Here is a 115,343-nt window from a genome sequence, read left to right as displayed (position 1 = left end):
AGCGTCGCTACCCCTTCAACGTGCGCCCTTGCGATGTCTTCTGCTTTTTGAGCCAACTGAAGTCTTTTCGCAATTTGTGTGCCCAAATTGGTTTTTTCTTTTAACATTTCAAACTTACTCTCGTCTTCGGCCATGTGATTACCGACCAAGCCTTCGACTTCCTTATACTTTAAATGAATTTTTGAGTAGGTTTTAATGTAATCAATTTGATCGTGACTCAGCCCAAAATAGCCGGCTAATTTTTCACTCATTTGATAAACCAAATCCACGTGTTGACGATCTAAGAAGTTTTTCTTTGATGAGAGAACCACACTAAATAAATCCGAAACAATGTTGGTAAAATCAGTTTGAACTTCACGTCGTTTAATCAATTCTTGTTTGCGTTGTTCTTGCATGTAAGAACCAATCGATACGATGGCGTAAACAACCACCATAAATATAATAAAGAGCGTGGTTCTTAAAAAGATGTCTACCGCCTCTTTGGTGGGAATAAACGCATTTAAAAACTCACCTAAACTCATGCCCTCATACGTACGATTAATTGAATAGGTCCAAACAAAATGAATTACGGTAATCGCCGCTAACATGCCTTGAAATACCCACATGATGAGGCGTCTGCTTTGATAAAGACTGACCACCACGATGGCGTAATAAAGTAAGATATAGGCCGCGGTTTCAAATGTTTGATTTTGATAAAGTCTTGCATAAATCAAGATGGACGATAAAAACATGTAAAGACTTAGGACGTACATAGCGACTTCCTGTTTGGTCTTATCGTGTCTATCACCAAAAATAAGTCGTTTAATGACGTTATTAATGAAAAAAGTCAGTGGAAAAGATAAAACTGAAAAAAGCCAATCGGATGGCTCTTTTGTTGTATATGCGATTAGAAAAAGTAAAATTGAATACACAATGTTACTTAAAAGGATGATGTTCTTGATGACTAGATTTCGTCTATGTAGGACAATGACATCATCCGTAATGTCAATATTTTCTTCAAACGCGAATAACCGACTGAAGAAACTTTTGGTCATCCCGGTTATCTTGTTTTTTTTACGCACGATAATTCCCCTTTGCTTGATTATTGATCAAATAAGCTTACTTTTTTGTGTGGTTCTTCTTGTGCGATGTCCTCATTAATGATTTGAGCAACGCGTGTTGATGCACTTGCCGCGATCGCACCGACGATGTCGTCTAAGAACGTATGCACGATACCTTCTTTTTTACCATCTTCGTTTAACTTTGATACAATGCCGTGTTTATTCACATCGATGTCACCAAAGTTAGTCATGCCAATCACGCCATAAAGACGCGCCACGTCTAATCCAAGGACTTCATCAACGCCAAACAAACCTAAGTCCGATTCAATGATGTCTTGAATTGGTCCTTCAAACAATTTTTTTTCTGCCATTTTGTCGAGTTCAACTGCCAATAAGACGTGGTGAAAAATATCTCTTAAAGATAACACTTTTAAGACCGATTCACGACACGTTTCAAACTTTATATTTTCGGTGTAGCGCGCTTGTTGTTTAAATGCAATTTCTGCGATGTCATCGACTGTTACACCTCTACTTCTTAACGCTTCGACGGATAATCTCGTCATTTCTTCTCTTGAAAATAAAACTTTCTTTTTCATTATTTAATGATATCTCCTTCACAAATGATTTTTTGACCGTTTAAAAAATCAGTATCATTCATTAACTTTTTGCCCTCAGGCTTAATTTTTTTAAGTCTAACCACACCGTCTTTTGTCTTGACAAGGAACTGTTTGGTGACTTTTACAACTTCGCCTGGGTTTCTACTTGATATTATATCACTTTTTTCGATTTCATAAACCTTAATTCGCGTATTGTTAACAAAAATACTGCCACCTGGTTCATCTAGAAGTGATCTTAAGTGGTTTATTACCTCTTTGGTTGTCTTTGTAAAATCCAAAAATTCTTCTTCTGGTTTAATGGTATAGGCAAACGTCACTTGTGTTTCGTCTTGTGGTACTCGGTTGTTTGTTTGATTGATGATTGACAAAATGGTTCTATCGAGTAAATCTCTTCCGACAATACTTAACCGTCTCATTAGTGAATCGGTCGTGTCTGTTTCTAAAATCTCAACTTCTTCACAGTCAATGATATCGCCACTATCCATTTTAGGGGCCATGTACATGATTGTTACACCGGTGGTTTTATCACCATTTTTGATGGCGTATTGTACCGGCGCTCCCCCTCGATATTTTGGCAGGATTGAGCCATGAACATTGATTGACGTGGCCAGATCCAAAACCGCTGTTGGGATCATTTGACCATAGGCTGCTGTCACGATTAAATCTGGTTTTAGTTTGATGATTCTTTCATAGTCTTTACTCAGTTTTAAAGGCTGAAATACGTCAATTCCATGTTTAATTGCGAATTCTTTTACTGGCGATTTTGTGATAATTTTTTTTCTTCCAACCACTTTATCTGGCTGTGTGACTACCAATGAAACACCAAAACGTTGGTGTAACATCTCTAGGGTTGGTAGGGCAAAACTAGGTGTTCCCATAAATACTATTTTCATAATTTCACATTCCTTTACTCAATCATGTCTGGGTAGAAATCAAATTCTAAGTAGAATGATTTATCTTTATAGTGATTTTCGATTCGATCTAAAATCGGTTTTAAGTCGTAGTTTGGTCTTGTTTTAATGGTTATTTGGTGTAAGAATCGTTTGTTTTGATAATGGATATATAACTGGGTCGGTCCTAATATTTCAAACTGCGAATGTCTTTTTAACAACTGCCTTTTAAGTTCAAGTAATGACTGGCTAGTCTTGTCATCCTCTTTGCCCTTTAAAATCACTTTAACCACTTGATAGATGGGTTGATAGCGACCTAACTGACGTTGCTTAATCTCCTGTTTATAATAAGACGTGTAATCGTTGTTTCGGACGGCTTGAATCACAAAATGATTAACTTCATAAGCTTGAATAATGACTTCAGACGATTGACCTTTTCTGCCTGGTCTACCTGCGGCTTGTGCAATCATATTATAAGTCTCTTCATTTGCTAGATAACTTGGCAGTTTTAACTGTAAATCCGCCAACATTACTGCCACTAATGTGACGTTTTTAAAATCATGACCTTTAGAAATCATGCTTGTGCCAATCAATATGTCATAAGTTTGATGATTAAACGCTGATAGTTTTTCGTCAATCGCGTGCTTGCCTTTGGTGGTGTCTTTATCCATCCTTAGTATCCGAGCGGTTGGAAATTCTTTGATTAACCGTTCTTCTACTTGTTCAATACCGATGCCAACTTCTCTAATTTTTGTTGATTGACAAACACCACATTTCGATGGCATTGGTCGTTCAAAACCACAATGATGACATTTCAACCGGTGTTCTTTTTTATGATAACTTAAAGAGATTTGACAATGTTCGCATTTAATCACGTGTGAACACGCTCGGCACATCACAAAACTTGCATACCCACGCTTATTGACAAGAATCATGGTTTGTTCTTTTTTCTTTAACCGTTTTTCAACTGCTTGTTTTAGTTTTTTTGAAAAGACGCTTAAATTACCTGAGATTAGTTCTTCTTTCATATCAATCACACGGATGCTTGGTTCAACACCAACGGGTCTTTTTGTTAAACATAATTTGGTGATTTTACCTAGACTGACGTCATAAGCAGTCTTGATTGAAGGCGTTGCAGATCCGTAAACGAGTGGTATTTTATGATGTTTTGCTCTAAACATACAAAGCTCATTTGCATCATAACTAGGCACATCCTTTTGAATGTAACTACGATCTTGTTCTTCATCGATCACAATCAAACCTAATCGATTGAAGGGCATGAAACAGGCGCTTCTTGTGCCGACAACAATGGAGGCTTTGTTTTGATCGATTAAACGCCATTGATCATAGCGCTCGTTAGAAGATAGTTTGGAATGTACAACGGCAATCTCCTCGTCAAATCGCGCTCTAATACGTTCAGCCATTTGAGGAATTAATGCGATTTCAGGCACTAAAATTAACACTTGTTTCTGAAGATCAAGCATGTCTTTAATGAGTGACAGATAAACTTCGGTTTTACCTGAACCTGTTATCCCTTGGATCAGAAAACGGCGGTAATTCCCGTAAGACGCTTTGATTTGATGATAAGCGTTTGCTTGTTCGTTTGTCAGCTCAACCAAGTTTGAATTCTCTGTAAATTGGTGTCTGACGCGTCTAAGTGTTTCTACCGTTCTTGCTTGAATTAAACCTTTTTTACTCATTCGGTTTAACACACCGAGAGAAATACCTTCTTCTTTTAACTCTTTCCTTGTTTTTGGGCTTGAAAGTAAATCGATCGCTTGTTGTTGCTTTATTGTTAGTTGATTACTTGTTTTAAGTATCGAGTAGACGATTTCGGTCTTTGCCTTATGTTTCTTAGAAAATTTATCTATTAAGCCAACAGAGCCCTCTAAAATACGTTTATTGAGCCACTCAATGTCTGATTGATCTTTGATGTCGTTTAGGTATCGATGCGCTTGAATTCGCTTAATTGAGATTTCATCGAGTATGTTTTCATTTTTGATGATTATTTTTCGTTTATGGTTGGTATGTAGTGCACTTGGTATCACCAAGTCAAAACATTGTTGATAAGTGGCAAATGATTGTTGTTTTATATAATCAACGAGGTTTAATAATTCGTTGGTTAAGATCGGTTTAATGTCAATAATCGCTTGTATTTCTTTTATTTTAACCGTTTTCGTGTCTTTATTTAATTGCTCGGTTTCATAAGAGGAATTAGCTGAAAGAAAAACCACCATCGCGGTCGTTAGTCTTGAATTAAAGTCGACAACGACACGAACCCCTGGCTTAACTGTTTTTTCTAATGATTTGGGCACTTCGTATTCAAAGAGTCTGCTGACTGCTTTGGCATTGACGTTAACAATTACACTTGCATACATATGATCACCTTATAAAATTATACCATATTATGGATTTTATACTAGAAACACGAAGAAAAAAAGTAGAATTTCTTCTACTTTTCTAAGTTGGTTTATTCTTTGTCTTTTTTAGTATCTGACCACATTTCTTTGGATGAAGAAACGATACTTGCAAGACCTTGTAGATCCGATGGGATAATTAGCTTGGTTGCTTGTCCTTTAGACACTTCAACTAACGCCTCATAACCTTTGATTGTTAAGACCGAGCGGTCAGCACCAGCGGCTTTGATTGCTTCAATCCCACGTGCTTTTGCTTCTTGAACTTTAAGGATGGCTTCTGCTTCCCCTTCAGCTCTTAAGATTTGTGATTGTTTTTGCGCTTCCGCTTCGAGAATTGCCGATTCCTTAACCCCTTGGGCTTTTAGAATGGCCGATTGTTTTTGACCTTCCGCATTTAAGATGTTTTCACGTTTTTCACGTTCTGCTCTCATTTGTTTTTCCATGGCTTCTCTGATGTCTTTTGGTGGAATAATGTTCTTTAATTCCACACGAATGACTTTAATCCCCCATGGGTCAGTCGCTTCATCTAAAATGATACGCATTTTTCCATTGATTAATTCACGGCTGGTTAATGCCCCATCAAGATCAATTTCCCCGATGATGTTACGTAGTGTCGTAGCGGTTAAGTTTTCTAACGCTCTATTTGGGTTATCAACACCATAAGTAAATGCTTTTGCATCGGTGATTTGATAATAAACCACGGTGTCAATTTGCATGGTGACGTTATCTCTTGTGATTACGGGTTGTGGTGGGTAGTCCATCACTTGTTCTTTTAATGAAACAACAAGTGAAACACGGTCCACAAAAGGCACTAAGAAGTGAATCCCTGTACTCCAAGTGGTGTAATAACCACCAAGTCTTTCAATAACCATCGTTTGTGATTGTCTTACAATGCGAATACTTGATAATGCAATTAATAAGGCAACGACGAGTAAAACCAATAAAACAACTAAAACAACGGTTCCTGCATTTGATAAAATTAAAGGTGTATACATTCTATTTCCTCCTATAATGTATTATTCTATTTCGCTAACGAGTAGCTTGTTACCAACAATGTCTTGAACAATGACTTTCTTACCAACGTCAATTTGTTTATTTGATGTGGTAAACGCAGTCCAAATGCGCTCTTCTAATTTGACTTCGCCTCTTCCATCGATTGGAATGACAGAAATAACGGTTGCTTGTTGACCAACCATCTTATCGGCATTCGTCTTAATGATGTCTTTTTGCATAAATCGTCTAGTTAGTGGTCTAGTGACTAAAATCAGTATCAACGAAACCGAAATAAATATCGCGATTTGCCAAACAATTGCGACTTCCATTGCTGCAGCGATTAAAGCCGCAACCGCACCAGCAGCAAACCAAATCGTTACTAAGTCTGTTGTTTCTAGTTCAATAAAAATTGCTCCAATCAAAACCACAGCCCAAATCACAATCATTAAAATCATATTAATCATTTCAGGCGTCATGCTCATACCTCCTCATTCAAATCGATTTCTAATATACGATCTGAACTCTTCCAAATGGCCTTAAATTTATAATTATTTGTATTCTTAAAATTAAAGTTAAAGCTGTCTGCAATTTCATTAACAACCTTCTTACTATTAATTCTACCATAACTTGCTTTAATCGAAATATCAAGTAAGTTTGACTTGATGATGTCACCTCTTAAAGCTTCTTCTTTATTGATGTGTTTAATCACCACGTGTTTATGCACTCGATCAATACCAACTAACACTTTGTAGGCATCATTGAAAAATTCAGATGCGGTTTTGTTTAGCGTAATGTTTGAATCATAAAACGTGACGGTGCCATGAATCTCTTTTGGGTTAATCCATTCAATGCTCATAGATATTACCTCCTACATAATCATTATATCACGTTTTGAATTTATTACAATATAATTTTGTATTTTTTTGAATTTTTATGAAATTCTATGTTTTTAATGCATTTTTGTCAATATATAAAAAATGACACCACATTGTGATGTCATTAATCTTATTTATCGTCTTTGATTGTTTTTAGTAGTTTATCAATATGATTCCCATAAGCTAGTGCCTCATCGTACTTAAAGAGCAGTTCAGGCATTTTGCGTAAGTTATTTACTTTAGATGCCAGTTCTTTTCTTACCGTCTTGTTGATCGTATCTAGCAAGGTACTTGCTTTTTTTAGATCCTCAGGTTTATCACTTAGTATGGTGTAGTAAATGGTCGCATAAGATAAATCCCTTGTGACACGAACTTCCGTAATGTTGATGTAACCGACGGCTTCGCTGCGATTGTCTTTATTGACGATAATTGCTAATTCTCGTTGAAATAAACTTGATAGTCTTTCAATTGAAATACTTGCCATAATTATCTCTCCACTTCTTTTTCAACCGAAGCTTCGATGATATCTCCTTCTTTAATATCATTAAAGTTTTCGACTGAGATACCACATTCAAAGCCTTGTCTGACTTCTTTTACGTCATCTTTAAAGCGTTTTAAGGACGCCATCTTACCTTCGTAAACAACCACGCCATCACGTAATACGCGAACAAGTGAGTTACGTTCGATGTTGCCATCGGTGACATAACACCCAGCAATGGTGCCTACTTTTGAAATCTTAAATACGTCTCTAACCACGGCTTGACCGGTAACAACTTCTTCAAATTCAGGTTCTAACATCCCATTGAGTGCCGCTTCAATTTCTTCAATGGCCTTATAGATGATGTTGTATAATCGGATTTCAACGCCTTGTTGTTTGGCATTTTCTCTTACCGCTGAGGTTGGACGGACGTTAAAACCGATGATAATTGCGTTTGATGCACTTGCTAGTGAAACATCACTTTCGGTGATTGCCCCAACCGATGAACGAATCACATTGACGTGTAACCCTTCAACGTTAATTTTTTCAAGTGAGCCTTTTAGGGCTTCGATTGAACCTTGTGTATCACCTTTAATGATTAAGATTAGTTCTTTTTGACCCGCTTCAGCTTCCGCAAACATGGTGTTTAGTGAGGCTTTCTTTTGTTTTTGAAGTTCACCTTCACGTTGTCTTGCTTGTCGTTCTTCAGCAATTTGTCTTGCTTGTCTTTCATCAACGATTGATACAAAGATATCGCCTGCCTCAGGCATATCGAACAACCCTGTGATTTCTACTGGCTGACTCGGAATGGCTTCGGTCAAACGTTTTTTTGTATCGTCATTCATTGTACGAATTTTACCATACGTGTTTCCACATACGATGTTGTCTCCAACTTTTAATGTACCGTTTGCGACAATCATTGTTGCAACGACACCACGGCCCTTGTCAAGACGAGCTTCGACAACGGTTCCGGTAGCTAATCGGTTTGGATTGGCTTTGTAATCTTCGATTTCAGATACAAGTTGAATCACATCCAGTAAGGTGTCAATGCCCTTGCCTTTTAACGCTGAGACTTCAACGTAAGGTGTCTTTCCACCCCATTGTTCTGGTAATAAATTATAATTGGATAGTTCAGTCATCACGTGGTCTGGATTTGCCGATGGCTTATCCATTTTGTTGACCGCAACGATGATTGGAACATTTGCTGCTTGCGCATGGTGAATGGCTTCGACTGTTTGAGGCATAACGCCATCGTCTGCGGCAACAACCAATACGGTTATATCGGTCACTTTTGCACCACGTGCGCGCATTTCAGTAAAAGCGGCATGCCCTGGTGTGTCAATGAATGTAATTTTTTCGCCATTACGTTCAACTTGATAAGCACCGATGTGCTGTGTAATCCCACCGGCTTCGCCTTGAACCACACGTGAATGTCTAATGGTATCTAATAGGGTTGTTTTCCCATGGTCAACGTGGCCCATTACCGTAACAATCGGCGCACGTTTAATTAAATCTTTTTCATCATCTTCAAATTTCATTTCATCAAAACGTGTAATATCAGTCACTACCTCGTCTTGTATTTCAAACCCCATATCAAGTGCAACCAGTTCAATGGTATCACGATCAATCGATTGATTGACTGAGGTCATCACACCAAGTTGCATGAGCTTTTTAATGATTTCAGCGTTTGAAATCCCTAAACTTTCAGCAACCTCGCTTACCTTCATATTTGGTTTATAAATTATTGTTTTACCTTTGGCGATATTCACGCCTTTTTTAGGCAGGTTAGACGTTCTAACTTCTTTGTTATTAGTACGTTGTTTAGCCATATTAATCACTTCCTTCTATTTTTTAAACATATTTGCAAACCCCTGATCTATAATAGCAATTGCTTTAATGTTTTTTTTACCGATTTCTTTTGACAGGCTATTCGTGTCAAAATCCTCTATGATTTCAACCCCATAAAATGAGGCTTTGTCTCTAACTTTTTTTTTGGTGTTGTCTGAGGCATCGTTTGCTAAAAAGACTAATTTTGCTTTATTAGAACGAATCGCATCAACAACAAAGTCAGTGCCTGAGACCAGTTTTCTCGCTGAGTTAGCGATGCCGAGTGGTTTAAGCATGAGAAACCAACTCAAGTAACTCGTTATAGATTTCCTCAGGTACACTCACTTCTAATTTCTTATCTAGTGCTTTTGACTTTCGTGCTTTTTCAATGACGACTTTACTTAAGATGAGATAAGCACCTCTACCTGGTGCTTTACCTTTAGTATCAATACTAACGACACCCTCTTTAGTGGCAACCACACGAATTAAATCCTTTTTAGGTCTAACTTCTTTTGTTACCACGCATGTACGCATTGGCACTTTCTTTTCTTTCATCATTTTTATTACTCCTTAGAATAAAATACCTTCAGCGTCCGCCATGGTTGCTGATTTGATATCAATCTTCCAGTTAATGGCTTGAACCGCTAACTTAACGTTTTGTCCACCCTTACCAATGGCAAGTGATAGTTTATCGTCATCAACAATGACAAGTGCTGTACGTTTCATTGGGTTAATTTGTGTGACCGCTAAAACGTCCGCTGGTTGTAATGAATTCGCAATTAAATCTCTTTCGTTCGTCGACCATTGGAATAAGTCAACTTTTTCACCACTAAGTGCACGAATGATTTCTTTAATACGTGAGCCGTTTTCTCCAACACACGCACCAATGGCATCGACGTTCTTATCATTAGACATCACACCAATTTTAGCGCGATCGCCTGGGTCTCTAGCGATACCCATGATTTCAACCGTACCATCTTTAACTTCTGGAATTAAGTCTTCGAATAAACGAGTCACTAAAGACTTATCTAAACGTGTGACCATGACTTTTGGTCCTTTGGTTTTCATTTCAACGCTTGCAACAAATACCTTGACGTTTTCACCAACAACAAAACGATCGGTTGGTAGTGCTTCACGCTTAGGTAGTAGCGTGGTTAGTCCATGTCCAAGCTCTAATCGATAATAATCATCGTCTTGGCCAATCACTTTGGCAACGACCATCTCTTTTTCTTTTTCTTTAAAGTAATTGAACATATTTTCTTTTTCAATGTTCTTTAAATTTTGATTTAAGACGTTTTTAAGGTTCGTTACTGCGATTTGACTAAACTCTTTTGGATTGACGCTTTCTTCAAGAATATCGCCTACTTTGATACGCGCTTTCTTTTCTTTAGCCTCTGATAAACTTATTTTTTCAATCACTAGTTCTGGATCAACTTCGTACTCACCCTCATCTGGCACAACCAAATGACGTTCGAATACTAAAATTTCATTCTTATCTGGATTGACTTCAATGCGGCATGAACTATGCCCTCTTGATTTCTTAAATGCAGAGACCATACCTTTTTTAAACGCATCAACGATGAGTTCAACTTTAATGTTACGTTCTTCTGCAATAATGTCTAACACTCTGAAAAATTCTTTACTTACCATGACAATACCTCCTAAAACTTAATCGCTAATCTAATTTCTAGTAGATCGCTATAAGCCATATTCAATTTTTTCAAACGTCCTTTTAAATTAATTTGGACAACTAACGTCGTTCCATCAAATGCCAACAAGTAGCCTTCTGCTTCTTCTTTGTTTGTTTTTGCAAACACGTACTTACCAACCGCGCCTAAAACCGCTTCTTTTGTCTTAAGTGGTCGTTCAGCACCCGGTGATGAAACTTCAATGTAGTAAGATGGATCCAAGAGATCATCCGTTAAGACTTCTGCAATTTTTGTATTCACATTGCCTAAGTGATCACTTGATAAGTCATCGCCATCAACGATAATCTCTAAGATAGACTCACCAAACTCAGTTTTTGTCTTTATACTCTCTAAGGACAATGCGTCGTCTTTTAGAATGTCTAAGACGATATTTTCGATTACTTTAAGATCCATAATTCCTCCTTAATAAAATGAGTGGAATCTAATCCACTCTACATTACGGCATATATTATACCATAATATGTTTATTTTTGACAATCATATCGAAAAATAATTATATCTGCGAATGCAAACCATTTGCAATTGAAAAACAAATGTGTATAATGAATAACGTACAGAGGAGAATTCACATGAAAAAATTAATCGCAATACCACTTATATTATTAAGTATCCTAACCCTAAGTGCTTGTAGCAGCAAAGAATACGACATCGTGACGTCATTATTTCCACAATACGACATCACAAGAACCATTGTCGGTGACAAAGATTTAACTTACACTTTATTATTAAACCCTGGGGTTGAAGCACACGACTTCGAACCAACCTCAAAACAAGTGGTGATGATTAATAACGCAAAACTATTCATCTACACATCAGACGAGATGGAGCCATGGGCTAAAAACCTTGAAAACAACAAAACGACGTTTTTAAACCTTCAATTGGCATCCAATGAAGACCACGATCATGCCCATGCAGAAAGCATCAGTTACAGTACGACTGATGAGCACGAGCACGATCATGATAATCTTCATTATTGGGTGCATTTGTATAACACCCTACACATGATTGAAGTTATCTTAGAAGAAATCATTCATTTAGATGAGAAAAACGTGGATTACTACACAAATAACGCAAATAATTTAAAAGAACGAGTTAGAGCAATCAGTGCTAAGTTTGATCAAATTAGTGCACTAGAGACGAAACAACTGCATTTTGTTGGTCATAACGTATTCTCACTACTTAATGAAGAAAAATCATTAAACATTCAAAGTTTAACCGATTCGTTTTCACCGGATGCTGATCCAACTTCCACTCAAATTCAAGCAATGTTAAATCAAATCATCGAAACCAACGCGAGTTATGTCTTTTATGACCCACTTGAAACGGTTATACTTGCAAATACCATCAAGAATGATTTAAAATCAAAAGGGTACGAAATCACATTACTTCCACTTTATTCAATGCATAACGTCAGTAAATCACAATTTGAATCAAACACAACGTTATTGGATTTATGGAATGAAAATGTTGAAAACATCGCGACTGCCTACGACTTGGAGTTGATTTAATGATTTTAGAAGCTAAAAACCTAACGGTTACCTACGGACAAACCACGGTTTTAAATAACGTTTCCTTTACCGTCAAACCTGGTGATTACTTAAACATCATTGGCCCAAATGGTTCAGGAAAAACAACTTTGGTCAAATTATTGATCAATTTAATCAAACCAACAAACGGCGAGCTTACCTTTGGTAGCTTCCGTTTTGGCTATTTACCACAACACTTAAAGAGTGCTGTGAATATGCCTGCAACCGTCTATGAAGTCTTAAAGTACTCAAATAAAACCACCTCAACAAACAAAAAGATTGATGAACTACTTCATCAAATGCACATTTTTGAGAAAAAATTCAAACGAATGAATCAACTCTCTGGTGGTGAACAACAACGCGTCCATATCATTCGAGCACTACTCTCAGAACCTTCTGTACTCGTTCTTGATGAACCTACCTCTGCCCTCGATCCCGAATTTAGAAAACTATTTTATCAACACATTGAAGATTTAAATAAAGCTGGGATGACCATCATCCACGTCACACACGATTTGAGTGACGGCCTAAGACATGGCAGTAAAATTTTAGAACTTGATCAATCGGTTCGCTTCTTTGGAACGTTTGAACAATACCAATTATTAAAACATAAGGGGGAACACAAACATGTTTGAGATTTTTACTTGGCCCTTTATGCTAAGAGCGATTTTAATCGGTTTATTGCTCGCCTCAACGACTGCACTACTATCGAACTTTTTAGTTGTTACTAACCAAGCGCTCATTGGCGATGGGTTAGCGCACATCTCGTTTACCGGGATCGCTATTGGCTTATTATTCTCTAACGAACCAACCATCGTTGCCATTCCTTTTGCCATCATTGCCGCTGTCATTATTAAACGCCTCATCAGGCACAATGACGTTGAAGGGGATACCGCGATTGGGCTTGTGGCCTCCGTATCGATGGCGATTGGGTTGATCGTTATATCAACCTCAAAAGGGTTTAACCGCTCCGTTGAATCGATGCTTGTGGGCTCAATCTTCTCAACGACCTATTCAGACGTCATTTTCGCACTTGTCATCTTTCTAGTTGCCTTTGTCTTTATCCTTTTAAGTTATCAAAAATTATTTTCTATTACTTATGACAGCACTTATGCTAAGTTTTCAAAAATAAACGTTGCCTTTTACGACTACGCAATCGCAATCATAACCGCGGTTGTCATCGTCTTAGGTGTGCAGACCATTGGGACACTATTAATCTCTGCATTCATCATATTTCCGGCAGTCTCTTCTTCTTTAGTGTCAAAAAGTTTTAAACAATTAATTATTTATAGTATAATCATCAATATAGCCGTCACACTCATTGGGATTATCTCTGCGCACTACCTTGAAATACCCGCAGGATCAACCATTATTATTGTCCACGGCATTCTATTTTCCATCTTGTTCTTCATCAAATCTATTAAAGGACGTGACTAATCATGGCTCTAAAAATGACCAAACAAAGACAATTACTTCTGTCTTTCTTACAAAAACAAAAAACACCTTTATCCGCAGAAATGATTTATGCAAAACTACCCACTGGTTCAATGAATTTATCAACCATTTATCGAACACTAGACACATTTGCAAACTATAAGATGGTCGATAAGACCTACCTTGATAATACGACCTATTTTAAAATCAACACGTTAGAACATAAACATTATTTGGTTTGCTTGTCCTGCCATAAAATGTATGAGATGGATTGCCACATTGATCACATCGCAAACGAAACAGCAGACAAATTTCATTTTCAAATCACACACCACGACCTAACCGTTTATGGGTATTGTCAAACGTGTCAAGAAGCCAATCTAAACCATTAACAAAAAAGGTAAAAGCGATTTTGAATGTTCGCTTCTACCCTTTTTTTATGCTTAATTTTAGTTTTTACTGATTAAATAGCCTGTATAAAATCCAAAAAGCGATGCAATACTCGTTATCGCTCCTGACAATATTCTAAAATACAACTGTCCGTTTTCAAAGCCCGAGGTCAACACCCCAAGGATGAGTGAAAAAGCAATCACGTATAAAACGTATTTTAAAATGGTCAATTCTTTATCCGTTACAATCACAATCGTCTCTTTCGATGTTTTTAAATACCAAATGACACCTGCTGCAATGACAAGCACAAAACCAACACCTTCAAAAATCGTGTAAATGGTTGATCTTCGTATCAACGCTCTTAAAACGTCATCTAGTCCAAAGAAAAAGAAAAACATGAATATTGCCATTTGTAAGACAATACTTCGTTTAAATGTCTGCATAAATCCTCCTTGCCAATCCATCCGTTCTGATTGGATTTCAATTATTCAGCTTTATTATACACCATTTTCCATTTTCTAGACTCAAAAAATCGAATTATGTTATACTTAAGGTGAGACCCATGATCAAACTAAAGAAAGGATTTGTATTTTTAAGATACAAACACACGCCTATGAAAACCGCAGTTTACGCCGGATCCTTCGATCCAATTACCCTAGGACACCTAGATATTATGCTAAGAGCCGCAAAACTCTTTGATACGCTTTATATACTAGTAACAAACAACATTGATAAGAAAACCACTTTTTCGGTTGATGAAAGAGTTCAAATGATTGAAAAAGTGACCGCACAAGTCCCAAACATCTACGTTAAATCAACCAACGATTTGGTTGTTCGATTTGCTGAACAGCACAAGGTCGATACACTCATTCGTGGCCTTCGAAATGTTAAAGACTTTGAGGCAGAAATCGCTTTATATCATTTTAACCGAAACATCAATCAAAACATTGAGACCATTATTTTATTCCCATCAACCATACATACCTACGTCTCATCTTCTGCCATCAAAGAGTTAGTTCACTTTGATTCAGATATCTCAAAATACGTTCCTGAGGTGTTAATCAAAGACATCGTTAAAGGCATAAAATCAAAACAATTAAAATAACTATAAAATAATACACTGTCCAATTTTTGGACAGTGTTATTTTTATTTAATTAGACCTAGCTCAACACACGCGTGATAAATGCCATCTTGATCAATGTCTTTTGCCACTAAAGTCGCTAGTTTCTTTAGTTCATCACTTCTAGAATTATTCATCACCACACCAATATCAGCGTTTTGAATCAGTTCAAAATCATTTAAGCCATCACCAAAACAAATCACCTGATCAACACCTAATAGTGGCCTTATAGCATTTAGGGCATTACCCTTATTTGATGTAATACTTAATACATCTGCGCCATGTTTATGCCACGGATAAATCGTTAAGTTACTAAAATCATTCATGGCATCTTCAATGATTGTTCTTCTACCATCAAAAATCCACATTTGATAAATATCCTTGTTTTGATAATAGAATTTATCCGCTTTAGGCACCATCATTTGATAATCATCTAGCGATTGTTGCACACTCTCGTTATACATACTAATCGAGTAACCTTCTAAGCCCACATAACCTGTGGCAACATTCTTTTTTTCTAAATAAGAGACAAACTCAGCAACCAAGCTAGGATCAATTTTGTTTTCATAAATGATTTCATCACCTTTAAACGCTAATGCGCCATTAATTAATATGCGATAATCAAACAGGTCTTTTACTTCATTAATCGCATCTAACTGTGTGTGACTTCTACCGGTTGCCAAACCAAGTACGATGGTTGGATCTTCTTTTAATTTTTTTAATACTTCAACTGTTTTTCTTGGAACGCATTGATTTTTATTGTCGAATAATGTCCCATCGACATCAAAGAATACTGCTCTTTTCATTTAATCACCGAAAGTATTTTAACACAATTTTTGCATAAGGCTATGTTTTTTAACCCAAATATAGTAAAATAGATTTAACCAAACTGCGATAAAACTCTTAAGGAGGTTTTTAATATGAGTAGAAACACACTACTGAATGCCGGTGAAATCGGTATTTTCGCCCTAGGTGGACTAGGTGAAGTCGGTAAAAACTGTTACATTTTTGAAATTGAAGATAATATATTTGTCGTCGATGCGGGGATTTTATTTCCTGATGATTCACTACTAGGGTTTGACTATGTTATTCCTGATTTTCAATATTTGGTCGATAATCAAGAACGCATTGCGGGCTTAATTATCACCCATGGTCATGAAGACCACATCGGAGGTATTCCATACCTTCTAAAGCAAGTGAATATTCCAAAGATTTATGCCTCAGGCATCGCAGTAGACTTGATCGAACATAAACTCTTAGAACACAAAGGTGTCAAAAAGCCACGTATTGTTGAATACAAAGCGCATCACACCTACACATTCGGTTCAACCGAATTATCATTTATTCGCTTAAATCACTCAATCCCTGATATGTTTGGGATTGTATTTAAGACCAAAGAAGGTATCATATTTCATACCGGTGACTTTAAAATTGACTACACACCCGTTGGCCCTGCCGCAGAGTACGATAAGTTAGCTAAAATTGGCGCTGAGGGTGTCTTATGCTTGCTATCAGATTCAACCAATGCTGAGCGTGAAGGTGACACACCATCTGAACGCACCGTTGGTAAAGCAATTAGCGAAATTTTCGGTAAATTAACCGGACGTATTATTATTGCGACCTTCGCATCAAACGTGTACCGTATGCAACAAATTGTTGAAGCGTCATATCAAAATGGCAGAAAACTTGCCGTGTTTGGACGTTCAATGGAACGCGCAATGGAAATTGGTCAACAAACAGGTTACATCAAAGCACCTAAAGGTGTCATTGTATCAGCCGAAGAAATCAATAAATACCCACCTGAAGAAATCACGATTTTATGTACTGGTTCTCAAGGTGAACCGATGGCTGCTCTTTCAAGAATCGCTAATGGGACACATCGCCAAATCAAAGCGATGCCAGGTGATACCGTCATCTTCTCATCTTCTCCAATCCCAGGAAACCAAGAAGGTGTCAACCGAACCATCGATCAACTTTATCGTAGAGACGTTACGGTCATTGTCAATGGCCCTGTTGCCGACACCCATACATCTGGGCATGGTGCAAGAAACGATCTACGTTTAATGTTAAGTTTAACGAGACCTAAATTCTTTATTCCAATCCACGGTGAACACCGTATGTTAAAGCATCATAGAGATCTTGCGATGCAAATTGGCATTGATAAAAATCACATTATGATTATGGACAATGGCGACGTTACTGCCTTAAATAAGAATTCGATTCGAAATGCCGGACGTGTTCAAGCAGGCGACATTTACATCGATGGTACTGGTATTGGTGATATCGGTTCTGCCATCATTAAAGAGCGTAAATTACTATCTGAGGATGGCCTACTATCGATTATCTTAACACTCGATCCAGTCAATAAACGACTATTGACTGAACCAACCGTCATCTCTAGGGGATTTATCTATATGAAGGGTAATGAAGTAATTACATCGAGTATTGCAGCAAAAGCAAAAGAAATTGTCAATCTTGAATTCCAAAGGAAACAATTCACAGAAACACAACTTAAACAAAGCATCATCGACAAGGTCAGCGACCACGTCAAAGAAATGACTCAAAGAAAACCAATGATCATTCCTGTTGTAATGAGTCTAACACAAAAAGATTCAAATCAATCATAAATAAACACAAAACTCTTATGAAACTTCAAGTTGATACTTGTAAATTCATAAGAGTTTTTTATATAAAAAAAGCACTTTAGAAATCTAAAGTGCTTTGTTCCTTGCGGAAAAATCCCTATTTATTAGCTGTAATTACATAACTAATGTCTGTGTTTATATGAAACAACGGTTTTGTAAACCCACCACGAGTCGTTACATTTTTGAAGCCTGCTTCTTTAATGTATTCGATCAGTTTTTCGTGTTTGATTGGTAAGAGTAGAGTTTCATCAACAAATACTTTTAACCCATCGCTTAATCTTGTTTTAAAATGTATTTTTTTGCCATCAAACTCATAGTTTCTGACAAATTCGTAACCATCATTTTGAATCGTCGATAACCCTTTGACGTTGTCTTTAATGATTAAATCATAGTTAATAATCTGAATAACTAGTGGTTTGTCATTTTTTAGTGCTTGATACATTTTTTTTAGTGCAAGTTTCACTTCGTCTTCATCGTTTAAATGAACAAGGGCATTACCAATGCACATAAGACCATCAAAACGGCAATCATCTTCTAACTCAAGCATGTTTAAGACCTTGAAGTCTATGGTTACCTTTTCTTCTTTTGCCTTAATCTTGGCGTAATCAATCATTTGTTGTTGAAGATCATAGCCAGATACTTGAAAGCCTTGGTGCGCTAATGCAATGCTATACTCACCGGTGCCACAGGCCAAATCTAGGATGTGACCTTCTTTAAAGCTATCGTTTAGAAATGAAACAATTCTCTCGTTTCTTGGAAATATTTTATCGTAATAGGCTGCAAAACTCTTATACATAATTGTTCCTCATTTCTTCTAGTAGTGCTTCATAGACTTTTTTAGTGACTAAAGCATCGTCATAGGCGTCGTGTAATTGGCCTTCAATTTTCCCATAGTATAGTTCATACGCTTTAAATAAGCCTAGATCATCGGATAAATTATAATAGTTTTTATGAATTTGAAGTAGATTAACAAACGAATGATCCGTTGTCAGTGGCTTAACCTGATTGATTTGATAAGATGCCTTTAACGCAATCATATCATTTTTTCCCCAAACAATGATTCTAGGGTCGTAGGTTTCGACCAAATAGGCAAGCTTATCATAAAATTCGGTGTAGTCTTTAGCCTCGACGTAATACCGTTCATCAAGCTGTAAGAACTTTTCTGTTCTTCTGCTGATTTTTTTATATTTGGTTGGGTAGATGTACATCGAATCCGAGACTAGAATATTGCCATCAATGTCACTAAGGACGTAGCCAGCTTGAATAATTTCAGCTTCAAACGGTCCTTTGTAATACGGTGGCATGGTCATTTCTAAATCCAGAAATAATCGATATTGAAAGCCTTCTAAGACTTCTTTCATCTGATTTCTAATATCGGCCAGATCAAATAGAACTGAGGTCTTTTGATGTCCGGGTTTTTCAATTTTATTAAAATATGCCACTTGCCAACACAAACGTCTGTTGATTTTCTTTTGATTATCGTAGATTTCAAAATCCACCACGTGTCCTTTATTAATGTAGGTCATGTACTTTCTTGCTTGTGCCTTTGTCAGGTAGAAGTACGTTAACTTCCCTTCGAACACACAAGAAAAATAATTACTGGTCTCATTAACACTATGTATGATTCTCTTCATTTAAACCCTTCTTTTCTATATCAAGTAAATGATTTATTATCGTTTCTCTTAGTTTTTCATTGATACCGATGGATTGATAATCTTCGATATCGCCAATTTTCATTTGATCGATGGTAACAAACTTTTCAAGTAATGCCTTTTTACGTGCTTCGCCAACCCCTTTGATGCCATCAAGGTGTGAGCGCATCAAAGTCCTAGCACGTGTGTTTTTGTGAAACGTGATTGCAAATCGGTGAACTTCTTCACTCATTTTAGCTAAATACGTATAAAGTGGTGTGGCTTTTTTAATCTCGTGGCTTTGTGTTTCATAATAGATTCGATCAAATGTATGCTTTTGGTTCTTTTGTAACCCGATCACTGGTATTTCTAACCCAAGCGAGTTGAGGACTTCTTTAGCTGCGTTTACTTGTATTTTACCACCATCGACGACAATTAAATCAGGCAATTCTTCTTTTTGCATTAATTGTTTTTGATAACGTCTATAGATGACTTCTTTCATTTGTCCATAGTCATCGCCTGGCGTCGCTGTTTTTATGTGGTATTTACGGTAACCTTTTTTAAATGGTTTCCCGTCTTTAAAAACAACCATCGCAGAAATTGGTGCACTTCCAAATAAATGGGCGTTATCAAACACTTCAATCAAACGAACGTCGGATAAGCCAAGTAGGCTTTTAAATGCTTCTGTGGCTTCTTTTGTTTTTTCTGATGAAATCTTGTAAAGCAGTCGATGATTTTCCAAGTCATATTTTGCGTTTTTAAATGCCATGTCGACAAGCTTTTTCTTATCCCCAATTTTAGGAATCATTGCTTTTTTACCAAACACTTCAACGAGAATGTTTTCATCAAAACTATCTTGAAATAGAAGTTCGTCTGGAATTAAAAGTTCGTTTTCATACGTTTGCATGACGTAGCTCATGACGGCGTCATTTAAACTACTTACGTAAGGAAAAATATCGGATTTGACGTCAATGATTTTACCTTGTCGCATTTTAAGAATTTGAATCGAACAATCTTCTTCATCGTAATGATACCCGATGAAGTCTCTATCTTTAAAATCATTCAAGCTGATTAATTGTTTTTCTGTGGTTGATGTGATGTGCAAAATCATCTCTTTAGCCTCTTGAGCACGTTCAAATTGTAACTGTTCTGAGGCTTGATACATTTCATTTTTTAACAAATCAAGGACTTTTTTGGTATCGCCTTTTAAAAAGGAGGTAATTTCTGCAATCATCTCTTTATAGTCAATTGGTTCTTTTTTTATGCATGGCGCAAGACATTGACCCAAATGGAAATACAAACATGCCTTCTTAGGCATTGTATCGCACTTTCTAAGCGGATAAATCTTATTAAGTAGTTTAGCTGTCTCTCTTGCAGCGTAAGCGTTTGGGTAAGGCCCAAATAGCTTGCCGTCTTTTTTATTTGATTCCCTAACAACAACCAATCTAGGATCCTTCTCGTTTGTGATCATGATAAACGGATAGGTTGAATCATCGGTAAGTTTGATGTTATATCTTGGGTTATGTTCTTTAATTAAATGAAGCTCTAGAATGAGTGATTCCCGCTCAGAATTTGTTTGAACATAAGAAAAATCCTGAATCTCTGAAACGAGTTTCGTGGTCTTTGCGTTATGCGATCCTGTGAAATAGCTTCTTACTCTATTTTTTAGGTTTTTCGCTTTACCCACGTAAATGATTTCGTGGGTATGATTATACATTAAGTAACAACCCGGTTTTTGTGGGAGGTTTTTCAATTTTTCTTTAATGATGTCCACACTAAACACCTCACTAGTTATTTTACCATAATCGAAAAAAAAAGTAGATGATTATTCATCTGCTTTCTCAAGAAACTCCACTTGAATTTTGTCTGATAGCACTTCTTCTAACGCTTTTCCTACCGGTTTTCTGCATTTTGCATTGGTTAGTGAGGTACCTTCTTCTTGTATGCTTTTCGCACGCTTTGCAGCGATATAAGCTAATTTATACTTTGAATCTACTTTATCTAATAATTTGTCAATCGATGGGTATCTCATACCGTCATTTTGTTGTCTCATTTTAAACCTCCTTTAATAACTTCATGTAAGTGTGAATCGTACGTTCTGTCTTCGCATGTTCTGCTCTAATAATCGCCATGATACGGTCAGCCGCATTGTTCACATCGTCATTGACGACAATGTAGTCGTATTTGTGTGCAAGCATGAACTCACGATCGGCTTTTTGCATACGACTTAAAATTACTTCATCACTCTCAGTACCACGCTTTTTAAGACGATCATATAACGCTTTTTTGCTTGGTGGTGCAATGAAAATAAACACAGCATCTTTGGCTTTTTCTCGGACTTGTAATGCCCCTTCTACTTCAATTTCTAGAACCACCTCATGCCCTTGATCTAATTGCTCTTCAACTTTATCAAGTGGGGTACCATAATAGTTTCCAACAAACTCTGCGTATTCTAAGAATTGTTTTCCTTCAATACGTTGTAAGAATTCTTCCTTTGAAACAAAGTAGTAATCCTTACCGTCTACTTCACCTTCTCTTGGTTTTCTTGTCGTCATAGAGACCGAATATACCAAGTCATGGTTATTCATTGAAAACAGCGCTTTACGCACGGTACCTTTACCGACGCCAGATGGGCCTGAAATTACAACTAATAAGCCGCGATCGTTTAATTTCATAATTAACTGCCTTCGCTTTCTAATATATTTTAACATATTATACCCCAAAAGCGAACAATAGTAAAGGAATCGCCATGTTTTTTTGAAGTAAATGCGTTTACATTTTTAATTGTATCAGTTTTTTTATGATATACTCTTAAGTGGTGATAATTATGAGTTTTGACGGCTATTTTATGAAGGCACTAATTCTAGAACTAACAACCGTTTTAAAACACGGACGAATCAAAAAAATTACTCAAACAGCAAAGGATGCGTTTGTTTTTTCGATCTACAATCAATCAAAAGAGCACAACTTATCTTTCGATTTAAACCCTTCTTCTGCTCATTTAGCGATTAACAATCAAGTCTTTATAAACGAACAAAAATCACAGTTTCTAATGACACTTAAAAAACACCTTGAAAGTGGCCTTATTAAAAACATTAGACAACACCAACTCGACCGCGTGTTATTGATCGACATTCAGTCGTTTGATCCCATCTTTGGACCGACGTTTAAAACCTTAGTGTTTGAGGTCATGGGTAGGTCAACGAACCTAATCTTACTTGATCAAGACGACTTCATCATCGATGCCTACTATAAACACATAGACCCTGAAAGACGTAGCGTTGTTAATCAAGCAAAATTTAGCTTTTTTCCTTCTTTTAAACTAATGCTAGACGAAAGCAATTACGATTTACTGCTAGCCATGGATTCACCAAAAGCAATCAGTAATCAGTTTATGGGTGTATCAAACGAATTGGCCTTATTCTTTTATGAGCATAAATACCAAATCAAACCATGGGCACTTCAGGTTTCTCCAATCCTTTACAAAGGAAAAAAAACCTATTATCATGCCTATGATCTATTAACCGATGAATTAAAACAACCTTACGATAGCTTGTCTGAATTATTAAATGACTATTATCAAAAAGACGATGCGGGTAAAAAAGATCAGCTCTCTCAAATCATGGACAATCAAATCAAAAAATACGAACAAAAGAAAATCAATCTAACCAAGGACTACGACCAAAATAAGGATTATGAGACCTATAAAAATCAAGCGGATTTCATTTATAGCTCTGGTATGGACTTAAAACAAAAACGAGGCACCTTAGAACACCTAACGCTTGATGAAACAAAAAGTCTTAATGAGAATGCCCAATTCCTATATCAACGATACCATAAATATAAAAAATCACTAGAACCAATTAAAAACCAATTGGCCATTACAGAAAACTATCTTGATTACTTTAAAGACATCAAGTCTAACCTAAGTTTCTTCAATCAAAGTGACTACAACGATCTAATTGAAGAATTTAAACAAATGGGGTTAATTAAAAAAGATACGAAACAACCCAAAAACAAGAAAAAAACAACGCATCTTCTTACCATTAAACAAGCGAATGCCACGATTTTTGTTGGAAAAAGCAGCTTGCAAAATGACTACCTAACGCATGAAGTTGCTCATTCAAACGACTTATGGTTTCACGTAACTCAAGGCCCTGGTGCACACGTCGTTTTAAGAGGCGAAAAAGACGAAGAAAACATTCGATTAGCTGCGATGCTTGCGGCGTATTATAGCCCATTTAGAGAATCTTCTTCCGTTGCAGTTGATTACACACAAATCAGAAACATTAAAAAAATAAAAGGTCGTCCGGGGTATTACGTCACGTATACCCATCAGAAGACCATTTATATTGACATCAACAAAGAATTAATTGAATCATTTTAAAGATTAACCGACCATCATGTCTATTTCTGCGTAAGTAACGACATTGGCGGTTTTTTTATTGTCTAGAACTTCTAGAAGCGTTAAAATACCAATACGTCCAACAAACATATTGATCATTAAGATTACTTTGGTAAAATTACTAATGGTAGAGGTAAAATTCAACGTCAAACCTACCGTACCAAACGCACTACTTACTTCAAAGGCGACATCCATGATCTTTTTACTCGGTTCTGCAATTGAAACTAAGAAGGTTGAGACAAAGACGAGTAAAATCCCCATAGAAAATACGATTAATGCCCGCTTAACTGCCGCTTCTTTGATCGCTTTTTTAAAGACTTTAACTTGTTTTTTGTGTCTACCGTAACTTAAGAGTGTACTAAACAACAAGATGATTGTGGTCATGCGCACACCACCACCTGAGGAGTTTGGTGCTGCACCGATAAACATTAAGACACTCATAAAGAGTTTTGTTGATTCACTCCACGCTAGGTTAGACGTATTTGTAAAGCCCGCACTTCTGACCGAAGTTGACATGAATAGCACATCTGTGATTGCTTCTGGCATGCTCATGAATCTGAGTGTATTATTAAATTCAAGTCCAGTGTAGATCATGATTGTAATCACCAAAATTAATAAGTGAAGAAACATCAATAGCTTGGATATGTAGGATATTTTATATCGTTTTTTCTTGAAAATAGATTTAAAATATAGCGTAATTTCAGCTAGTGGCCAAAACCCTACCCCACCAAAAAAGATGAGTACCATTGAAGCATATTGCGGAAAATACATGCCTTTTTCTTGGAAGACTACAAAACTACTTAAGGTAGGAAACATCTCAAAACCCGCATTGGCAAACGAACTTGCTGCCAAAAATGCCGCATGGAAAAATGCCCCACCAAAGGTCAAATCAAATGGTTGTTTTACATATAAATAAAAAGTCATGACGACTAAATAAATGATTTGTATCACGAGTATCGCAATTAACGCATTACTAATTAATCTAATAATGCCTTTGACGGTAAATTGATTTTGTTCAGCCGCAATGATACTACGCTCTCTTAAACCAATCTTTTTACCAGATATCACCCAGTAGCTCGCAACCAAAAGGACGATACCTAATCCGCCGATTTGAATGATCAGTAAGGTGACAATACCCCCAAAAAGATTAAACGTATCATAAAGCGGAATCGGTGATAACCCTGCTGATGCAAGCGCAGAAATTGAAATAAATAACGCATCAATATAAGAAATTGAAACCCCATCTTTTTGCGAGATCGGTAACCAAAGAATAAACCCTGCCACTAGTGCGAACATAAAATAAATAGTAAATATTGTCCGAGCAGGTGTTTTAAATAAGATTTTTTTTATTGATAAGTATAAATTCATACCATTACCTCTTTTTCTTGCCTATTATAGCATATAATAACTAAATTAGAAAGACAGCATTATAAATAAGAGTGCAAATAATTTGATTTAAACCCACTATTAAGGTAGAATGAAGGTAAACAAAGGAGGAATTATATTATGAAATATGAATTACCAAAATTAGGTTATGCTTATGACGCATTAGAACCAAACATCGACGCTAGAACAATGGAAATCCATTACACAAAACACCACAATGCTTACGTGACTAACTTAAACGCAGCATTAGAAAAACACCCAGAATTAACAACTTCACTAGAAGCAATGTTAGCTGATTATAACTTGATCCCTGAAGACATTAGAGGTGCCGTTAGAAACAATGGTGGCGGCCATTTTAATCACTCATTATTCTGGGAAATCTTAACCCCAGGTGGCGCAAAAGCACCTAAAGGCGCATTACTTGATCAAATCAATAAAGACTTTGGATCATTTGAGCAATTTAGAGCACAATTCGAAACGGCTGCAAAAACTCGTTTCGGTAGTGGTTGGGCATGGTTAGTAAAAACACCTAAAGGATTAGTTGTGACTTCAACACCAAACCAAGACGTTCCACTTGCTGAAGGAACTCCAATTTTAGGCTTAGACGTATGGGAACATGCTTACTACCTAAATTACCAAAACAGACGTCCTGACTACGTTAGTGCATTCTTCAATGTTATTAACTGGGACGTTGTTGAAGCTAAATTCCAAAAATAAGACAAACGCAAACAAGTGCATATAAGCACTTGTTTTTTTATTTAATTAACTGTATACTTTTAATTAAGAGGTGATTATATGCCAAGTGCATCCATTATTAGAGCAAGAGCAAGAGAAGCTCTAAAAGACAATTTTTTAAACGTTTTATTGATCATAATCTTAGTTAGTCTTGCCATCGGGGTATCAAGTTTTCTTTCACTGATTGTTGCAGGACCACTCATGGTTGGATTACAGTTTTATCTTTTAAACGTCGTTAGACGAAATGATCCACGATTTGAAGATCTTTTTCATGGATTTCAAAATGGGTTTGCGACATCCGTTATTGCCTATTTGTTAAAGATTTTATACGTCTTCTTATTTACTTTACTTCTTATTATTCCGGGAATCATCAAAGCTTATCAATACGCTCTTGTTGAGTTTGTGATTGCTGATGACCCATCACTTACTGCCTCAGAGGCACTAGAAAAGAGTAATGAAATGATGCGTGGTAATAAGTTGAGACTATTCTTCTTACAACTATCGTTTATTGGTTGGTACATCCTTTGTATTATTACCTTTGGTATCGCATTAATCTATGTCATCCCGTATTACTACACTGCGGTTGTTGCTTTTTACCAAGACTTAAAAAGTGAGTCCACACCGACCATCACAACAAACGATTACGAATAATGTGCGTTTGAATGGTGTTATTTAGAAATTAAATCGACAAAAAAAGCGAATCTTTTTCAAGATTCGCTTTACTTATTTATTAATGCGTTTCAATGACTGCGTAATCGCCGTCTTCTCTTAAATAGGCAACATTGACTTTCATTGTCTCTTCATTTAGGAATACATAGAAATCATGCCCTGATAATTCCATTTCAACTAATGCACTATCCACCGACATCGGCTTAAGTTCAATTTGTTTATTCTTAACTAATTGACTAGCTAAGACATCTTTTTCGATGGCTTCCGTATCAAAGTCATCCGAATAAACTTTTCCAATCCCTTGTTTATCAAGGTGTTTTTTGAGTTTATCCTTGTGTTTTCTAATTTGAGTCGTTAACTTATCGACTGATTTGTCAATTGCAGTATACATATCTGGATCGCTTACCTCTGATCTTAGTACCGTTCCTCTTGCTGGAATCGTTACCTCAACTTTGTGGTGATCCTTGTATACCTTACAAACGACTCGTACCTCTGTAATCAGCGATTCGTCAAAGAAGGAGACAACCTTTGCTAATCGTTTTGTTGCATAACTCTTAATGGCATCTGTAGGAACAAAGCCATTCTTACCAATGATATCATATCTCATATGCATATCCTCCTTACACTTCTATTATACCTCATATTTTTAAAACATAAAGACAATACACGTAAATATGTGAGAATTTAAGTAAGTCAAGCACTTGAAATAGTTCGTCACTAAGCGATTCTACGATGATTAACGTCCCGTTTTTTAAGATTTCCTCAAGCGTATTTTGTAAAAATAACAGATAATGATCATCAAAGGCATCAATTGTAAATTGAACCTCTTCTTCAAAGAAATAATAACGATGTAACAAAAATCGTTCAATTGGAATCGTCTCATATCGACAAACATTAAGATATTTCTTTTCACACGACTGACATCGAAATGATGGTTTGGTTCGAAATAACGTTCTTAAATCTCTTTTTTCATAATAGATCGAATTGCATATTAGACACCTCAATATAATCACCATTTAATGATTACATAAATCTTGGTCGATTACTTTAATATAAATACAACACTCGTAATAATCACAATATAGATGACACAGATGATGGTATACGTGATTAAATAACGTTTGAATTCGTTTGGATATTCGTTTATCACGAATTTGTAGGTAATCAATGAAGCAAGTGAACCGATGATTGTGCCCATCGCGCCAACATTAACCCCTTGAAGTAGATAAAGCGCTTGACTGGATTGTGCAAACGTCGATAACAATACCGCTGCAGGTACATTAGAAATGACTTGTGAGGTAAAAAAACCGGCGATAAACGTTGAGGTGTTACTGATAAGAAGTGCACCAACCACTTCTTTTACCACATTAATTTGAGATACGTTACCGGTAAAGATGAAAAACATTGTGAACGTAAGTAACAAATGATAGTCAACTTTCTTGAACAAGTGTTTAAAGAAGATCATGGTTAATAAAACGACTGCCAATAGTGTTACAATCACATCAACAACACCAACCACGCAAAGAATCGATAGCATTAAGATTGTAAAAGCCACCAAAATTTTATAATCTTTGATTTTTTCATTTGGTGTGTATAGATCAATTTTATGATTTGGTAATAAAATTAATGTGGTTGTCACAATTAAAACCAAACCCGTCAAGGTAATTGGTAACATTGTTTTAATAAAGACCATAAATGGAATATCAAATTTCGAATACAAATAGATGTTTTGAGGATCACCCATTGGGGTTAATGCACTTCCAAGGTTAGCCGCTAGTGTTTGAAGTATGACGATAATGATGGTATATTTTTCCTGTTTCGTGTGTTTTGTTACGTAGATGGTAAAGGGCACCAAGGTGAGTAACACGGCGTCGTTTGTCACTAGCATTCCTAAGAAAAACGTGGTTAGAATAATGATTAAAGAGACCAATTTCAAACTCTTAAATTGTCTAACCATATGAGTGGCAACGACTTTAAAAAAGTTTTGTTCACTCAGGGCGCTAACGGCAATCATTAAACCAAACATAACGACTAAAACCTCTAACTTGAAATACCCCAAATACGATTGATTTGGTAAAACAAAAAGCATCGAAATCAATGCCACAACAAATGAAATTAAAAAGACTTTATCCTTGGTAAAAAATGATTTAATTTTTGCTAACATAATATCCCCTATCAAGCTTTGCTACACGCTCAAATATTGATTATAACCAGTTTAAATAATATTGCAAGCTAAATCATAACAAAGACAAAAAAAAGAGGAAATTTGTATTTCCTCTTCTTGAAATCTCTTAGTTTTTATACTTTGTGATAATCGCATCAATTAAATGATGTGGTACTTCTTCGTATCTAGCAAATTCTCTTTGGAATGAACCACTACCTTGTGTCATCGCTTTTAGATCAATCGTGTATTTAAGCACTTCAGATTCTGGTGCTTCTGCCTCAATAATTTGACCTTCATCGCCTTGTGCCATACCAAGCACACGACCTCGTCGCTTATTCATGTCCCCCATAACGTCACCAACAAATTGGTCTTTTACGGTGATATAAAGCTTCAAGATTGGTTCTAAAATCGTTGGTTGTGCTTGTTTACATGCTTCTTTAAACGCAAGTGATGCCGCTAACTTAAACGATAATTCGTTTGAATCTACTGGGTGATAAGACCCGTCATATAACGTTGATTTTACAAAGATGACTGGAAAACCAGCCAACGGCCCATGTTCAAAGGTTTCTAATAAACCTTTTTCAACGGCAGGAAAATAGTTCTTAGGCACAGCGCCTCCAAACACTTCCTCATTAAATTCAAACGTTTCTGTACTTGGTTCAAAGCGAATCCAAACGTGACCAAACTGTCCAGCACCACCAGATTGTTTTTTATGTTTACCTTCGGCTTCAACTTTCTTTTTGATCGTTTCTCGATAAACAACTTTTGGTTCTTCTTGTTGAACATCCACTTTAAAGACGGTTTTAATTCGGTCTAAAACAAAGTTAATGTGCGTCATACCCAAACCACCAAGTAATTGTTGGTTTGTTTCTTTATTTCTTACAATTTCAAAGGTAGGATCTTCGATATTTAGTCGTTGAAGTGCGTTTGAAATTTTATCTTCATCGGCCTTGTTCTTAGGATTGATTGAGACATAAATGGTTGGTTTTAAGACTTCTACGACTGGGTAGACAATTGGTGCTTTTGGATCTGAAATGGTATAACCTGTGTGTATATTATCCAGTTTTGAGACACAAACGATGTCACCAGCGTGTGCGAGTTCAACGGCAATTTGTGTTTTACCCATTAAACTGAATAATGCCCCAATTTTCTCTTGTTTACCTGTGTCGTGCACAGCAATTTCGATGCCAGTCTTTAACGTCCCTGAGTTAATTTTAACGAAGTTGATTGCCCCAACAAATGGGTCAATGATGGTTTTAAAGACATAGCCTGAGAATGGTTCGTTATCAACCGTATGTCTAATTACTTTCTCTTCTGTTTTAGGATTGATACCTTCAAGTGGTTTTAAAGCGTCAGGTTGTGGTAAAAACTCACTTAACATATTAAGCATTGTTTCTATACCAATATTCTTAGTGGCAGACCCAACGATTAATGGTGTCAATTCACCATTGTAAATGCCCTCTTTTAGTCCACTAGATATTTCATCTTGTGTGATTTCTTCACCACCAAAGAATTTTTCAAGTAACTCTTCACTGGTTTCAGCTACTGATTCTAAAATCAATTCTCTAATTTGCTCGATTTTCGGACGTTTTTCTTCCCAAATTTCAGCATCATTGCATTTATTGCCATCATAAATACGTGCTTTCATCTCGATGACATTGACGAACCCTTCGAAATCCGCTTCGCATCCGATTGGCCAGCAGAAAGGCACTGCCTTCTTACCTAATTTGACACGAATATCTTCTAAAATGTCTTCAAATTTAACGTTTTCTTTATCCATTTTATTGACAAAAATAACGGCAGGAATGTGGTTTTTTCTTATTTCTTTCCATAGTCTTTCTGTCCCAACTTCAACCCCTTTAGAGGCATCAATCACTAGAACAGCGCCCTTAACTACAGATAATGTTTGCTTAATTTCTCCATCTAACTCTTCTGTCCCAGGAACGTCTAAGAAATTGAGTTTAATGCCTTTCCATTCAACTGGAATAAGTGAAGTTGATAAACTCCCAAGTTTTATCTTTTCTTCTTCCATATGATCTGATACCGTGTTTCTTGTTTCTATGCTACCTCGTTGACTAATTTGACCGCTTGCAAATAATAGCGACTCAACAATTGTTGTCTTTCCAGAGCCTAGATGTCCTAGGATGGCAATGTTTCTAATCTGGCTTGTTTCATAAACCTTCATAAATATTCCTCCTTGAAATCGTTTTCACTTCTAACTAAATTATAACATATTAATTAAGCAAACAACAAAACATTTTTACAGCTTTTATGTTATACTCATATTAAGGTGATTAAAATGGAAAAAAGATCAATTCGAATGATCAAATGGTATCAAAAAAATATATCCGCTAATACCCCGCCTAGGTGCCGACATACGCCGACCTGTTCAACGTATGCGATTGGCTGTTACGAGCGTTTTAACTTCGTAAAAGCGACCTATTTAACCTCAAAAAGAGTATTAACTTGCAACCCATTATTTAAACCCAAATACGATCCAGTTCCAGAGAAAAAAACAAAGGTTCCACGTGCTAAATAGCCGATGGAACCTTTTATTATTTTATTTCTTTGTTTTAAGATAAGTCACCAACTTCAATAATTCATTGATGAGCACGGGTATTAACGCTAATGTAAATACATAGATGAAATCCGCAAATTCAAGCATCGTAACCCCAAATGCGTTTTGTAAGAATGGTACGCCAATAACGATTAACTGTAGCAGTACACCTATGACGAGTGAACCAACGAGTTTGGTATTTGAAAATATACCCACCTGAAGAATCGACTTTTTCTCATTTCTCATCGTAAATGAATAGAATAACTGGCTAACGGCTAAGACAACAAAGGCCATAGTTGATGCGTAGATGAAGGCTTCATCACCATGTTTAACTGATGAAATATTTGCAAACGATACGCCTTGTTCTAAAAGACCAATAACAAACGCCACAAGCGTCGTTATACCGATCAATAGACCACCTGTGACTGCTCTAGAAGTTGCACCATGTGCAAAGAATGATTCTTTCTTTGAACGTGGTTTTTCAAGCATAACACCTTTATCACCTGGATCAATCCCTAGTGAAATCGCCGGTAATGTGTCTGTGATTAAGTTAATCCATAAAATTTGGGTTGCTAATAACGGCACTGGCCAGCCAAGAAGGACTGCAAGAAATATCGCAACAATTTCACCTAAATTACAGCTGAGCAAGAAAATAACGGCTTTTTTGATGTTATTGTAGATATTTCGGCCTTCTTCAATTGCCTCAACAATGGTTGAAAAATTATCATCCGTTAAAATCATATCAGAAGCACCTTTTGATACATCGGTTCCTGTGATTCCCATCGCAACCCCAATGTCTGCTGCTTTTAATGATGGTGCGTCATTCACGCCATCACCTGTCATTGACACAATGTTATCATTGGCTTTAAATGCTTTTACAATCTCTACTTTATTATTTGGTGACACCCTTGCAAACACCGACAATTGATTGACTTTTTGAACTCGTTCTTCTTCGGTCAATAAATCAAATTCTTGTCCTGTCATGCATTGTTCTAAACTTTCTGCGATACCAAGTTCTTTAGCAATTGCAAACGCCGTATTCTTATGGTCACCAGTAATCATGACAACTTTGATACCTGCTTGCTTCGCTAGTTTGATTGAATCTTTCACTTCTAGTCGTGGGGGATCAATCATCCCAACAAGCCCAATAAAGACTAAGTGTTGTTCCATTTCTTCGTTTGTTAATATCTCATTAGTCTCTTTATAGGCTACACCTAGTACTCTTAGTGCTTCGTTACTTAAGCTTAAGGTCATTTCAAGCACTTCGTCTTTAACTTCCTTTGTTAATTGAATTTTTTTCCCATCTAACAAGACATAATCACATATAGCCAAGAGTTGATCAACTGCCCCTTTGGTATACACGTGATATTGATTGTTCGTCTCTACGATGGTAGACATGCGTTTTCTAGTAGAGTCAAATGGGAACTCAGCCACACGTGGCATTTGTTGTTCTAGTGTCTCTTTTTCCATTTGATAGGCTTTACCTAGTTCAACTAAGGCAACCTCTGTTGGATCACCTATTGGTTGATTGTCCTTAATCGAGGCATCACTTGAAAGGATAAAAGCCTGTTGCATGAATTTCTCGTCTTCTGAGATTAGATCATCAGAAACACTTTGTCGCTTTTTCCCATACGTATAAAACGTTGTCACGGTCATTTTATTTTGTGTTAAAGTTCCTGTTTTATCAGAACAAATGACGTTAACTGAACCAAGTGTTTCTACCGCTGGTAATTTCTTAACGATCGCATTCTTTTTTGACATACGTGTGACACCAAGTGCAAGAACAATCGCGACGATTGCAGCTAAACCTTCAGGGATTGCCGCTACGGCCAAGCTAATGGCTGTAACAAACATTTCCATTGGGTCATTGCCTTGGAATAAACCTAAACCAAAAATAATCACACAGACCGTCAGTGCGATGATCCCTAGTACCTTACCAAGTTCCTCAAGTCTCTTTTGAAGTGGTGTCAGTTCGTTGGTTGTTTCTTGAAGTATTGAGGCAATCTTACCCATTTCAGTTTTCATACCAGTTGATATGACCACCCCAACGCCACGACCATAAGTGACCAGTGTCGATTGAAACGCCATGTTAATTTGATCACCAAGCGGTGTTTTCTCGTCTGTTGAAACCCAAAATGCGTCTTTCTCAGAGGCAACTGACTCACCGGTTAGCGCGCTTTCTTCAATTTGTAGATTAGAAGATTCAATTAACCTGATGTCTGCAGGCACAAAGCGACCGGCATCCAAAATGACAATATCACCCACACAAACCTCTTTTGAATCAATTTCAATAACAGCACCATCTCTTTTGACTAACGCTTTTGGCGTACTCATGTTTTTAAGTGCTTCAACCGCTTTTTCAGCTTTGTGTTCTTGAAACACACCAATGGCTGCGTTAATCAGAACCACTAAGACAATAATAATGGTATCGGCGTATTCGCTTGCGATTAATGTTAGTATTGCAGCACCGAGTAATACATAGATTAAGACATCGTTTAATTGTTCGAAAAATAAACAAATAATTGATTTGTTCTTAACCGACACCAGCTCATTTTTGCCGTCTCTTTCTAGACGATCACGTGCTTCATCGGTAGAAAGGCCTGTCTTCTCATTTGATTTTACTTCATTTAAAACGTGTTCTTTTGTTTGATTGTAATACATCATAACCACCTCTGTTGAATTTATTATAACAAAAAAGACCATATTTCGAACGAAATATGGTCTTGCATTTCCAAAAATGTAATTCATACCCGGGATTTCTCCGTCGTGACGAGTATGAAATAAAGCGTATGCTACTCCCCATAAATAATATGGATTAAATTGTACGATAATAAGTATAGCAAATTAGAAACCTTATTTCAAGTCGTTAAATTCTAATTGTATTTTCTTTTTATCTTGTTGCATCTTGATGACCTTTTGTCTTGTGAATGCTTCTCTTTCCTTTTCTTCGAGCGATTCAGTAATAAACTTAATGTTCGCTTCAAATCTTGGAATCACCACATTTTCAAGTGCGTTTGCTCTTTTTTGAGATTTTCTAATCGCATTAGCGAGCCGGTAGGTTGCGTTATCAATTTCAGCTAACTTCACCGTTAAGAGTCTTACCTTAATGAAACATTTATACGCATAGTCAAACTTCGTATTCGTATGTCCAATCCCGTAAGTGAGTCTAACGACTTCTTCATTGTAAGTAATTTTTGGAATTTCAACACCCATCACACTACGGTAACTGATTTCTAACCCGGTAGTAATCGGAATTGACTTTGCAATATCAGAAACAATACCAAGTGTAATGTTTGCTTCTTGAAGTGCTCGATACGCTTCTTTATACGTGTCAGACAACTCTTCACGAACCAAACGAACGTCTGAAATTAATGTCATCATTTCTCTAATTAAAATATTACGTTTGCGGTCCATCAACTCGTAGCCTTTTTTGGCAAGTTGATGTGATTTTTGTAATTGCATCAAGTTTCCTTTGGTTGGAAATACTTGTTGGTTACTCATATCTTGCGTCTCCAGCTAAGGTTTTAATGATTGGTTTGTTGTGTATATGGAAACGTTCGACCGCGCGTTCGTGATTGTAATAAGCACTGATTAACTTGTCATCAATTCGGTTTAACTCTTCTTTTGGAAGCACGGATAAGAGATCCCATCCTAAATCGAGTGTATCGATGATGGAACGGTTGGTTTCAAACCCTTGTCCGATGAAATACTTTTCAAATAGTTTACCAAAATCCATGTACATTTTATCAATAGAAGATAATTCATCCTCGCCAATAACCGATGCTAAGCTTCTTGCGTCTTGAACCATCGCATAAGAGGCAAACAATTGGTTTGCAACCGATTGATGATCTTCTCTGGTATAACCAGCACCAATCCCGTCTTTCATCAAACGTGATAAGGATGGTAGAATGCCCACTGGTGGGAAAATACCCACTTGATTTAAATCTCTTGATAAAACAATTTGTCCTTCCGTAATGTAACCTGTCAAGTCAGGCACTGGATGCGTAATGTCATCGTTTGGCATGGTTAAGATCGGTATTTGAGTCACCGAGCCCCCATCTTTTTTAACAATACCGGCACGTTCATATAAAGAGGCTAAGTCAGAGTATAAATACCCTGGGTAACCTTTTCTACCTGGAATCTCACCTTTACTACTTGAAAACTCACGAAGGGCTTCGCAGTAAGCCGTAATATCGGTTAAGATAACTAAAACGTGCATGTCGTGTTTGTAAGCCAAATATTCGGCTGCAGTTAATGCAAATCGTGGCGTTAAGATACGCTCAATGATTGGTTCGTTCGATAAGTTTAAGTACATAACTACCTTACTCATGACGCCTGCTTCTTCAAACGAACGTCTAAAGTAATCGGCAACGTCATTCTTGACACCCATTGCTGCAAATATCACGCAAAAGTCATCGCCTTTGGATTCGTGAATTTTCGCTTGTTTTACAATTTGAACCGCTAATTCGTTATGAGGCATCCCTGAGCCTGAAAATATTGGTAATTTTTGACCACGAATCAACGTGGTTAATGAGTCAATTGAGCTCACACCTGTTTGGATGTAATCTCTAGGGTAGATACGAGATACTGGGTTAAGTGGAATCCCATTGATGTCTCTTTTTTCGTCAACAAAGACATCCCCAAGTCCATCAATCGGATAACCTGAACCATTAAACGTGCGGCCTAAAATTTCTTTTGACAACATCGCTTCAACTGGGTGACCAGTAAATTTTGTTTTTGTATTGGTTAGTGATAAATCGTGTGTGCCTTCAAACACTTGAATCGCGACTTTTTCGCCTTCAATTTGAACGACTCTGCCATAACGCTTACCACCATTTTGTAAACGGATTTCAACCATTTCTTCAAAACCAACGCCTTTAACACCATCAAGGAATACTAAAGGACCGTTAATTTCATCTAAACCAATGTATTGTAGATTCATAAACACCTCTCCTTTTAATGTATTTGCTTGATTGTTTGATCGATCAAATCTTCGTAAGTATCAAGTTTACTTAAGTCGTTGTTTGCCACATCGTATTTCATTTTAATCACTTGTTCATATAAACCAGACTCAGTTAACATGTTTAACGATTTGCCGTCTTCGATGAATTTTTTAGACTGTTTATATAAATAGAGAATGACGTCCATCATTTTTAATTGTTTTTCAAGAGGGACATACGTATCTTCTTTATGAAATGCGTTTTGCTGTAAGAAACCTAAACGGATGACTTTTCCAATTTCGATAATCAATTTTTGATCATCCGGTAATACGTCACTACCGATTAATTTCACAATTTCTAATAATTTGTTTTCCTCAGAAAGCAAATGCATGATTTGTTGTCTGTTTTCTAAGAAACGTGGGCTGACGTTTTGGTCATACCACTTAGTCAAGTCACTGATGTAATCCGAATAACTTGTGTTCCAGTTGATGGCTGCGTAGTGTCTTTGATAAGCCAATTGTTTATCAAGTGCCCAAAAACTACGAACAAAGCGTTTCGTGTTTTGTGTCACCGGTTCAGAAAAATCCGCACCTTGTGGTGATACCGCGCCAATAATCGAAACAGAGCCTTTTAAATTTGATAAGGTTTCAACGTAGCCTGCGCGTTCATAGAATTGTGAGATACGGCTAGGTAAGTACGCCGGAAACCCTTCTTCTGCTGGCATTTCTTCTAAACGACCTGAGATTTCTCTTAATGCCTCAGCCCATCTTGAGGTTGAATCGGCCATGACAGCGACGTTGTAGCCCATATCACGATAATATTCTGCAATTACCACACCCGTATAAATGCTGGCCTCACGAGCAGCCACAGGCATGTTTGATGTATTCGCAATCAACACGGTACGTTCTAATAATGGTTTGTTGGTTCTTGGGTCAATCAGTTCTGAGAATTCTTCTAATACTTGAGTCATCTCATTACCGCGTTCCCCACAACCAACGTAGACAATTAAATCCGCATCACACCATTTTGCAAATTGGTGTTGCATCATTGTTTTTCCTGTTCCAAACCCACCTGGTACAGCGGCAGCTCCACCTTTTGCAATCGGAAACAGCGTGTCAATCACGCGTTGCCCACTGATGAGCGGTTCTGAAATTGGTAGACGTTTCGAGACAGGTCTTGGTGTTTTAATTGGCCATTTTTGGACCAACGTTAACTCTTTGATTTCATCTTTATTGGTCTTAACTTTAACAACCACGTCATGGATTTTGTATAAACCGTCTTGTTTAACTTCGATGACCGTACCTGAACAATCTTTTGGCACCATCAAGCGGTGCTCGATTGATAAAGTTTCATTAACAAGTCCGTAGATTTGGCCAAATGATACCTCATCGCCAACTTTAACAGTCAACTTAACTTCCCACTCAATGTTTCTGTCTAAGGCTTCGACATCACTGCCCGTAGGTATGTAAATACCTGAGGTTGCTGCGATTGTTTTTAATGGTCTTTCGATACCATCAAAAATATTTTTAATCAACCCTGGTCCTAAAAGTGCGGAAATAGGTTCGCCTGTTTGATACACAGGTTCTCCCACACACAACCCGGTGGTTGATTCGTAAACTTGAATTGTCGTCGTTGTTTTACTAATGGAAATAACCTCACCTAAAAGTTTGCTTTTTCCCACATAAACCATTTCAAGCATTTGAAAACTAACGGCGTTTTTAACGGTAACCACAGGCCCGTTAATTGAATAAATGACATTAGCCATTTGGGTCACCTACTTTCTAATGTATAAGTTTGAATTCTCAAAGAACCAAGTCATACGATCATTTAATTTTTGATCAATGGTTTCGTCAAATTCAAGCTTCTTATCTGCAATTGTTAAGATGTATCCACCAATTTTGATTTCATTTGAGTAAACGATTTTCCCATTGGTTTTGTAACGTCTTGTGATAAGTTCTTCTAATATTTTGTCTGAAGATTTAATATGAAAAATCAATGCTAGTTCTTCATATGAAGCAGTACTTGCTTGAAGTTTAGATAGCATTAAGTTCTCATAACTCTTCGTTTTTGTAAAAATAAGTAGTTTTGATGTGGCTTCTTCAAAAATGGAATCCACCATTTTTTTACGCTCAACAATTAAGCTTTCATCGTATCGAAAACCAATACTATTGATTTTGTCTTGGTATTCGACTTGCACATCTTTTAGCGCTCGACTCATTTCTAATTGTTTTTTTATTTGCACGTCTTCTTTAATCTTTTTCATGCCTTTGTTGTAAATTTGATCAATCTCTTTTCTGAGTTGAGCTATTTTTTCATCGGCCTTTTGGTTAATTGATTTCTCTAAATACTTTTGTAACTGATCTTCATTAAAATATCCCAATTTTAGTCACCTCACAACTTAACGCCGATGGCTTCAGAAACGTATTGGTCGATTGCTTGACCAATGTTTTCCGATCCATGACGATCCGGAATTTCGACAATGAGTTTACGACTTTGAGTGAGTTTTAACTCTGATATTTCATCAGGTGCGAGTTCCACCAGTTTTGTCGTGACTAAAATAACACCAATGGTATTATCCTCTAGTGCAGTTTCTAGTGCGTATAAAAACTCTTTTTTTTCGTGAACAACAACACCTTCGATGCCTACAAGTCTAAGCCCTACTTCTGTGTCTACATTGTCGCTTAATAAGAAAAATTTCATTCAAATCATCCTTCGTTATTATAGTTTGTTGATAATTAAAATTGATATAAGTAATCCGTAAATAGCTACCCCTTCACCAAGTGCAACGAAGATTAATGATTTACCAAAGTTCTTTTCATTTTCTGAGAAGGCACCAATTGCTGCTGGTGCTGCAGCTGCTACGGCAATACCCGCACCTAGTGCAGACATCCCGGTTGCTAAGGCAGCCGATAAGAACCCAAGGCCTTGAGCCATTGTCCCTGTCATTAAGTCAACGGCTGTTTCTGTTTCAGCAGCCATTAATTGATTTTGGAATAACAATTGAAATCCAAAAATAAACGCAACAACGCCAAAGAAACCAAACACGTGTCCAAATAATCTTCTTTTTGCTGAGACAACGCTAACTCTACCTCTAAATACTTTGATTAAAGGTAGTGAGATTAATACGATTAAAACTAGTGGTAAAAACCATTCCATAAAATTTAACATTTTCTAATATCCTCCAAATTAATTATTTAATGCGTTAAACGCAATACCGTCACCTTTATAGTAACGTGAAAACATTTCATAAAACTGTAAACGTAACACTTGAATACCAACAATCATGCCCTCAAGTGCCATAACAAATAAGTTACCAAAGATCATAACGATCCAACCAGCGTCACCGACCATTGACATTAAGCTCGTGACCACAAGCATCATACCGGCGTGAGATAAAATAAACCCACCCACACGTAAGAAACTCATTGTATTTGTTACGTAAGATAATGCGATTTCAAACAGTTCAAAGAACGCTTCAACGAAGAATCCTCCAAAGCCATTTGGAAACATTTTGTGGTGATGTACACGTCGTTCAATTGGTTCTTTTAAGAAAATAACCAAGAACGGAAGCCCCACAAATAATGATATCGTAATCGGATTTAACACTGGAATGCCTAGGCCAAATTGTAGTGCCACAGCAACGAGTACAAACCCGTAAAATAGTAAACCTGCTAAGCCATTATGTGAACAGAAAAATTCAACAAAATCTTTCTTCTTATAAAGCGTTACTAAGTTTAATATCATGGAAATCACAATTAAAACTGCCCCAATGGCAATGGCACTAATCAGTAGTGTCATCGTAAAATCAGCATCCATAATGTGAATCGGCTTATGCGATAACCCTAAGACATCGGTGTATAGAGGCGTAAGCAATTCTTCATCGCCAAACACTGACCCGTATAAGAGCCCGAAAATAGCACTTGATAACCCAATGCGAATACCAATTGCCCCAAGACGCATGCCTTTATATTTATAAGCTAAAAAGCCTAAAAGCATTAAGACAAGTCCTTGTCCTAAATCACCAAACATCATACCAAAGAGTAATGAATAAGTAATTGCAACAAATGGGGTTGGGTCTAATTCACCATACGATGGCAAACCATACATCTCAACAAACATGCCAAATGGTTTTGAAAACCATCCGTTTTTTAGTTTCGTTGGTGGCGTAATCCGTTTATCACCATCAGCCTCTTGTACTTCAATTTCTAAATCTTCGATACCATCAAATGCTTGTTTGAATGCTTCGATGTGTTGTTCTTCAATAAAGCCAGTGATTGTAAATTTATCACCTAAACCAACGACGTACTTCTTTGATTCAAATAGTCGGTTTAAGAATAACAGTTCCCCTTTGATGTAGGCTAATCGGTTTTGACAACCATCCGTAATTGAACAAATGTCATCTTTATAAGACGTGATTTGTTTTCTAGCCGAATCGATTTCCGATTCTAATGCTTCAATCGCTTCTTTTGGTGTGCCTTTTACAAAATCTGGGATAAAGATACGTTCGAAGAATAATGATGAGAAGATGTTGTCGACTTCTCTTTTGTATTCTTCGGTTGTAAAATACATACACCAACTGTAGTTTTGATCGTATGAGAACGATTTAAACACAAATGGTCTTGATTGGAAAAACTTTAATTTTTCAACGCTGTCGTTTGGTAGTCTACCTAAACGAATAAAAATGTATTCACATGCAAACAAATCATCTAGGGCAACATCTAAGCTAATCAAGTTTTTTACTTGAATGAGTGTATTTTCATACTCTCTGATGTGCTGTTCTAAGTCCTTGATGCGGTTCTTTTCACCCTCAAGTGACCGTTTGACTGTTTGCATATACTCAAACATTTCATTTAAATTGTACTCGGCGTCTTTGATTTCATCGTTAGGTAAGTTTAAATCGTATTTAACTTCAATGTCTTTTAAATCCTGTAACATCGTTTGACATGGGTTTTCTGAGACAAACGAGGTAAGTCCACGAACCCGTTCAACGAATTCGGTAGCTAAGACAGGATGAAAATTCTTTGTGTCTATAAACTTGGTTAATACCCGATCTAAATTACTAACATTAGAGGTCATATCGACGAGTTTTACTTTTGCTATACTCATAATTCCTCCTAATAAATAAGCATTTGCTTGATTTCATTTTCATCCACTTTATAGCGAATACCTTCAATGATGTTGATAATATTTTCAATTTCAATCTCACTCAGGATTACAAATGCAACGTAAACCTTGGGTACTTCAGTCGAAAAATACATCATCTTTTTGGCCAAATCATACTTGATTTTACCAGCGTAATATTCGACATACACATAGTCTTTATCATTTGTAAATCGTTGGTATTCTGAGGTTGATAAGTATTTTAAAATGGTATCTGGATCTGACAACTGTATGATTTCATCCATTTTTCGTTCACTAATGCGTGAATATTCTTGGATTAAAACATTTTTTATTGTAATCGGATCTGCCTTATAAAACTTCTTCAAACGGTAAACTTTAATGATGTTACCAAGTTCAATTCTTGTTTCATAAATGCTTTTAAGATCACTTTTCAACTTACCGCTATAGTGCTGATTAATTCGTCTAAATGCTTCTTTGTAATAATAAACTTCTAATTCATGTTCAATGTCTAAATAGCGAATCATGTCTGGGTTTTTTGTATAGAAAGGTTTTAAAATTTTCTCAAAGTCAGACTTTTCAACCGCGGCCATTAAATCATCAAACGAGGTCGACTTGATGATTTTCTCCAAATCAACGTCGGTATGCACATTAAAGAATAATGGCAACTTACCTCTGGTTTCATCCGATTCTTTTGCGATCAGTGATCTTAGCGCGGATAAAATAATCTCGTTTTCTTGTTTAACGATATTTAATTGGTAAAACTCTGCATCTTTTGAGTAGACGAGTTTCATTAACTTTAATACACGATCAAATGCGTTCTTACGAATAAGTGCTTCTAATTGACCACGGTGTATTGACGTTTCTTGAACGTCTTTTAAGATTGTTTCGTAGTTTTTTTGTTTTTTCAAGTACGAAACAAGATCTGGTAATGAATGGAGTTTTGTTAATCGGTCGTAATCGTCTTCTTTTAAAAAGTTTCCATACAAAGACTTTGCCTTAGCTATTATTGCATTATTAGCCCATGAGCTCATAATTAATCAATCCTCTCATGAAATCACTTCTCACAAAACGCTACGATTTCGTTGATCCATGTTTCTCTATTTTCTTCGTACGTACGAGTCATCTCATCAAGCACTTGTTTAAATTGAAGGCTTTCGGTACTTTGTCTTGTGTAAAGCTGAGCTTCGTATTTCGATCTGGCTTCTAAGACGGCTTGATCGACTTCAAGCTTCATTTGTTTTAATAATTCTTTTTGATCCGATTTAATTCGTTCGTCAATGTTTGCTTTTTCTTCTTTTAGTTCTAACACTCTGTTTCTCGCTTTTTTGTCAAGTTCAATTGTGTTTTTTATGACGGATGTATGCATTGATTTCACCTTCTTCTTCTAAAAAAATAAAACAAGGGTCTATGATTAATAGGCCCTTGCAAATAAAACAGTTTGAGTTGCTTGTTTATTTGTAACAGGACACACGGTTGTGATTAATGGTTCATCGATTAAGATCACTCTTGCGGTAGCTGCTGTATCTTGTTTGATGATTAATTCAGCTTCTTCGCCTGAAATACTCATCTTGATATAGCCACCTTTTTCGATTAATGTTTTAAATTCCTCGTATGTGTTTGCCACATACGTATTATTTTCTACATGTTTTAATGCATTTTGATAGAGCGTCTCATGCATGTCTTTAAGGACATTTGGCATTTTCTCTACCAATTCATCAATCTTTATTTGGACTTTGTTTCTGTCATGTCTTGTGGTGATGGTCACGCAGTTGTTTTCTAAGTCTCTTGGACCGATTTCAACTCTGACTGGAACACCCTTCATTTCATATTCAGAAAACTTCCATCCTGGTGATTTATTCGAATCATCAACTTTTACTCTAAATCCAGCTTTCTTCAAGTCTTCATAGACTTGATTGGTAGCTGTTTGTACCACTTCTTTATTTGATTGGATTGGAATAATGATGATTTGTGTTGGAGCAACGTAAGGTGGTAATACTAACCCTTCATCGTCCCCGTGCACCATAATTACCGCACCAATCAAACGTGTCGACACTCCCCATGAGGTTTGATAGACGTGTTTGATTTTCGAGTCTTGATCTTGGAACTTAATGTCAAATGCTTGAGCGAATCCTTGCCCAAAGTAATGTGACGTTCCTGATTGAAGTGCCTTTCCATCGTGCATTAATGCTTCGATGGCGTAGGTTTCTTCTGCGCCTGCAAATTTTTCTTTCTCGGTCTTTCTTCCAGTTACAAATGGAATCGCGAGTAAATCCTTTCCTAGGTTTTCATAGATTTGAAGCATGTCAAGTGTTTCTTTTTTGGCTTCTTCTTCGGTTCTATGAATGGTATGGCCTTCTTGCCATAGGAATTCCTTTCCTCTTAAAAATGGTCTGGTTGTTTTTTCCCAACGGACCACGGAACACCATTGATTGTATTTCTTTGGTAGATCTCGATAGGAACTGACTATTTTAGCGTAGTGTTGACAAAACAACACTTCTGAGGTTGGTCTAATGATTAGTTTTTCTTCTTGTTCGTCTTGATTTTTTGTCGTCATGAATGCCGTTTCAGGTGCGAAACCATCCACGTGGTCTTTTTCTTTTTGAAAGAGTGATTCAGAGATGACCATTGGCATGTAGACGTTCTCATGTCCAGTTTCTTTGAATCTCGTGTCTAAGAAGGATTGGATGTTTTCCCAAATTGCATAACCATAAGGACGGTAAATAATAAACCCTTTGGCATCGGAATAGTCCATGAGTTCAGCTTTTAAACATAGATCCGTATACCACTGAGCAAAGTCAACGTCTCTTGATGTAATTGTCTCAACTAATTTTTGTTTCATTACTCGTCACCTTCGACTAACACCGTGTAGTCACCTTCAAACATAATTTTTCTTTCACTGTATAGTCTGCCAAGTGCACGTTTAAATGCTTTTTTTGACATACCAAACGTTTCTAAGATTTCCTTTGGATCGGAATCGCTATTGAAACGTATCTTTTTATTTGCTTTGATGTATTTAAAAATCACTTCTGCGTCTTGATCCATGACTTTTTCTTTGGTTTCAATTAAAGATCCGTTGTAGTCAAATGGATTTACCCTTTGAATACGAACATTCACCTTTTGGCCCATACGTAGTGCTTCTCTAACTTGGGTTTGATGAACAAAGATTAAGTGATTGCGGACAGAAAGCAGGTTATACCCTTCGTTACCCACGTGAATGACATAAGCGTCAATTCGATCGGTTGCACTTAGTTTTTCTTCGGTATTGACGTCAACATCATATTTGTTTAACGGTTTTGCCGTCAAACGGTTTTTGTGTCTTAAAATACAGTAAAGCATATCGCCTTTTACTGGCCATTTATCAAAATCATAAGGAAGGAAATCTTTGGAAACAAGCATATCTTTTGATATCCCGTTATCAACAAACACACCGAGGTCATGATTGATTTCTTTTACCATCACAAACCCTTTTTGTTTGACTGTAATAACAGGCGTAGACAGCGTTGCTGCAAGTCTTGCTTTATTATCGAAATACAAAAAAGCATCGACGGTTTCTCCGTCTTTTAATTCTTTATGATTTGTTTCATTAAAGTGTAGAAACACATCTTCTTTACCGTCGGTTAACATATAACCGATGTCGGTTTTTCTTTTGACATCTAATTGATTGATATCACCAATATTTAACATAGTATCACATCCTATAATATTATATCACATTTCTAGTGGTTTTTGGCTTTCCTTGTAATTGATAAATCCAAGGCCGATTAAGGCAATAATACCAACAATTACGTAAAACGACTGATAGCCGTAAAAGTCAGTTACATAGCCACCAACTACTGTGATGATTGCTGTTAATAAACTTCGAAACGAGGAATACAGCAAAATTCCTAACGTCAGATTTTTCGAGCTGGTTATTTCAGTCATATATCGAATGGAAATATAGAGTATCCCACCCATTGAAATACTTCTAGAAGCAGATATGATGATCATAGCTACTAGAGGCAGTCCAAAACCGTATGAAAAGTATCTAATGGCATTCATAATGGCCATTAAAATCAATATGTTTTTGGTTTTAAATAAATGACCAAATTTCGACAAAATGAATAATACTAATATCTCACCAATGATGAAATAAAATGTAATCCATCCAAACGCATCAGTTTCGACCCCTAAGGTTTCGAAATACACACCTAAAAACGCATCGGCACCAAAAATGGTTCCAAGTAGTATGATGTAATACATCGCAAAAAGCAAATAACGTTTATTTCTAACTAAAGATTTGAGATCACTTTTTTCATTTAAATCAAGATCACTCGATAAATCAAGTGGTTTCATCCAGTGGATTAAAACACCTGTGATAACGAAGAAGAAACCTGCCAAATAGAATGTCGTCCCATAACCATAAAGTTTGATTAAATACCCAGCCGCTAACGTGCCTAAGGCATAGCTTAGTGAACCATAGAGCCGGATGTTACCGTATTGGAACCCATTGGCTTTTGAAAAGATTGATGTGAACCCATCTAACATGATGTAGAAAGGCTGTCCTGCAATCGCAATCATGATGGTTATAATCACAATTGCCTCAGTTGAAGTTCTGCCAATCAACAGCACAATCATTAAAGCTTCTATGATTGTCAAAATTCGTAAAAATAGCCGATTTGAATTCACATTTTTTGAAAAGTGACTCCAAATCGGATTTACAAATATTGCGATTAAAGGAAGTATCATCATAATAACGCCTAGTTCTTTGTTTTCTACACCAATACTTGATAAATAAAGCGCAAAAAAAGGATAGAACATCGAATCCCCTATAAACCGTATAAAATAAGTCATTTGGTACTTATTTAATTCTTTCACGTTATCACCATAATTATTATACACAAAATTCTATTATTATATAGTCTTTTTTAAAAAAAGATTAATTTAAACGCTATCATGGAAATCTAATATCTAACTTACCTCAATAAGTACATATTTTATAACAACTTAATATCTCTTTTAATCCATCTTGGTATGATCTAACTGATAATCTCCAAACAAAAAAAGACACCTAATCATTCGGATTAGGCGTCTTAAATTAGTTATTTATGCATTTTCTATCGCTTGATTATATTCATTGTATCGCTTAATTAATAGGGATGTAATAAATTCTACCATCGGGTTCATATCCTTCGTCTCTTTGAATAAATCAAGTGCTTCGAAATATGCGTTCCGCTGGTCTGTAGAAATCGAAATTGGAAGATAGTTATGCTTCATTAAATAGTAATTCATAACTAGTCGTGCTAATCGACCGTTACCATCAATAAATGGATGAATTTTTGATATGCCAAGGTGCGCATAGCAGGCTAATTCAATTGCATTGCCTTCAAAGTCATCGAGTCTTGCCATATACTTTTTCATTCGATCATAGACTTTAATGTGATCTGGTGGTTGATGTGTTTTACCAATTAACCCAACGTTTACTTGACGATATAAGCCTCCGGCCATAATGCCATCTAACAGGACTTGATGAATGTCTTTTAGTAATTCCTCAGTCATTGGTTTATCCTGATTTACTGCGTTTAACACTAGCTCATAAGCTTTTAGATGATTGAGTAGTTCTTTTTGTTCACATTCACTTCGATTGGTCAAAGTCTTGGCAAGATTAAGTGTGTAGGCCTCATCTAAAGTGATGCTGTTTTTACCTTCAATACTCACGGCATCGTGCGCATACTTAATACTAAAATCCTTGGAAATCTTTTGTTTTACTTCCTCTTTTACATCATCGATGATGTTCAAGAGGTGCTTTTTCTCTGTTTCAAGTAATCCTTTTTCCATAAATTTTCCACTCCCATTCTATATTGTCATTATACCAATAAAAGCGCTATCATTCAACACTAAAAAAAGAAAAAATGAGAATATATAACTATACGCTCATTTTCAATTAGTGTGATAATATTCGCTTTAAAAATTGTTTTGTACGTTCTTCTTGTGGGTAGTTAAAGATTTCATCAGGTGTACCCGATTCTAAAATAACGCCTTGGTCCATAAATAAAACGCGATCAGACACATCTTTAGCAAAACCCATTTCATGGGTAACGATGACCATTGTCATTCCTTCTTGAGCTAATGTTTTTATGACGTTTAGCACATCAATTACCATTTCTGGGTCGAGTGCTGAGGTTGGTTCATCAAATAGCATCACCTTAGGTTCCATACAAAGCGCTCTTGCGATTGCTACTCTTTGTTTTTGTCCACCAGATAATGTTTTAGGGTTCGCACTTATAAAGTCTTTCATCCCTACTTTTTCTAAATACTTAACAGCTCTTTTTTTAGCTTCATCTGGCGATAAACCTAACACCTTGATTGGCGATAGTGTACAGTTATCTAAGACGCTTTTATTATTGAATAAATTAAAGGACTGAAAAACCATCCCCATACGTTCTCTTAGGTGATTGATGTCTGTATTCGGATCCATTAAGTCAGAATCTTCAAAGTAAATGTGACCTTGATCTGGTTCATTTAATAAATTTAGACATCGAAGTAGTGTCGTTTTACCACTACCAGAAGATCCAATTAAGGTGATCACTTCGCCTTCATTAACATCTAGATTAACGTCATTGAGAATGACTTTTGGACCAAAACTCTTTTTAAGGTTTTGAACACTTATTAATGTACTCATAGGTTCGCCTCCCCAGTTTGACTCATGCGTCTAGACAAATAGTTGATTAATTTAGAAGACAAGTATGTGAGAATCAAATACATAATTGCTGCAATCATGAAAGCTTCTAAGAAACGATATGATTCACTCGCAGATTGTCTAACCGCATAGAATAAATCGACCACACTAATGACACTAAGCACCGCGGTATCTTTTAAATTAACTACAAACTCATTACCAATACCAGGTAGTGCATTCTTAATGGCTTGCGGCCACATGACGTGACGCATCGCTTGAGATTTTGTCATACCAACCGAACGCGCAGCTTCCATTTGACCGACGTCTAAACTTTCTAACCCCCCACGTAACACTTCTGAGATGTAGGCGGTTGTGTTTAGTGTTACAATAATTAGACCTGCAGGTAGTGGCGCCCACCACGAAAAAAGATTGGCCTGTGCTACCCCATAAAAAATGATCATCGCTTGAACAATCATCGGTGTGCCTCTAAAGACTGTCACGTATAGAACGGCAAATTTTTGCCCGATCACCTTGAGTATTTTAATCACTAAGGTATCTCTTTTTTTATCCACTTCTAGTGTTCGAAAACCTGTAAGTCCTATGGCAAGGAAAAACCCGCCTACTGTCCCAACAACAGACAGTAAGACGGTAATGCCTAGCCCAAATAAAATGACTTTGTAGTAAGTAACAAAAAGATAAATTAATGTTTTGAAAAACTCACCTTGATCCGGTAACGACATTAATAAATCGTTCATCTTAGTTTTGTCTTTCTAGTGCAGCTGTCATCCAGCCATTTCTTGTTTCAACTGAGATACCCGCTAAAACGGTGTTGATTGCTTCTAACAAATCCGTATCTCTTTTTCTTAAAGCAACCGCAGTCGTCACGTCTTCTTCTGCGACTTCAAATCCATTTTCACCTGTAAATGCCACGTAAGTTAAATCACTATTTGCTGCTGTGATTGATTGTGCCACAGGCAACTCAGCAATAAATAAGTCAGCTTGTCCACTTCTTAAGGCTTGTGTGATTGCCCCGTAAGACTCAAGCGCTGTTAATTTTGTCACGTTTGGAATTTGATCGATTAAATCGTTTTGTAAGGTACCTAATTGAGCCACCGCACGTTTACCTGAAAGATCATTTAGTGAGGTTGCATTAACCAAGCTTGACGTTTTTTGAACCACAATCACTTGTTCGCTACGATAGTACTCATTAGAGAAGTTGACCGTTTTTGCGCGTTCTGAGGTTGGACTCATACCCGCAATAATTAAATCGATTTGATTGGCTTGTAAAGCTTGAATTAAGCCGTCCCAATCAATTGCTTTAATGACTAACTCTAAGTTGAGCTCTTCTGCAATTCTTCTGGCAACAACAACGTCATAACCATCGACATAAGCCCCTGGCTGACCATTTAGTGGGACTGTAAACTCATTTTGAGTTTGAGTCATCCAGTTGTAAGGTGCGTAAGCCGCTTCAAGTCCAACCGTTAGCGTGTTACCTTCAGTTAGATCAAATTGTTCGCTAGAGCCACAAGCACTTAGCAAACCAAACGATAATAATACTGTGAATAATAAAAATACTTTTCTCATCTTTGTGAGACCTCCTAGTTAATTTTCAAACAAAAAAAGCGTCCATTGGACGCTTTATCACATGAAATAATTAAAAATTATAATCTCACGTTAGCGCCTCTACATGTTGATGTAGGAGTGTTATAAGTATTTCTTATAACCCCATGAATTAAATATGCCTATTTATTCATTCGGCGATGGTTACCTTTCAAACGTGTCGTCACATGCCTGCTCGACGTTTTACTCATTTGCATCGCTGCCTCTAAACTTTTTTTGTTTGACACTATATTAGCCCACATGAAGTAATATGTCAACAAATTAAAATAAATATTGTCATGAAAACGCTTATATTATTTGAAACAAACAAAAAAGGAACTTTTCAGTTCCTTAAATGTACCTTGTCAATTGAAAAATTATACTTTACGAATTGACGCAGCTTGTGGGCCACGGTCACCGTCTTTAACTTCAAATTCAACTTGGTCGCCTTCTGCTAATGACTTATAGCCATCTGCTTGGATAGCGCTGAAATGAACGAAAACGTCTTTACCTTCTGATGTAGAGATAAATCCGTAGCCTTTTTCAGCATCAAACCATTTTACTTTACCTGTCATGAAATGTGTACTCCTTACTTAAAAATTCAACATCGATTTTGATGTCTACTGGTATTATACACTATTAAAATATTTAAAACAAGGGCAATCCTAACTATTTTTAAAATATTTTTATTTCTGTTGTTCTCGTTCTTCAATTGTTGAAACTATTTTTCGATAAAACGGCTCATCAATCTTGTAAAATTTCACATAAATTAGAAAACTAAAAATAATGAGAATTAACGGAATGATCAACATCATGGTCTTAATGAGTAAGATTCCCTCTGTTCTAACCTCAGAGGCACTCGTTGCCTCATTGATACCGGATAAAATTGCCGTTACTAAAACGACCCCACTAGCGATTGCACCTGATAACTTATTAATGAATGGTTGAACCGAAAAGCTCACCGATTCATTTCTTCTTCTTAATTTGTAGTGACCATACTCAACCGTATCCGATAAAAAAACAAGAATTAATAATTGTAGATACCCTTGTCCAAAAAATAACAACAAGGCAGCTAGACCAACGTAGATGATGTTGGTTGGCAAGAAATAAAATAGTAAATAACCAATAATCACTAGAAACGTTGAATAACGATACAGCTGTTTTCTTGAAAAGCGTTTAGAAAAATAGCTAAACGAACCTAGAGCAATGATTTGCGAGACCCCTAAGATGACGCCAAAGATTGAATATAGCCCCTCATTATTCATGACATATTTAAAATAGTGTAACCCAAAGGAGGTCGTAATCATATACCCCGTCATGAACATTGTCATTGCTAACGCCGTTATCATCAATTGATCGTTTTTAAACAAGATATAAAACATCTCTTTGACTTTGGTTTTCTCTCGTATTTTGTAGGTATTCTTTTCTTTTACATAATATAAGGTAACCAATTGAAAGATAACCATCACCCAAACAACGAGTAACGCAAACATAAAATAACCTAAAATCAAATTATCATCAAATAAACGGCTAAACAAATTGGTTAATGGGACGATGCTTCCAACCACAAAGAACAAACCAATGTTGGCAAAAATCCTTGCGCTAGCCCCTATTTTTTCTTTTTCTTTAGAGTCATTTGAAAGCGCTGGCATCATCGACCAGTAGGCAATGTCATTCATCGTATAGAATATCTCCCAAAACAAATACGCGACAAAAAAGCTGACATATAGTAATAATCCCTTTGGTTTGATTGGAAAGAAAATTAGAAGCGTTGCGATGGCTGAGCCAATCAATCCGATTAAAATCCACGGTTTAAATTTTCCCCACCTTGTCTTTGTGTTATCGACAACAACCCCCATAAATGGGTCATTAAACGCATCAAACACCCTGACAACCACAATCAGTACGGTAAATACACCTAAACTTTGGTTGGTTAAATCGAGGACATCGGTTAAATAAAAGGTTAAATACATCGAGATTAGCGTATAAACCATATCTCTGCCTAAAGTACCAATACCGAAACTAAGGACGTTTTGATTTTTCATAGCCCACCACCAATGATTAAGGCTTGATAAGGCATCAGTTTGTGTTTTAAAACCGTCTCGTAATTATTAATCAAAATTTGACTACGGTGTAGCGCCATTTTTTTGACCTTATTGGTTAGGTTTATGACAACAAGTAGTTTTTTGTCTTGGTAAGTTCGTTCAAACCCAAGGACGCCTTTGGGTGTTTTGATAAACGAAATCGTCCCTTCAACCAATGGTTTATTCTCTTTTCTAACGTTGATCATCTTTTTATAATATTTCAAGACGGATTTTTCTTGTATCATTTGGCTTTTAACGTTAATGTCTTTTTGGTTTGGGTTGATTGCTAACCAAGGGACTGCTTGACTAAAGCCTTCCGAGGTGTCCCACTGCATGGGTGTTCTTGCGTTATCTCTTGAGCTGGTTTTTATCATCTTGAATAGGTATTTCTTAGGAATTCTTAGTTTTCGACCAATTTCATAAATCCGTTTGGATTCGGTATCTTTGAACTGATCCATTTGAGTAAAATCGAAGTTGGTCATCCCGATTTCTTGACCTTGATAAATGAATGGGGTCCCTCTTAAAGAAAGTAGGAGTGTTGATAACATGGTTGCACTATAATAGTGATACCGTTTATCACCGAACCGGTAGACACTTCTTGGTTGATCGTGGTTCTCAAAATAATTTGCGTTCCAATCAACTTGTGTTTGCCATTTCATGAGTGCTTTTATTAATCGTTCGGGTCTATGCTTGCGCTTAAACCACTTATTGTTGATTTGATCGGTTTCCATATGTTCAAATGAAAAAACCAAATCGAGTTCTTTTTCTGTACTTAATAAATCGTTGGCCATTTTAGGATTAATCATCACGGTCTCACCAACCATCATGAAATCATAGTCTTTATTGAAGGCTTGTTTAAGCTCTTGAAGTATTTCATGATTTCGTTTGGTTTGATGGTAGTGTTCTAAGCCTTTTAACACCAATCGAAACTTGCCATTTTCAAGGCTTTCTTTATAAAAAACGTTACAGACATCACAACGAAACCCAGCAATACCGAGATCTAGCCAAAACGCCATGATTTTCTTAAACTCTTCTTTTACCTTTGGATTTTTAAAATTCAAATCAGGTTGTTTATGTGAAAACAAATGAAGGTAGAAATCCCCTCGTTCTGTTTTTTGCCAAACGCTACCACCAAAAAAACCAGTCCAGTTATTTGGAACTTTTCCGTTTTTACCTTCTTTATAGATATAGTAATCACGATATGCTGAGTTTGGGTCTTTTGATTCGATAAACCATGGATGTTCATCAGACGTATGATTCATCACAAGATCCATGATGATCTTGATGTTTTTTTCTGTTGCTTTTTCGATTAAACGTTTCATGTCATCAAGCGTCCCATATTCTTGATTGATGTCGTAGTAATCGATGATGTCATAGCCAAAATCATCGTTTGCAGAGACATAAACAGGGCTAAGCCAAATCGCATTTACGCCCAACCATGATAAATAATCCAGTTTTTCAATAATGCCGTTTATGTCGCCAATCCCGTCATTGTTTGTGTCCTTAAAACTTCTTGGGTATACTTGATAACAGACCATTTGTTGCCACCACGTTAAATTCATGTCATCACCTTCTACGTTCATTATACTAAATAATCAACATTTAAGGGAATAAATCAAATATAATTTGTTCTATCTCACTCAATTATCTTTTTAAATAACGCTGGTGCATATAAGAAAAAAAGCAGTCACTCATTTAAAAGTGAACTGCTTAACGTTTATTCAAATTGTGCTTGATACAAGGCTTTATAAAAACCATTTTGATTTAATAATTCTGTGTGATTTCCTTTTTCAACGATGTTACCGTCTTTAACCACAAGGATCAAATCGGCGTTTTGAATGGTTGATAGGCGGTGGGCAATCACAAAGGTCGTTTTATTCTCCATTAATGCTAGCATGGCCTTTTGAATTAAAATTTCGGTATGTGTGTCAACGTTCGAGGTTGCCTCATCTAAAATCAACATTTTGGTTTTAGAGAGCATCGCACGTGCAATGACTAATAATTGTTTTTGACCCTTAGAAATATTTAAGCCTTCATCCGATAAAATCGTGTCATAGCCCTTAGGTAGTGCTAATATAAATGAATGAATTCTTGCTTTTTTAGCCGCTTCTTCTACTTCTAAGCGTGAGACTTCACCATTCCCGTAACTGATGTTATCGTGAATACTGCCATGAAACAACCACGTGTCTTGTAAGACCATCGAAAATGCTTTTCTAAGTGATCTTCTTGTGAGTTCTTTGATGTTTTTGCCATCGGCTAAAATCTCACCTTGATCGACGTCGTAAAAACGCATCAATAAATTAATCAAGGTCGTTTTACCTGCGCCGGTTGGTCCTACAATCGCAACCACTTTACCAGGCGGTGCCTCGAAACTTAGATTTCTAATGACGGGTGTATTTGCTACATAAGAGAAATCGACGTTCTTAAATTCAATGTGTCCTTTGACATCTTCGTAATCAATGGCGCCTTCAATGTCTTCAACTTCGTTATGTTCTTCGAGTAAATCAAAGACACGCTCTGCGGCAGCAAGTGCGCTTTGGATTTCTGCTAAAATGTTACTCATTTGATTAATTGGCCCTGAAAAACGTCTTGAATAAAGACTAAATGAGGTAAAGTTCCCCAGATCAATTTGTTTGTATAAATAGAGGATACCACCAAAAACACCAACGAGTGTCACAGATAAGTTTGAAATGAAGTTTACCGTTGGTCCAACGGTTGTCGAGTAATAGCCCGCTTCATAAGATGCTTTGGTTGCTTCGTCGTTAATCAAATCAAATTTCTCTAAGACCGAATCTTCTTGAACATAGGATTGAATGGTTCGTTGGCCAGTGATCATTTCTTCAACAAACCCGTTGAGTTCCCCAAGTTTCATGTTTCTAATGCGGTATTTCTTTTTAACAATACGTGATAACACACGAGTCACAATCACCGATAACGGAATCGTTACTAAAAACACTAAGACTAGAATTGGTGACATGATTACCATCATCACAAATGAAATCACTACCGTGATGATTGAGGTGAATATACTCATCACATCGGTGGCCAGTGACGTATTGATGGTGTCAATGTCATAGGTCATTTTTGAGATGATGTCACCCGTTTGGTTTGTATCATAATACCCAACTGGGACACGTGCAAGCTTCGCAAACACGTCCTTACGCATTTTATAGACAACGCTTTGACTGATGCGAACCATTGAAATGGATAACACGTAAGTCATGATGGCTGAGGATAAATAGAACCCAATCATTAATATCGCAAAACGAAAGACTTTCTCAAAATCAACCCCATCGGTCATGGCTTGAATGATTCGTCCACTCAAGTAAGGCCCGACAAGTGAAAGTAAATTAGATACAATGGTGAAAATTAAGGCAATCAGAAGTTTAATCTTATAGAAGTACAAATAACTCCATAGTTTTTTTAAGGTTTTCTTAGTGTTTCTCGCTTTTTGAGAACCATCATTTCTGCCTCTGCCTTGTTTACCTGCGTACATCATTTGTCTTCACCCCCTAATTGATAGAAAGCGAGTTCTTGATAAATCTTTGAGGTCTTCATTAAGGATTCGTGTGTCCCCATATCGATGATTTTTCCATCATCAATCAATAAAATCAAGTTAGAATCTTTTAATGAACTGATTCGCTGTGCAATGATGATCATGGTCGTGTCACTTAATTCTTCTTTAAGTGAATTTCTCATTTTCATGTCGGTTTGGTAATCAAGTGCACTTGAGGCATCATCTAAGATTAAGATGTCTGGTTTGCCTGCGACGGCTCTAGCAATTAAGAGGCGTTGTTTTTGTCCACCAGACAAATTCGAACCTCGTTGAGACAACCGGTAGTTTAGTTCATCTTCTTTTTCTTTAATGAATTCGGCTTGAGCAACTTTGGTAGCAACCCTAACGTCCTCATCATTAATTTGATTACGGTTAAACTGAATATTCCCATAAATCGAATCGGCAAAGATTAAGTCGTTTTGTAGGACCAAACCGATGCGTTTTCTAAGTTCTTTTTGTTTTAAGGTTTTAATGTCTTTTCCATGAAGGTAAATTGTCCCCTCATCTGGGTCGTAAAAACGCATCAAGAGGTTAACTAGTGTGGTTTTCCCACTACCTGTTGAACCAATGATCCCGAGGGTTTGTCCGCGCTCTAACTTGAAATTAATGTTCTCAAGGTTTGCTTTTTGTTTGTTGTATGAAAAACTGACGTTTCTAAATTCCACGTGCGGATACGCCTCATCTAACACAACCTCATCAAACCCGTCTTTCATGTCTTTTGGTAAGTGTAATACTTCATCGATGCGGCTACCTGAGGCAGACGCTCTTGAAATCATGATAAAGACACGCGTGATACTCATCATGGCGTTAAGAATAATCGTGAAATACGTAATAAAGGCGATAATTTCCCCTTTTTTCGTTAATTCTGAATCGATACGAAAAGCACCAATCACTAAAACAACCACCAATCCGACGTTCATAATCGCGTGCATGGTTGGGTTAATCACAGCCATGGTATAATGCGCTTTTAATTCGGCATTGACGGTTTCTTGGTTATTTTTATCGAATCGTTCTTCTTCATGCTCGGTCATTGACAAAGCTTTAACCACACGAATACCCGTGATGTTTTCTCTTAGTGTTCTGGTTAATTTATCGAGTAAACTTTGAATTCTTTTATATAGTGGAATCCCTTTGGACGATGTAAAATAAACCAATAGCCCAATCAGTGGTAATAACGCAATCATCACAAGCGTTAAGACTGGATCAAGGAATAGTGCCATCACAATGCCACCAATCAATAAGACCGGTGCTCTGACACCTAGGCGTTGTAGACCGGCGGTTGCGTTATATAAATTATAGGTGTCTGTGGTCATTCTTGAAATCAAACTAGGTCTGGTTAAATCATCGACTTGATTGGCCGATAGCGATTCAATTTTCTCAAACAAGTCATGTCTTAAGCCTTGAACCGATAACGCCGCCACGAGTTCAGCTGAACGATTGGCAACGATATTCAAATAAAGACCGATAACTGCAATCAGTAACATTAAAATGCCTAAATAGACAATTAACTCAATGTCGCCTTCTTCACTATTTGGTATGACGTCATCGATCATAACCGATATTAAGAAAGGTAACATTAAGTCGGCAAGTGACCCAATGGTTTTAAATGATAACGAAAGTGTTAACTTTTTCCAATGGGGTCTAACTAATCTTAAAATCATATTCATCTGTTTCTACCCCCTCAAAATATAATATCATATTTTGGTTGAATTTTGATTTCAAATTGTATATAATAAGTTTGTTGCCCTCGTAGTTCAATGGTATGACACAGCAATGGTAATGCTGAGATGCGAGTTCGATTCTCGCCGAGGGCACCAGTTAGAATAACACAAACACTCTTGTCTGAGTGTTTTTTTATTTTAAAAAAAAGAATCTCGCATTTAAGCGAGATTCCATGAATTAAGTTGTCTATTTGTAAAACGCATTTGATCGTCCAAAGAAAGACTCGTGTCAATGCCTGGAGCCGTTAAATGTTCAATTGTAAAACCTTCAAATATCAAGTGAACAAACTCAGGATAATCAATAAATGGGTTTCGGTTCTTTTGGTATTGATAAATGACTTCGTTCCTGTTTTCTTCAAATTCATCGACAGGATCAAGTCTGTGCCACTCCAAAAGTAAATCGAGTTTTCCCATGACCGCACCTGCCATCTCATAAGGAATATCTGGGATATTCTCGTTTTCAAGACTTAAGAAGTCATACATCACGACCATGTAGAATAAGATTCTTGCCACATCCCCGCGATGATCATCACCTGGGTAGTAAGCATCACTGCCGACAGTTCCAAACCCATTTTCTTTGTAATCAAAATAGCGATTACTACGGCTGCTATTAATGGATGGTACAATTGCTCTTAGGTTGTGCAGGTCTGAGGCTTGGTTTCGATTAGATTCACCCACACGTGCCATACCTAAACGTGAGTTTGGCCATACGTGTTCTCTATGCCAACTTTTTGAATCCCATATGTTGTTAACCAGTGCACCGTTATAGATGGCATAAGAATAGTCTTTATCCTCGACAGTCACACGGTCTGAAATCGCAAGTATTTGTTTTGCGTCACTGTAGCGTTGTAAGCTAACACCCGTATTAAGTCTGGTTCTCAAACTTAACTTTAGTGCTTCCCCAACCAAATCAATCGCATCCTTATAATAAGAATCCGGTGTAATCGGTGAAACGTAATAATAGCCATTTGAGGACTGTCTTTCGCCTGTGTAGTCACCAATTGGCGGCAAAATCACCGGGTCTTCTTCCTCAATTAATGTCATTTTCGCAATTAGCGTAAACGTGTAAGTCACTTCATAATCGGTATCTTTATCAAATGGATCCGTAAATAAGGCGTCGTAATACCAGCCTTCAAATACGTATTTATCGATTGCCGGATCTTCTGGCAAAACAAGCGTCGTTCCCTCAAGTACTTCAATGGTTTCATAGGTCTGTCCATTAACCATAAAGGTGACCTCTAGAACCTTGGGAATTTTAAAACACGCACTCACTAATAAAGATAAAATCATTAGGTTCATCAGTACGAATATTTTTTTCATAATACCCCTTTCAATCCCCAACATAAGGGGGCGATTTCATAAGTAAATAAAACCTCAAAATTGAGGTTTTAAGTTTATTTGTGTAGTAATAAAACCATTTCTCTTAGTGTCTTAACTGCTACGGCAGTTGAGGCACCCGATGGGTCTAAGTATGGGGATAACTCAACGAAATCCGCACCAACGATGTGGTTTAAACGTTCGAATAAATCAAATGCCCCAAGCAGTTCTTTGTATTGCAGCCCACCTGGTTCAGGTGTTCCTGTGCCAGGAAAGACGCCTGGGTCTAGTACGTCTAAGTCAATGGTGATATAGACGGGTTTATCTTTTAACGACTCCACCACTTCTTCAAGCCCGACTAAATCGAACTTTCTTAGGTGGGTATTACCAGCTTTTGCCCATTCAAATTCGTGTTTATCACCACTACGAATTCCAAATTGGAAAATACGACCTGGACCAACTTCATCAAAACAACGTCTAATGACGGTAGCATGTGAGAGCTTACGTCCAAAAAACTCGTCTCTTAAATCCGTGTGCGCATCGATGTGTATCATGTGCACGTCGCTGTATTTTTCACTAACTGCTTTAAAGACTGGGTAAGTCACTAAGTGTTCCCCACCAACCATCATTGGTTTTTTATGGTCATTTAAAATTTGTTTCGTGGTTTGATAAATCACATCAAGTGCCGCCTCAACGTCACCAATTGGTAAATCAAGATCACCAATGTCGGATGTTTTATAATCTTTTAAATCCATGTTGCGATAAGGTGAGTACCATTCGATGCCAATCGAATCCACACGAATTGCGTTACCTGCAAACCTTGTGCCTGGGCGGTATGAAGTCGTTGAATCCATTGGACATGAATATATCACCACGTCTGATTCTTGATACTCACTGCCACAACTTTGAAACGATAAATCTACTTTTTTAAAGCTCATCTATGTATACCTCCAATTTGTCCCAATTATCTTTGTCGATGACTTTGATTTTTCCATTGTTTAACTCACTAAAAATGACAGAACCATTTTCTTCATAAAACGCTAAATCTTCTAAAAACTGCTCGGTAATGATTTCACCAGGGATCAACATGGGAATGCCTGGTGGGTAAATCATGATTGATTCGGCACTGACTTCCCCAAGTGCGTCTGTTAACTCAATGATTTTATGCGGGGCGTGGTAAGCCACACGCGGTCTAACAAACGTTTCTGGAAACGTGTAGTTAAATTTAATCTTTTTCAGTTCGTCGTAGTGATCATAAACTTCATCTGATAACGTCTTTAATGCCACATAAAGCCGATCTAAATCTTCTTTAATGGTTGCCATCGTTAAAATAGCTAAGACGAGATACGTTTCAGCGAGTTCGAGCTGAATATTAAACCGGTCTTTGAGTGCTCGGTAAACATCAAACCCGTTTAACCCGAGTTCAGAGACCTTGATTACTAGTTTGGTGTGATCAAACCCTAAGAAACCACGTTCGTTTGCGTAAGATTCATCAAGCACTTGAACGCCTCTAATGGAATTTAATCTTGGAACGGCCTCTTTTTTAAGTTCTAAGACACGTTTAATCTCTTCTTCTGCGCTAAAATACATTTGTTTCCTAGCCACATCCAGTGAAGCCATCAAAAGTGCCGACGGTGAGGTCGAATGGATCATGTTTAGCGTGGATTGAATTTTATTTAAATCGATGCGATCGCCTTTGGTGAGTAAAATACTACTTTGAGTAAAAGACACACCCGTTTTATGCATTGAGGTCGAAGCGATGTCGGCACCAGCTGTGATCGCACCCATCGGCAACAAATCAGAAAAATAGAGTTGTGCCCCGTGTGCTTCATCCGCTAAGACCAACAGGTCTTTTTCATGGGCGTAATCGACTATTTGAACCAGATCAGAGGTCAATCCGAAATACGTTGGATTAATGACCAAAATCGCAACCGCATCTGGGTTGTCATCAATCGCCTTTTTCATACTTTTAAAGGTTAAGCCATTCGCAATCCCAAGGTTATTATCAATATCCGGTTTGACAAAGACTGGCACAGCCCCACTAAAAATCAAAGCGTTGATAATACTCTTATGAACATTTCTTGGCAATATTATTTTTTCATTGGCACGGCAAGTCGCCATAATCATCGCGATGATGCCGCCGGTGGTTCCATTGGTCAGAAAAAAAGCATGGTCCGCACCAAACGCTTCTGCAGCAAGCGCTTGTGCTTCTTTAATTACACCGGTTGGTTTACTTAAGGTATCAAGACCTCTTGGTGCATTTGAATCCAGTAAATAGGTATTTAGCCCAATAAAATCAAGCAAGTCATTTGAGAGTCTTCCAAGCTTATGCCCAGGCACATCAAATGGCGTTATATCCGATAACCCATATTCTTTTAATTTCGTAAAAAACGGTGTCTTCTTTTGTCTTTCATCTTTCAAAATAGATCCACAACCTTTCTATTCTTATTATATCTAGTTTCGATATAAATCCCAAGAAAAAAAGCCTAAACGGCTAAAAAATACGAATCATCAGTGGTAAAAGCAGTAATATAAGCCCACCGATGTTCAAGTAAAACCCGATTTTCTCACAACGATTAAATACTTTTTTAACACTGATCAAGTAGGTCTCTAAACAAAGCATAAAAAACACAAGTACTAAGCCAATGTTTACGAGTACTAGATAGATCGATGTAAATTCCCCTAAAGTGAATTTGGATTCACGGTATAACTCGGTAAGTAACACCGTCGCACTGTAAATTAAAACGAACACAGACGCATTAAAATGAATGTGTCTTAAATGGTGATTTTTTTTCATCTTTTAGTCCCTCGTTTTTGATAATAACACAATTTACCACTTTTTCAAATACAAATTGATGATATAATAAATGTGGTGATATTGTAATGAAAAAATATAAATTAATTATCTTTTTAGCCTTTTGTTTCATCTTAGGTATCTTTAGTGTTCCCTTATTTAATAGCGGTTACTTAAGCACGCTTTTTGGTAGCTTTTTTAAGTTACCGTTTTATTATCATATCATGCTCCTGGTTGGGATGTTCTTTTTGACCTTGAGTCTTCACGAGTTTACTCATTTATTTGCCTTCTTGTTTAGAGGCATAAAGAGTAAGGCGATTTTCTTGTTATGCTTCGTATTTTATAAATCCGAACGCGGTTGGCGTCTTTCTTATAACCCCTCGTTATTTTTACTTGGTGGCGGTTTAGTCATTCCGGATGTCGGGCTGATTTTGAATGAAGACGATGAAAAAAGGTATCAACGTGCGTTTGCTTTTTCGTTAATCGCCGCACCAGTGATGACCGTGGTTTCTTCTTTATTATTATTTATCTTAACGATTTTCTTCTTTTATGAAGAGCCTTGGGTGGTGGTCTCAAACACGTATGTGCTATTATTCTCAAGCTTATATACCTATGCTTCGACCTTTGAAACACAAACCATTTATGGGGATTTTAAAGCCTACAAGCACGTAAAAACAGACCCGGACTTCGCTTTACTGATTCTAAGTGAATACACCAGTGAACTATCCGCTTATCATGTGTCCTTATTAGAGGACTATTTGGATTCAAAACCACTTTATGGACAAACCTTTCACACCCTAACGTTTTTCCAATTACTGCTTGAACACCACGTCTTTAATAACAACACCTTTGATGAAAAAATCTTTAAGCGGGCGACACACTTTCAAACACACAAGCACGCTTACAAGCGTTTAATTACCAAACAAACGCATTTAGAACTTGCAAGCCTACTGATCTATTACTTTGATAAGTGCCATTTACAAAAAGAAAGAGATCAGCTCTATTTTTGGTATAAAGACGCACTTTCTGACTCAAAAATCAAAGAACCGGTTAAAACGTACTTAGAAAAACAAATCGCTCATCTCATCAAAGAAAGTGATGAAAGCACGTTCTTGAATGAAAAAGAAAACATCAAGTCTGGCCCGATGTACTGGGTATTTAAGGGCTTACCGAGTTATTATGAAACCGAACAAAAACGCAATGAGGGTTACCCTTACTTTGATTTAAGTTGCGAAATTGAATAAAGAAAAGTCGCTACACACGATGAACCATTGGTGTGTAACGACTTTTTTTCTACTTTTTAATGTCTAAGTTAATTCGTCCATCTTTAATTTCGATGATACGATCGGCTTTTTCAGCGATGTGTCTATCGTGTGTAATGATAATGAATGTTGTTTTAAACTTTAGGTTGATTTCTCTTAGTAGTTCATAAACTTGTTCGGTGGTATCGGAATCTAGATTCCCGGTTGGTTCATCCGCTAAGATGATTTTAGGGTTATTGATTAAACTTCGTGCGATGGCAACACGTTGTTGTTGCCCACCACTTAGGTTATTGGCTAAGTTGTTCTTCTTAGTTGATAACCCGACAATATCTAAGAGTTCATTAGCACGGTTTAAGACCTCTTCTGTGATTGGTTTTTTAGAGATTTTAAATGGCATTAACACATTTTCAATGGCTGTGAATTCCGGTAGTAAGTAGTGGAATTGGAAAATGAATCCAATGCTTTCGTTTCTCAAGGTTGAAAGTTCATTGGCTTTCAAGTCTTGGGTCTTTTTACCGTTAATCACAACATCCCCTGAGGTCGCTTTATCAAGGGTACCTAAAATATTTAGAAGCGTTGATTTCCCACTGCCTGATTGACCAATAATGGAATTAAATGAGGATTCCTCAAAATTCAAGCTTAGATCAAATAAGACTTGGGTTGGGTTTGGTGTATTTTCACCATACACCTTATTAATGTTTTTTAGTTCTACCACGTTAGGCATTTCTAATCACCTCGATAACGGTCATCTTAGAAGAACGGATGGCCGGGAATAACGCCGATAATGTAGATGCAAAAAACGCAATAAAGGCGGATAAAACAATGAAACTTGGTTCAATATTAATTGGAACCACGGGTTGTCCTGTGGTTTGATCAACTGCGAAGGTTGTAAACGAATAGAGTAGGCCAAGACCTAATAAGACCCCAACAACAGCCCCAAAAACACCAAGGATCATCCCTTCAAATAAGAAAACAAGTGCGCTGTCTTTATTGGTTAACCCCATGGCTTTTAAAATCCCAATTTGTTTGGATTTTTGCATGACCGTAATCGCAAGCACTGAGGCAATCCCTAAAACAACAGAGATAATCACAAACACTTGGATCATCAATGACGAAATGCTTTGTCCTTGAAGCCCTGAAAGAAGCGAGGCTTGTTCAATTTTCCAGTTGGTGGTTACTAAATCACGACTGGATAAGACTTGATCAAGTTCAAGTGCGATGCTATCGGCTACAAATTCATCTTTAACTTGCATTTCAACCGAACTAATTGAGTTTGTGCCATTAATTAAAAAGACGGTTTCAAGCGGTGTAATTCCCCAAAGTTCATTGACTTGGTTGACTCCTAAGTCAAAGAAGCCAACAATGGTTAACTCAATACTATCTGATGGTGTGTATTCGTAAGTGATTGTGCTACCAAGTTCTAAGTTAATGTTATTTTTTTCATAGGCATTTTTAAATCCAATACCTAACATCACTTCATTTGTTTGTTCTGGCAGACGCCCACTGATGAGTCTTTCTTTATTGGTAAACTTATAAATGTTATTTGCCTCAGTAAGATCAAAACCTCTTAATAGGAGTTCTTTACGACTGCTATCCTTAATTAAGCTTCCCCCACCTCTGGTGGCCGTTGGCGTAACGTAAATCAATTCATCACTGGTGTTTTTGATTTCATCGATCACGACCTCATAGTTATCAATTAATAACTTGTCGTCTTTGTTTGTTACAGTTATTTGAGAGGTTGAACCAATTGCTGTGTTGACTAAATCTTTTTGAAGCCCTGAAATTAAGGACCCAATAAACACTTGAACGGATACCCCGACGGCAATACCTAGAATAATAACGATGGTTTGTTTTTTTGCTGAAGATAAAAATCGTCTAGCAATTTGAAAGGCTAGTTTCATTTTCCTACCTTCTTTCTAAATTCAATTAAATCCTCATAAGATTGTAAAATTTGATCGTATTGAAGCGTCTTTATCGCGCTCTCATTTTTAAACGCTTGTCCACCAAGAATGATTTTAACTTCTGGGAAGAATCGTTTAATCTCATCGGTCACCTGTTTGGTAATGACAATATTATAAGGGTTTGTGACACTAAGTGCGATGTAATCTGGACTAAAAGCTCTTAGTGCTGATAAGATATCTTGTTTTGGTGTGTTTGCCCCTATATAGGTTGCATCAAGCCCAACAAGTAACATCAAATTAGTGTTTAGAATTGCCCCAATCTCGTGGTACTCAAACGCTGGTGTTAAAACTACGATTTTTACTTTACTAATTGAAACTTCACTTCTTCTTTTAATCACATAAGGGTAGGTACATTCTAGAATTGTTCTAATAATTGAAGTTCTATAATGTTCTTTCCAAATACAAATATCTTCGTCCGCAATTTCACAATAGAAGTCTTGAAGCGACGGGACGAGTAATTCGATATAAAGTTGTTCGATTGTTAAGATGCCATCATCTAACAACTTTAGTGCAAATTTGACCGCTTCAGGTTTGTTTTCGTCTTTTAATAACTGAATAAATTGATTGTATAATTCATACGCCATATCTACTCACTCCTTTTACTACTTAATTATATCATAACCATTTCAATTTAGAAATACTTTGCTCAATTAAATTTGATACAATTTAATTGTCTCTTTTTTCATATATATAGTTGATTTCACATTTCTATTGTGCTATAATACGAATTGCTGGTCCGGTGGTGTAGTGGTTAACATGCCAGTCTGTCACACTGGAGATCGCGGGTTCAATTCCCGTCCGGACCGCCACTTAACTCATATTGCGTCGTTAGCTCAATTGGATAGAGCATCTGACTTCGGATCAGAGGGTTGAGGGTTCAAATCCTTTACGACGCGCCATTTCTTTTTTATTAATACGGGAAGTAGCTTAGCTTGGTAGAGCGCCTGGTTTGGGACCAGGAGGTCGCAGGTTCAAATCCTGTCTTCCCGACCACTTTTTAAAAAAAATCGAAAGAAAATGATTGACAAAGGATTTTCGCTTTGATATCATATTATTGCTGTGGGCGTAATATAATGGTTAATATACGTGCTTGCCAAGCATGAGATGGGGGTTCGATTCCCCTCGCCCGCTCCATTATGAACTTACAAACGACTTGAAAAGGTTCGTTTTTTTTTCGTATCATTAAGAAAAAAAACATCCCGAAGGATGTTTTTCGAATTAAACTTTATTCGTTTTGACAATTTTAGTGAAGTGAATCACTGCTAAGACCAACAACAGCGTGGCAAGGATGGTTGTGAAAAAACCTTCTCCTGTGTACTTTTGATCATTGAACAACCCATAAACCATGTTAATTGGAAAGGCTGCGGTTGTGACAATCACGCCAAGGGTTGAGACAAGTGGTGCGTACATCATTACCGCTAAGAGTGGAATCAAGATAAGTGACACACTTTCAGTAATTGAATTTGATAACGCAAAGAACACAAACAACAACGCAACAAGGCCTAAGGTCTTACTCCATTTGATTTCTAGTTTCACACCCGCAAGGATGAGTGAAACGATTTGTAAAATCAAATAAACCGAAATCACGACCATGATTAAGATTTGCCAACTAAACTCAAATTCATTTGAGCCAATGGTAAATACCCAATCAAAGAATGCGCGTACCGAATTGTCATAAAATGCAATTAACAAAATCAAATGTGCGAGTAATTGTTTACCCTTTACCGCACTAATTAAGATCATGGCTGAGAAAACAACCACGTAAATAATGCCGATTAAATAATCAATGAATTTTAAATCCGCACTTAACCCACGGTATAGTGCATAAGCCGTTAAGACAAACACCATCACCAAACTCACTGTTTTTCCAATCTTCTGATTGAAATGTTTTAAAAATGAAATCATGTAATCCCTCCTATTACTCTATCATATTACCATTATACCTTAGGAAAGGTCTGATGAAAAATGATTTTTTGATTGAGAAACGATTTTAGTTCTACAATCACCAAATACATATAGGCTCTTTGTTCAAACTCTTCCCTGGTTTTTGGTAGTTCTTTTTGACGATACGTTTGTTCTAATTGTCTTAGTTCTTCTAATAGAGGTGTCGCCTTATTTTCTAAGCCTATGTTTTGTTTTAGCTGAAGTAGAAAATGATCGATGGGTGCTTCTTTTGAATTCGCACCCAATCGAAGTCGTTCAATGGATTTTAAATGCTCGACTTGTGATAGGCGCATTTGAAGGTAGGCGATTTTATAATCCCCACGACTGAAAAACTGATTTTCAATGTCGATGGTTAAGTCTTTTAATGCTTCTTCGATTGTTTTTTCGATCAGTTCAAAGGAAAGTGCCACATTATCAATCAAGTGGTTGATTAAAACACGAACCATCTCATCAATCGCTTTAATTTCCTTTTTAAGGCGCTCTTCATTGTTTGGCATAAAGAGATTAAGCACTAAGGCAACAAAGACCCCAATCAAAAGAATAAAGAGCGCATTGGTCTGATAGCTTAACGATTTTTCGACAAATGCGTGACTGATTAAGACAACTGAAACGACAATGCCTTCTCTTAGTTTGAAAAATAACCCAAATGAGACAATCAACACAATGGATAAGAACAAACTAACCCACTCATAATTAAACACCGCATACAAGATGCTTGAGACGATTAATCCAAATAGCGAAATAACGATTCGTTTATATGCCACCTCAAGTGACTTTTTCTTTGTTTGTTCAAGCGATAAGATTGAAACCACACCAGCTGTAATTGCGTAAGACAAATTAAAAAAGAGTGCGATGAGTATTGATAAAACTGATCCCAGACTCATCTTTATAAACCAAATGACTTGTTTATTCATCCTTGCCTCCCTCTAAAAATAAAAAGCCTAAGTTAGACTTTTTATACGTTTGTCAATTTCTTGTAGACGTCATAATTTCTTAGGATGTCTTCATGTTTAAACGGTTCTTTGCCTTCTTTAATGTACTTTAAAAGCACTTTTAATTCCGCTTCAACAATCGTTTTGACGTCCTGTGGGTAATCGTATTTGACTTGATGACGGTTGTATTCTTCTTGATCAAGAATCTTAAACTTACCATCGGCCGATACACGAACGTCTAAATCGTAGTCAATGTACTTGACTGCCTCACCATCATATAAATAAGGTGAGGATAAATTACAGTAATAATAAATACCATCTTTCTTTAACATCCCAATCACATTAAACCAAAGGTCTTTAAAGAAGTAACAAATCGCTGGTTCTTTGGTCATCCAATTTCTGCCATCTGATTCAATTACCCTTGTTTTATAGTTACCTAAAATCAAGACATCTTCAGTTTGTTTAATTACAACAGCGCTTCGCCAAATACGGTGAAGCGACCCATCGTGTTTATAACTATGAATTTGGACGGTTTTTCCAACATCTAATGGTTTGATAATAAACACCTCCAAGAATTGATACTATTATATCATAAAAGAGAAAACTCTAAGAAACGTTTTTCTCAAAAACAGTAGATGTTTGTGTATAATGAAAGTATGAATACGAAAACACTTAAATGGATTGCACTCATACTCATGACCATAGACCACATAGGTGTGCACCTAGTAAAAAGCCCATCCATGTACCTGACATTAAAAATCATTGGTAGAGGGGCGTATCCTCTATATGCTTTTATGCTTGTTAACGGGTTTATTCATACTAAAAATATGAAAAAGTATTTTTTTAGACTCTTTATATTTGCCGCATTAATTGAACTATCCTATTTGATTTTATACCTTTATAACGGGACAAACTATCTGTTAAGAAACAACATCATGCTAACACTTTTCGCTTCGTTGTTATCCTTATATCTAATAAGTCATCAAAAATGGTATATCAAAATATTAACCATACTTGTATTAGTAATCAGTTATTTACTGAAAATTGATGGATCAATCTATGCGATATTAATGGTCTTGTTTTTCTACTTATCGCCATCGGTTTGGTTTAATTTATTAGCTCTTGCTGTACTGAATTTCGTCTTTATTTGGTTTGAAGCAATGCCTGTTTATCAATGGGCAAGCCTGTATGTGATACCATTATTATTTTTCTATAATGGCCAATATGGTAAGATCAACCGATATTTCCATTACTTCTATTACCCGCTTCATATCCTAGTCATTCTATTAATTAAAGTGCTTTTTAAGCTTTAAAATGACAAAAGGAACTTAAGTTTAGCTAAACTTGAGTTCCTTTTTTTTATATATTAGAGTTGCTTAATGAATGAATCTATCGCATCAAAGCCTTGTTCGTCTAGTTTAAACACGCCACAGTCTTCTAATACTGCTTCAAATACGTGTCCGACCGCTTGATATAGCTCATCTAGCGAATAGTGTTTTTTAGTTTTTTTCAATTGATCAAGCCATGCTTTATGCACCATGATTGAATCATCAATGACATTTTCATTAACGTAGTCCAGTGCTTTTTTAAGACTTTGTTTAAGCCTAGCAGGTAGTACAGCTAAACCCATGGCTTCAATCAATCCGATATTCTCTTTCTTGATGTGCCATTTCTCTTCATGTGGGTGAAAAATCCCACCTGGGTAATCTTTAGTCGTTCGGTTATTTCTAAGAATTAAATCAAACTGGTAAAGATCGCCTACTTTTCTTGCGATTGGCGTGATGGTGTTATGTGCTTGATTTGTGTTTGAAATGATGTCAAGCGCTTCATTGTCATACGTTTGCCAAAGGCTTAAAAGAATGCTTGCGACCGCTAATAACTGCGCTTTATCTAATGAGGTTAAACGGATCGTTGATAATGGCCAGTTCAAATGTTCAATTGAGACCTCTTTAAAAGGCTTATAGGTTTTTCTAACACTTGCCTTTTCAATTGGAAAGCTGTGTCTACCTGCTTGGTAGTGGTCATGATTAAGAATTGAACCACCAACAATCGGTAAGTCAGCGTTTGAACCGATGAAATAACTCGGCATGTAATCGAGAAAATCTAATAGATTGATAAACGTCTCATCACTGATTTTCATGTTTTCATGAACGTCACTCAAGACAATGCTATGCTCATTAAAATACCCATAAGGTGAATATTGAAAATGCCACAACTTGTGATTAAGTTCTAGCGGAATGATTCGAAGGTTAGATCTTGCATTTTTGTAGTTTCGTTCATTTTCCTTACAAATCACGCATTTAGGTCCTTCTGATTGAATCTTTTTCTCTTTTAGGGCTTTTTCAATGTCTTTTGGATCTTTTTCAGGTTTGGATAGATTAATTGTAATTTCTAGATAACCATACTTGGAATCCGATAAAAAAGTCACGTTTTCTTTTAAACGTTTGGTTTTAATGTAGTTAATGTCTTTTGATAATGTATACAAATAGTCAAACGCCTGTTCTTTGTCTTTTTTAAATAACTTGCTAAAGTGTGCTTTGACTTCCATTGGGCTTTCCATAATCAAATCAAACAAGTACGCCTCAAACGAATCACGCTCTTCGATGGTGTTTGGTTCAAATAACGATTTTTGATTTGCCCAGTTAAGTAAGTTTTCTAAGGTTATTTCAATCGGTTGATTAACTGCTTGATAATCAAACGAAGTCTCATACAATTTTGATAAGTTTTCTTTGGCTTGGTCTAGATTTGTAACGATCTGTTTATTTAAGCCATAGGTTAGTAGTGCATTTAGATGTTCTTTCATTTGACCTCCCTATTCTTTAACTAGATATTTAATGTAGTGTTGATATTTCTTATCTTTTTCTAAAATACTTGAATTTAAGTTCTTATGGTGAATACCTGCTGGTTCAAACTGTGCTTCTAAACAAATCGAACTGTGGATGCCATTGGTATTGATCCCTTCAAGCGCGCAATTTGATTTATAGTTATGTGTGTAGATCACGACACACGGATAACTGGTGTAGAGTTCAAATTGTAGTTTGGATTCACTTGAGACAAGCTTACCCTTATAATCGGTTTCTTGTTGTGTCATAAAAGGCGTATCAAAACCAAGTTTTTTGGATTTGATGAGCGGGTTTAAGTTGTCTTTGATTTGTTTAACCTTTGTAAAGTCATAACACGTATAATGAGACTTCGTCGTCTTTAAGTAGTGATATTGATCATCTAGCTCCAAATACTCATGCGCGTTTAACTCTAACTGATGATCGTAAATGTAGTCTTTTTTAAGATCTAGATTGAAATACGCGTGATTGGTTAGATTACATAACGTGTCCTCATCACTGGTTGCTTCATAACTAATTTCAAGACCTTCGGCTGTTAGTCTATATGTAACATGTAAATCTAGGTTACCTGGGTAGTCTTCTTCCATGTCTTTAGACCGGTAATAAAATACGACTTCGTTTAATGCCTCATCAACCATTATGACCTCAAAATTCTGAAATGAAAAACCGTCTTTTCCCCCATGAAGTTTGACGTGAGGATCCCCATGACTTTCTAATTTGTAGGTCTTACCATTAATCTCATAAGAAGGTAAGAACAAACGTCCTGAGGTTCTACCAACGGTTTTACCATAATAAGAACGATTAAATAAGAAATCCTCGTAATCACTTGGATGTATTAGTAGATTTACCCAAGTCCCATTTCTTTTTAAGTAGTGATATTTGTAGATTGAAGCCCCGTAGGTCGATAAACTGACCTCGAATTTATCGTTACTAAGCACCAGTTCAGTCGTTTTTAATCCTTTGTTTTCATGTTTAATCGCTTTTATCATAATTTGCTGACCCCGTCGGTAAACTCAACTAAGTAGAATTCGGCTTTGGTCTTTGTCTCTTCATAATAGGTTTTCTTTGTTTTTTCAATCATTTCATTGACGTCTTCGTTTTTAACTAGCGCTATTGCACACCCACCAAAGCCTGCCCCAGTCACACGTGCACCTAGGGCCTTGTGTGTTCTTGCGGCATTAGTCAGTGAGTCTAAGTTAAATCCAGTGACTTCATAATCATCTTTTAAGGATTGATGTGACTCATTTAAGAGACGACCAAACCAATTGGCGTCTTTGGTTGATAACGCTGTTTTACTATCTAGAACGCGTTGTTGTTCATTAATGACGTGTCTGACACGTCTTAGGATGACGTCGTCTTTAATCTCGTTTTTAACTTCATCAAACTCTGAAGGTGTTAAATCACACAAGTACTTACAAACCTTTGTTTGTTGAATGATTCTTAAACCTTCTTTGGTTTCTCTTACTCGTTCATTGTATTTGGATTCGGTCGTTTTACGTTTGTAGTTAGAATTCATAATCACCCACGTATAACCTTCAAAAAACGCATCCACAGGGGTTGTCTCAAGGGTAGCCGTATTCATTAACAAGGCTTTATTTTTAATCCCTTTAGCAATGATTAACTGATCCATAATCCCGCAGTGCATGCCCATGTAGTTGTTTTCAACGTGTTGAGCAATCAGTGCCATTTTCTCTCTAGTTAACCCTAACTCATAGAGATCATTACAAATATAGGCAACAAGCACTTGTAGTGAGGCACTTGATGATAGACCTGAGGCAGGTGGTAGTGTCCCATTGACCTCTAAATCAAACCCAAAGGTTACACCTTCGTAATTTTCATTGACGTATTTTAAGACACCCTTGACATAGTTTGTCCATTCGTGGCTGCTATCATAATCTAGTGAGTTAAGACTCACTTGAATGATGCCTAATTCCTTAAAGTTATCTGAATGAAACCTGAACACTTGGTCTTTTCTTACTTTTACCGCAGCATACGTGCCTAGTGAGATGGCCGCAGGAAAAACAAGGCCGCCGTTATAATCAATGTGTTCCCCAATTAAGTTCACACGACCTGGTGAGTAATAAGAAACATCCGGTTCGATACCATACACATCTAAAAATTCTTTTTTGATATCCATTTAAATCACACATCCTTTTTCTTTATTATAGACTATTTTGATTGGCTTTTTAATTGTCTTTCTCAAATAGTCATTTTTTATAGGTCTTTTATAGAAAAACACATCTTTCAATCCAGGCAATTTCTCATAATTTCACCATTTATGCAAACATTTTATTTCAATTATTAGTAATTTCTAAAAAATGTGCTAATTATAGCTTTTATTATTTGATATTCAAAATAACTAGGGGTATAATGCTAATCAAATAGAATTTATCTATGAAGGAGGCCTAATCATGAAAACAACCAAATACGTTTTAATCGCATCTGTTTCTCTAATACTTATCGTTTCTTTAATCCTTGGCATAATGTCGGTTAGTTACTATAACCGCTTGGTTAGCTTAGATGAAAACATCAATGAATCCTACGCCCAAGTGTATAACCGTCTTGAACAACGACACGACACCATCACACAAATGGTTTCTACCGTCTCTGGTTTACAAGAACACGAACAAGCCATTTATGAGCTCATCTTAGAGGCAAGAACGAAATACTTAGCCGCAAGTGCCTCAAACGACGTTGATGCACTAGCAGAGGCAGATGCGCTTGAGTCACAGGCAATCACACAACTCTTAGTAGTGATTGAGGATAACCCAAACCTAAGTGTTTCTTCTGCCTTTAACGGCTTATTAGATACGATTTACGTCCTTGAATCTTCCCTTAGTGTCGCAAGAAGGGATTACAACAACGATGTTGCTTCCTACAATAGAACTGTTAGAAGATTTCCTGGTAATATTTATCAAAACATTTACTCATTTGAATCTAATCTTTCTTACTGGCGTATTAATGAAGGCGTTGACGAGGTCCCAAACATTGATTTTGGCGACTAATCATGAAAAAGCTTTTATCGCTCGTGATCTTGACACTGACTTTAGTCTCTTGTCAGAAATCGAGTCTTCCAAAGCCTTATAACCAATTCTACGTAAATGACTACGCCGATGCCTTAATGACTTACACCGAAAGAGAAATTGTCTCTTACAACCGGTATTTATACGAAACCTATGGTGAAATACAAATCGTCTACGTTACGTTTTTAATTAATGATGAAAAAGACATTGATAAGTACGATAAAACCGAACTCTTCCGATCGTTTAAGATTGGTAAAAACGACATGGGTCTTTTGGTTATCCTCTACTTTAGTAAGGATGACACCAGTGAGTATGAATCGAAACAATTAGAGGCTTACGCCATTGAAATCGGCTATAACTTAGAGCCTTACCTACCCATCCCAAGTTTATCTAACCTCATTGAGGAAAACCTTTATCACGAAGACAACTACGACATCCCTGATTTAATGGTAATGAGACTAAACTACGAGCTACTCAATCACTTCTATGTCAATCTTTATGAAGAAACACCCATTGTTTATGATATGGACGTCTATTTTGATGAACTATGAGCTGCACCTTATCTACCTGAGGATGAACAACAAAGCCAGTTTATTTTGTTTTATCTTTTCAGCTCACTATTTACAGGCTCATTTTCGCCCTTTACATTCATACTAATCGCTTTATTTGGTGGGCTATCGACCTTTGGGTTGATTAAACTTAAAGGTGGCGGTGGCTCTTCTGGTGGGATTGGTTTATTCAAACGCAGACGTTAAAAGCACAAAGTTGTGCTTTTTTCTTATTACATGAAAAAAAGATCCAAAAAGGATCTTCTTTAATCTTAAATGATAAACCCCAACAAAGCCGCACCTAAGACAATGAGTGGGGCTGGTATTTTCTTTGTGAGTAACAACAAAGCGCCTATAGCTAAAACCACATACTCAAGTGGATGCTCACTTAAATTAATGGTTGCGTTAATCGCAGTCATTAAAATTAAGCTTGCTGCTGTTAGTGAAACCCCACTTAAGAAGGACGTCATTAGTGGCGTTCTTCTAAGTGTTTTCCATAATGGGAATATAAAGTATACCAGTAATATACCTGGTAGAAAGATACTAAGACCACCAATGATACCAAATAAAAAGGCGAACTGAGACGTTTGAAATGATCTGGCTGATACGAATGCAGCAAAGCTAAACAAAGGCCCTGGAACGGCTTGATCAATCGCATAGCCAGAAAGAAAATCTGAAAGTGAAATTAAAGACTGCGTTTGAACTAAATCTTGAATCATTAAAGGAATCACAATTTGACCCCCTCCAATAACTGAATACCCATAACGATAAAATGACGTAAATAACGTCACAAGTGGTTCTTTGAATTCATAAAACAACACCTCGTTAATTAAGGCGATAAATACAATTAATCCAAGAATTGCCCACCTTGGTTTAAGTGCTACCTCACTTTTCGTTCTATCTTTAAGCTTTGGTAGTAATCGAACAAGACCGCCACTAACAAGTAATAATGGTACGACAAACACCGAATAAGGTACAAGCAGTAATCCAAGTAATAACATCACACCATAAAAAACCAAATCCTTACGGTTCTTTACCACACGAAAAGATAACTTGTAAGCCGCAAACACAATAAATGAAACCGCAATGGCTGGTAGATAACTAACAATGGGTTTCCAAGCATCGTTTTTGCTTACCTGTGAAAAAAATACACCAAATAGTGCCATGATTAAAATGGCTGGCATTGCCCAAACCAAAAACGTTAAAAACGCAAGCTTTGCCCCGCCAACCTTATAACCAATCGCAGTAATCGTTTGAGTACTACTTGGTCCTGGCACTAAGGCGTATAAACCAATTAATTCTGTTAACTCATTTTCAGTCAAATACTGCTTTTTTTCTACCAAGATCGATGAAAAGACCCCATAGTGTGCCTCTGGCCCACCATAAGAGCCTAATGAACACATCAAGACGTCCCATAAGAAAGTTTGATAACTAATTTTATTCATCCGAGCCTCACCTCATCTTAATCCGTTAAGTGTAACCATTTCATTATAAACACTTAACTGTTTTTTGTCATTCTATCATAAAAAGGATCGCAAGACCAAAGAAAACACTATTTTTTTACATTTAGTTAAGACTATAAGCAACTGATGAAAGAAAAGGACATGATTGAATATTCAATCAAATCCTTACATAAAATATGTCTGTCGCTTGATGGCTCAATTTTAAATGACGATGGGTGGCTCAGTTTTATATTACGATATACATCTTGACTACTGAAATCATGTAAATTCATTTTAAATCGTGTATTTTAAAATGTAAACGTGTAGAATTTCTAAGTAAAATGGTAATATCGACAAAAATCATGGTGCTTTTAGGTTCAAATAATATGAGCGAATGGAGAAACGGCTCTATATAGCGCAAAAAAGGCCTGATATAATTGTATCAAACCTATGCTTTCTATTTGTCTAATGTTACTAGTGCTAATAAAATTTAGCACCCTATTAATATTTTAGCACACCAAAAAATGTATTGTAAATTCTACAATAATAGGTCAATCTAGTTTAAAATTGGGATTTTTCTATAAACTGTTTACGAAATCATCGCTGTACCAATAATGACCTTTATCTTCTTTTTGCTTGGATACAGTTGGCCAATTGTCAATAACATATTGAAGTATTGTTTTTTTAAATGGAATGTGAATACTTAGAACATTATTTAGCCAAGTAGGGCACATTTTTTCATCAAACCTCGAATAATCTTTTAAATAAACAACAGCAATAGGTATTTCTCTTCTAATTGCACTCTCAACTTCCCACTTAACGAATTTAGTCAAATATTTTGTTTTATCTCCAACTAGCAATACAAACATTTTAGAATTTTGCATCCTTACTCTTAGCTGAGATTTTATTGATTCTTCTTGTGAGGAATCTCTTGCCGTATTTAAGTCATGCGCATTGTGAAAATCAAAATCATTATTATCATTCGCCTTCCAAGCCTTCATCAAATAATAATAGGTTATGTCGTTATCACCATCAAAAGCTACATATGTTTTGTTTCTATAAGCCATGCTGTTTCTCCTTTTTTAAATTACATTAATTGTAAAAAATCTAGATCTTTAATCAAATATTGAAATTTTATCTCTATCTTTATGAAAAACGATAATATTTATTTGGCCATTTATCTTTTCTTCGAAAGCAAAAATACCAGATTTTATCAACTTTAAAGATTGTTTATGAGTAAGTTTTGCTCTAGAAGTTCCCGTCCCCATAAGTGGCATATACAGAGGAAACCCTTGTCCATTTTCATCATAAAACTCAATAAGTGTTTCGACAGCTTTTCTAATATATATTTTATTAGACTGTGCATTATTTTTCTCATCAAATTCTGAAATTGCAACTAAATAAAATATAGTATTACCTGCATTAAGTATCGCAACTGTTCCTAAATCATATTTTTCCTTATTTCCGCGTCGTTTTTCATCTTCACTGTAAATTTGAACTGGTTTTCGATTTTGTAATTTTAAATTCGCACTTATCCTTGAATTTAGTTCATTGACAGTAATTTCATATTTTTTACAGAATTCTTCTATCCATATTCCGTGTAATGAATTGGGTGAAACAAGAGGATTTACTACTTTTTCGCCTCCAACATCAACAATTGTTTCAAATGTGTCATTTACAGGTATTACAATTATCCTCTTGTTTTTCTCTTTTACTTTAAAGGCATATTTTATTAGATCTCCATAACTTGCAAATACTTTGTTTTTCCCATTAGACCATATTCGATTTTTCTTGAATAAAAACAAAATTAAAATCATACTCATTATTAGCGAAAGTACTAAAATTGATATAATAATTCCGATTTTATGCCAAATATTAGTTAGACCAATATCTTCTAAAGATATAAAAGTCACCAAAATTGCAAAAACTGAAAATACTATACCGCTAATCTTCAAAAATAGGTGAAAAATAGGTTTAAGATTTAATTTTACTTCTGTTAGATAAGTCATTTGACATCACCTCTATTTTTTTGTCTAAATTAAGCATTTGCTGTATCTGACAATTTAATTTATAAAACTATACTGTATTTTTAATTCATAAATTCTATTGACCAAAACAATTCATAGTAATCTACTTTTTGATCACAAAGTCACCAGTAATTAGAAAGTTCTCAGAAATATTTATATCTACAAGGAAATCCCTTTTTTTCACAAACCAATCCATTTCATTAATGTATCTTTGGCTTACATGATAAAAAGTTTGATTAGTAGATCCAACAAGGTTTCTTACTTTATCGATTTCACTTTCAATAAACTGACCATCAATAATTAGATCAACTGAAGATATCAAAGACTCTTTCAGCTGTCTTATCTTATAACCTGTAAACAAAATTACTCCTAAATCAACATTGTGGAGTTCATTCGACAGTTCAGCTAAATGTTTTTGAAGTGTTGGTTCTCCACCTAAGAACGTTACTCCCTCAATAGCATTTTTCTTTTTTAGATTTTTTTGCTATATCTATGATTTCTTGTAACGACATGATGTGAGCCTGTTTCATCTCTTGTAACTCAGGATTACAACATCCTGGACACCCTATCGTGCAACCTTGAAACCAAATGGCCATTCGTTTATGAGGACCTTCTGCTTCTGTGCATAAGTTGATTCTTGCAATATTAAATAACAACTTACTCGACTTCAAAACTAAATTCCAATCCTTTGTTATTTGTCTTAACTAGTATTGATTGACCTTTAAGAGCAGTTAGTTCTTGTTTGTTTTTAAATAGATACATCGCAAGTTCATCTAGTAACTTATCATTAATAGCATTAAGAATGTCACGGCCACCTTTGGTAATATCCGCATCACTTAAAATATAGTTAACAAACTTCAGTTCATCTTCAAAAACAAGATCAATGCGATATTTTTCCAATATACCCATTTGAATCGGTCTAAGTTTTGAACGAGCAATCTTCACCATGAATTCTTTGTCTTGAATGAAATTGAACGGTACAATATTGTTATACCCTATACGACCAAGAAGCTCTGGTCTTTTGATTTCATTGTCAAAATAGTTTTTAACGATTGTGATGAATTCTTTTGCTACTTCTTCATGATTAGATGAAGGTTTAACTTCACTTGCACCTAGGTTAGATGTGAAAATGATGATGCTCTCGCTGAAATAGACCGTTTCACCTTTACTGTCAGTTAAACGTCCATCTTCTAGGATTTGTAAAAATATATCTAGGATTCTTGGATTAGGCTTGGCTGCTTTTTCAATTTCATCAAAAAGTATGACACTAAAAGGTTTTTCCTTAATGGCATTTGTCAATCTGCCACCTTCCTCATATCCTACATATCCTGGAGGTGCTCCAATTAATTTTTGATCGGAGTTGTCAGTCCCATATTCGCTCATATCAAAACGAATACATGCTTGATCGTCACCGAATAAGAATTGTGCTAAAGTTTTAGATAACTCTGTTTTACCTACTCCAGTAGGTCCAACGAAGAATAAGATTCCTTTAGGCATCGAACGACTTGATGATTTATGAAGACCAGTTAAACCCATATATGCTTTAACGATGATCTTTTCAATCTTTTCGATGGCTTCATCTTGACCAACAACGCGTTCGGATAACTTTTTCTTGATGTTTTTAACATCGTTATAATCCAGTTTTTCCCAAGGATTATCTTTTTCACCATATTTAAACAGGTAAAAAAGCTTATTGAAGGTCATCTTACCTTCTTTTCTAGATAGTTTTGAAAGTTGAATAATCTCACGATTTGTAAAATCATCGAGCATATCAATATACTCACTTTTTTTCTCACTCGTAAGAAGAGTTTCGCCTGGTTTTAGCTTAACATCAAAAGCTGTTTCAATCTTAGCAAGCATTTCTTCCCTTTCTAAACGATCAGGCTTTTGTAGGGTAATCGTTGTCACTTCTGGGTTAGATTGGTAAAAAGAGATTGGAAACATCGATAATTTATTTGCGATTAAAATAACTACACTTCCGTTAGTATCTTCTGATAGATAGTCAACTTTACGATCTTTGATAGCTTTTCCTAATAATGTTAAATACTCTCTTTCATCATCCATCAATTGATTCCCATTGCCAAATAGATAGTCTGCCCAATTGAGTACAAAAGCTACTTTTCTTTTTGGATTAATCATATTCTTGAAGACTAGATTAAAGATTTCCGCAGGTTTCTTAAATAGACCAGACCCTGTTTTTTTATCGTCTTCTTCATCATCAAATTCATAAGTATCGCCTTTAACTTCAACATCATCAACGAGATCAAGTTTTGTCAAGTCGCCATCAACACCATCGACTCTATCCCAATAGATTACATCTTCATATGCCATATCTTTAAGCATATCCATTAAATAGTCTTTTAGAGTGACAATGCGTTTTTTGTCATTTAAAAATACGTCTCCAACATTGCCTTCAATTACAACAGCTCTTTTAATCCCAGTTTCTCGTTTGATGCGATTAAAACTCGTTAGTATTGACATAAATACCCCTCCTAATTCGTTCCCTTATTTTTATTAACTGTTTGATACTTCATCGATTGATTTTTATCTGGGTTACTCCAATTATCGACTTGTTTAACAACTTTAATATCATAAATATCCGCCAAATCCTTCATGAAAGGCTCAATGTCTTTTTGACATGCTTGACCTTCGTAGCCATCAAACTTATAGATAAATTTGCCATCCAAATAAATACGAAACTCTGCTCTTTCACCACTAACCTTTTGAGCAATAAACCTTACTTCATTCTTTTCACGGTCAATTTTTATATTCTTCTTATCAACAATAAACCCTCGTGTTTCAACGGTCTTCATAATAACTTTCAAGGTTTCTTTGCGAACAGATTCTCCAATAATTTCTGAAGTTGCTTTATTACGAAAAGTTTCTATATCAGATATATTTTGGATCTTTGATGAAGAGATGTTTTCAATCACTTGAACATCTACTTTAGCATCTTTAAGCTCTTTTTGGATTTCCAACATGATTTTATCTTTATGCTTTTCAAGTGATGTTTTTAGTTGCGCATTCAATCGGTTTTTTCCTAGTAGTTGTAATTCTGTCCATGACTTATTTACGTTTTCACCTTGCAATGCAACTTGATAGATACTTTCTCTTAACATGAAGTCATCAATTGTTTCAAGTTTTTTTAAAATATCTTGACTAATACTAATAATGCCTAGTGCTTGATTACTTAGCGATTGTTGATGTCTATTTGTAGCATTAATAAGTTCATCATTGATTAAATCTTCCATCGCATTTAAGCGATATGAGGTTAAATTATCAACTATCTTTGATAAGTTATTCGCATTACTTGCTATACTAGCTTCTCTAGTTTTTGCATTTGCTTTGGAAATGATTTGATTGAGCTCAGCTGTAATATTTGCTTGTTCTTTTTTTAAAAACGATTCATAAGAACGAACTCTATCCGTGATAAGCATACTAGCTTTATCTTTAATTCTTGCAAGTAGTTCATCAATTTTGCATAATTGTTTAAGCGCCTGTTCACATGTTGCTTTAGCCTCTATGGATAGTGCTTCATAGTTAATTGTTGCTACATGACTCATGCTTTCAATACCTCCTTAAATACAATATCTGACCATTTGGTTATATTACCAGAATCGATAACTACCTCGGCACTAGTTGGATGAATCAAACTATTTCTTGTTTTTCTTAATTGATGCAATTCAGGAACGAACTCTTTCAATTCTTCCGCATCTTTGAGTTCATTAATCATAGATTCAGTGTTACCACTTAGCTTATACTGATTCTTAAGTATCCACTCGAGTTTTGCAAAAAGATATACAATGGCAGTGAAGTGCTCTTTTTTGTTAATCTTCGATGTGATAAATGATTGATCAATACCTTTGGGATTATTAGTTGCATTTTTCTCTTCTGTAAACACGCGACTTAAATACTTTAAATGCTTATCAAATTCTTTAAGTTCTGTAAATGCACTGACATCAAATTTCTCATACTTGAGCAATTCTTCAAGTTTAGTAGAAAATCCGCTGTAAACCTCTTGAAACTTCGTTCGGTCGATATCTTCCTTAATGACGAACTCGTAAGGTTTTCTAATATCTGTTAATCCCCTCAGTTGATTCAAACTAAACTGGATTGTCTTAATCAAATTTGAAAAGTTACCTATTGTATTTATTTTTTCATTATTGATGATTTTTTGGGTGAACTCTTTCAAAATATTGATTTGAGAAAAAATATCATTGAGTGAATAATTGAGAGATTCTAATAATTGAAACAGTTTCTCATTCTCTACATTGGGATTGCTTTCAATAATTTTGTGAATCATCGTGATATTTTGTATGTTCAGGAGTTTAATTAACCAGCCACCTATAGCAATCTGATGTTCTATCGTTTTTATCGGTAAGGTCTTGAAGTATTCATCAAATAAATTCTGTACCTTTCGGTTAAACCAATCCTTGATAAATGTGATGTCAGTTGTATCTTTAATTTCTTTTAGTATGTTAATACTTTCTTCGGCATCTTTAGTAATGTATTTATCCATCATCAATTCTAGAGATTGTCTATCATTTAGAGTTTTGAAGATATGTATACATTCTTTTGCATTTTCAATAGAATAAGTCTTAAAAATCTCCATCAGACCATTTGTCATCGCTTTTCTCTCATCATCCTTAAATGTGACTTCAACTAACAGATTAATGTTTATATTCCCTTTTGTTGACTTGTTGATTAGAGGTATTTGGACAGGCATATATGCATTTATTTTTTCTTGACCGCTGATGTGAATTGTCTCAATATTCGAGTTAATCCTTGATATAAGCGAACTGGCTTGGATGACATGTGTTGTTTGTTTAGGCATGTAATTTGATTTTGTGATTATGACTGATGCTGTTTTATTTAAGATTTCTTGATAATCTTCAGGTAACATCAAAATACCTTGTTCAATCACTTTAGCATCTAATAATGCTGGCTGATTACCCTTAAACTTAAACTTTCTTTTGACACCTAGACCGTCTGCAATTAACTTACTATCATAGTATGTTTCAAAGAAAGTTTGCAACTGACGATTTCCAAAATCAAAATCAATTGAATGATTTTTACTATCTATCGATAATGTTATCGGATATGTTGTATAAAAGTATTCATTGCTCATGATAGAAACATCTGTAATGATTTCATCCTTTTTAACAATGATTCCTTTTCCTTTGACGCTATTGAGATAGTCTTCTAACTGGTTTATGTTTTTATACTCGAACTTCTCTGCCAATTTATTCGGAAGTATGGAACTATCGATTCGACCAATTTTCCAATCTGAAGGAATCTTATCCATCAATAGATTTTGAGCAGGATCATAAAATACTTCTTGTTTTGATTCAATCGATTTTGCAGCTGGAATTAACTCGTCTCTAAAAACTTTTTTCCCTTTTTCAGTAAAAACAAAGTTCCCTACTAAATACTCTGAAAAGTGAGTTCTATTATACTCATAGGGTTTACATTTAATGATTTCTAGTTCATGGATCAACTTATATATCTCATCTGCAAATATCCCATGTAAGTCTACAGGGACGCCAAATTGGATTAATAAATTACTTAATTTTTCTTTTTTGTTCGCTGATTCATTTATTAACACTAAGATAATATAACTTACACCCGTAGGTTTAGATACTTCTGTATGATGAATTAATGTTGTTACCTTTACAATGGGAAAAGGGAAAGACGTTTCAAATTTAAAGATGCTCACTTGTTACTCCCCCTTTCTTTGATGATATCAACATCATCTAATACTTTGCCATATATTTTAATCGTATCAATTACTTTCTCATACACTCTAAAATTCTTTTGATCATTATTTGAATCGCCCATAACATCAGGTAAATCAATGACCCCTTTACGAATTAAGTAATCTTTGCTTCCAACAATAATGAGTAATCTTCTGGCTCTTGAAAATGCGACATTGATTCTTTGATATGCTTTAATAAAATCTGGATTACTTCGACTTGGATCTATTGGATTTCGAACCAAAGACACGATGATAATATCTCTTTCATCACCTTGAAAATCATCAACAGTACTTATGATTAATCTAGAATCGCTTTTTTCATTAAATGATTTGAAACTTGTTAGTTTGTTCGCCTTTAGTCTTTGTTTAATAAGACGTGCTTGATCTCCATACGTACAAATTACACCAATACTCATACGCTCATCAATGCGTTGATGCTTATTGATTCTTGGGTTAAAATCTTTGTTTTTTTGATATCCTTCATCAATCTTTCTTAAGAGTTCAGTAATTATATCTGCTTCACCTTTGTTTTGAATAGATGTTGAATCTTCAGAACGATTTTCATAGTCTTTACTGTCAACAAAATAAATATGTTTGTCTTGCTCAATAATTAATCTTTGATTCCCTTCAATATTTAAATAATGCTTTTTGTTGCTGTTTTGGGCAATGTCACCGAGTTCAAGATTTTTATTATAAAAGTGATTGAATACATTCATAATATGCTCGTGACTTCTATATTGCTTAGTGAGCATAATTTTATAATCGTTAGGTACTTTTTCAAACAAAGTTTTAAAGAAACTCTCCTCATACATAGAAATATATCGCCTATTAATAGCTGAATTAATGATATTTGGATCAAGTCCTTCATAATCCTCATCTCTAAAATTGCGATATTCATACATCGGCGGTAGTTGGCGATGATCACCAACCAAGATAACTGTCTTTCCATATAAAATAGGAATGAGTAATTCAATAAAACTAGATTTGCTGACCTCATCAATGATAACGACATCTATACCTTGTTTTCTTAAGTCAAGTTCTCCAAGATTATATGCTTCAAGTTCATTCATAGATTTTTCATCAAACCTGTCACGGCTTGTTGTAGTTGTTCCAAACAAATTTACTGTATCAAACAATGGCTTCGTATAATGTTTTCTATCTTCTAGTATAATTTCTTCTTTTTGAATATAGTCGCTGATTTTTTTATATACAGGTATTTTTGTTTGATTCTCTTTTTCTTTTTCTTTAAAATTCAATTCTAAGTCTTCCCACTCAAATTGAATCACATTAAGTGCTTCATCTATAGATTTGTAGTTAGCAACAACATCAAACTGCTTAAAGAAGTTTTCGAGTTTGATTTCTAGCTTGTTTTTACTGTCTTGATAATCATGATAAGACTGATCTTCACGTAATTCCGAAATGATATTAGAGATATCCTTGAGTTTTGAATCAAGCTCAATCAATTTGTTGTTCATCATGATAATCTTGTCCGCTTGTTTTTGGATTTGAGCATTTAATTGACTGGTAATGTCATTTTTCATCTTTAACATTGTCGTTTGAATTTTTTCTAAATGTTCGACAGCGACTTTATGATTTGCACTTAACCAATTTGGATTATATATTCTACCAATGGTCATTTCTGATAAATCTAAATTGTCATCTAAACTCTTGATTTTATCGTTTATTTCAAGATACTCTTTTTGTTTTTGTCTGCGAGTTTCAATTGATTTTTCATCATTTTGATCAAGTAACTCAAGAATTCTTATCCCCAACTCTTTCTTTTGTTCTTGAAGTTCATATGATATTTTATTTGATTGAATTTGGCTTAATTCACTGACTATTTCTTGGGGTTTAGCATTAAAGACTGTTCTTATGAAATCATCCGTATTAGCAATATTAAAAACAGAACTATCAACTGCTTTTTCGATTGCTTTCTTGTATTCATCAATGCTTTGCATGTCTAGATCCTCATCAAAACTAAATAGATGATTTTGAATTCTTTTGTAAGTGTTGAAATATTTATCTTTCTCATAAACATATGCTTCTTTTTTATCAACAATTGAGCTTCGTTCTTCTTTCAACTCATCAAATGACTTTTCAAAGTCAGTGATTTTTTGAGAAATTTCATCGCTTTTCATTTTGTTCTTAGTTAGTATTTGATTTAGAACTTTTAGTTCTTTAAAGTCAAGATTAAATTTTTCTTTATATTCAGTAAAGTTCTCATATGATCTAATGGTCTTTTTCATCTGTTCAGCAATATTGTAATATAAGTTATCTACTAAATTTTCAGGACTAAAATCACTGTCTTTTCCTGATTGGGATGTCATGAGTCGAATGGGTCTAATCTCTGCAATTTTTGGTAAGCGTTCAAAGACATTATCAATTGCCTTATGGGTTTCACTAGAAATTAAAACCTTTTTACCATCTTTAACAAGATGACCTACTATTTCAGCAATAACTTGAGTTTTACCTGTTCCTGGAGGGCCCTGTAGTAAAAACACACCATTACTAGTAACGGCTCTTTTGACAGCTTCTTTTTGTTTGTCGTTTAGTTTTTCTAAAAACCAGTTCCAATCACGATTTTGGTATAAGTTCGGACTTAGATCTTCTGGAGAAAAGAGAAAAGTAGATAAATATGGATTCTTTACATTGCCTTCAAAAAATGATTCAAGTGCATTTCTTTGTCTATCGATTTTTGCCTGTTCAGCTCGATTATTATATATAAGATGGCGATACTTCTTATTATGAAGCGTATTTACAACACCATACTGGTTTTCTGGATCCGTTTTGAAATAAAGTGAAAAGCGAACAATTGATTCTTCCCTGACACGCTTGGCTATTTGCTTTCTTAATTCTTCTTCAAGTTCTTGTTTCTTAGTATTCTTATCTTTTCTTATTACATCTTGATAATGATTGATTCGTTGTTGTTGGAAATTTTTAGCGAACTCATTAAGATTATGTTTTTGTTGAGTTTGTAATTCGACTCTTCTTGATTGAACCAAACCTTCATTTCTATCAACAAACATTTGCTTAATGTCAACGTTTTGATATGCCTGTTCAACATTATTCTCATATGCTTTTTTAAGCTCGCTCATCTGGCTTCTTATAGTTTCTTGCTTGTCTTTATTCTTTTCTTTTTTAAGTTTTTGATTAAGTGCGTTTAACTGCTGATCATAATCCTTTTTCAATTGTTTTTTTAATCTATCAACTGCATCGTTATACTTTTGCTTAATAACGCTGTCATTCATTTCTCTTACATCATTATTAAGTTGATTGTTCAATAAAGTAGTGTACTCATCCAGTTCTGATTTTAAAGCGTTTGATAACTCTTGTTCTTTGATTGTTAAAGCTGTTGATGTTTCACTTTCAATTTTCCGTTGATAAACAGCATCGATTGCAGCTAATTGTTCTTTGATCATTTTCGCATGTTTTTGTTCAAGATCAGCGCAATCAGGCTCAATTTCGCTTTTTATAATTTTGAATCGTTGTTCCAATTGAAAACTGTTTCTTAATTGCTCGTTATACTTCTCGTTTTTTGGAGGAACATCTGATAACGCTAAGTTATCGCGTGCAAAAGAACGAATGCTCGTTTCAATCTTATTTTTTTTTCGTTCATTTTTCTCAACCGTCTCTTCAAAATATTTAAGTCGATTGTAATCAATATCTACTCTAATTAGATGGTATGGTTCGGTATCATCAAGTTCTTTTTCTAAAATGATGAGTTCGCCTTTTGAAAAATCGTGATGTGAATCAAGTAGGTTGGCGTCATACAATTCTTTGTTTCTTTGATATCTTCTTCTATTGATTGAGTATGCTTCTTTATATTCTACATGGGAGATAGGAAAGTGTCTTTGCGTTTGTGTGTTCAAATAATATTCTCTAAACTTCAAGTAATTATCCCATTTATCATAGAACTTGATGACAGTATCATAGTTTTTAACTGGATAGTTCGTTTCTATCAAGTTAAGTATTGTATTAGGCGTAAAATAGGTTTCATTGTAATCGATGTGTTGAATTGACCATGTGTGCTTTTGAAATGCAGAACAAGCGTAAGAGTTCATAATTAGTGTTTCACCATATTTCGTAAAACCTTCATCGATGAGTTCTATGCCTTTAACGGATAGCATCTTCAGCTTTCCACCTTCAATGATATCTCCAATTAATATAACACTCATATTGTTTGGTAGTCTTTTGGATAGTTCAGAGCCATCGGCTCTAAGAACAACATTTCTTAAAAAGCTTGCAGTTGTACGTTGTATTACTTCTCTTTTATAATTCGGGCAAGAAATATAGTACCTCTTTGTTAATCCTGATGGAAATGCATTCTCAACAAAAGACCTTATATCACTAAATCTTGTATTTAAAGGTAGTCTATTATTTATGAGTTCAAATTGTTCCATCAAAGGTGTGCTGTATATGTTTTTGTTTTTATAATTGTTTTTTTCTTTCGCTTCTAAGTTTGTATAAAAATCTAAAAAAATAACCGGCAAAATGTCCACCTACTTCCTTAAAGCATTTTTAGAATATACTGCATACACTTGCAGATAATCTAAAAAATTCTTAATTTCTAGTGAGTTCATTTCGCAGGTAATTTCAGAGACTTTATCAATGATCACTTTTTTTGTAATGTCATCTAAATGTTCAAGCTTCATAGCAATTGCGGTAATGTTTCGGCATGAATCTAATTGTGCGGTAGCTTCATTCAGTCTTTTTTGAAGTGTTTCAATCGCAATCGTATCGTGAGAAGCTTTTTCTTCTTTGTCTTGAAAAATACTATCAATTCTTTCCGAATACTTGACTAAGACGTTTTTATCATTTTCATCTAAAAGACGAGATAATTCATTCACATTTTCTTTCCCAAACAAATAAAATATTTTGTATTGCTTATCGTTTGGGATTTGATCAAACGAATCAAAATTACGATAGTTATATATCGTTGCTTTACTCACTTCTAAGTATCTAGCCAAATCGTTTACCTTAATCGAAAACTTGGTGACAAGACGTTCAAATAGTTTTGATTGAATCATTTTAAACACCTCTTTATTACATTATAATTCTATTATACTATTATATTTTTTTAGAAACAAGAATTATTAATAAAATCTAAAAATAATTTTTTTATTAGACTGTTTTAGACTATTTTATACTCTTATATGCGTTTTTTATTGCTATTAGATTTCTTAATCAATTTCTACTTATACACATTTGGTTTATACTTCAAAACCATTCTTCAATTTAAATGTTATCGTTTCATCTCTATGTACCATGCCACTCTCAACCATCTTTGTAAAGAACGAATTATTACATTCCGACATTTTATCTTTGGCATGTTTTAAATTAGATAGAAACTCTTTCATGATATAAACCCGAGCTTTTTTGTCATCTCTTTTATTGATGAGTTCCTCATTCTTATTTTCTAGCTCGTCATATCTTATTGTTAGTTCACTGTATCTTCTATCATATTCTTCTAAGCTCATATTGGTCTTTGCGTTATCACTGATTAAATTATTAACAAGTTCAGTAGCTACGGTTATTTGTGAGCGTTTAAAATAGCACGTCTCATATAAAGTAAAAACCTCTAGGGCCGAATTTCGGCTATCTAGAGGTTTCTTTCATTTTAAATTGTGTCTTGATGTTGTCATCCCATGGGAGCAAATGCGCCATTATCTTAAATTTATCGTCTAATTTGACTGGGTCTTGATAGTCACTTTCAAAGATCTGAATCTTATAAAGGTTTTCAAATAGGTACGCCAAGTACTTATTTGTGTCTAGTCCGTTTGTTTTTGCTGTTTGAATGATGCTCATATACATGCTTGATGCTTCTGCACCTTTTTCAGTATTAGAGAATAAGAAGTTCTTTCGGTTAATCACGAAAGGCTTAATACCTCGCTCATCTAAATTATTATCGATTGGGATATGACCGTCACTTAAATAAGTCATTAGTTCGACTTTGTTTTTTAAACTACAGCTAACCGCCTTACCAGTCACCGAAACAGAAACACCATGTTTGATTGAAATTGATTTAACGCTTAATCCACTTAGTCGTTCTTTTATTATCTTATTTTTGAATGTTTGATCGTATGCTTTTGCCATATCAAATACCGCCTTATCTTTTTATAGATATTGTAGTATTTGTCAAACGTCATTGGAAGAACGGGTTATTTTAAACGCTCACAAAAATTCTCAAAAATGTTTCCAATACATCAAAAATAACTTTGCATTTGTTTAATTACATATCTGTTCAATTAAAGTAGGAAGTTCCTGAATTATCTCAAAATCAGTGATTTCATTACCGGTTTTCCTTTGGAGTGCTCTAATTATCTCATATTTTTTTGCATTTATAATCACATTATTATTGTAAATCTCACACATAGCTTTAAATTCATTTTGCATGATATTCACTAATGGTTTAGATAAGACCAATGTTTCTTCTTGTGTAAATTTACTAGGCACTTTCGCTTCAGTCATCCAATACAATAGATCAAAAGCTAGTTGTTTATTAAATAGATATTGTACTCTTTGATTCCAATAATTGCAAATATCTCTATCGTCATTGTTACCTAAGATGTCAAATGTGTTTGTAATTATCTCATCTAAATATGATTCTATTTGAGATGAGTATCCAGCTCCACTTGATAGGCTATCATAGAAGTATATATCAATGATTTTTAATTTCCCATTTGTTCTAATTCTTGAACCTATGGTTAAGTCATTATATGAAATATCTAAAATTCTACTTGTTGCAAGTTTCATAGCTTCACACAATGTTACCGAGGCAGATTTTAATATTACATTTCTATCACTGATTTTCTCTTTATCAAGCTCAATCTGCATGAAAAACATATCAGTTCTAAAACGAGTTCCTAAGTAAATCCCCTCTTCAACATTTTTATGATTACAACTTACTCTATTTCCTTTACTAGTAAACGGTGCACCTATACCATTCTCTTTTAATGTTTTTGTCCCTCTTGGTTGTGCTGCACCACAATCTCTACACACATCAAATCCATTTTCTTCTATACCTTTGTTCATAATAATGATTTCTTCATTTTTTCTATTAGATACCGAAAGTTTTGAGTAATTAGTTCTTCTTAGGTCACCAGAAGGCGTCGCAGAGTAACATGGTTCATCAGAATATGAAAACTCCGTTTCCGCTTCACTTTCAGGAATATCTCTTGCATTCAATGGAGCAAATCCCCATGGAATTAGCATTTTCTTTTCCGATTCAAGCCGTAAACTCTCACCACAAAATGGGCATTTTCCGTTATGAGGTTTTTCTTTGCTAAACCATCCGCATATCGGATTTAGACAGACATGTATCGTTTTATAATAACCATTTTCCTCTCTAAAGTATGGTTCAGCAGGTTTTAAAAAGTTTATAGTGCCCTTAAGTCTTGAGGGAGTATATATTCCTGCTGATTTGTATGTCTTTTTATCAACGACAATTGTTCTACCTGGTGCATATTCGCTTAATGCAACATCAATACCTCTTTGAGGGGCAAGTTTTATATGCCCTTCACTATCTTCGATGTTGAATTCGATGACATCCAATGGAAATGAGTATGTAGGTAATATTCCTGTTTCAAACAAGGCATCAAATATCTTTCTACTATCTTCTATTTGGCTTGAAACAAAATTATCCAAATCATTGGCAAGTTTTATCTTAAAGACTTCAATGCTATGATTAATAAAGTATTCATTAACTTCAACCTCGCTAAATTGAATCTCCTTAACATATTTAATAAAATCGTCAAAGATTTCTTTAAATTTCTCCATTGTTATGTCATATAAAGAATAAGATGTGCTGTCAAAAAATCTTGAGAATAACACAAGATTAAAATGACGATATATAATTTTATCATTTTTAACATCGATCCAAGGTTTTCTTAGTTTACCCCTGATGATTTTATCTGGTGAATTAAAATAAAATGTGTCATGTGGCCCACCTTGTGCATAGACAGAAATTGTTGAAATTGACGAACCACGTCTACCTGCTCGACCAGCCCTTTGCTGATAATTCTCTCTAAGTGGAGGTACATTTCTTAATCCTATCGCCGTAAGTGAACCGATATCAATACCAACTTCCATCGTTGTTGTACAGCTCAAAATATCAATTGGGGTTTTAGATGGTCTTTCCACATTAACGTCTTGAAACCTCATTTCATAATCTTCTGTTTTTGCCCATGTTGTAACCTTTTGATCTTTAAATGATAATTGAGCGGTATGTTCTTCCGTATTAAGTGATTTTATATTATCGTTGCTAATAACTGGCTTTCTCCAATAGTCTATTTTTCGAATGTCCTGCGGATATTCCTCATAAATTATTGAATCACCACAAATAGAACAACTATTCCCTATACTAAATGGATGAATACTTCCACATTTACTACATTTAAACCATTTATTGTCATTTTTATATGTCAAAATCACTTTAACAAACTCTAAATTTAAAAAATAGTTCTCATTTTCTTTTCTGTAAAATTCTTTAACAATTGATTCATATATTTTCTCATATTCGTTCGGATACTCATTTTTGATATATGAATTCATATAAGAATCATAACGGTTGAATCCATATCTATTACCCTTAATATATTTTACTTCTTTTCTTACACTTTCTGATACTGTGTTATCGAAGCAAAACGAGTCGGTAAAAGTTTGAGTGACAAAGGCCAAGAATATTTTAATGAATTTAAGATCGGTTAACGTACTTATATCTAAATCAAAAAGAATATCCTGCAGTTTTTCTTCAACTGGTGCTATATATCCTAGTCCAAGATTTGAGAAACTCACCGTAGGACTACAAAACAACTCTATTAAATACGCCTGATACATTTCACAAGGGGTGTTCAATTCACTATGTAATCTACTATAGTTTATTTCCTTGCCCATCTTTTTATATCTTTCTATAATACTTAGAAATCTAGCTTTATCTACTTCGAATTTATCAAGTTCTTTTCCATAGAAAAATCTAAGTTTATTCTCAACACATACTTCTACGAATGCTGGATACAAATAATTTAATGGGAATTCATTCTTTTGATTATTATCATATATTTTTTTCATTGCCAAGAATATAGCTCTTCTAAATGAATCAGTATCTGCTACCTTTGTCATGTCCCTTGCAAGTATTGCCGCAGATTGTCGTGAGTCAGAAAACAGTAATACCTTCTTTCCTCCATTAGGTGTAAACTCACTGGGTGTTTTTGTCATCGGCTGAGTGTCAAATTGTGCTTTTGTAATACTATAAAATGGTATATTTCCTTTTACTCTAAAATCTGATAGACCAATAAAATTAAATCGTTTCCCGCAATGTGGACAGCTTTTAAAAATAGTATTGTTCTCTTCAAAATCATTACTTTTTAAAACTTTTATACAAGTTTCTTCATTCATCAAAAAAGAATACAATTTACCCGTAATAAAATCAAAATAAGCTAATTCAGTGTTTTTTGGTCTCTTGCTAATATCGTAATCTTTAGGAATTATATACAATGGAAACTCGATAATTACGTTGTTCTCATCAATGCCTTTTTTGTTCCAACACATTATTTGTGAATCATTAACAGCGTTCTTATGAATAAATGTTCTAATAAATAGCGAGCCACATCTTCTATCATTCACTAATTCATAGACCTTTGAATAACATTTAATACACTGACTATAATTAGTAGTGTACAAATTTCCTATATTAATTCCATCACCTTTGTGTTTACAATCACAGTTTGGATTTAAACATGCATAAATTCCGTTAAGACCTCGAAAAAATAGATGGATTCTAGCTGGGAATAAAACATTGCCATTAATGTCTTTTGCAAGGGGGGCTAACAACAGTAGATTGTCAAATGCTCTACTTCCTTTTTCTGTTGATGATCCTACTGTTTTTATTAGTAATTCATCATATGAAGTTGCGATACCTCTACAGTTTTCTATCAAATTATTAAAAGGTTCATATTTTGTTATGTTATCGTAAAGCCATATCCTATGATCATTGTAAACATTCTCTTTAAAAACATTGTTGGCAAAAATAGAAATATTTTTTTCAATGGTTACTTCATCCAATATAGTGTCATCTAAATCTAAATTTGCCAAAGTGTTTAAATCAAATGGAACTTTATCGTTAACTTTAATAACTTCTTTATTACCAAACAAGTATACAAAACTACCAGATTTACAACCTGATAAGTCTTCAGAGAAAGCATGAATGTATTTTTTGTCCTCTTCATCCTCATTTGGCATACTTGCACTAGTCATAATAAACTGAACCTTTTCATGTGTTATACCAAGCTTGGAAAATAATCTTCTAACAAGTAGTGCTACTTCACCACCACTTGCTCCTGAGTACATGTGTGCCTCATCAATAATGATTAATAACTTGTTTTCATCGTTCAGACTTAACCACTTTTTTGTATCATCCCAAATTTTATTCTCTACTTTCCTAATTAACATAAACTCTAGCATAGAATAGTTTGTAATCAATATATCAGGTGTTTGTTGTTGCATTTCATATCGTAAAATAAGTTCTGCATCGTCCGATGAATCATACTCTTCTAGTTTATTTGATTCTAATGCTTTAACAAGTTTTTCAATGTTCTTAGAAGGATACTTATTTATCTTTTTAAGGCCTTCTATATCCTTTCTTTGTTCTTCTATTTGAATGGCAGTTAAGTCTTTAGTAATCAAATAGCTTTCTCTATAAGAATTTGCAATATCTATGTTTATCTTCTTATCAACTCTATCACCAGGATAAGGTGTTCTCCCTGTGTACATACCAAACTGTGGCCTTCTTGAGATTGGTGAAAAACCTCTTAAGATATCCACGAATTTGTTATCCCTGTCACCTATTATAGATCGTAATCTTGTAATTTGATCTGTTACAAGTGCGTTCATAGGGTATAAAACGATTGTACGAACGCCTCTTTGTTCCCACGTGTTCTTTTTATGAATCGCCTCATAAACTAATTTGTAAATTATTGGCCACATAAAACACTCAGTTTTTCCAGAGCCTGTACCAGTCGCTACAAATAGGTTCTTTCCTTCTGCAAAACTTTCCAGAGCTTCTACTTGATGCTTAAAAGGTGTATCGAATACACCCAGTTTATTGTCAATTAAAGATATAAGAAAATTTTTAGTGTTACTATCTATGTTAGCATTTCGTATTCCGTCTTTTACTTTGACATAAGATTGATTTGATTCTATAAACGGCTTTCGAAATAGAATTCCTTCTTTCCTCAATAATTCATCGGATGCACTTAACAATAATTGATTATCCCCAAAGTATTGACTCGTAATGTACTCTGTAAGACGATTTACCATTGTGTCATGTGTCTTCTTAATGCCCAGATTGTTTGACATATTATTCCTCCACTACAATTTCAATTGATAATCTAGATAATAATACTATTATGCTTTTAAGCATTGATATATCAGTTATATATTCAAAAATGTTTAAACAATTATTTAATGGCCAAGCCATACATTTGAGAATACTTTCTTCTAAAGCTGGTAAAATAAAGCCATTAAACTTGATTATTACAGCTTCATTATTCACAATTCTTATGTTGCATCTAGCTTTTCTACTATTAATCGAGCATATACCAAGTATTATTCTCCACACTTCGTGTTTAAAAGTGAATTCCGTTGATTGCTTTGTATATAATGTCGGTAACGAAGCAGCATAAATAATATCGTTTGAGTGTTTAATAATTTTATAATCTAATCCGTCATCAACTCTTACAATTGAATACATAGCTTTATAAGCAATCCTGCTCGAGTAATACTCCCATTTATTCTTATTTGTATTGTATATTTCGATTTTTCCTACATTATCTTCAAACGCATTGTATTGAAGCAAAGTTATTAATCTTTCAGTATAAATATGTGCTTCTTCATTCACTAAGAGATAATCGGATAAAGACGTATCACTCTCTGAGCATTTACCCCATAAACCTAATCCTCTAATTCTAACATTTGAATCTATATCAATGAATAGACATTTGTTAGAAATTGCTACTCTAGCCGTTTTGCTCTGCTTTTTAAAGCTATACGCCCCTGAGTTAACATACCCCACTCTTTGATAAGTTTCTTCTATCATATTGATCAACGCTCTATCATCAGTAAAATATTGCTCAAGCCCAGCATCAACCTTCTTATACGATAATAGAACATCCATTGCCGTGATTGTCACATGCGATTTTGACACTTTACTAGTATCATCCTCTTCAAAATCTCTATCAGAAAACAAACTCATAACCCATCTTCCAATTGCAGAGTAAACCAATCTATTTTTATAAGATAAATCATCTTCTTTTTCATATTTTGAAATTCTTAAGTCATCAGATATAGTTTTATATAGTCTGTCGAGCCTAAATGAACTACTCATTGAAAGTAGCCTCACATTTTGCTCTAATACTGTGTGTTGTTAATTTATCAACTAGTTCACTTTTTTCTACACTATTATGAATGGATAAAAAAGGAATGATAGAAAATGCAAAAACACCATAAAAGTTTTCATTCATCAATGTTTTATTTTTTAGATTTAATCCTATTTCATCTAGTGACTTTACATAGTCACTTACAATTGTTGATTTCCTTTGGTTTTTATCGAATTGGTACAGATAATTATAATCAATTTTACCTTCTTGAATGTTGGCAAAATAAAAATTGTATCTGTCGAGTATTTCGTTTGCCATAAACAACACTTCTTTTTCATAGGTAATCTCGAATATATATTTCTCATTGACAGGTCTACTCATGATGTAATCAAGAATATATTCTGAATCAGTTACATTTATTTTATTCTTAATTAAAATGACTTTATTCCCCTGTATTGAAGGCAAAGCCTCTATAAAATCAATCAACTTATCCGTAGATGCGTCTATGTTTAGGGTAATAATATGATAATTGCCTCCTGACATGATTGAAGAAATGATACTGGTTAAAAATCTTGAATTTCTCGATGAGCATATGATTGGTTTCTTCGAGTAGACTATCTCAATTAAATACTCCCTAAATACATCAAAAATATCCCCTTTTACTAAGTTTTCAATTACATCACCAATATTATCAGTTAGAAAATCATCCATTGTTTCATAATTGTCATTCCGAACATAAATATGTGTAAACTCTTTCGGGGTTTGATTCTTTAATTGATTTAGCTCCTCATTAAGTTCATTTATTCTTTCATTCATTAATCTAATCAAGTCGATATTTGCTAGATTATCTACTGTGCTATTAATGTATTCTTGAGTCCGATTTTCTAATTCAGATAACTTGGACTGAAATGTAACATTTCTAGTGAAATGGTTATCGTTTTCGTCGAAATTTTTTTTAATGTTATTGATGCTACTCATATTTCTCTCAACATTTTTGGATAGTTCGCTAATCTGCTTATTAATATCTTGAATGTGGTCTGATATCATTTTTTTTGTCATATCCTGAACTGCTTCAATTAGATGATTTTTGTCTTCAAGTACTTGTCTCAATTTTCTATCAAGGATTTTTTCAATTAATACTAAAACTTTATAATCATGAATTATTTTACTCTGTGTATCTAAACTTATATTTTCCAACTTAAAATAAATTGGTAGAAATTTATCACTAAATGCTCTTTTCACAGCAATCGAACTAGCAACTGAATCCGGATATCCTTCATCAATCATCTTTTTTATGTCTAGTTCTAAATCATCCTTGTAACTGCTATAAAAATTCGTGTAATACTTAATTATAAAATTATTTTTTTCTTTTCTTATCAAGTTGAATGATGTACTAGATAGCTTTGCAATAGGTGCCTTAGATGGTCTAAATCCCTTTATCTTTTGAGCAAACTTGTTGTTGTGGACGTATAAGTCTCTATGAATGTTTTCTGGTATACCTTCTTCTAAAAAAAGTTTTAAGTCGTCATCACTTAGGTCTAATATATTCATGTGTTACCCCTCTTCTAAAAGCATCTCAAATGCCTTTATCTTAATAGTCCCAACTCTTTTACAATGTTCGAGATACTCTAGAATAATATTATTTTTTGAATATTTATCTTTTAGTTTTTCATAAAACCTTGTATCGAATCTTACAAATTGTTTTGAGTATCTTATTGCATCTAAAAGTTTGTTATCATCTTCATTTGTCCTATTTTTGATACCCATCACTCTATCTAATTGATTGTTAAAGAGCAGCAGTGTGCTTTTCATGTATAATTTATCATTTCGATTGAATATTCCTATGAACAACTCTCTCTTTAAATGAAATATTTTGTCGAATGTATCCAATTCTAGATTATCTAGATAATCGGTTTCAGTTGTAAAAGTATTTTTAGCATCTCTTTTTGATTTATCAAGACTAACATAATAATAATTATAGCTCGAGTAAAAATCTTTAATCATAAAGAATGGATTAATTTTTGTGTATTTTTGTAGATTATATTCTTGTAATTCTAACGTTTTATTTTCATTTTCGAACGAAACGAACATTTTTTTCTTGTTTTTGGGATAGAAACGATAATTGCCAACGGATTTTAGTGGTGGCCATAGTATAACTGCATCGTTTTTCTCTGTCAGAATACATTTTCGATTGTAACAAAAATCTCTTGATTCATTGTTCGCATTATTAAACACTATATCAAATGGATAATAGTTGAACTTGTTATCTCTTTTCACATTTAGTCTTTTAATCTCAATATTGCCGTTCCTGTTATTTTTCAAATGAAAATTTGGGTTGCTTGAAAAGATTATATAGTGTCTTCCGGTGTAAACTTTCCCACTGATTCTTTTACACACTAATGAACCTATATTTTTCAGATCTATCTCTTTCTCGTTTGATAGAGGTACATACTTTTGAATTATAAGATTTGAATATAACTGCTCATTCGGACGAAAGCCTTCCATATCATATAAAATATTGTTTCCAGAACCATTTCCATCAATCCTTATTCCAACCGTACTTGATAGCCTTGTAAGGGGTATTTTTTTAATATCTCCAGGGTTCAAATGCCCGTTATCAATTGGGGTTTTAATAGTATTATTTCCATCAATTATAGTGATTAAAGTTTGATTTCTTTCATTATCTTTGATTTCTTTCTGATCGAGTGGTGGTATTGTAATTACGCTTTTCCAACTACCATTCTTATAAAGAAGTTCGTAGTTAAAAGAAATGTCTTCTTCTTTTAACAATCTCTTTCGAAACAATCCTTCAAATGTTTTCGATTCTTTTCCTTCTGTATATAAAGAACAAGAAATGTGCTTCTTTTCCGATGGCGAATGTTTAAAATATGGAACATTATAATCGCCTTTGCAATATATCAAAAAATCCCCACATTCGATACATTTAATCGCATTAATGCTTCTTCGGTGAGGATACTTTCTTAAATACTTTTCATATTCATAAACATCCATATGCTTTTTCTCAATTGTATGATGAGCTATTGGTATACTTGCCATGACTATCTTCCATTCTTTAATAATTAATAAAATACAGAAACCATTGAATTTATCTTAATTATATCATCTAATTAGATTATACTAAAATTTAAATTAGTAATATTTGATATTCACATTTCGTCTTATTCTTCATTAATGATATCAACTGCTTCTTGATACTTTATAGTCAATTAAAATAAACTGTGGTTACTATAATCTATTTTGAAGAGCTTATTTTAGTATAAGAAAGATTTATACTCTTCGTGCCTAATGCTCGATAATAACAACAAGTAGCCTTTCTCATAACTACAATATAAATTTATAAACTTATATAAAAAGCTATTGATTCTTTACAGAATTAATCGCCGTTACTACTACTTTCTTAATTTCTTGTACAATTCTTTAGCCATTGCATCCATTACTCTTTCGTAAAAGGATGTGTCTGTAAATAATTTTTCAAATGACTCGTGATTTTCTGTAAATAATCTTAAGGCTATATCCTTGAATTTATCAGGGAATAAACTCTTAATGAACATTTCTGGATTATTTTCTTTGGCATATTGAGCATATTTTTTAACTTCTGGATCATTCATAAACATCTCAAAAATACCAGAAATAATGACTTTATCACTATCAGTGAATTGTCCCATATATTGCTCATTAACCTTATCAATGATACTTTGAAGAGTGTCTTTAGATTTAGGTTTTCTTTTTGCATCTACTGATTGCTCAGGTTTTAAATCAACTGATGTTTTTTCTAGTTCTATGCTTCCTTTATATGTCTCTTTAAGTTTGGCAAACTCTAGATTAATCTTGTCATCAATACTAATTTTTTCTGCAGTATCTTTAGGTAATAGATTGATTAGATAAGAAATGAACATAAACTCTTTAAATAGTTCTTTATCATTAATTCTTACGATTTGGGTGATATATGAATAGGCATGATTGAATTTTCTTAATAGATCCCTATATTCATATTTTTGCTTCTCATCCAACTCAAGATACTGATCTGTGACAGGTTTTAGTATACTTGTTACACGACCAAGTGCTTTATCGTCTTGTTTCTTTGCTGCATCTATTTTGATTTTGGCAAAAAGATCCACATCTTGATCGTTATATAGCATATAACTGTGTATCTTAGTTCTTAAATCATAGACACGATTATAATCTGTTTGGCCATCTAAATAGGTTGTTTCAAAGAATGGTTGGAATGACTTTTTCATGTCTTCATGCGTGTTTACAAAATCCATGACAAAAGTGTCTACTTTACCTGGATATACGCGATTCAATCTAGAAAGCGTTTGAACAGCATTCACACCATGAAGTTTTTTATCAACATACATGGAATGTAGTAACGGTTCATCAAATCCTGTTTGATATTTATTTGCAACCACTAAAATATTGAATTTATCACTTCTAAATGCTTTTCTAAGTTTCTTATCTGAGTTAATTAAATGGCCGTCACTATCGATATTCATCTCAGCTTCTCTATATGATTTACCATCTAGCTTAACCTCTCCAGAAAACGCAACTAAAACACCAATCTTTGAAGTTATCTCTGGATTGTTTCTTATGTATTCTTGAATAGCCTGATAGTATCTGACTGCATTTGGTCTAGAATCTGCAATTACCATAGCCTTTGCCTTACCATCAATTCTAAATTGACCATTATTTAAGAAGTTATCCATTATAAGTTCGGTTTTCTTGTGAATGGTAAACCCATGTTCTTTATAATAGCGAACTAAGACTCTCTTAGCTTGTCCTTCTATGACCTCAGGATTATCCCTTGTGGTTCTAACTATCTTAAATTGATCTTGAAGGGTTGTATAGTATTTGAGTACATCTAAAATAAATCCTTCTTCAATGGCTTGTCTCATCGAGTAGACATGAAATGGTTCATATTTGCCAGTGGATGGATTTCTTCTGCCAAAAAGTTCAATTGTCTTATTTTTAGGCGTTGCAGTGAATGCAAAGAAAGATTGATTACTGTGTTGTCCTTGGGCTAATACTTCTGCAACAAGTTCATCCGTATCGTCAACTTCATCTTCTTCAATACCTTCCATCTCTGCATACTCTTTAATTGCAACTTTCTTATCAATCAGTGCTCTTCTTAAGGTCTTAGCACTTGCACCAGTTTGACCTTGATGCGCTTCATCCACGATAATCGCAAACTTTCTACCTTCCATTTCATCGAAATCTTTATAGGCAAACAAGAATTTTTGAATGGTACAAATAATAATACGTTTCTTATCGTTAATTGCTTCCGTAAGGCCTCTTGAACGCTTTTTATCATCAATTGCTTCAACTAATCCGGCTCTATGTTCAAAGCCGTTAATCGTATCTTGTAGTTGTGAATCAAGTACTACACGGTCAGTAACAATGATAACTGAATCAAATATTGGTTTATCATCTATATCATGGACAGATGCCAATCTATATGCAATCCAAGCGATAGAATTTGATTTACCAGAACCTGCACTATGCTCAATTAAATACTTTTGACCAACACCATTATCTTTAACATCCGCTAATACTTTCTTAACGACATCATACTGATGATATCTAGGAAATATAATTTTTTTAGAATCCTTAGGGTTAGAAATAAAACGATGAAGTATATCTATAATAGAGGCTTTTGACAATATATCTTCCCAAAGATATGATGTGGTATAACCATAAGGGTTTTGCGGATTACCAGCGCCACCACTGACACCAGAACCATTAGATCCTTGATTGAAAGGTAAGAAATGTGTATCAGTACCTTTAAGTTCTGTCGTCATCCATGTTTCATATAGGTCTACAGCAAAATAAACCAATATTCTATGATTGAATCTGAATATCAGTTCTTTTGGATCACGATTGTAACGCCATTGATGCATGGCATTTCGATAATCTTGTCCCTTTAGTTGGTTTTTCAGCTCGATTGCAATAAAAGGAATACCATTAATGGATAGGACCATATCAATCGTATTGTTATTGAAAGGTGAATATGCAAATTGTCTTGTTACACCTAATATGTTACCTTCATAACGTTCAACTAAAGTTGGATTCAACTCTGATTCAGGTTTAAAGAAACAGATAAAAAGGTCTATCCCCATATCTTTTATGCCATTTCTTAATACATGAAGAAGCCCGTGATGACTAATAGAATCTTCTAGTCTACGATATAGTTTATTAGGTGCTTCATCACCATAATATTTTTCATATCGTTCCCATGATTTACTTTGAGTCTTTTTGATAAACTCTACAAGGATATCTAGATAAATACCTTTTGATACATCATAGCCTTGCATAGACAGTTTTCTATACTCATGATTGATCAAATGAGACTCTATATCCTCTTCAAACCTTTTTTCATTATCTTTCATAGATTCACCCCTTTAAAGTGTTTCTTTTCTTTACTAAAAATACTATTGTGAAAATCGTAATGATAGTTATCCCTAAAATACTCCAAGAAATTATGATGATATGTTCTTGTAAAAACATAATGAGTGCACTCAATGCAAATCCAATCATCGTTGAAACTACAAAATAAGCATATTTCATTACATCTGAATTAAATAGTCTAATTGCACTAAATATAATACCGACCAAAGCATAAGATAGAATGAAAGTCAGTGATTTAACAATGATTTCAATTGATGGAGATAATCCAAAATCAGTTAAACTTAATTGAAATATCCATAGAGTCAGTTTAATGAATTCACTAGTCAAATCTAGTAGGACCGAGAATACTCCAGTAGCAATAAGTATCAATAATATAATTCCTCCAATAATTGATTTAGCATCTCTCATTTATGATACTTCTTTCTTACCTGTTACGTATTCATAGATGAGAGATTTTTTGAATTCCTCAAGATTTAGTAGTTTTTTTGCTTTTAACTCGATTAATTGGTCAATCTTTTGACATTTTTCATCTAAATAACTAATTATTTTCTCTTGCTCATCGGAATTAGTCGTATAAATAACTTTCATGTTGTTGAAATTAGATAAGGTTAACTGGTTAATTGTCGCTGTTAAATATGTCCCAAGATAGTAGTTAAATATAAAGCTATCTAGGATATACTTAATGTACTTCGGATTTGCTTTTGAAACTCTAAACACCATCATAAAGGCACCAAATGAACATAGTCCAACATTTTCGATGATTGCATTTTTTCCTATTAAATCTCTGCTACCATTTCTTGAACAAATAAGAATATCACCGTTTTTTAGCATTAAGTCTTCTTTAATCTGCATTTTAAGATAAACATTATCATCAAAGATTAATTTCCCATCCCTAACATTGGACGATCTCAAAACTAGAATTCCTTCACCATCATCGACCATATCACTCGGATTGTACGTTAAGCCATTACGAGATTCGCCTAAATATTTCATTTTAATAATTCCCCAATCTTTTGGAATCTTATCAATAATTTCAATTCCACTATCCTTAAATTCAACATTTGGATCTAATCCTTTAGTAACAACCTCACTAATTAGTGATTGCTTATATTCTTTAAGTTTTTCGATTTGTTGCTGTTGATTATTGATAAGTTGATCTATCTTATTAGTTTTATTATCTAAGAAAAGTGCTATTTCTTTTTGAGTATTTATAGGTGGAACAGGCGTATATATAGCCTTAAATGCTTGACCAGTTACTGAGTATCTGATGTTTTTCGAATAAATCATATAGTATCTATTAGTAAAAACATACTGAAACCAATAATCAGCATATTCATTACATATTAATGAAGTCGAATCATAAGCATTATATGCTGAAGTAATCATCCCGTCAAACTTAGAAATACCTGAAAAAACTGCCGATAAATCCAGGTCAAATAAGCAAAAAATCAACTGATTTTTATTGATGGATAAATATTTTTCATATGATTCAGGCACCTTGCCACCAGAACTATTAATATCTTTTTCTTTTACACCAGTAGTTGTTAGAGATAATAATTGATACTTAGAAAAGTCTTTTCCAACACTATTCTTGTTTTCGATGAAAAGATATCGATTAGGTATTATTCGCCATGATTTAGGAAGGTTTTCAATATATGGGATTTCGATATTTAGTTTATTCATCCCCAAACAACTCCTTCATAAGTAGTGTTTCTTCTTCTTCAAGTTGTTTGATTTCAGCGAATATATCTGAAGATGCCTTTGGTGGAATAAACTTATAAAACAGTCTTGTAAATGGTATTTCATATCCGACTTTATCTTTGCTTCGATCCATCCAAGCTGATGAATTAAAAGGTAATACATTATCTTTAAAGAAAGCTTCAATATTTTCTTGTAATGGTACCAATTCAGTATCACGTTTCTTAGAGTCTGCTTGAAGTTTTCCTTTTTTAAGAATTGGTTTACCATTTTCATCTGTAATTGGTGATTCAACAGTTACTTTTGTGTACCCAAAGAAATCATTATCAAAGATTTTCGATTCAACAACTAAGTCATTTTCTTCATATTTTACTTCTTTGAAATCTAAATAGGCTTTAGTAATTAAGTCAATTGATGTATCATCTAGGTCAACACGCTTCTTACCAATGTTTTTTCTTCTTTTCACATAGCAATTAGACGCATCAATGAGTTGAATTTTTCCTAATCGTTCTTTATTTTTATTTTTAGAAACTATCCAAATATATGTTGATATACCAGTATTGTAGAAAAGGTCAGTTGGTAATTGAATAATTGCTTCTAACAAATCACTTTCAATTAAGTATTTTCTAATTTCACTCGGACCACTACCAGCATCTCCAGTAAAGAGTGAAGACCCGTTTTGAATGATTGCCATTCTACCAGAACCTTCTTTTAATTTCTTTACACCATTAAGTAGGAAGAGCATTTGTCCATCACTAATTGCAGGCAAGCCTGGTCCAAATCTACCCTCATATCCAAGCTTTGAATATTCTTGTTTAACTTCTTTTTCTTCTTTTTTCCAGTCAATACCAAATGGAGGATTTGAAATTATGTAATCAAACTCATAGTTAGAAAATTGGTCATCATTCAATGTATCACCAAACTTCATATTTTGAGCATTTCCACCTTTGATTAGCATGTCAGCTTTTGCGATTGCATATGTTTCTGGGTTAAATTCTTGACCAAATAGAGATAACTTTGAATCCGGGTTGATTTCTATCATTTTTTCATCTAAGCACCCTAACATTTGGGATGTACCCATGGCCATATCATATGCGGTTTTAACGACACCATTTTGTTTAATGTATTCTTTTTCATTTGCGACTAATAGCTCAGCCATTAAATATATGATGTCTCTTGAAGTAAAGTGTGCTCCTGCTTGTTCATCATAGGATTCAGAGAACTTACGGATAAGTTCTTCAAAAATATAGCCCATGTCCATGGAGGTGATTTTATCCGGATGCATATCAGCTTTCTTAGAATTAAACTCCTGTATAACAACATAAAGGACATTCCCTTTATGCATCGTTTCTAGGACTTGTTCAAATTTAAAGTTGGAAATAATATCTTTTACATTATCCGAAAATCCTTTTAAGTATGTATCAAAATTAGATGCGATGTTATCTGGATCAGCTAAAAGGTTTGCAAATGTAAATGGACTAACATTATAAAAATCATATCCCGTAGTTTTGCATAATAATCCATCTCTAATGGTATCAATTGTTTTTTGTTCATTTAATTTCTTATTGAGTGATAAAACTTCCTGTTTCGTTTCTTTTAAAGCGTCATCGAATCTTTTTAGTACCGTCATCGGTAAGATAACCTTACCGTACTCATGTGGCTTAAACAATCCAACAAGATGATTAGCGATTGCCCATATTAGATTTGCTTTTTCTTGAATATTTGTTGTAGTTAATTTACCTATCTCTGCAGTTGTCATATTATCTCTTCTTTCTTATTTCATTAGCAATACAATAATCTTTCTTCATATTAAAAAAATTATAACATATTTTAGCAACTTTTACCTTTAATTGTTTATTAAACAATATCATTCTTCTATTTTTATAAAACCTATTGATAGTCTAATATTCATTTAATGCATCAAAATAACGTGTTGATGTTATGGCTTTTTCGAAGTTTGTTTTAGTAATTTTTAATTTGTTATTTGCTTCTAAAAGTTGTACACGTGGATACTCTGCTGGATTACTTTTTATTGTCGCTATAAGACTAGAATTATCACCCATGCCTGTTTGACTATGCGGAACAGGTCCTATTAGTAAGTCTGAATACTTTGTTGAAAACCTAAGTGTATCAACAGGGTATCTCTTGAGTTCTGAATAGTCATTAATAAACTCGACATTGTTTAGGTTAATACCTAGTCTATTTAATACCCCTTGGAAGTCTTTTTTCTTTCCAGCTAATGATCCGAATACTAGGATTTTCATTAGTCTTGTGTTTACAGAAATGCTTGTTTCCTCAAATACAATGCCATATCGTTCTAAAATCTCTTCAATTAATCCATCTTCATTAGCACGGTCAACTTCACTCGTGATTTTTCTAATAATTTTTTGTTTTATCTCGGATAACTGCTTTGCATTATACACTAAGATAGTACCTCCTCAATTTCTTCATAATAGAAGTTTTTGAGTTCGTCTTCTATCTTTAGAATTTCTGCCTTAAGTGCCATTAAAGAAGATAGTTTTCTATTATATTTTTTAGATATATTATATTGAACATCAAGTTGAGGTAGTGGGATAATTATATTCGAAAGTTCTGTAGCGTTAATTGTAATTATCGATATACCTTTTTGAATACTCTTTAATAATAATTGTCCTTGATCTGATTCTAAGAAAACCTTAAGAAATGTTGGATTTAATTTACTCTTCTCAACACGAACAATAATCATACCACCAGTTACAATAATTTTATCCTTTGGTTCAAAATCGATGACTGCTATTTTAACCTTCGATGATTTGCTTGTCATAATGACATCATCATATTCCAATGCAAATTTATCTAACTTACCATCTTTATTATCGATGTTTTGCAGATTTGATTCATCAATGAGTCCATCTTGTATATCACTCGATGTGAGAAGTTTATAACCGGTTTTTTTATCAGTCAATACTTCTTGAAAGTTTCTGACTGTATATTGAGAGCCTGTAAAAACATGTGCAACTTCACTCAATTTAACACCATTTTTTGGTGAATCTATTGTTAATAGTGCTGTCGAAGGAATCCAGTTAGATAAATCAGTTAAATCTGAAACATCTTTTTTAGCTACATCTTTTCCATAATAGAAATCTATAATTTGTTTCACATCTACTTTAATAGTTTCATTAAACTTTCTTTTTGATGAGAACATACTCGCATCAAATAGACGAACATTCTTATTATTTTTACTAAAGATAAGTAAGAATAACTTGATCGATGTATTATCGACAATTCCTTGTGGTAACTCAATGATACCTTCAAGCATGCCACTCTTTAGTATTTCGTCCCTATAATCTCTATCAACTGCACTAAATAACGTACGACCAGTAACAAGTGCTACCGCTCTAGCATCGTCACCTTTTAAATTATTCAATAATTTATCTATAAATATCCATTCAACAGAGTTTCGAGTCGATAGAACAATGTTTTTGAAAATAGAAATATAGTTTAGATCATTACCCATCAACTTCATACCTAAAGGTGGATAGACAAACCCTTTATTATAAGTTAGTTCGTATTTATCGGTTAGGATATTAGCATAGTTAATCTTGCTTTTTACCGAAGAATCAAAGGTGAATATTTCTAGTATCATCTTAGAAAGTGCATGTTGATTATAGTTAATCTCCACACCATATAAAGCAGACAACTCAATTGAACGTTCCTGAGCTAATTTCAATGTACCAATTAAAAAACTACCTAATCCACTACCTAAATCAAAAAGTGAATCACCATTCGATAGTTCAAGTAACTCCGAAGCTAAAGCCAACAGATTATCATTCGAATTATCCATAAATCTCTGTTTTATAAATAGAGAACTAGAAACGATTCCTTTTATTTCATTGAAACTTAAGTCCACAAACAGATTTTCTAAATCAAATTTTAGATCACTTGGTATTCGTTCCAATGATTCTCCAGCGATGTTAAGTAATTCTGTATCACTTCCTGGTATTAAATCATTTCTGTTGCAATAATCATATGCAAATGAAATAACAAATTCAACTGCCATTTCTTCAGGCACACGTCCTCTGACTTTGTTTGCAAATTCCCATACTAAATTTTTATTTTCCATAACTACCTCTCACTTTCATAATTTAAGTTTACACAAACGTAATTTAAATGTCAAGCACTTTTTTTAAGTTTGTTAAAACGTAATTATATATGGCGGTAGAAAACAAAAAAAAGATTCGATACCTTAGGCGATTAGTAAATCGCTTTTGTATCAAACCATTTCATTCAATATGGTGTGGACGATGAGACTTGAACTCACACAGCCTTTAAGCCACATGCCCCTCAAACATGCGCGTCTACCATTCCGCCACGCCCACATAAAAAGGGTATAAATTAATATACCCAAGGGTTTTAATTCTTTGTTTGTTATTCTACTGCAATGATGTAGGCATAAATGTCTTGCTTGCCGTTGATCATTTCAATTTCTAAATCTTCGTTTAATTCTTGAATGTAACCTTTAACTAACTTCGCTTCATTTTCAGAAACGTCTTTACCAAAGAATACAGTGACGATTTCTGAGTTTTCATCAATGGTTTTAGCTAGCAATTCTTTGATTGCTGAAATACGGTCTGGTAGGGAAACTAAGATGTTTTTACCTTGAATACCGATAAAATCGCCATTTTTAATCTTAACACCATTCATTTCAGTGTCTCTAACCGCATAAGTTAATTCAGCAGTCTTCATGTTTGAAATAATTTCACTCATTGATTCTAAGTTATCGTCTAATTCTCTGGTTGAATCAAAGACCATTAATGACGCATAACCTTGTCCGATGCTCTTTGTTTTTAAAACGCGAACGTTTGTGCCTTCACAAAGGTTAACGGTTTGTTCTGCGGATAAAATAACGTTTGAGTTGTTTGGTAAGATAATGACGTTTTCAGCATTAACCGCTTCAACGGCTTTTACGAACTCTTCGGTTGGTGGGTTCATTGTTTGTCCACCATCGATGATGTAATCAACGCCAAGCTCTTTAAATGCTTGTTTAATGCCATCACCAAAGCATACAGCAATCACGCCATACGTGGTTTTTTCTTTTTTAACAGGTTGAAAGTCTAGTTTCTCTTCTGCTTCATGATTGTGATCATGACCAAGTGATTGCACCACGCCTTCGTGTTGAATGCGCATGTTTTCAACTTTCATGGTTTGTAAATCCCCATATTTTTGCCCCAGTGTGATTGCCACACCTGGTTGGTTCGTGTGTACGTGTACTTTTACTAGTTCTTCATCTTGTACTAAGACAAGTGAATCCCCCATCGATAATAAGATGTTTCTTAGGTTGTCTTGATCAAAGTCTTCTTGGTTGTGCAGTTTGACAATGAACTCTGTACAATAACCAAATTGAATATCGACGTTTTCAATGTTTCTACCTTGGAAACCTTCTTCGTGATGATGTTCAACAACTTGTTCTTGTTCGAGCGCTAATAATTGACCTTGTGCGGCAAGTAACATGCCTTCAATAATCTTAATAAAGCCAGCCCCACCTGAATCGACAACACCTGCTTGTTTTAAGACAGGTAGTAAATCTGGTGTACGGTCTAAACTTACTTTTGCTTGTGTTAAATAGCATTGTAAAACATCCTCGATTGAACGAAGATTTTTTCTTTCTCTTAACACTTGTTCTGCTGCTTCTCTAACGACTGTTAGAATTGTTCCCTCAACTGGTGTCATTACCGCACGGTAAGCCATTTGATAGCCACCCACAAGTGCTGTGATGAATTCGTCTACGGTTGCAGAACCATTTTTAATTTTAGCAATTTCGCTATAGACCCCACGGAAGAACTGCGATAAGATAACACCACTGTTACCTCTTGCGCCCATAAGTAGGCCTCTTGATAGTATTTTTGATACATCTACGATGGATTTCGAATTTAAGTTGTTTACTTCTTTAATTCCCGCCATCATGGTCATTTGCATATTGGTTCCTGTATCCCCATCGGGTACTGGAAACACGTTTAAGTGATTGATTTCTTGATGATTATTCTTAAGGTTAATTGCGCCGTTTGTTACCATTTTTTTAAACAGTGATCCACTGAGTGTATTTGCCATTTCTAAGATCCTCCTAAATGATTTCAAAATGAGCATTAGATATTTAATTGTCGGTATAAGTTTAGATACTCAAGTTACTTGAGTTTAATGTTCACTAATCATGTTTTGTTATTGGCTTTTTATAGTATATCACGTGTGCAAGTCATTTGCAATAGGTGGATATACGACATTATTATATCATATTTTTCTAAAAAGCAAATATTATTCTTTCAATTGCGTTTCGAAGCTTTTGGTTTGAATCTCTCATTTTAATCTTTTTTACAAACTTTTATGACTTACTAGTTGCTTTTTAAAATTTATTATGTTATAGTTTTATATGCGTAAAGTAGAGGAGTGAAACTATGGCAAAATGTTATGTAACAGGTAAGAGTACGTCTTTTGGGAATTCTAGAAGCCACGCCTTAAATGCAAATCGTCGCACTTGGAAAGCTAACTTACAAAGCGTTCGTATCGTTGATGAAAACGGGAACGTGAAAAGAGTTAAGGTTTCTGCACGTGCACTTAAAAAAGGTACACTTACAAGAGCTTAAAAAAAATAAGGCCGAAGCCTTTTTTTTTTCATTTTTTTGACCTGATGACAATCACATGACCTTGTTTTACAGTTAAAGTTAATGTGTCTTCTATCTCGTTTGATAGCCCCAGCGGATCAGAGGTTTTCATCCGAAAGTCAGTTAAATTGTATTTACTACCAGAGGTACTGATTAAAGACTCATTTATCGAAAATATAGAAAAATAATCATACTCATCTTTTTCAAATGTGTATGTTCCCTCAGTAAATGACTGAATTTTATTACCTTCATCAATGATCGTTAATTTAGGGTAATGATGGAATAATAGGAGGTTCGCATATAGGTGATCAATTCTTGAGCCAAAGAGCCCACCTACCATCACGACGTCCTCGCTATTACTAAATGCGTATTCAAGCGCACTAAAGGCATCTGAAACGTCTTTTACGGGGTTTAGTTTAATCGTTGGTAGATTCTCAAGTAATTGAGGATTCTCAAGCGAATCAAAATCACCAATGGCCGCATCCACATGGATGTGGTTTTTTACTAAGTCTTTTAAGGCAGCGTCTACAGCAATGACAAACACGTTTTCAAATGCGATGAGTTGTTTTAAGTTTTGAGGTACTTTTGGACAAACCACAATAAAACGCATTATTTAATTCCTCTAATGGCTTCGTTTCTATCTTTTGCGTTAAAGACATAACTGCCTGCAACAGCGATATCAACGCCTGCTTCTTTGGCGAGTTTCGCGGTATTAAAATTGATGCCACCATCAATTTCAATGACGTAGTTGTAGTGATGCTCATCTCTAAGGCGAACCAATTCTCTGACTTTATCTAATTGATCTACCATAAAGGACTGTCCACCAAAACCAGGTTCTACTGACATAACTAAAACCAGTTCTAACTCACTTAAGTAAGGCTTTAATTCTTCAATTGACGTTTTTGGTTTTAAAGATAGCCCACGTTTTATCCCATAAGAGTGAATCAAATCAAGGGTTTCTTTGACTTTATTCGCCTCGACGTGAATGGTAATGAAGCTTGAATTGATGCCTGCAAAATCCTTGATGTAATCGATTGGATTTGAAATCATTAAGTGCGTGTCTAAAGGCACGTTTGTGATTCGTTTAAGGCCACTTAAAACGTGAGAACCAAACGAGATGTTTGGTACGAAGTGTCCATCCATGACGTCTAGATGAAGATAGTCACTTTCTTGTTCAATCGACTTGATTTCTTCTTCTAGCTTCAAGAAGTCCGCGGTTAAAATAGATGGTGCAATTTTCATTAGTATTTCTCCTTTTGTTGTTTGATTTCTTCGTAAAGTTTTTGATAGTTTTCATACCTTGAGTCTAACATAACCCCTGGTGTTTTAAAGTAACACCCAGGCTCATGAATGTGGTCACATTTATTTTTAAAACGACATAAATCGTTTTGTTGTCTAAATTCAATAAAGAATTCTTTTAAATCGGATTTATCGTAAAACTTGAGTTCGAGCTTTGAGAACCCTGGGGTATCGGCAACAAGTCCACCACCAAAAAGAAAGAGTTCAGAATGTCTTGTGGTGTGTTTACCTCTACCAAGGGCTTTTGAAATTTCTTGTGTTTTTAGTTCTAAGTTAGGCATTAACGCATTTAAAAACGTTGATTTGCCTGCGCCTGTTTGACCAGCTAAAACTGATACCTTATCTACAAACAAGTCCTCAAGGACATCAAAACCAATCTTTTGTTTGGAGTTGACGTAATGAATGGTGTAGCCTATTTTATTGTAGTAGGTAAGCTTTTCTTTGAGTAAATCAAGTTCTTCATTCGTCACCAAATCAATTTTAGTAACAATTAAAACAGGCGTGATTTTCGCCTGTTCAATTAACACTAAGAATTGATCTAATAACATAAAACTAAACGTTGGATTTTTCGCTGCGAAGATTAAGAGGACTTGATCAACGTTTGCGACATCCGGACGGTAAAGTTCGTTTTTTCGTTCAAAGATTTCTTGAATCGGATGGTTTTCATCCGTTTCATCGTAAGAGACAAAATCACCCACTTTGGGTGAGATTTGCATCGTTGTTTTTTCTAATTTCGTCTTTTTGGTTGTTTGTTTTAAAAAGGAACTATCCTCTGTCAATTTGACGTTTCGAAGTTTACCTGAAGGTCTTGCGACAATCACGTCATTAGAGTCTAAATCAATTAGCTCATAAAGCCCTCCGATGGATTTGATAATTCTAGCTTTTCTCAAATAAACAGTCCTCCATTATAAATTTTGACTTCTTAATTGCCCACAAGCCGCATTAATGTCATGGCCTTGTTCTTTTCTTAACGTACAGTTCATGTTGCCTTTTTTCAAGGTGTCATAAAATGCGTCCATGTCTTCTCTAGAAGAGCGTTTAAACGGTGCTTCTAACACTTCATTATAAGGAATTAAGTTCACATACACATTTAAGCCCTTTAAGAGTCTCAATAGCTCAAGTGCGTGTTCTTTTTGATCGTTTAAGTCTTTAATCATGATGTATTCAATTGTCACACGACGATTGGTCTTAGACATATAATAACGAATGGCCTCAATCACTTGTTCGATTGGGTAAGCCTTATTGATTGGCATGATTTGATTACGCACGTCATTATTCGGTGCGTGAAGGCTAATTGCTAAGTTGATTTGTAGTTGTTCATCGGCGTATTCTTTGATCTTAGGTACAATCCCACACGTCGATACCGTCATGTGCCTTGCCCCAATCTCTAAGCCTTTCGGGTGGTTAGCATTTCGTAAGAACGTCATTAGGTTCTCATAGTTATCAAATGGTTCACCAATGCCCATAACAACCACATAGCTAATGCGATTGCCAAAGCTTCGTTCGGTCTGAACGATTTGGCTCATGATTTCACCAGCTGTTAGGTTTCTTTTTTTCTTTAATACCCCTGAGGCACAGAACTTACAGCCCATGTTACAACCCACTTGTGAGGTCACACAAATGGAATATCCATAGTCATGATTCATTAAGACGGTTTCAATTAAGTTACCATCTTCTAGTGCATATAGGTATTTAATTGTCCCATCCACACTCTTGACTTCCATGACTTTTTCAAGTGTGTCAATCACATAGTTATTCTTTAATAATTCAATGACACTACCTGAAACGTTTTTCATGTCATCAAACGACGTCACTTTCTTTTTGTATATCCAGTCAAAGATTTGTTCAGCACGAAACTTTTTTTCGTTGTTTTTAACCATCAAATCTTGTAAATCTTCTAAACTTAAATCATAAATACTTTTCATTTTATCACCAAAGATATTATACACTAAAAAAAGAGCCATATAAAGCATTTAAAAAAAGATCAGCGATTACAGGCAAAAAGACTAAAAAAAAACGCACACAAAACCATGCTTTCAACTGGTGTTGTGTGCGTTTAAATTAGCTTCTGACTTCGGCTTTAAATTCGAATTGTAGACGGTTAAATATGCTTTTAACAATCTTATCAATATCTTGAGTCTCTAAGGTTTTTTCTACCGAATTAAACGTCATCGTGTAGGCAAGTGATTTCTTATCAGTACCTATTTTTTCATCCATGTAGACGTCAAAGAGTTTGATGTCTGTTAAAAATTTTCGTGCGGTTTGAACAATCAAGGCTTCAATCTTACTTGTCTCAATGTGCTTATCAACAACAAACGCAATGTCTCTTGTGATGGCAGGGTATTTTGAAATTGTTTTAAAGTTTGATTGTTTTTCAACTAACTTAAATAACAAGTCTAGATTGAACTCAACCGCGACGGCATCACTTTCTAATTTTGGGTGAAGTTTACCAATGTATCCAAGCGTTTGTTTTTGGTAAGTAATCTTGGCTTGAATGCCTGGATGGAATCCATCAATGTCGGTTGTTTTTTCAAAACTTGGGGTGATTTCATAGAAACTAAATAGTTTTTCAACCATCCCTTTTAACAAGAAGAAATCTGATCCAAGTGGTCTCTTTTGCCAGTTGGATTCGATGTAGTCTCCTGTTAGAATCATCCCTAGGTACGTTGGTTCTTCGTTGTGGAAATACTTACGTCCAATTTCAAAGAACTTGAGGTTGTCAAATTGTCTGGATTCGTGGTAAACCACGTTTTCATATAGACCATTAATGAGTGAGTGTCTTAAGACTTTACGATCATCACTCATTGGGTGTAACAACTTGATGATGTCTTCTGATTTTGGACAGAATAAATGAATGCTTTCTTCTGGTAGTAAAGAATAATTAATGACTTCATTAAATCCGAGCGCTCTTAATTGTTTTCTTAACTCAATGATGTTTTTTTGTTTGAAGGTGTATTTACCTTGTGTGACTTCTTTAGGTAGTGTCATTGGGATGTTGTTATACCCATAGATACGTGCAACCTCTTCAATTAAGTCTGCCTCAATTTTTAAATCGTCTCGGTAAGTTGGGATCAAATACACTTGATTTGACACGTGCATGATGTTTAGGCGTTTTAGTAAACCGTAAAGCTCTTCTTGTTTTAAGTTAATTCCTAAGGTTTTATTCACACGTTCTAGTGTTAATTCAATCCTAGTCGGCCGTTGAAATGCCGTACCAACAAATGTAATCTCTTTTGAGACGGTTGCCATGGTAATTTCTTGTAAGAGCGATGCAGCTCTGTTAATCGCAAGTCTTAATCTGGTTTCATCAATACCACGTTCAAATCGAAGCGATGAATCACTTCTTAAGTCTAGACGTTTCGAGGTTCTTCTGATGCTATTTTTATCAAAACTTGCGGCCTCAAAAATCACTTCAGTGGTTTGAAAATCAACCGCTGTATTAGATAGTCCCATCACGCCAGCTAGACAAATCGGCACTTCACCGTTGGTGATCAAGATGTCGTCTTGGGTTAAACTTCTTTTAACATCATCTAAGGTAATGATTTCTTCGCCTTCTTTGGCATTTCTAACCACGATTTTATTGGTTCTTAATTTCTTCGCGTCAAACGCGTGTAGTGGTGTACCAAGTTCTAATAACACGTAATTGGTTACGTCAACGACGTTGTTGATTGGACGAATGCCTGAGGCGATTAAGATCCCTCTTAACCATTCAGGGGATTCTCTAACAACGACTTGTGAGACGTGTCTTGCGTAGTATTTTGTACACTTATCGGTATCGAGTTTAACCACCACTGGGTTTAACTCATCGGATTCAACGACTGGTTTTTCTTCATAAACGACTTTATGTTCTAAGACCGCCCCTAAGTCATGAGCAAAGCCTAAAACAC

General features: G+C 35.1%; 104 protein-coding genes, 6 tRNA genes and 1 riboswitch (2 of these 111 only partly in view). Of the genes, 21 read left to right on the top strand and 89 right to left on the bottom strand.

Annotated features, from left to right (window positions below; genetic code table 11):
- The 13 genes from BN853_RS03155 to BN853_RS03095 form a co-directional block, all read right to left on the bottom strand.
- Nucleotides 1-1,061: the 5' portion of a hypothetical protein gene (locus BN853_RS03155; RefSeq protein WP_052591189.1), read on the bottom strand. It extends 232 nt beyond the left edge of the window; only the first 1,061 of its 1,293 coding nucleotides appear in the window; the start codon lies at nucleotides 1,059-1,061; its stop codon lies off the left edge, out of view.
- A 20-nt stretch (nucleotides 1,062-1,081) separates the two neighbouring features.
- Nucleotides 1,082-1,636 carry a phosphatidylglycerophosphatase A family protein gene (locus tag BN853_RS03150; RefSeq protein WP_030004497.1) on the bottom strand — a complete coding sequence of 185 codons (555 nt, stop codon included), beginning with the start codon at nucleotides 1,634-1,636 and terminating at the stop codon, nucleotides 1,082-1,084.
- Nucleotides 1,636-2,550 (bottom strand): methionyl-tRNA formyltransferase, encoded by a 915-nt coding sequence (gene fmt, locus BN853_RS03145; RefSeq protein ID WP_030004496.1) that lies wholly within the window; start codon nucleotides 2,548-2,550, stop codon nucleotides 1,636-1,638. The genes BN853_RS03150 and fmt overlap by 1 nt, the downstream gene beginning before the upstream one ends.
- A gap of 14 nt (nucleotides 2,551-2,564) precedes the next feature.
- Nucleotides 2,565-4,925 carry a replication restart helicase PriA gene (gene priA, locus BN853_RS03140; protein WP_030004495.1) on the bottom strand — a complete coding sequence of 787 codons (2,361 nt, stop codon included), beginning with the start codon at nucleotides 4,923-4,925 and terminating at the stop codon, nucleotides 2,565-2,567.
- A gap of 92 nt (nucleotides 4,926-5,017) precedes the next feature.
- On the bottom strand, nucleotides 5,018-5,959 hold the full coding sequence (locus BN853_RS03135) for an SPFH domain-containing protein (protein WP_030004494.1): 942 nt from the start codon (nucleotides 5,957-5,959) through the stop codon (nucleotides 5,018-5,020).
- Between the two features lie 21 nt (nucleotides 5,960-5,980).
- The gene (locus tag BN853_RS03130) at nucleotides 5,981-6,433 is read right to left on the bottom strand and encodes an NfeD family protein (protein WP_030004493.1); all 453 of its coding nucleotides are present in this window, start codon (nucleotides 6,431-6,433) and stop codon (nucleotides 5,981-5,983) included.
- A gap of 2 nt (nucleotides 6,434-6,435) precedes the next feature.
- Entirely contained in the window at nucleotides 6,436-6,813 is a 378-nt protein-coding gene (locus tag BN853_RS03125; RefSeq protein WP_030004492.1) for a hypothetical protein, read from the bottom strand.
- A gap of 149 nt (nucleotides 6,814-6,962) precedes the next feature.
- Nucleotides 6,963-7,316 carry a 30S ribosome-binding factor RbfA gene (gene rbfA, locus BN853_RS03120; protein WP_030004491.1) on the bottom strand — a complete coding sequence of 118 codons (354 nt, stop codon included), beginning with the start codon at nucleotides 7,314-7,316 and terminating at the stop codon, nucleotides 6,963-6,965.
- Between the two features lie 2 nt (nucleotides 7,317-7,318).
- Nucleotides 7,319-9,139, bottom strand: coding sequence for a translation initiation factor IF-2 (gene infB / locus BN853_RS03115; protein WP_030004490.1), 1,821 nt, complete (start codon nucleotides 9,137-9,139; stop codon nucleotides 7,319-7,321).
- Nucleotides 9,140-9,154: 15 nt separating this feature from the next.
- On the bottom strand, nucleotides 9,155-9,433 hold the full coding sequence (locus BN853_RS03110; protein WP_030004489.1) for a L7Ae/L30e/S12e/Gadd45 family ribosomal protein: 279 nt from the start codon (nucleotides 9,431-9,433) through the stop codon (nucleotides 9,155-9,157).
- Nucleotides 9,426-9,695 (bottom strand): RNase P modulator RnpM, encoded by a 270-nt coding sequence (rnpM, locus tag BN853_RS03105; RefSeq protein WP_030004488.1) that lies wholly within the window; start codon nucleotides 9,693-9,695, stop codon nucleotides 9,426-9,428. The genes BN853_RS03110 and rnpM overlap by 8 nt, the downstream gene beginning before the upstream one ends.
- A 12-nt stretch (nucleotides 9,696-9,707) precedes the next feature.
- Nucleotides 9,708-10,787 (bottom strand): transcription termination factor NusA, encoded by a 1,080-nt coding sequence (nusA, locus tag BN853_RS03100; RefSeq protein WP_030004487.1) that lies wholly within the window; start codon nucleotides 10,785-10,787, stop codon nucleotides 9,708-9,710.
- A gap of 11 nt (nucleotides 10,788-10,798) precedes the next feature.
- Nucleotides 10,799-11,239, bottom strand: a complete 441-nt coding sequence (locus BN853_RS03095; protein ID WP_030004486.1) for a ribosome maturation factor RimP — start codon at nucleotides 11,237-11,239, stop codon at nucleotides 10,799-10,801.
- 176 nt (nucleotides 11,240-11,415) lie between these two features.
- Between BN853_RS03095 and BN853_RS03090 the strand changes: the two genes are divergently transcribed.
- The 4 genes from BN853_RS03090 to BN853_RS03075 are packed head-to-tail and all read left to right on the top strand — an operon-like array spanning nucleotide 11,416 to nucleotide 14,198.
- Entirely contained in the window at nucleotides 11,416-12,354 is a 939-nt protein-coding gene (locus tag BN853_RS03090) for a metal ABC transporter substrate-binding protein (protein WP_030004485.1), read from the top strand.
- Nucleotides 12,354-13,007 (top strand): metal ABC transporter ATP-binding protein, encoded by a 654-nt coding sequence (locus tag BN853_RS03085; protein WP_030004484.1) that lies wholly within the window; start codon nucleotides 12,354-12,356, stop codon nucleotides 13,005-13,007. The genes BN853_RS03090 and BN853_RS03085 overlap by 1 nt, the downstream gene beginning before the upstream one ends.
- Nucleotides 13,000-13,809 carry a metal ABC transporter permease gene (locus BN853_RS03080; protein WP_030004483.1) on the top strand — a complete coding sequence of 270 codons (810 nt, stop codon included), beginning with the start codon at nucleotides 13,000-13,002 and terminating at the stop codon, nucleotides 13,807-13,809. The genes BN853_RS03085 and BN853_RS03080 overlap by 8 nt, the downstream gene beginning before the upstream one ends.
- Nucleotides 13,810-13,811: 2 nt before the next feature.
- Nucleotides 13,812-14,198 (top strand): Fur family transcriptional regulator, encoded by a 387-nt coding sequence (locus BN853_RS03075; protein ID WP_030004482.1) that lies wholly within the window; start codon nucleotides 13,812-13,814, stop codon nucleotides 14,196-14,198.
- Between the two features lie 57 nt (nucleotides 14,199-14,255).
- Here the strand turns inward: BN853_RS03075 and BN853_RS03070 are convergent, their stop codons facing one another.
- Nucleotides 14,256-14,639: a hypothetical protein gene (locus BN853_RS03070; protein WP_030004481.1), complete on the bottom strand. Its 384-nt coding sequence runs from the start codon at nucleotides 14,637-14,639 to the stop codon at nucleotides 14,256-14,258.
- A gap of 119 nt (nucleotides 14,640-14,758) precedes the next feature.
- Between BN853_RS03070 and coaD the strand changes: the two genes are divergently transcribed.
- Nucleotides 14,759-15,301, top strand: a complete 543-nt coding sequence (gene coaD / locus BN853_RS03065; RefSeq protein WP_052591187.1) for a pantetheine-phosphate adenylyltransferase — start codon at nucleotides 14,759-14,761, stop codon at nucleotides 15,299-15,301.
- A 42-nt stretch (nucleotides 15,302-15,343) separates the two neighbouring features.
- Here the strand turns inward: coaD and BN853_RS03060 are convergent, their stop codons facing one another.
- Nucleotides 15,344-16,123, bottom strand: a complete 780-nt coding sequence (locus tag BN853_RS03060; RefSeq protein ID WP_030004479.1) for an HAD-IIB family hydrolase — start codon at nucleotides 16,121-16,123, stop codon at nucleotides 15,344-15,346.
- A 114-nt stretch (nucleotides 16,124-16,237) separates the two neighbouring features.
- On the opposite strand from BN853_RS03060, the gene BN853_RS03055 reads away from it, so the two are divergent.
- Nucleotides 16,238-17,944 (top strand): ribonuclease J, encoded by a 1,707-nt coding sequence (locus BN853_RS03055; RefSeq protein ID WP_030004478.1) that lies wholly within the window; start codon nucleotides 16,238-16,240, stop codon nucleotides 17,942-17,944.
- A gap of 115 nt (nucleotides 17,945-18,059) precedes the next feature.
- Here BN853_RS03055 and BN853_RS03050 read toward each other — a convergent pair whose 3' ends face one another.
- From BN853_RS03050 to gmk, 5 genes are read right to left on the bottom strand one after another with little or no spacing between them, the layout of a single operon-like run.
- On the bottom strand, nucleotides 18,060-18,758 hold the full coding sequence (locus BN853_RS03050) for a class I SAM-dependent methyltransferase (RefSeq protein WP_030004477.1): 699 nt from the start codon (nucleotides 18,756-18,758) through the stop codon (nucleotides 18,060-18,062).
- On the bottom strand, nucleotides 18,751-19,596 hold the full coding sequence (locus BN853_RS03045; RefSeq protein WP_030004476.1) for a 3'-5' exonuclease: 846 nt from the start codon (nucleotides 19,594-19,596) through the stop codon (nucleotides 18,751-18,753). The genes BN853_RS03050 and BN853_RS03045 overlap by 8 nt, the downstream gene beginning before the upstream one ends.
- Nucleotides 19,577-21,367 (bottom strand): excinuclease ABC subunit UvrC, encoded by a 1,791-nt coding sequence (uvrC, locus tag BN853_RS03040; protein ID WP_030004475.1) that lies wholly within the window; start codon nucleotides 21,365-21,367, stop codon nucleotides 19,577-19,579. Before uvrC ends, BN853_RS03045 begins: the two co-directional genes overlap by 20 nt.
- 51 nt (nucleotides 21,368-21,418) lie before the next feature.
- Nucleotides 21,419-21,646 carry a DNA-directed RNA polymerase subunit omega gene (gene rpoZ, locus BN853_RS03035; protein WP_030004474.1) on the bottom strand — a complete coding sequence of 76 codons (228 nt, stop codon included), beginning with the start codon at nucleotides 21,644-21,646 and terminating at the stop codon, nucleotides 21,419-21,421.
- Between the two features lies 1 nt (nucleotide 21,647).
- Nucleotides 21,648-22,268 (bottom strand): guanylate kinase, encoded by a 621-nt coding sequence (gene gmk, locus BN853_RS03030; protein ID WP_030004473.1) that lies wholly within the window; start codon nucleotides 22,266-22,268, stop codon nucleotides 21,648-21,650.
- Nucleotides 22,269-22,420: 152 nt separating this feature from the next.
- Between gmk and BN853_RS03025 the strand changes: the two genes are divergently transcribed.
- Nucleotides 22,421-23,980, top strand: coding sequence for an Rqc2 family fibronectin-binding protein (locus BN853_RS03025; protein ID WP_030004472.1), 1,560 nt, complete (start codon nucleotides 22,421-22,423; stop codon nucleotides 23,978-23,980).
- Nucleotides 23,981-23,983: 3 nt separating this feature from the next.
- On the opposite strand, the gene BN853_RS03020 is transcribed toward BN853_RS03025, so the two are convergent.
- Nucleotides 23,984-25,366 (bottom strand): TrkH family potassium uptake protein, encoded by a 1,383-nt coding sequence (locus tag BN853_RS03020; RefSeq protein ID WP_030004471.1) that lies wholly within the window; start codon nucleotides 25,364-25,366, stop codon nucleotides 23,984-23,986.
- A gap of 138 nt (nucleotides 25,367-25,504) precedes the next feature.
- On the opposite strand from BN853_RS03020, the gene BN853_RS03015 reads away from it, so the two are divergent.
- Nucleotides 25,505-26,101: a superoxide dismutase gene (locus tag BN853_RS03015; RefSeq protein ID WP_030004470.1), complete on the top strand. Its 597-nt coding sequence runs from the start codon at nucleotides 25,505-25,507 to the stop codon at nucleotides 26,099-26,101.
- 78 nt (nucleotides 26,102-26,179) lie between these two features.
- The gene (locus BN853_RS03010) at nucleotides 26,180-26,770 is read left to right on the top strand and encodes a DUF975 family protein (RefSeq protein ID WP_030004469.1); all 591 of its coding nucleotides are present in this window, start codon (nucleotides 26,180-26,182) and stop codon (nucleotides 26,768-26,770) included.
- A 79-nt stretch (nucleotides 26,771-26,849) separates the two neighbouring features.
- Here the strand turns inward: BN853_RS03010 and hpf are convergent, their stop codons facing one another.
- The 4 genes from hpf to fusA form a co-directional block, all read right to left on the bottom strand.
- Nucleotides 26,850-27,395 (bottom strand): ribosome hibernation-promoting factor, HPF/YfiA family, encoded by a 546-nt coding sequence (hpf, locus tag BN853_RS03005; protein ID WP_030004468.1) that lies wholly within the window; start codon nucleotides 27,393-27,395, stop codon nucleotides 26,850-26,852.
- 31 nt (nucleotides 27,396-27,426) lie between these two features.
- Complete coding sequence (locus BN853_RS03000) at nucleotides 27,427-27,792, bottom strand: hypothetical protein (RefSeq protein WP_052591185.1); 366 nt, start codon at nucleotides 27,790-27,792, stop codon at nucleotides 27,427-27,429.
- A 38-nt stretch (nucleotides 27,793-27,830) separates the two neighbouring features.
- On the bottom strand, nucleotides 27,831-28,952 hold the full coding sequence (locus tag BN853_RS02995) for an SLC13 family permease (RefSeq protein ID WP_030004466.1): 1,122 nt from the start codon (nucleotides 28,950-28,952) through the stop codon (nucleotides 27,831-27,833).
- 127 nt (nucleotides 28,953-29,079) lie between these two features.
- A complete protein-coding gene (gene fusA / locus BN853_RS02990; protein WP_030004465.1) occupies nucleotides 29,080-31,137 on the bottom strand; it encodes an elongation factor G in 2,058 nt (685 codons plus the stop codon).
- Between the two features lie 114 nt (nucleotides 31,138-31,251).
- Here fusA and yidD point away from each other — a divergent pair, with 114 nt between their 5' ends.
- Nucleotides 31,252-31,491, top strand: coding sequence for a membrane protein insertion efficiency factor YidD (gene yidD / locus BN853_RS02985; protein WP_052591182.1), 240 nt, complete (start codon nucleotides 31,252-31,254; stop codon nucleotides 31,489-31,491).
- A gap of 21 nt (nucleotides 31,492-31,512) precedes the next feature.
- Here the strand turns inward: yidD and BN853_RS02980 are convergent, their stop codons facing one another.
- The 22 genes from BN853_RS02980 to BN853_RS02875 form a co-directional block, all read right to left on the bottom strand.
- Entirely contained in the window at nucleotides 31,513-34,170 is a 2,658-nt protein-coding gene (locus tag BN853_RS02980; RefSeq protein WP_030004464.1) for a cation-translocating P-type ATPase, read from the bottom strand.
- Nucleotides 34,171-34,362: 192 nt separating this feature from the next.
- Entirely contained in the window at nucleotides 34,363-35,010 is a 648-nt protein-coding gene (locus tag BN853_RS02975; protein WP_030004463.1) for a V-type ATP synthase subunit D, read from the bottom strand.
- Complete coding sequence (locus BN853_RS02970) at nucleotides 35,003-36,451, bottom strand: V-type ATP synthase subunit B (protein WP_030004462.1); 1,449 nt, start codon at nucleotides 36,449-36,451, stop codon at nucleotides 35,003-35,005. Before BN853_RS02970 ends, BN853_RS02975 begins: the two co-directional genes overlap by 8 nt.
- 14 nt (nucleotides 36,452-36,465) lie before the next feature.
- Entirely contained in the window at nucleotides 36,466-38,214 is a 1,749-nt protein-coding gene (locus BN853_RS02965; RefSeq protein WP_030004461.1) for a V-type ATP synthase subunit A, read from the bottom strand.
- A gap of 9 nt (nucleotides 38,215-38,223) precedes the next feature.
- Nucleotides 38,224-38,829: a V-type ATP synthase subunit E gene (locus BN853_RS02960; protein ID WP_030004460.1), complete on the bottom strand. Its 606-nt coding sequence runs from the start codon at nucleotides 38,827-38,829 to the stop codon at nucleotides 38,224-38,226.
- Nucleotides 38,830-38,840: 11 nt separating this feature from the next.
- Nucleotides 38,841-39,149: a V-type ATP synthase subunit F gene (locus BN853_RS02955; protein WP_030004459.1), complete on the bottom strand. Its 309-nt coding sequence runs from the start codon at nucleotides 39,147-39,149 to the stop codon at nucleotides 38,841-38,843.
- Between the two features lie 18 nt (nucleotides 39,150-39,167).
- The gene (locus BN853_RS02950; protein ID WP_030004458.1) at nucleotides 39,168-39,617 is read right to left on the bottom strand and encodes an ATP synthase subunit C; all 450 of its coding nucleotides are present in this window, start codon (nucleotides 39,615-39,617) and stop codon (nucleotides 39,168-39,170) included.
- 18 nt (nucleotides 39,618-39,635) lie between these two features.
- Nucleotides 39,636-41,555, bottom strand: a complete 1,920-nt coding sequence (locus BN853_RS02945; RefSeq protein WP_030004457.1) for a V-type ATP synthase subunit I — start codon at nucleotides 41,553-41,555, stop codon at nucleotides 39,636-39,638.
- An 8-nt stretch (nucleotides 41,556-41,563) separates the two neighbouring features.
- Nucleotides 41,564-42,601: a V-type ATPase subunit gene (locus BN853_RS02940; protein ID WP_030004456.1), complete on the bottom strand. Its 1,038-nt coding sequence runs from the start codon at nucleotides 42,599-42,601 to the stop codon at nucleotides 41,564-41,566.
- Nucleotides 42,602-42,624: 23 nt separating this feature from the next.
- Nucleotides 42,625-42,945 carry a hypothetical protein gene (locus tag BN853_RS02935; RefSeq protein ID WP_157869928.1) on the bottom strand — a complete coding sequence of 107 codons (321 nt, stop codon included), beginning with the start codon at nucleotides 42,943-42,945 and terminating at the stop codon, nucleotides 42,625-42,627.
- Nucleotides 42,946-42,981: 36 nt separating this feature from the next.
- Nucleotides 42,982-44,409 carry a proline--tRNA ligase gene (gene proS / locus BN853_RS02930; protein WP_030004454.1) on the bottom strand — a complete coding sequence of 476 codons (1,428 nt, stop codon included), beginning with the start codon at nucleotides 44,407-44,409 and terminating at the stop codon, nucleotides 42,982-42,984.
- Nucleotides 44,409-45,254 carry a S1-like domain-containing RNA-binding protein gene (locus BN853_RS02925; RefSeq protein WP_030004453.1) on the bottom strand — a complete coding sequence of 282 codons (846 nt, stop codon included), beginning with the start codon at nucleotides 45,252-45,254 and terminating at the stop codon, nucleotides 44,409-44,411. Before BN853_RS02925 ends, proS begins: the two co-directional genes overlap by 1 nt.
- Nucleotides 45,255-45,278: 24 nt before the next feature.
- Nucleotides 45,279-46,424: an MFS transporter gene (locus BN853_RS02920; protein WP_084232906.1), complete on the bottom strand. Its 1,146-nt coding sequence runs from the start codon at nucleotides 46,422-46,424 to the stop codon at nucleotides 45,279-45,281.
- A gap of 228 nt (nucleotides 46,425-46,652) precedes the next feature.
- Nucleotides 46,653-47,384: a Fic family protein gene (locus BN853_RS02915; RefSeq protein ID WP_030004451.1), complete on the bottom strand. Its 732-nt coding sequence runs from the start codon at nucleotides 47,382-47,384 to the stop codon at nucleotides 46,653-46,655.
- Nucleotides 47,385-47,490: 106 nt separating this feature from the next.
- Nucleotides 47,491-48,228 carry an amino acid ABC transporter ATP-binding protein gene (locus BN853_RS02910; RefSeq protein ID WP_030004450.1) on the bottom strand — a complete coding sequence of 246 codons (738 nt, stop codon included), beginning with the start codon at nucleotides 48,226-48,228 and terminating at the stop codon, nucleotides 47,491-47,493.
- Nucleotides 48,225-48,980, bottom strand: a complete 756-nt coding sequence (locus BN853_RS02905; RefSeq protein WP_030004449.1) for an amino acid ABC transporter permease — start codon at nucleotides 48,978-48,980, stop codon at nucleotides 48,225-48,227. Before BN853_RS02905 ends, BN853_RS02910 begins: the two co-directional genes overlap by 4 nt.
- Nucleotide 48,981: 1 nt before the next feature.
- Nucleotides 48,982-49,809, bottom strand: coding sequence for a transporter substrate-binding domain-containing protein (locus tag BN853_RS02900; protein ID WP_030004448.1), 828 nt, complete (start codon nucleotides 49,807-49,809; stop codon nucleotides 48,982-48,984).
- An 83-nt stretch (nucleotides 49,810-49,892) separates the two neighbouring features.
- Nucleotides 49,893-50,061, bottom strand: a riboswitch (Lysine riboswitch).
- A gap of 140 nt (nucleotides 50,062-50,201) precedes the next feature.
- On the bottom strand, nucleotides 50,202-50,399 hold the full coding sequence (locus BN853_RS02895) for a cold shock domain-containing protein (RefSeq protein WP_030004447.1): 198 nt from the start codon (nucleotides 50,397-50,399) through the stop codon (nucleotides 50,202-50,204).
- A gap of 111 nt (nucleotides 50,400-50,510) precedes the next feature.
- A complete protein-coding gene (locus BN853_RS02890; RefSeq protein WP_030004446.1) occupies nucleotides 50,511-51,869 on the bottom strand; it encodes a glycoside-pentoside-hexuronide (GPH):cation symporter in 1,359 nt (452 codons plus the stop codon).
- Nucleotides 51,866-53,470 (bottom strand): glycoside hydrolase family 13 protein, encoded by a 1,605-nt coding sequence (locus BN853_RS02885; protein ID WP_052591177.1) that lies wholly within the window; start codon nucleotides 53,468-53,470, stop codon nucleotides 51,866-51,868. The genes BN853_RS02890 and BN853_RS02885 overlap by 4 nt, the downstream gene beginning before the upstream one ends.
- 155 nt (nucleotides 53,471-53,625) lie before the next feature.
- A complete protein-coding gene (locus BN853_RS02880; protein ID WP_427909980.1) occupies nucleotides 53,626-55,404 on the bottom strand; it encodes an ABC transporter ATP-binding protein in 1,779 nt (592 codons plus the stop codon).
- A complete protein-coding gene (locus BN853_RS02875; RefSeq protein WP_030004443.1) occupies nucleotides 55,404-57,131 on the bottom strand; it encodes an ABC transporter ATP-binding protein in 1,728 nt (575 codons plus the stop codon). Before BN853_RS02875 ends, BN853_RS02880 begins: the two co-directional genes overlap by 1 nt.
- A 76-nt stretch (nucleotides 57,132-57,207) precedes the next feature.
- Between BN853_RS02875 and BN853_RS02870 the strand changes: the two genes are divergently transcribed.
- Nucleotides 57,208-57,281, top strand: a tRNA-Thr gene (locus tag BN853_RS02870).
- Nucleotides 57,282-57,344: 63 nt separating this feature from the next.
- Here the strand turns inward: BN853_RS02870 and BN853_RS02865 are convergent.
- From BN853_RS02865 to BN853_RS02850, 4 genes are all read right to left on the bottom strand, one after another.
- Nucleotides 57,345-58,505, bottom strand: coding sequence for an endonuclease (locus tag BN853_RS02865; protein ID WP_052591175.1), 1,161 nt, complete (start codon nucleotides 58,503-58,505; stop codon nucleotides 57,345-57,347).
- A gap of 74 nt (nucleotides 58,506-58,579) precedes the next feature.
- On the bottom strand, nucleotides 58,580-59,440 hold the full coding sequence (speB, locus tag BN853_RS02860) for an agmatinase (RefSeq protein ID WP_030004441.1): 861 nt from the start codon (nucleotides 59,438-59,440) through the stop codon (nucleotides 58,580-58,582).
- A complete protein-coding gene (locus tag BN853_RS02855; protein WP_030004440.1) occupies nucleotides 59,430-60,923 on the bottom strand; it encodes an aminotransferase class I/II-fold pyridoxal phosphate-dependent enzyme in 1,494 nt (497 codons plus the stop codon). Before BN853_RS02855 ends, speB begins: the two co-directional genes overlap by 11 nt.
- Nucleotides 60,924-60,996: 73 nt before the next feature.
- Nucleotides 60,997-61,299: a hypothetical protein gene (locus BN853_RS02850; RefSeq protein ID WP_030004439.1), complete on the bottom strand. Its 303-nt coding sequence runs from the start codon at nucleotides 61,297-61,299 to the stop codon at nucleotides 60,997-60,999.
- 86 nt (nucleotides 61,300-61,385) lie between these two features.
- Between BN853_RS02850 and BN853_RS02845 the strand changes: the two genes are divergently transcribed.
- Nucleotides 61,386-62,540, top strand: a complete 1,155-nt coding sequence (locus tag BN853_RS02845) for a peptidase M50 (protein WP_030004438.1) — start codon at nucleotides 61,386-61,388, stop codon at nucleotides 62,538-62,540.
- A 49-nt stretch (nucleotides 62,541-62,589) separates the two neighbouring features.
- On the opposite strand, the gene BN853_RS02840 is transcribed toward BN853_RS02845, so the two are convergent.
- From BN853_RS02840 to BN853_RS02830, 3 genes are read right to left on the bottom strand one after another with little or no spacing between them, the layout of a single operon-like run.
- Complete coding sequence (locus BN853_RS02840; RefSeq protein ID WP_030004437.1) at nucleotides 62,590-63,282, bottom strand: ABC transporter ATP-binding protein; 693 nt, start codon at nucleotides 63,280-63,282, stop codon at nucleotides 62,590-62,592.
- A complete protein-coding gene (locus BN853_RS02835) occupies nucleotides 63,275-64,459 on the bottom strand; it encodes an ABC transporter permease (RefSeq protein WP_030004436.1) in 1,185 nt (394 codons plus the stop codon). The genes BN853_RS02840 and BN853_RS02835 overlap by 8 nt, the downstream gene beginning before the upstream one ends.
- Nucleotides 64,456-65,103 carry a cobalamin B12-binding domain-containing protein gene (locus BN853_RS02830; protein ID WP_030004435.1) on the bottom strand — a complete coding sequence of 216 codons (648 nt, stop codon included), beginning with the start codon at nucleotides 65,101-65,103 and terminating at the stop codon, nucleotides 64,456-64,458. The genes BN853_RS02835 and BN853_RS02830 overlap by 4 nt, the downstream gene beginning before the upstream one ends.
- Nucleotides 65,104-65,252: 149 nt before the next feature.
- Between BN853_RS02830 and BN853_RS02825 the strand changes: the two genes are divergently transcribed.
- The 4 genes from BN853_RS02825 (at nucleotide 65,253) to BN853_RS02810 (ending at nucleotide 65,653) form a co-directional block, all read left to right on the top strand.
- Nucleotides 65,253-65,328: transfer RNA gene (locus BN853_RS02825), tRNA-Asp, on the top strand.
- 13 nt (nucleotides 65,329-65,341) lie between these two features.
- Nucleotides 65,342-65,418 (top strand) — tRNA-Arg (locus BN853_RS02820).
- A 17-nt stretch (nucleotides 65,419-65,435) separates the two neighbouring features.
- Nucleotides 65,436-65,512, top strand: a tRNA-Pro gene (locus tag BN853_RS02815).
- 66 nt (nucleotides 65,513-65,578) lie between these two features.
- Nucleotides 65,579-65,653, top strand: a tRNA-Gly gene (locus BN853_RS02810).
- An 84-nt stretch (nucleotides 65,654-65,737) separates the two neighbouring features.
- Here the strand turns inward: BN853_RS02810 and BN853_RS02805 are convergent.
- Genes BN853_RS02805 through BN853_RS02795 form a run of 3 tightly spaced genes read right to left on the bottom strand, consistent with a single transcriptional unit; the run spans nucleotide 65,738 to nucleotide 67,961 of the window.
- On the bottom strand, nucleotides 65,738-66,424 hold the full coding sequence (locus BN853_RS02805) for a hypothetical protein (protein WP_030004434.1): 687 nt from the start codon (nucleotides 66,422-66,424) through the stop codon (nucleotides 65,738-65,740).
- Nucleotides 66,425-66,456: 32 nt separating this feature from the next.
- Nucleotides 66,457-67,377: an aromatic acid exporter family protein gene (locus tag BN853_RS02800; protein ID WP_030004433.1), complete on the bottom strand. Its 921-nt coding sequence runs from the start codon at nucleotides 67,375-67,377 to the stop codon at nucleotides 66,457-66,459.
- A gap of 41 nt (nucleotides 67,378-67,418) precedes the next feature.
- The gene (locus BN853_RS02795; protein ID WP_030004432.1) at nucleotides 67,419-67,961 is read right to left on the bottom strand and encodes a DUF402 domain-containing protein; all 543 of its coding nucleotides are present in this window, start codon (nucleotides 67,959-67,961) and stop codon (nucleotides 67,419-67,421) included.
- Nucleotides 67,962-68,036: 75 nt separating this feature from the next.
- Here BN853_RS02795 and BN853_RS02790 point away from each other — a divergent pair, with 75 nt between their 5' ends.
- Nucleotides 68,037-68,708, top strand: coding sequence for a TraX family protein (locus BN853_RS02790; RefSeq protein WP_162183932.1), 672 nt, complete (start codon nucleotides 68,037-68,039; stop codon nucleotides 68,706-68,708).
- A gap of 53 nt (nucleotides 68,709-68,761) precedes the next feature.
- On the opposite strand, the gene BN853_RS02785 is transcribed toward BN853_RS02790, so the two are convergent.
- Genes BN853_RS02785 through BN853_RS02775 form a run of 3 tightly spaced genes read right to left on the bottom strand, consistent with a single transcriptional unit; the run spans nucleotide 68,762 to nucleotide 72,372 of the window.
- A complete protein-coding gene (locus BN853_RS02785) occupies nucleotides 68,762-70,198 on the bottom strand; it encodes a UDP-glucose--hexose-1-phosphate uridylyltransferase (RefSeq protein ID WP_030004430.1) in 1,437 nt (478 codons plus the stop codon).
- A 9-nt stretch (nucleotides 70,199-70,207) separates the two neighbouring features.
- A complete protein-coding gene (locus BN853_RS02780) occupies nucleotides 70,208-71,224 on the bottom strand; it encodes an aldose epimerase family protein (RefSeq protein ID WP_030004428.1) in 1,017 nt (338 codons plus the stop codon).
- Entirely contained in the window at nucleotides 71,221-72,372 is a 1,152-nt protein-coding gene (locus tag BN853_RS02775; protein ID WP_030004426.1) for a galactokinase, read from the bottom strand. Before BN853_RS02775 ends, BN853_RS02780 begins: the two co-directional genes overlap by 4 nt.
- 274 nt (nucleotides 72,373-72,646) lie before the next feature.
- Between BN853_RS02775 and BN853_RS02770 the strand changes: the two genes are divergently transcribed.
- Genes BN853_RS02770 through BN853_RS08955 form a run of 3 tightly spaced genes read left to right on the top strand, consistent with a single transcriptional unit; the run spans nucleotide 72,647 to nucleotide 74,013 of the window.
- A complete protein-coding gene (locus BN853_RS02770) occupies nucleotides 72,647-73,240 on the top strand; it encodes a LemA family protein (protein ID WP_030004424.1) in 594 nt (197 codons plus the stop codon).
- A gap of 2 nt (nucleotides 73,241-73,242) precedes the next feature.
- Entirely contained in the window at nucleotides 73,243-73,809 is a 567-nt protein-coding gene (locus tag BN853_RS02765; protein WP_030004422.1) for a TPM domain-containing protein, read from the top strand.
- A 45-nt stretch (nucleotides 73,810-73,854) separates the two neighbouring features.
- The gene (locus tag BN853_RS08955; RefSeq protein WP_030004420.1) at nucleotides 73,855-74,013 is read left to right on the top strand and encodes a hypothetical protein; all 159 of its coding nucleotides are present in this window, start codon (nucleotides 73,855-73,857) and stop codon (nucleotides 74,011-74,013) included.
- A 65-nt stretch (nucleotides 74,014-74,078) separates the two neighbouring features.
- Here BN853_RS08955 and chrA read toward each other — a convergent pair whose 3' ends face one another.
- From chrA to BN853_RS02645, 24 genes are all read right to left on the bottom strand, one after another.
- The gene (chrA, locus tag BN853_RS02760) at nucleotides 74,079-75,251 is read right to left on the bottom strand and encodes a chromate efflux transporter (RefSeq protein ID WP_030004419.1); all 1,173 of its coding nucleotides are present in this window, start codon (nucleotides 75,249-75,251) and stop codon (nucleotides 74,079-74,081) included.
- Between the two features lie 575 nt (nucleotides 75,252-75,826).
- Entirely contained in the window at nucleotides 75,827-76,315 is a 489-nt protein-coding gene (locus BN853_RS02755; RefSeq protein ID WP_030004418.1) for a TIR domain-containing protein, read from the bottom strand.
- A 48-nt stretch (nucleotides 76,316-76,363) separates the two neighbouring features.
- Nucleotides 76,364-77,257, bottom strand: coding sequence for a macro domain-containing protein (locus BN853_RS02750; protein ID WP_030004417.1), 894 nt, complete (start codon nucleotides 77,255-77,257; stop codon nucleotides 76,364-76,366).
- A 121-nt stretch (nucleotides 77,258-77,378) separates the two neighbouring features.
- Nucleotides 77,379-77,732: a 4Fe-4S cluster-binding domain-containing protein gene (locus BN853_RS02745; protein ID WP_084232904.1), complete on the bottom strand. Its 354-nt coding sequence runs from the start codon at nucleotides 77,730-77,732 to the stop codon at nucleotides 77,379-77,381.
- Nucleotides 77,728-77,931: a 4Fe-4S cluster-binding domain-containing protein gene (locus tag BN853_RS09190; protein WP_052591173.1), complete on the bottom strand. Its 204-nt coding sequence runs from the start codon at nucleotides 77,929-77,931 to the stop codon at nucleotides 77,728-77,730. The genes BN853_RS02745 and BN853_RS09190 overlap by 5 nt, the downstream gene beginning before the upstream one ends.
- A 1-nt stretch (nucleotide 77,932) precedes the next feature.
- The gene (locus tag BN853_RS02735) at nucleotides 77,933-79,756 is read right to left on the bottom strand and encodes an AAA family ATPase (protein WP_030004415.1); all 1,824 of its coding nucleotides are present in this window, start codon (nucleotides 79,754-79,756) and stop codon (nucleotides 77,933-77,935) included.
- An 11-nt stretch (nucleotides 79,757-79,767) separates the two neighbouring features.
- Nucleotides 79,768-80,838 (bottom strand): hypothetical protein, encoded by a 1,071-nt coding sequence (locus tag BN853_RS02730; RefSeq protein ID WP_030004414.1) that lies wholly within the window; start codon nucleotides 80,836-80,838, stop codon nucleotides 79,768-79,770.
- A complete protein-coding gene (locus BN853_RS02725) occupies nucleotides 80,835-82,991 on the bottom strand; it encodes a hypothetical protein (protein WP_030004413.1) in 2,157 nt (718 codons plus the stop codon). Before BN853_RS02725 ends, BN853_RS02730 begins: the two co-directional genes overlap by 4 nt.
- Entirely contained in the window at nucleotides 82,988-87,520 is a 4,533-nt protein-coding gene (locus tag BN853_RS02720) for an AAA domain-containing protein (RefSeq protein WP_030004412.1), read from the bottom strand. Before BN853_RS02720 ends, BN853_RS02725 begins: the two co-directional genes overlap by 4 nt.
- A gap of 9 nt (nucleotides 87,521-87,529) precedes the next feature.
- Nucleotides 87,530-88,057 (bottom strand): hypothetical protein, encoded by a 528-nt coding sequence (locus tag BN853_RS02715; RefSeq protein ID WP_030004411.1) that lies wholly within the window; start codon nucleotides 88,055-88,057, stop codon nucleotides 87,530-87,532.
- A gap of 183 nt (nucleotides 88,058-88,240) precedes the next feature.
- Nucleotides 88,241-88,507 (bottom strand): hypothetical protein, encoded by a 267-nt coding sequence (locus BN853_RS02710; RefSeq protein WP_030004410.1) that lies wholly within the window; start codon nucleotides 88,505-88,507, stop codon nucleotides 88,241-88,243.
- Between the two features lie 118 nt (nucleotides 88,508-88,625).
- Complete coding sequence (locus BN853_RS02705; protein WP_030004409.1) at nucleotides 88,626-89,123, bottom strand: IS66 family transposase; 498 nt, start codon at nucleotides 89,121-89,123, stop codon at nucleotides 88,626-88,628.
- Between the two features lie 132 nt (nucleotides 89,124-89,255).
- Nucleotides 89,256-94,382, bottom strand: a complete 5,127-nt coding sequence (locus tag BN853_RS02700; RefSeq protein WP_030004408.1) for a DEAD/DEAH box helicase — start codon at nucleotides 94,380-94,382, stop codon at nucleotides 89,256-89,258.
- A gap of 1 nt (nucleotide 94,383) precedes the next feature.
- Nucleotides 94,384-95,409, bottom strand: coding sequence for a hypothetical protein (locus BN853_RS02695; RefSeq protein ID WP_030004407.1), 1,026 nt, complete (start codon nucleotides 95,407-95,409; stop codon nucleotides 94,384-94,386).
- Entirely contained in the window at nucleotides 95,402-96,952 is a 1,551-nt protein-coding gene (locus BN853_RS02690) for a hypothetical protein (RefSeq protein WP_030004406.1), read from the bottom strand. The genes BN853_RS02695 and BN853_RS02690 overlap by 8 nt, the downstream gene beginning before the upstream one ends.
- Nucleotides 96,953-96,955: 3 nt before the next feature.
- The gene (locus tag BN853_RS02685; RefSeq protein ID WP_030004405.1) at nucleotides 96,956-98,458 is read right to left on the bottom strand and encodes a hypothetical protein; all 1,503 of its coding nucleotides are present in this window, start codon (nucleotides 98,456-98,458) and stop codon (nucleotides 96,956-96,958) included.
- 353 nt (nucleotides 98,459-98,811) lie between these two features.
- A complete protein-coding gene (locus BN853_RS02680) occupies nucleotides 98,812-101,805 on the bottom strand; it encodes a type I restriction endonuclease subunit R (protein ID WP_030004404.1) in 2,994 nt (997 codons plus the stop codon).
- 4 nt (nucleotides 101,806-101,809) lie between these two features.
- Entirely contained in the window at nucleotides 101,810-102,232 is a 423-nt protein-coding gene (locus BN853_RS02675) for a hypothetical protein (protein ID WP_030004403.1), read from the bottom strand.
- Nucleotides 102,233-103,507, bottom strand: coding sequence for a restriction endonuclease subunit S (locus BN853_RS02670; RefSeq protein ID WP_030004402.1), 1,275 nt, complete (start codon nucleotides 103,505-103,507; stop codon nucleotides 102,233-102,235).
- Nucleotides 103,500-105,281 (bottom strand): type I restriction-modification system subunit M, encoded by a 1,782-nt coding sequence (locus tag BN853_RS02665; protein ID WP_030004401.1) that lies wholly within the window; start codon nucleotides 105,279-105,281, stop codon nucleotides 103,500-103,502. Before BN853_RS02665 ends, BN853_RS02670 begins: the two co-directional genes overlap by 8 nt.
- Nucleotides 105,282-105,423: 142 nt before the next feature.
- Nucleotides 105,424-105,945 (bottom strand): hypothetical protein, encoded by a 522-nt coding sequence (locus BN853_RS02660; RefSeq protein WP_030004400.1) that lies wholly within the window; start codon nucleotides 105,943-105,945, stop codon nucleotides 105,424-105,426.
- A complete protein-coding gene (locus BN853_RS02655) occupies nucleotides 105,945-107,624 on the bottom strand; it encodes an N-6 DNA methylase (protein WP_030004399.1) in 1,680 nt (559 codons plus the stop codon). The genes BN853_RS02660 and BN853_RS02655 overlap by 1 nt, the downstream gene beginning before the upstream one ends.
- 170 nt (nucleotides 107,625-107,794) lie before the next feature.
- Nucleotides 107,795-107,880, bottom strand: a tRNA-Leu gene (locus tag BN853_RS02650).
- Nucleotides 107,881-107,929: 49 nt separating this feature from the next.
- Nucleotides 107,930-109,609: a DAK2 domain-containing protein gene (locus BN853_RS02645; RefSeq protein WP_030004398.1), complete on the bottom strand. Its 1,680-nt coding sequence runs from the start codon at nucleotides 109,607-109,609 to the stop codon at nucleotides 107,930-107,932.
- A gap of 341 nt (nucleotides 109,610-109,950) precedes the next feature.
- Here BN853_RS02645 and rpmB point away from each other — a divergent pair, with 341 nt between their 5' ends.
- Entirely contained in the window at nucleotides 109,951-110,139 is a 189-nt protein-coding gene (gene rpmB, locus BN853_RS02640) for a 50S ribosomal protein L28 (RefSeq protein WP_030004397.1), read from the top strand.
- A gap of 28 nt (nucleotides 110,140-110,167) precedes the next feature.
- Here rpmB and BN853_RS02635 read toward each other — a convergent pair whose 3' ends face one another.
- From BN853_RS02635 to pheT, 5 genes are all read right to left on the bottom strand, one after another.
- Nucleotides 110,168-110,767: a thiamine diphosphokinase gene (locus BN853_RS02635; RefSeq protein WP_030004396.1), complete on the bottom strand. Its 600-nt coding sequence runs from the start codon at nucleotides 110,765-110,767 to the stop codon at nucleotides 110,168-110,170.
- Nucleotides 110,767-111,399, bottom strand: coding sequence for a ribulose-phosphate 3-epimerase (gene rpe, locus BN853_RS02630; protein WP_030004395.1), 633 nt, complete (start codon nucleotides 111,397-111,399; stop codon nucleotides 110,767-110,769). Before rpe ends, BN853_RS02635 begins: the two co-directional genes overlap by 1 nt.
- Complete coding sequence (gene rsgA / locus BN853_RS02625; RefSeq protein WP_030004394.1) at nucleotides 111,399-112,346, bottom strand: ribosome small subunit-dependent GTPase A; 948 nt, start codon at nucleotides 112,344-112,346, stop codon at nucleotides 111,399-111,401. Before rsgA ends, rpe begins: the two co-directional genes overlap by 1 nt.
- A 15-nt stretch (nucleotides 112,347-112,361) precedes the next feature.
- Nucleotides 112,362-113,381 carry a dual-specificity RNA methyltransferase RlmN gene (gene rlmN, locus BN853_RS02620; protein WP_030004393.1) on the bottom strand — a complete coding sequence of 340 codons (1,020 nt, stop codon included), beginning with the start codon at nucleotides 113,379-113,381 and terminating at the stop codon, nucleotides 112,362-112,364.
- Between the two features lie 136 nt (nucleotides 113,382-113,517).
- Nucleotides 113,518-115,343, bottom strand: partial view of a phenylalanine--tRNA ligase subunit beta gene (pheT, locus tag BN853_RS02615; RefSeq protein WP_030004392.1) — the 3' portion only. The gene runs 520 nt beyond the window's last position; 1,826 of the gene's 2,346 nt are visible here — the last part of the coding sequence; its start codon lies beyond the right edge, outside the window; its stop codon occupies nucleotides 113,518-113,520.

This window comes from Paracholeplasma brassicae, assembly GCF_000967915.1.
GTDB classification, from domain to species: Bacteria; Bacillota_I; Bacilli_A; order Acholeplasmatales; family UBA5453; genus Paracholeplasma; species Paracholeplasma brassicae.
This window is presented reverse-complemented; position numbering and strand designations above follow the sequence as displayed.

What these genes read in the sequence shown, in the direction of transcription:
- BN853_RS02865 (WP_052591175.1), bottom strand. Translation starts at nt 58,505, where the DNA reads ATGAAAAAAATATTCGTACTGATGAACCTAATGATTTTATCTTTATTA.
- BN853_RS02925 (WP_030004453.1), bottom strand. Translation starts at nt 45,254, where the DNA reads ATGTTAAATATTGGTGATATCAATCAATTAGATGTCAAAAGAAAAACC.
- BN853_RS02690 (WP_030004406.1), bottom strand. Translation starts at nt 96,952, where the DNA reads ATGAATATATTAGACCTAAGTGATGACGACTTAAAACTTTTTTTAGAA.
- BN853_RS02680 (WP_030004404.1), bottom strand. Translation starts at nt 101,805, where the DNA reads ATGAAAGATAATGAAAAAAGGTTTGAAGAGGATATAGAGTCTCATTTG.
- hpf (WP_030004468.1), bottom strand. Translation starts at nt 27,395, where the DNA reads ATGAGATATGATATCATTGGTAAGAATGGCTTTGTTCCTACAGATGCC.
- BN853_RS02850 (WP_030004439.1), bottom strand. Translation starts at nt 61,299, where the DNA reads ATGAAAAAAAATCACCATTTAAGACACATTCATTTTAATGCGTCTGTG.
- BN853_RS02995 (WP_030004466.1), bottom strand. Translation starts at nt 28,952, where the DNA reads ATGTTAGCAAAAATTAAATCATTTTTTACCAAGGATAAAGTCTTTTTA.
- priA (WP_030004495.1), bottom strand. Translation starts at nt 4,925, where the DNA reads ATGTATGCAAGTGTAATTGTTAACGTCAATGCCAAAGCAGTCAGCAGA.
- BN853_RS03095 (WP_030004486.1), bottom strand. Translation starts at nt 11,239, where the DNA reads ATGGATCTTAAAGTAATCGAAAATATCGTCTTAGACATTCTAAAAGAC.
- BN853_RS02685 (WP_030004405.1), bottom strand. Translation starts at nt 98,458, where the DNA reads ATGGCAAGTATACCAATAGCTCATCATACAATTGAGAAAAAGCATATG.
- BN853_RS02780 (WP_030004428.1), bottom strand. Translation starts at nt 71,224, where the DNA reads ATGATAAAAGCGATTAAACATGAAAACAAAGGATTAAAAACGACTGAA.
- BN853_RS02755 (WP_030004418.1), bottom strand. Translation starts at nt 76,315, where the DNA reads ATGGCTTATAGAAACAAAACATATGTAGCTTTTGATGGTGATAACGAC.
- BN853_RS02900 (WP_030004448.1), bottom strand. Translation starts at nt 49,809, where the DNA reads ATGAGAAAAGTATTTTTATTATTCACAGTATTATTATCGTTTGGTTTG.
- infB (WP_030004490.1), bottom strand. Translation starts at nt 9,139, where the DNA reads ATGGCTAAACAACGTACTAATAACAAAGAAGTTAGAACGTCTAACCTG.
- rnpM (WP_030004488.1), bottom strand. Translation starts at nt 9,695, where the DNA reads ATGATGAAAGAAAAGAAAGTGCCAATGCGTACATGCGTGGTAACAAAA.
- BN853_RS02710 (WP_030004410.1), bottom strand. Translation starts at nt 88,507, where the DNA reads ATGAGCTTAGAAGAATATGATAGAAGATACAGTGAACTAACAATAAGA.
- BN853_RS02835 (WP_030004436.1), bottom strand. Translation starts at nt 64,459, where the DNA reads ATGAAACTAGCCTTTCAAATTGCTAGACGATTTTTATCTTCAGCAAAA.
- BN853_RS02670 (WP_030004402.1), bottom strand. Translation starts at nt 103,507, where the DNA reads ATGAATAAACTAAATATCGAAATCCCATATATTGAAAACCTTCCTAAA.
- BN853_RS02655 (WP_030004399.1), bottom strand. Translation starts at nt 107,624, where the DNA reads ATGGAAAATAAAAATTTAGTATGGGAATTTGCAAACAAAGTCAGAGGA.
- BN853_RS02765 (WP_030004422.1), top strand. Translation starts at nt 73,243, where the DNA reads ATGAAAAAGCTTTTATCGCTCGTGATCTTGACACTGACTTTAGTCTCT.
- BN853_RS03070 (WP_030004481.1), bottom strand. Translation starts at nt 14,639, where the DNA reads ATGCAGACATTTAAACGAAGTATTGTCTTACAAATGGCAATATTCATG.
- BN853_RS02805 (WP_030004434.1), bottom strand. Translation starts at nt 66,424, where the DNA reads ATGATTTCATTTTTAAAACATTTCAATCAGAAGATTGGAAAAACAGTG.
- BN853_RS02635 (WP_030004396.1), bottom strand. Translation starts at nt 110,767, where the DNA reads ATGCGTTTTATTGTGGTTTGTCCAAAAGTACCTCAAAACTTAAAACAA.
- proS (WP_030004454.1), bottom strand. Translation starts at nt 44,409, where the DNA reads ATGAAACAAAAATTAGTTGAGACAATTACATCAAGAGACGTTGACTTT.
- BN853_RS02845 (WP_030004438.1), top strand. Translation starts at nt 61,386, where the DNA reads ATGAAAAAATATAAATTAATTATCTTTTTAGCCTTTTGTTTCATCTTA.
- BN853_RS02940 (WP_030004456.1), bottom strand. Translation starts at nt 42,601, where the DNA reads ATGAGCTCATGGGCTAATAATGCAATAATAGCTAAGGCAAAGTCTTTG.
- BN853_RS02785 (WP_030004430.1), bottom strand. Translation starts at nt 70,198, where the DNA reads ATGAAAGAACATCTAAATGCACTACTAACCTATGGCTTAAATAAACAG.
- BN853_RS02800 (WP_030004433.1), bottom strand. Translation starts at nt 67,377, where the DNA reads ATGAATAAACAAGTCATTTGGTTTATAAAGATGAGTCTGGGATCAGTT.
- BN853_RS02830 (WP_030004435.1), bottom strand. Translation starts at nt 65,103, where the DNA reads ATGGCGTATGAATTATACAATCAATTTATTCAGTTATTAAAAGACGAA.
- BN853_RS03110 (WP_030004489.1), bottom strand. Translation starts at nt 9,433, where the DNA reads ATGCTTAAACCACTCGGCATCGCTAACTCAGCGAGAAAACTGGTCTCA.
- BN853_RS02700 (WP_030004408.1), bottom strand. Translation starts at nt 94,382, where the DNA reads ATGTCAAACAATCTGGGCATTAAGAAGACACATGACACAATGGTAAAT.
- BN853_RS03130 (WP_030004493.1), bottom strand. Translation starts at nt 6,433, where the DNA reads ATGACGCCTGAAATGATTAATATGATTTTAATGATTGTGATTTGGGCT.
- BN853_RS02875 (WP_030004443.1), bottom strand. Translation starts at nt 57,131, where the DNA reads ATGAATATGATTTTAAGATTAGTTAGACCCCATTGGAAAAAGTTAACA.
- BN853_RS02950 (WP_030004458.1), bottom strand. Translation starts at nt 39,617, where the DNA reads ATGTTAAATTTTATGGAATGGTTTTTACCACTAGTTTTAATCGTATTA.
- BN853_RS02980 (WP_030004464.1), bottom strand. Translation starts at nt 34,170, where the DNA reads ATGTATTACAATCAAACAAAAGAACACGTTTTAAATGAAGTAAAATCA.
- BN853_RS03025 (WP_030004472.1), top strand. Translation starts at nt 22,421, where the DNA reads ATGAGTTTTGACGGCTATTTTATGAAGGCACTAATTCTAGAACTAACA.
- BN853_RS03055 (WP_030004478.1), top strand. Translation starts at nt 16,238, where the DNA reads ATGAGTAGAAACACACTACTGAATGCCGGTGAAATCGGTATTTTCGCC.
- BN853_RS02975 (WP_030004463.1), bottom strand. Translation starts at nt 35,010, where the DNA reads ATGAGTAACCAACAAGTATTTCCAACCAAAGGAAACTTGATGCAATTA.
- BN853_RS02695 (WP_030004407.1), bottom strand. Translation starts at nt 95,409, where the DNA reads ATGAGTAGTTCATTTAGGCTCGACAGACTATATAAAACTATATCTGAT.
- BN853_RS02775 (WP_030004426.1), bottom strand. Translation starts at nt 72,372, where the DNA reads ATGGATATCAAAAAAGAATTTTTAGATGTGTATGGTATCGAACCGGAT.
- BN853_RS02895 (WP_030004447.1), bottom strand. Translation starts at nt 50,399, where the DNA reads ATGACAGGTAAAGTAAAATGGTTTGATGCTGAAAAAGGCTACGGATTT.
- BN853_RS03135 (WP_030004494.1), bottom strand. Translation starts at nt 5,959, where the DNA reads ATGTATACACCTTTAATTTTATCAAATGCAGGAACCGTTGTTTTAGTT.
- BN853_RS02885 (WP_052591177.1), bottom strand. Translation starts at nt 53,470, where the DNA reads ATGAATTTAACGTGGTGGCAACAAATGGTCTGTTATCAAGTATACCCA.
- rpoZ (WP_030004474.1), bottom strand. Translation starts at nt 21,646, where the DNA reads ATGAGACAACAAAATGACGGTATGAGATACCCATCGATTGACAAATTA.
- rbfA (WP_030004491.1), bottom strand. Translation starts at nt 7,316, where the DNA reads ATGGCAAGTATTTCAATTGAAAGACTATCAAGTTTATTTCAACGAGAA.
- BN853_RS03060 (WP_030004479.1), bottom strand. Translation starts at nt 16,123, where the DNA reads ATGAAAAGAGCAGTATTCTTTGATGTCGATGGGACATTATTCGACAAT.
- chrA (WP_030004419.1), bottom strand. Translation starts at nt 75,251, where the DNA reads ATGAATAAAATTAGTTATCAAACTTTCTTATGGGACGTCTTGATGTGT.
- BN853_RS03010 (WP_030004469.1), top strand. Translation starts at nt 26,180, where the DNA reads ATGCCAAGTGCATCCATTATTAGAGCAAGAGCAAGAGAAGCTCTAAAA.
- rpmB (WP_030004397.1), top strand. Translation starts at nt 109,951, where the DNA reads ATGGCAAAATGTTATGTAACAGGTAAGAGTACGTCTTTTGGGAATTCT.
- BN853_RS02770 (WP_030004424.1), top strand. Translation starts at nt 72,647, where the DNA reads ATGAAAACAACCAAATACGTTTTAATCGCATCTGTTTCTCTAATACTT.
- BN853_RS02910 (WP_030004450.1), bottom strand. Translation starts at nt 48,228, where the DNA reads ATGAGTACATTAATAAGTGTTCAAAACCTTAAAAAGAGTTTTGGTCCA.
- BN853_RS03080 (WP_030004483.1), top strand. Translation starts at nt 13,000, where the DNA reads ATGTTTGAGATTTTTACTTGGCCCTTTATGCTAAGAGCGATTTTAATC.
- BN853_RS03085 (WP_030004484.1), top strand. Translation starts at nt 12,354, where the DNA reads ATGATTTTAGAAGCTAAAAACCTAACGGTTACCTACGGACAAACCACG.
- BN853_RS03090 (WP_030004485.1), top strand. Translation starts at nt 11,416, where the DNA reads ATGAAAAAATTAATCGCAATACCACTTATATTATTAAGTATCCTAACC.
- BN853_RS03075 (WP_030004482.1), top strand. Translation starts at nt 13,812, where the DNA reads ATGGCTCTAAAAATGACCAAACAAAGACAATTACTTCTGTCTTTCTTA.
- gmk (WP_030004473.1), bottom strand. Translation starts at nt 22,268, where the DNA reads ATGAAATTAAACGATCGCGGCTTATTAGTTGTAATTTCAGGCCCATCT.
- fusA (WP_030004465.1), bottom strand. Translation starts at nt 31,137, where the DNA reads ATGAAGGTTTATGAAACAAGCCAGATTAGAAACATTGCCATCCTAGGA.
- BN853_RS02730 (WP_030004414.1), bottom strand. Translation starts at nt 80,838, where the DNA reads ATGAGTCATGTAGCAACAATTAACTATGAAGCACTATCCATAGAGGCT.
- BN853_RS03015 (WP_030004470.1), top strand. Translation starts at nt 25,505, where the DNA reads ATGAAATATGAATTACCAAAATTAGGTTATGCTTATGACGCATTAGAA.
- BN853_RS02915 (WP_030004451.1), bottom strand. Translation starts at nt 47,384, where the DNA reads ATGGAAAAAGGATTACTTGAAACAGAGAAAAAGCACCTCTTGAACATC.
- BN853_RS02665 (WP_030004401.1), bottom strand. Translation starts at nt 105,281, where the DNA reads ATGACAACTGCAGAGATAGGTAAATTAACTACAACAAATATTCAAGAA.
- yidD (WP_052591182.1), top strand. Translation starts at nt 31,252, where the DNA reads ATGGAAAAAAGATCAATTCGAATGATCAAATGGTATCAAAAAAATATA.
- BN853_RS02955 (WP_030004459.1), bottom strand. Translation starts at nt 39,149, where the DNA reads ATGAAATTTTTCTTATTAAGCGACAATGTAGACACAGAAGTAGGGCTT.
- BN853_RS03020 (WP_030004471.1), bottom strand. Translation starts at nt 25,366, where the DNA reads ATGAATTTATACTTATCAATAAAAAAAATCTTATTTAAAACACCTGCT.
- rpe (WP_030004395.1), bottom strand. Translation starts at nt 111,399, where the DNA reads ATGAAAATTGCACCATCTATTTTAACCGCGGACTTCTTGAAGCTAGAA.
- BN853_RS02750 (WP_030004417.1), bottom strand. Translation starts at nt 77,257, where the DNA reads ATGACTTATCTAACAGAAGTAAAATTAAATCTTAAACCTATTTTTCAC.
- BN853_RS03045 (WP_030004476.1), bottom strand. Translation starts at nt 19,596, where the DNA reads ATGAAGAGAATCATACATAGTGTTAATGAGACCAGTAATTATTTTTCT.
- BN853_RS02675 (WP_030004403.1), bottom strand. Translation starts at nt 102,232, where the DNA reads ATGAGAGATGCTAAATCAATTATTGGAGGAATTATATTATTGATACTT.
- BN853_RS02905 (WP_030004449.1), bottom strand. Translation starts at nt 48,980, where the DNA reads ATGAACGATTTATTAATGTCGTTACCGGATCAAGGTGAGTTTTTCAAA.
- BN853_RS03150 (WP_030004497.1), bottom strand. Translation starts at nt 1,636, where the DNA reads ATGAAAAAGAAAGTTTTATTTTCAAGAGAAGAAATGACGAGATTATCC.
- BN853_RS02890 (WP_030004446.1), bottom strand. Translation starts at nt 51,869, where the DNA reads ATGAAAAATCAAAACGTCCTTAGTTTCGGTATTGGTACTTTAGGCAGA.
- BN853_RS02970 (WP_030004462.1), bottom strand. Translation starts at nt 36,451, where the DNA reads ATGAATCTACAATACATTGGTTTAGATGAAATTAACGGTCCTTTAGTA.
- BN853_RS02735 (WP_030004415.1), bottom strand. Translation starts at nt 79,756, where the DNA reads ATGTCAATACTAACGAGTTTTAATCGCATCAAACGAGAAACTGGGATT.
- BN853_RS02965 (WP_030004461.1), bottom strand. Translation starts at nt 38,214, where the DNA reads ATGGCTAATGTCATTTATTCAATTAACGGGCCTGTGGTTACCGTTAAA.
- speB (WP_030004441.1), bottom strand. Translation starts at nt 59,440, where the DNA reads ATGAGCTTTAAAAAAGTAGATTTATCGTTTCAAAGTTGTGGCAGTGAG.
- BN853_RS02645 (WP_030004398.1), bottom strand. Translation starts at nt 109,609, where the DNA reads ATGGCAAATACACTCAGTGGATCACTGTTTAAAAAAATGGTAACAAAC.
- nusA (WP_030004487.1), bottom strand. Translation starts at nt 10,787, where the DNA reads ATGGTAAGTAAAGAATTTTTCAGAGTGTTAGACATTATTGCAGAAGAA.
- fmt (WP_030004496.1), bottom strand. Translation starts at nt 2,550, where the DNA reads ATGAAAATAGTATTTATGGGAACACCTAGTTTTGCCCTACCAACCCTA.
- BN853_RS02705 (WP_030004409.1), bottom strand. Translation starts at nt 89,123, where the DNA reads ATGGCAAAAGCATACGATCAAACATTCAAAAATAAGATAATAAAAGAA.
- BN853_RS02715 (WP_030004411.1), bottom strand. Translation starts at nt 88,057, where the DNA reads ATGATTCAATCAAAACTATTTGAACGTCTTGTCACCAAGTTTTCGATT.
- BN853_RS03125 (WP_030004492.1), bottom strand. Translation starts at nt 6,813, where the DNA reads ATGAGCATTGAATGGATTAACCCAAAAGAGATTCATGGCACCGTCACG.
- rlmN (WP_030004393.1), bottom strand. Translation starts at nt 113,381, where the DNA reads ATGAAAAGTATTTATGATTTAAGTTTAGAAGATTTACAAGATTTGATG.
- BN853_RS03050 (WP_030004477.1), bottom strand. Translation starts at nt 18,758, where the DNA reads ATGTATAAGAGTTTTGCAGCCTATTACGATAAAATATTTCCAAGAAAC.
- BN853_RS02840 (WP_030004437.1), bottom strand. Translation starts at nt 63,282, where the DNA reads ATGCCTAACGTGGTAGAACTAAAAAACATTAATAAGGTGTATGGTGAA.
- BN853_RS02880 (WP_427909980.1), bottom strand. Translation starts at nt 55,404, where the DNA reads ATGTACGCAGGTAAACAAGGCAGAGGCAGAAATGATGGTTCTCAAAAA.
- BN853_RS02945 (WP_030004457.1), bottom strand. Translation starts at nt 41,555, where the DNA reads ATGAGTATAGCAAAAGTAAAACTCGTCGATATGACCTCTAATGTTAGT.
- coaD (WP_052591187.1), top strand. Translation starts at nt 14,759, where the DNA reads ATGATCAAACTAAAGAAAGGATTTGTATTTTTAAGATACAAACACACG.